Origin of the sequence: Ramlibacter henchirensis (assembly GCF_004682015.1) — a bacterium.
In the GTDB taxonomy this organism is placed as follows: domain Bacteria; phylum Pseudomonadota; class Gammaproteobacteria; order Burkholderiales; family Burkholderiaceae_C; genus Ramlibacter; species Ramlibacter henchirensis.
Map to the genome: position 1 here is coordinate 447951 of NZ_SMLM01000003.1, position 110736 is coordinate 558686.

Here is a 110736-nt window from a genome sequence, read left to right on the forward strand (position 1 = left end):
ATGATGCTGGCGCTGGTGCAATCGGCGCTGGTGCGCTACCTGGCCGTGGCGCACGAGCGCCGCGGCGCCGCGGACACGCAGCGCTGGGCGTCGTTGGCCGAAGAGGCCGTCGCGGAAGAATCCGCCGCGCTACGCCAGCTGTGGGCGCAAGCGCGCGCGGAACCGGAGGGACCGGCCGAAGCGAGGCTCACGGAACTCCTGCAGCGGCTCGCGCAGCAGGTGCTGTCGCAGCTGCACGGGCCGGTCTGAGGGAGCATTCCCGCCCTGGCGGGAATGACCGAATTACGGCTTGCGGATGATCTTGTCGACGCCGTCCTTGACGTCGCCGACCTTCTTCTGGACCTTGCCTTCCTGTTCCTTCGCGTGGCCGCGCGCTTCCTGGTCACGGTTGCCCGTCATGCGGCCGACCTTTTCCTGGGCTTCGCCCATGCCCTGCTTCGCCTTGCCCTTGACTTGATCCTGTTTCATGGAGGACTCCTTGTGTCGCTGTTGCGGTGGAGTCACCTTAGGAAGCCGCGAAGGTCTTGCATGCAAGAGCACGGCCAAGCTTCGCGTCCGCTCTCGCTGACACGGCCCGTCGCGGGGGACGAAGTTCAGGCGCGTGACTCGACCGTCTCGCGCAGCCACGCGGCGGCGGCGTCGGCCGATGCCATCGACGCGCCCAGGTGGTCCGCTCGTGGTTCGTAAAGCCGGTTGGCGGGATGGGGCGGCAGGCCTTCCCAGAGCTCGCGCTTGACCTTGCGCAGGTTGGCCAGGTCCTTGGTCGGGACCACGAGGAACACGGGCGTGCCGGGCCGCAATCGCCCCCACACCGCGCGCCAGTTCATGACGCCCGCGGGGTCGTACCAGGAGACGTAGGCCGCCGGCGTCGCGTTCGGCAGTTCGTAGCGCTCATCGCCGACGACTGCCGCGTCGTAGAGCAGCGTGCGATCCTGGCCGCGCCCTCGCGCGATCAGCTCGCGGGCGCGCGCGAGCTGGTCGTCCACCTTCTTCATGTCGGAGCCGCCATTGGGTGCGATCGACACCAGCGCGTCGACCGGCGTGCGGCCGGCCATGTGCGCTGCGAAGAAGCCGCCGATGCTGAAGCCCGCCAGCACCAGCCGCTCGGCGCCGGCGCGCCGCAGCTTGTCCAGCTCGCCCGACACGATGGCTTCCGCTGTGGCCACGTCGCGGCTGAACGCGGCCGGCCCGCCATAGGGAAGGTCGGGCGTGCTGACGGTCCAGCCCTCGCGGCGCCAGCGCGCCGCGAGCGGCTCCATGCTCTCGCCGGTCGCGCCGATGCCGTGCAGCAGCACGATGCCCACGCGTGCCGGGCGGCCGGATCTGGGCGGCGCGGGCTGCGCGGCGGCCCGCCCGAAGAGCGTCGACAACAGCAGCGCCGCCAGGCCCCGGCGCGGGGTGCTCACCTCATGTTGGTTCATGCGTGCATTCTTCCGCAGCCCGGCCGGTCCGTGTGCGCGCGGGTACAGGGATTGCCGCGACTGCTGGCGCGTTCCAAAGCGCTCCACCATCCAACTCAGGAGATTGCATATGACTTCGAAGAAATACGCCCGCGTTCCCGCATTGCTGGGCCTGTGCCTGGCCGCGGCCCTGGTGACCGCCTGCGCCAACCGCAGCGGCACGGCCATGGGCGGCAGCAGCGGCAGCTCGATGGGCAGCAGCAGCTCGATGGGCAGCAGCTCCTCGTCGCCGACCGGCTCGACCCGCACGCAAACGCCGACCGGCGCCAGCGGCAGCATGAACCAGAGCACGACCACGCCCAATCCGACCGGTGCGGCCGGCGGCAGCGGTACGCAAGGCGGCAGCGGCGCGGCATCGGGCGCCAGCACCAGCGGCCCGAGCGGTGGTGGCAGCGGCACCGGCACGCGCTGATCTCCCAGGCGGCAGCTCTTGCCGTCAGAACGCCCGGCCGCGGATGCCGCCGGGCGTTTTTCCCGGCCTGCTGATCAGGTCGGCAGGCCTTCGACCTGCTCGCGCATGAGCTCCGTCCCGGGCATCCACGAATAGGTCGCCGCCACGGCTTCCGACGGCGAGCCGCCGGCATTGACCGCCTTGCGGTACTCCAGCGACGACTTGCCTTCCTGCGATTCGTCGACGAATTCGGTGCCGCGCTTGCGCAGCTGCGTCTCCGTCTCGACCACCTTGCGCACGAACCCGCGCTGGCTGCGGTATTCGATGAAGGGCGGCAGCTTGCCGTCGCCCAGCAGTTCGGCGGGATCGCGGCCCTCGACTTCCTCGAACAGCCGCATCGCCGCCTGCAGGTGGCCCAGCTCGTAGTCCAGGAACTGTTCCCACAGCGCCTTGATGCGCGGGTTGGTTTCCTGCTGCGCGCAGCCCGCGTAGTTCCAGACCTCGCAGGCCTCTGACAGCAGCAGCTTCTCCAGCACCGACTCGTTCGGGTTGAGCATGGAGCCGTAGTGCGTGATGTGCTGCGACTCGACGCTGGCGATCTCGGCATAGAGCTGGCGCGCCATCGGGTCCGCGAACATCGGTCCGATGTTCATGTAGTAGTCGTGCGTCTGGTACTCGCCGCCGGTGAGCGTGAGCGCGTGCAGCTTGGTGGCCAGTGCCGCGTCGGCCGGGTAGGGCTCCACCAGCTCGTGCTCGGGCGCGCGGTGGTGGAAGAGCGTCGCCCGCGCGGGCACGATGTCCGTGTAGCCCTGCGTGATGTTGTTCGCGTCCTTGCCCTCCAGCCGGTCCAGCAGCGCGGTGTAGCGGTAGAGGTGGTCGAAGTCCTCCAGCAGCCCGAAGCGGTAGGCCTGCGCCAGGTACGGATCGGGCTCCAGTTGCGCGACCGAGGCCGTGACCTCGATGGCGGTCTGCTCGTAGCCGATGGTGGTCTCGATCGGCGAATGGTCGGGGCCGAGCAGCCAGTTGATCGTGGTGGCCTGGTGCTGCTCGACGCGCATCAGCTCGGCGAGTTGCAGGCGCGCCTGCCCATTGCAGCGCAGCGCTATCTGCTTGGTGCGCACGGCGTCGAGCTCCACGCCGTTCATCAGGATGATGCGCACTCGCGTGAAGGCGTCGTCGTCGAGCTTGCTGATCGGCTTGCCGACCATGTCCTTCCAGCTCATGCGCTGGCGCTGCAGCGGCATGCCTTTGTCATTCAGGAGATTGATCGCCATGGTGTTCTGCTCCTTGATCGTTTGTTCGTCGTTCAGACCGCAGGAGTGCCGGCGCCCTCGGTCACGAGGGTCGTGAGCCAGCCCTTGACGGTGACCAGGTGCTCCTGCTCCTGCGCAAGCGCGCCGAGGAAACGCCCGGCCAGTTCCCCTTCGCCGGCCTGCTCGGCCAGCTGGATCAGCAGCTCCCAGCCGGCGTTGTCGGTCAGCTCCGCGGTGAGGATCGTGTTGAGGCACTGGGCCAGCGTCGTGCGCGGATCGGTCAGCACCTGCATCAGTCCCATCGAGGCCGTGGCGGTCACGTCGGCGCAGGGCGTTTGCGCGGTCGGGTCGCCGCCCATTTGCGTCATGGCTGCGCACAGCAGCTGGAAGTGGGCCAGTTCCTCGGAGCGGATGCGCTGCAGCGTCTGGGTGGGGGCTTCGCCCTCGACCGGCGCGAGCACGGCCAGGCCCTGGGCCTCGGCGACTTCCTGCACCTCGCCCGCGGGCGGCAGCACGTCACCTGAGCGGCTCGCCGCTTCGTACTTGGCCAAAAGAGCTTCATACAGCCGCACGCCGCCGCGCTCGAAGGCGATGCGTTCGCCGATCTTGTCCATCAGCATCGAAGGGTTCGCGCCCTTGAGCCGAGCCATGCCGGACTTCACCATGCCGTCCATGCCCAGCGACGGCGGGATCGAGCCGACGGTTTCGGACTCGTCGATGTAGAGCAGGCGCTCGGCTTCCATCGCGCCGGTGTCGATGGGGACGGGGGGCATCAATTCGTTGACGGCGTCGGTCATCGCCTGCGTGCCCTCGGGCGAGGCGGTGGCGCCGGTCCTGTTCTGGCCGGGAACGGTGGCTTGCATGGAGGCTTCCTTTGGGTTGTGGTCGACAAAGGCGCCATCTTTGTTGTCGCGTCGGGAAGTCTCTGTAGGACGTCGGCGCGCTGAAGGGCTCGATGCGTCTGAAGTGCGGAGTGCTGAGCCAAGCCTGGTGCACCCCGAACGACAGATCAGGCCTGGACGGCCTGCACCTCCCACCACGAAGGCAACAACGCCCGAACCTCCGGCTTCGCAAACCGGTCGTCGATCAGCACGACCACGCCTCGATCCTCCCGCGTCCGGATCACGCGCCCCGCCGCCTGCACGACCTTGCGGATCCCCGGATACAGGTACGCATAGTCGTATCCCGCCCCGAACGCCCGTCCCATTCGTCGCCGCATCTCCTCGTTGACAGGATTCACCTGCGGCAGACCCAGCGTCGCGATGAAAGCCCCAACGAGCCGATCCCCGGGAAGGTCGATCCCTTCGCCGAACGAGCCACCCAACACCGCGAACCCGATCGCGCGCCCACCCGCGACGAAGCGGTCCAGGAACTCGCGCCGCTGCGCCTCGGGCATCGCGGGCGACTGCTCGAAGACCGGCAACTCCGGGTTCGTCTCGCGCAAGAGCGCTGCCACCCGCCGCATGTAGTCGAAGCTGCTGAAGAACGCGAGGTAGTTGCCCGGCTGCCCGGCGTAATGCTGCGCGATGAGCCCCGCGATCGGCTCGATGGAACGATCGCGATCCTGCCAGCGCGTCGAGATGCTGCGCACCAGCCGCACGGACAACTGCTCGGACGTGAACGGCGACGCTACGTCGCACGAGGCGGTGTCCTCGGGCAGGCCGAGCGTGTCGCGATAGAAGCCGAAAGGATTGAGCGTGGCCGAGAACAGGATCGCCGCATGGGCGTCGCGCACGCGCGGGCCGAGGAAGGGCGCCGGGATCAGGTTGCGGATGCAGGGCAGGGCCTGCGGGCCGCGCGGACCGGCGCGCAGGGTGACGTCGAACACCGAGTGCTCGCCGAAAGTCTCCGCCAGACGCAGCATGCCGAGCGAGTCGAACCAGAACTGCTGCAGCTGGGGCGCGGGCTCGTGCGGTGCTTCCGCCAGGTGGTCGGCGATCGTGGCGGCGGTGTGCTGCAAGGCCGCGAACCAGTCCTGTGGCAAGGTCTCGTAGCTCGCGTAGTCCGTCGACTGGGAAGCAGCGAGGTCGTGCCAGGCCTTGGCCAGCCGCCCCATCGAGCGCCTCACGCCCGGCGGCGCCGTGCGGCGAACGGCGTGGAGCGCCGCCGGATCCATCTGCGCCGAATACATCTCGCGGCCGCGGTCGGGCAGGTTGTGCGCCTCGTCCACCAGCAGCGCGGCGCGCCAGCCGTGCTCCTGCGCCAGCGCATGCAGCAGCGCGGACCCGTCGAAGAAGTAGTTGTAGTCGCCCACGACCACGTCGGACCAGCGCGCCACTTCCTGCGAGAGGTAATAGGGGCAGACCTGGTGCGCCAGCGCCGTCTCGCGAAGGCTCTCGCGATCCATCCGGCCACGCTCCAGCGCCGCGGCGCGCGCGCCCGACAGCCGGTCGTAGAAGCCCTTCGCGAGCGGGCAGGAGTCGCCGTGGCAGGCGTTGTCCGGATGCTCGCAGGCCTTGTCGCGCGCCGTGAGTTCGAGCACGCGCAGCGGCGTGCCCGGCGCGGCGATGCGGTCCAGCGCGTCCAGCGCGAGCTGGCGGCCGGGCGTCTTGGCCGCGAGGAAGAACACCTTGTCCAGCCGGCGGCCCGGCATCGCCTTGAGCACCGGGAACAGCGTGCCCACGGTCTTGCCGATTCCGGTCGGGGCCTGGGCGAGCAGGCATCGCCCGCGCGCGGCGGCGCGGTAGGCCGCCTCCGCCAGGTCGCGCTGTCCTTCACGGAAGTCCGGATGCGGGAAGGCAAGGGTGGTCATCGCGGCGTCACGGCGCTCGCGGTGCGCCAGTTCCTGGTCGGCCCAGGCGAGAAAGCTCGTGCACTGCGCTTCGAAGAAGGCGCGCAGCTCGGCCCGGGTGTGGACCGCTTCCAGCACCGTCTCCTTCTGCGATCCGATGTCGAAATAGACCAGCGCGACCACCAGCGACTCGATGCCGCGCGCCTCGCACAGCAGCGAGCCGTAGACGCGCGCCTGCGCCCAGTGCAGGTGGCGGTGGTTGGCCGGTTGCCGCGAAAGGGCGCCGCGGTGGGTCTTGATCTCCTCCAGCCGGTTGCGCGCCGGGTCGTAGCCGTCGGCGCGGCCGCGCACGCGCAGCCGCCCGAACTCGCCTTCCAGCGTCACCTCGCGCTCGTAGCCCGCGCCGCGGCGGGAGGTCACCGCCGCATGGCCGGCGAGGCCTTCGAGCGCCGTCGGAGCCGGCGTGAAACGCAAGTCGAGGTCGCCGGCCTTGGCGGTGAACTCGCACAGCGTGCGGACCGGGACGGTGTACTGCATGCCCGGATTGTCGCCGCCCGCGCCGCGGCGCTTCAGCGGCTCCTGCAACCTCGAAGCCGCACACCCCTGCGCGCGTGCGCTCCTTCCCGCACGCGAGCGGATCGATGTCCTGCGCGGGACTTGGCCCGCGGGCACCCCGCAGGGCGCTCAGCCGCCCGCTGCGACCTGGTGGTAGACGCTGGTGATCGCGTAGCCTTTCTCGCGGATCTGCTTGGCGGCCTCGTCAATGCCGTAGTCCGGCAGCTGCGGCGCCTCGACGTCGATCTCGACGTTGTTGGCGACGACGTGCCAGTCGACGTTGATGGCTTCCTGCGGGATCTCCTGGCCAGCCGGCACGGCAATGAAGGAGAGCTTGTGCTGCGGCTCGGGCCGGCGGTAGATATCCACTTTCATCGGGTCGCTCCTTGAGGTCATCCGCCCTGGTGCGGGCGCTTGCCGGGATGCTTCTTGTTGCGGGTGGAAACGCCGCGCTCCTGGCTGACCTTCTGGCCGACCGATTTCTTGCGCGGCGGGGTGTATTCCGCCGAGGCCTTCGGTGCGGGGCTGCGCTGCCGGTCGGCTTCGGTGATGATCTTTCGGCCCATCGTTCGACTGCTCCTGTGTGCCTGCAAGGGCCGCATTGCGCCACGACAGGAGCCGTGCGCGCGTAGGCCGTGTCTTGCAATCGATGTCAGCCGCTGCTGCCGTGTCATGGGCAGTGCACGGTCGCGCCTGAGGTGACGCAGGCGCCGCGAGGTCCGATGAGCAACGGTCCTGCACGGTTGAGGCGGGTGCCGTTGCTGTCCCAGCAGCCGCCGAGGTCGCACGAAGTCACGACAGGTGGCGGCTGGAACACAGGCGGCGCCGGGGGCGCCGGATTGGACGGCTGGGCCGGCTCGGCAGTGATCACCGGAGGCGGCACGACGATGGGCTCCCGCGCCACCGGAGACGGCCGGCGCGCGTCGCCGCTGCCGCCGAGGCAGTCCCGGGTGGCCTGCTGGCGCAGGGCTTCGACCTGCGCGGCAGAGCCTTGTCGGCGCGCACTGTCCAGCGCCGAGAGGCTGGCGCCGCAGGCATCGGACTTCAGCGGGTCGGCCGCCGCGGCGTGCAGCGGGAGCAGGGCGGCGGCAAGGCCGAGCCAGGTCACGCACCGTCGGAACTGCATGCCGAATTGGAGGAGTCCGCCGCAGCAAAGTTCTGCCGTGGCGTTCCTACATCGCATGCAGGCGATACCTACCCGCCCCCGGTTGTGTTGCGGCGATGATCGGGCCATGTCCTTTCCCGAAATGCCGACCCGTCCCAGCCACCGCGATGGTCCGCCGCAGGCCGACACGACCTCGTCCGTGCCCGCGAAACCGGATCACGGCGAGAACAGTGCGAGCACGATCATCGAGGCGCCGCTGAAGGGGCGGCGCAACCGGCTCGACCCGCACGATTTTCCCGATGGCGGCGGCAGCGGCGGTGCGGAGAGATTCCGCCGCAGCCTGGTGAAGTGATTTGACGCGAAGAGGGCGTGGCCGCGAAGCGGCCATGAGCGCGTCACCGATCGTGCGCATGCTGCGAGCTCATTGCGCACGCTTATTGCTCCGGATTTTCCATGACTACAACAATCAACCTGGCCTTGCAGGGGGGCGGGTCGCACGGGGCCTTCACCTGGGGGGTTCTCGATGCGCTGCTCGAAGACGGACGCCTTTCGTTCGAGGGGATCAGCGGCACCAGCGCCGGCGCGATGAATGCGGTGGCAATGGTGACGGGCTGGGCCACCGCACGCCGCGCGAAGCGTGACCCGCGGGAGGCGGCTCGCGAGAGCCTGGCGGGCTTCTGGGACGAGGTGGCGGCGCTCGGCGCGGCGGGCTCGGTGCACAAGAAGCTGTTCGCCAGCCTGTGGTCCGGGCCGCTGGGCGCCTGGGGATTCCTGTCGCCGCAGCCGATGTCGCCCTACCAGTTCAATCCGCTGGACCTCAATCCGCTGCGCACGTTGCTGGAACGGCGGGTGGATTTCGAGGCGATCCGCCGTGATCCCGCGCACCGCGTGTACGTCGCCGCGACGCACGTGGCCACCGGGCGCGCGGCGATCTTCCACGGCCGCGCACTCACGGTGGAAGCCGTCATGGCCTCGGCGTGCCTTCCGCAGCTGTTCCAGGCCTCGCTGATCGACGGCGAGGCCTACTGGGACGGCGGCTTCTCGGCCAACCCGGCGCTCACGCCGCTGGTGATGCAATCGCGCGCCCGCGATGCGCTGATCGTGCAGATCAATCCGCTGATGCGGCCGGGCACGCCCCGGGCCGCGGGCGAGATCCTGGACCGGGTGACGGAGCTTTCCTTCAATGCCAGCCTGCTCACGCAGGTGAGGCTCGCGCATGCGTTCAACCGGCTGGTCGAAAACGGCGCGCAGCTGGCCGAGGGCCGCGGGCCGATGCGCCTGCACCGGGTGGAGGGCTGGAAGGCGATGGAAGACCTGCCAAGATCGAGCCGCGCCAGCGCCGATCCGGTGCTGATCCGCAATCTCTTCCTCGCCGGGCGCGATTCGGCCGCGGCCTGGCTGGAGCGCCGCTTCGGCGACATCGGCCAGCGCAGCACGATCGACGTGGAGAAGGAGTACGGCGACGACACCTGGCTGAAGGTGGCGCCGCCGCGCGAGCCCGCGGTGCGGCGCCTGCCGGGCGCTTCGTCGGTGCAGCGGCTGCTGCGGTACGTGTTCAAGCACCGCAGCAAGCGCTAGGCGCTCACGCCGCGGCGATGCGCTGCTGCCAGTAGGCGGTGAGCGCGGTGGCCGCCTTCGTCATGTGCCGCTCGTTCAGCAGGTGACGCGCCAATGCGGCCTGGCCCGATCGCACCGCGGAATCCAGCAACGTGAGCGTGAGCACGTCGCGCTGGGCGTGGCTGCCGCCGAAGCCGTGCGCGCGGTCGCGCACGTGCAGCAGGCCTTCCGCCGCGGACGCGAAGTCTTCTCGTGCGTACGCGGTCAGTGCACGCGCGAGCGGCAGGCCGATCTCCGAAGCCATCCGCCGGTTGGACGAACCGCAGGACTCCGGCATGGCCATGCACGCCAGCAGGCTGTCGCGCGAATTCGCGAACTGCTCGCCATCGCCCGCGCCGATGTGCGCGAGCAGCGAATGCACGTCGTTGAAGGCGTAGAACCCCGCGGCCGGGCCGCGGTCGTGCCAGAAGGAGCGCAGGCGCTCGAAGCGCTCGGTGACGTCCATCCCCAGCAGCTTGAGGCGCCAGAGGATCGCGGTGCCGTCCACGCGTTGCAATGCCATGTCGGTCGCCGGCGCGAGATGCTGGTCATACACCGACAGGGCGGCGGCCGTGTCCATTCGTTCGAGGTGGAACAGGGCGGCATGGAACCAGTTGTGGAAGGCGAAGCCGTTGTCGGCGGCCCAGTCGCCGGCGCGCCCCGAGAGCCAGCGCGTGCCGTCCTCGTGGCGGCCCAGCATCTCGAACACGTGGGTCACCGCGTGGATCGCCCAGGGATCGCGCCGGTTCACCTCCAGCGCGGCGCGTCCCGTGTCCTCGGCCTGTCCATAGTGGCCCGACTCCTCGAGCCCGAACGCATGCATGCCCAGCACGTAGCCGTAGAGCGGCAGGTCGGGCGACCAGTGCGGCAGCACCCGTTCCGGGCGGCGGCGCAGGTTGAGCGCGTCGCCGCGATAGAAGTCGAACAGGTGCGCGAAGAGCAGCGCGGCGACGTCACGGGGATGGTCGACGACGATGCGCTCCCAGGTCTCGCACGCCATTTCCCAGTCGCCCTGCGCGGCGGCGCGCGCGGCCGTGAGATGCGCCTGCTCGCGGGCGTTGGCGGACAGCCTGGAGGCGGACGTCAGTTCATCGAACGCCTGCCGGGCCGGCTCGTATTCGCCCAGCGTGAGCAGCAGCCCGGCCTTGAGGACGCGCGGATAGGCCCAGCCCGGATCGCATTGCCCGGCCTCCTCGAGCGCGGGATCGGATCGCCGAAATAGGACAGCATCGACTCGAGCGCAGTCTCCACGTGTCCGACGGCGGCCGCCGATCCGGTGCCCACCACGCAGCCGCGCGCATCCTTCAAACCCGTGCCGCCGCCAGTCGAGGCGATGTCGATGAAGTACCCCATGTGCACTGTCCTTTCTCTCGATGAGTCGGTGTTTCCGTGCGCGGGCGCGCGTGGCACTCCGCGGGGCAGCTACGACCAGTGCGCGTGCTTCGGATGCAAGGGAGTCGGACGAAGGTCACGGTTGAGCCTTCCTATACTCCGCGCGATGAGCTCCACCCTGACGTTGCAGGATCTGCTCGCGGCTGCCGGTCGAGGCGACCATGCAGCGTTCGCGCAGGTGTACGAGCGCACGCACGCGCATCTGTTCGGCGTGGCACTGCGTATCTTGGGCAGACACCAGTCGGCCGAAGACGTGCTGCAGGAAGCCTTCATCAACATCTGGAAGAACGCCGCCTCCTACCGCAGCCATTTCGGCGGGCAGGAGATCCAGCCCATGACCTGGCTCATCGCCATCGTGCGCAACAAGGCCCTGGACGCCTTGCGCAGCCGCTCGCGCCGCAACGAGACCGAGCTGGATGAGGAACAGGGCGACGAAACCGCCGCCGGGCATGCGAGCGCACCGAGCGCGCTGGACCTCTTCACCGCGGCCACGCAGGCCCTGTCCATCGACGGTTGCATGAACGCGCTCGACGGCACGCATCGCCAGAGCCTCGCGCTGGCGTACTACCAGGGCCTGTCGCACAGTGAGGTCGCTGCGCAGATGGGCGCGCCGCTGGGCTCGGTGAAAGCGTGGATCCGCCGCGGCCTGGACAAGCTCAAGGACTGCCTGAAGGCGCAAGGAGTCGCCGCGTGAGATACGCCGATCCCGCGCTGGTCGACCAACTCGCCTCGGCTTACGTGCTGGGCACGATGTCGGCCCGGGCCCGGCGCCGCTTCGAGCGCCTGCAGCGCGAGCGCGCGGACGTGCAGCTTGCGGTGGCGCAGTGGGAGCAGCGGCTCGGGCTGCTCGGCCAGTCGGTCGCGCCCGTGCGGCCTTCCCCTCGGGTGTGGGCGGCGATCGAGGCGCGGACGCGCCCGCAATCACGCGCTCGGGGCCGCGCGCGGTGGGGGCTGCCCGTGGGCTTGGGCCTCGGTGGCGTCGTGGCGGGCGCCGCGGTGTCCGTTGCGCTGCTGATGTCCGCGCCCTCGCTGCTGTTCACGCCCGACCGGGTGGCGATGCGCGCCGGCCAGAAGCTGCCGCAAAGCTATGTCGGCCTGCTGACCGACGCGCAGGGCAATGGCAAGCTGCTGGCCAGCTCGTTGCGCCACGGCCGCACGCTCACCGTCAAGGCCATCGGACCGATCGACGCGCCGGCGCAGGGCCGCCTCGTGCTCTGGGCCGTGCCGGCCGGCGGTGCGCCCTTCGTGCTCGGGGACGTGCCGCTCAAGGGCTCCGCCACAAGCCCACTGCCGGACACTTCGGAACGCCTGCTGTCGAACGTCGGCAAGCTGATGGTGACCGTCGAAACCGCCGCCTCGCCCACCGCGCCCTCGGGCCCGCCCCTCTACACGGGCAACTGCGCCAAGCTGTGGTGATGCTGGGGCGCAATGAGACAATTGCGCTTCACTGCCCGTAGCTCAACTGGATAGAGCAGCTGCCTTCTAAGCAGCAGGTCGGGGGTTCGAGTCCCTCCGGGCAGGCCAGATGAGCACCGCTCAGATCGCGTGATGGCAATTCTGCTGCGCCGCTGCGCGCGTGGACTCGTCGGACACGGACGGCACGCCATCATCCGGCGCAACGGATCCGGCTTCGAGAGGGGGCGCGCCCAGTCCAGTGGAGACGATGGGCTGCGGGCCGACAGAAGCTTCATCGGTCGCGGCCGGCGGATCCGGCAATGGCGCGAGCAAAGCCGCGCCGGCGAAGCCGGCCACCAGTGCCGCCGCCACGCCGGCGCCCACCCAACGGGGGCGCACGGCAGGAACATGTTCGGGACGAGTCGCGACGCCATCATCGACCGGCGCCTGATGTTGACGAGCCAGGTAGCACATCGCAGCCTCCTTGCACGGGGCGAAGGAGTCAGTATGGAAGTTGCGGCGGCGGATGCAAGCCGGCGCTCCGGGGTCCGGGACGCGGGCAGAGGCGACAAGCCTCCGGCCCCCGGTCAGGGGCTTTTCTTCTCTGCCATTTGGATCACGCAGCCGGACTTGTAGTGGCGCCAGCACGCCTGGCGCAGCTCGGCCAGCGCCCGCTTGTGCTTGGCGCTTTGCTCCGCGATCTCTTCCGGATGCTGTCGCTCGCGCCAGAGCGCCTCCATGAGCTCGAACCGGCAGATCAGCAGCTCGATGTAGAGGGCCTGGATTTTCGGCAACGTGCTCGCGTACATGCGAGCTTCATCGAAAAGCTCCGAGCAGTCGGAGTAGAGAAGGTCGTTCCAGTTCTCCACGAGCGCATCGGCGGCCTGCTCGTAGGCGTCGAGTGCGGAGAGCAGCTGGGCCGCTATGGCCGACAGCTCTTGGGAATGGAGGGGGATCACATTGGCCGCCTGTGCGAGCAAGCAGGTGATTGCCCCCTTAGTCTGCCACTCTTCGCCTGCTTGCGCGGCAGCCTCAAGCCGCCAGGGCCATCTCGGGAGATTCCTAGCCAGGCTCGGAGTACGGCACCCCGAACGATCAGAGCCCGCCGATGGCCGCTTTCATCTCCCGCCGATGCCCGATCCCGGCAGCGCATGGGACAGTAACGGTCACATCGGGCACAGCACAGGCGACGCCCGCGAACGGAACGACATGACCCATCGACAACAAAACACCCCGGAATCCTCGCGCCACCCGCGCAGCCCCTTGCGAGCGGTGTGGGGAGCCGTCGCGCGGTGGCCTTGCCGGCCCACGCGCACGTGAAGTGGTTTGCGCCGTACATCGTGGAAGCGCCGCCGCAAAGTTCTTCCTGGCGACGCGCTGGATCGAAAAGACGCGCGTGGGGCAGGCCGTCCTGACCGGCATGGACAAGCTCAGCGATCCGCTCTGGCAGCGCCTGGACGACTTCATGCGCTTCGTGATCGCCGCCTGGGATCCGCAGCGTCCGCATGGCGCCGCGACATCACAGACCCAGGGCGGCCATGCACACGGCGCCCAACCCGCCGGGCCTGGGAGTGCGCGTACCGCCTATGCGGCCACCATGGCCAGGATGCACCAGGGGATGGACGCGGCGCTCGACGAGCGGGACGCGGATGTCTCCTTCGTCAAGGGCATGATCGCGCACCACCAGGGCGCCATCGACATGGCGCGCATCCAGCTGCAGCACGGAAAGGATCCTGCCAACAACCAGCTGGCGCAGCACATCATCGCGGAGCAGGAACGCGAGCTCGCGCAGATGAAAGAGTGGCTGCGGCGACGCGGATCCTGATCTCGGGGCAGGCCGGCCCGGGGCGCGCTGAAAGCGCGGCGGATACGCGGTGAATACCAAGCCGCAACGCGCGGAGAAAAGGCCGATACGGGCGTCGCCCAGACTGCCCCTCCCGCCGCCATGCGCCGCAAGCGGCCATTCGTCCGCCATGAACCGGAGCCCCTCATGCACGCCACCGTCCGCCATGTCCGCCTTCCCGGCGGCCTCACTTTCGAATGCGCAGAGCAGGGCCCGCCCGGCGGCCCGGCCCTGCTGATGCTGCACGGCATCACCGACACCTGGCGGTCGTTCGAGCCGGTGCTGCCCTGGCTGCCGCCCGAATGGCACGTGGTCTCGATGACGCAGCGTGGCCACGGGGGCTCGTCCGCCGCCGCGAGCCTGCGCACACGCGACTTCGCGGCGGATGCCGCCGGCCTCATCGACACGCTGGGGCTGTCGCAGGTGCTCGTGGTCGGCCACTCCATGGGCGCCGTCAACGCACTGCGGCTGGCGATCGACCACCCGAACCGTGTGCGTGGCGTGGTCGCCGCAGGCGCTTTCGCGAGCTTCTCCGACAAGCCCGAGTTCGTGGATTTCGTCCAGAGCCAGATCCTGGGGCTGGGCGCGCAGGTGCCGCGCGAGCTGGCCGAGTCCTTCCAGCGCGACACCATCGCCGGTCCGGTGGCGCCAAGGCTGCTGGAGACCATGGTCGATGAGTGCCTTCGCACGCCGGCGGCAACCTGGCGCGGCGCCTTCGCTGCGCTGCTGGACGACGACTTCACCGACGAGCTGCACACGATCGAGGCGCCCGTGCTGCTGCCTTGGGGCGACGCCGATGCCTTCTCGCCCGAGTCGGATCAGCAGCGGCTGGAGCGGCAACTGCCGCAGGCCACCCGCGTGGTCTACGCCGGGGTGGGCCATGCCCTGCATTGGGAGCAGCCCCGTCGCTTCGCAGCCGACCTGATGCGCTTCGAGGAGACATTGGTGGTGCCGGGCTGAGTCGCCAGAGCTTCGGACGGCCCAGTACCTCTGCCCTCCCTGCGCGGCAGGTGCAATGTCCCTTGAGGGGCTGTGGAGAACGCCTGAGTCGACTCCGTCCGTCGAGCGTCCTTCGGTCTTGTCCGTCGAGCGCCGTCGGCCTGTCCGTCGCGCATCTTCAGCCGGGTCCGTCGCGCGCTCTTCGAAGCGCAGGCCATATTGGGCGTGGGCTCCTGCAACCGATCCATCGCTGCCGCTTCTTCTGAGCAGCATTTCAATGGATGCGTTGCAGGGTTCTATGGTTCTCAACCTTTTGGAGTTTGAATATGCGTAAGACCTTGATTGCCGCTGCCACTCTGGCCTTGGCGGCCTCCGGAACCGCTTTCGCGAAACCGGTGAAGATGACGGATCAGCAGATGGATGAAGTGACAGCCGGCTTGGTAACAGTGGTACTGGTTGACACGGTGGATGTGAGTAACGTGGCCAACAACAATCAGGTCGCGGTGCCGGTGAACGCCGCCGCGGCCGTCGCGGTACTCGGCACAGCCACGTCGGTTGCGGCCCAGCGTAGCCCCGTGATTAGGTGATGCCAGTAGACAAGTCCTAGCTTGTTAGAGAAGAGTGCCGCCCCAATGGGGCGGCTTTTGATCAAAGTCTGCGCACTCGTCGGGCTGTTTTGCCTGTGGCCAAGCTCCTCCGCCGAGTCTTACCGTGCGGTCCGCTCGATAATCGAGATCCGCAACGAGAGCGTAGTCCTGCAGAAATGGGATATCAGCTGTGGCGCCGCAGCTCTCGCCACGCTCCTGACATACCAGCACGGCTATCCAGTATCTGAAGAGGCGGTCGCGCGCGGCATGTTACGCCGGACCGATCCGCTTCGCGTGAAGCACCGCGGCGGCTTCTCCCTGCTCGACCTGAAGCGCTTCGCCGATGGGCTGGGCTTCGAAGCCGACGCCTACCAGGAGGTCGACGCCGCTTCACTCGAAGAGATGGCGCCCGCGATCGTCCCCGTCGTGTTGCACGGCTATCCGCACTTCGTCATCTACCGCGGGCGAGTCGGTGAGACCGTCCTGCTGGCGGACCCCGCATTCGGTAACCGAGTGATGCCGCAGGACCAGTTCGAAGCGGTGTGGCAACAGAATATTGCGTTCGTGGTGCAACGCCCCGGCGCCGCGACACCGGCAGGCCGGCGGCTCGTGCTGCAACAAGACCTGCTCCGTCCCGCAGCGAGTGCGCTGCGGCAACTCGTGCCCTGACACCTTGCGCCTCCACCCCCTGCTGCCGACGCTCGCACTGCTTGCCGCGCTGCTGCCCGGAACCTCCGCGGCGCAGGCAGCGGCCACGGACATGCAGCACCAGCTCCAGGAGCGCGATGCCCTGATCCGGAACCTGCAGCAGCGCGTCGAGGCGCTCGAACGGCGGCTGGGCACGCAAGCAACTTCCCCTGCGGCAGCACCTGCTTCGTCTGCAGCGCAAGCCCCTCAGCCGGGAACGCCTGCTGCCACCGCGACTGTCCCCGCTGCAGCGGCGGCATCCACAACACCTGCAGTGCCAACGGACGTCACAGCGTCTGTCGAGGAAGACGAGACCGCGCGCGCGCTCGAGCGGGCGCTGGTCCGCGAAGGCGGCTTCCTGCTGCCGCCCGGCAGCTGGGAACTCGATCCCACCATCGAGTACCAGTACCGCGGCTCGCGCGGCCTCGCCATCGTGCAGGGCGCTGCAGGACCGGTCATCGCCGACCGCACCCGGGACCAGCACCGCGCGACAGCGACTGTCGGTTTGCGCACCGGGCTGCCCGGCAACTCGCAGGTGGACCTGCGCCTGCCCTGGGTCGCGGTCCAGGAGTCCAACACGGCCACGGCTGCGGGACTGCAACAGCGAGAGCGGCAGACGGGCGTCGGCGACGTCGAACTGCAGTTCACCCAGCAATTGAGCCGCGACCGCGCCGGGTTCCCCGCGCTGCTCGCCTCCGCCAACCTGAAGTTGCCGACCGGCGACTTCGAGCTGGGCCAGCCTTCGCCCGGCGCGGGGTTCGCGACGCTGCAGGGCGCGCTGACCGCGGTGAAGCGCCAGGACCCGCTGGTGTTCTTCGGCACCGTGAGCTATGCCGTCTCGCGTGCGCACTCCTATGCCGGATCGCGCATCCGGCCGGGCCACGCTGTCGGCCTGAAGGCCGGAACGCTGCTGGCTGCCAGTCCCGAAACCTCGCTCAGGACCGGCGTGGAGCTCACACGGCTGGACCGCACGCGCGTGAACGGCCAGGAGGTCGCCGGCAGCAGCACCCTCAGCGGCTCGGTGGAGCTGGGACTTTCCACGCTCCTGTCTCGCTCGACGCTGCTCGACATCACGCTGGGCTTCGGGATCACTCCCGATGCGCCGGACCTGCGGTTGTCGGTGTCGCTGCCGGTGCGCTTCTGAGCGCGCCGGCCACCGCCACGGCGGTGACTCAGTGCAACTGCCTTCGCAGTTCCATCTGAAGGTGAATGACGCGGGAGTGCTGGAGATCGACTTCCCGCAGCGCATCGCGCAGCGCCTCGGGCGAGGCGCCCGTGGTGCGCAGCCGGTTCGCACGGCGCAAGGCTTCGGCTTCTTCGGCTCTCGCGGACTCGAGTTCGTCTTTGATCATCAGGTATGTGTCTGCGACTTCCATGGGGTGCGAATCTAGGCGCGAACGATCGGTCGCCGCTGTAACGCCGCCGCGCGGCCGGAGTTTCCAAGCGAAAGACTCGTTGTGCGATTCCCGCTCAGACAGGCGGACGCAGTGCGTCCGTCGAATGTATTAACTGGTGAGGTGGCGCAGTTGCGTTTATGCTCGACCCGCCGCGTTCAATGCCCCGGGCCCTGCATCGCGCGCCACATCCGATGCAAGAGCAACCCGACGACGAGCTGCTGACGCGCCTGCGACGCGCGGAGCAGGCCGTCACCGCGAGGGACGACTTCCTCGCCATCGCGGCGCACGAGCTGCGCTCTCCGCTGAACGCCATTTCATTGCGGCTGGCCGCGCTGGAGATGCTGGCCGAGCGCCACGGCGTCCAAGAACTCAAGGTCGAGATCGAACGCACGCGACGCAGCGTCGACCGCTACGTGCGCCGCGCCGTGGTGCTGCTGGACGTGAGCCGGCTCAACTCCCCCGAATCGCACCTGTCCCCGGGGCGCGTGGACGTCGCGGAGCTGGTGCGCAACGTGGTCGAAGCGCACGTCGACGAAGCGGCGTTCCATGGCGCCACGCTCCATGCGGCGGTCGAGGGCGCGCCCGTGGGTTTCTGGGATCCGCACATGGTCGAGGAGATCCTCTCGAACCTGGTGAACAACGCGATCAAGTACGGCGACTCCACGCCGGTTCACGTCAAGGCGTGGGCCGACGAGGCCGCCGGCATGGCCCGCTTCGAGGTATCCGACCGCGGGCCCGGCATCGATGCCGCCGCCCGAGCGAGAATCTTCGAGAAGTTCGAGCGGCTGGTCGCCGGCTCACGAGACCGTGCCGGCTTCGGCCTCGGGCTGTGGATCGTCGGGCGGATGGTCGCGGCCCACCAGGGTTCGATCAACGTGACGTCGCCGCCCGAAGGCGGTTCGCGGTTCCTCGTGAGCCTGCCGCTGCGGCCCGCGCAAGCCCGCAAGAAGGAAGAGTCAAAGTGAGTTCAAACGCCGCCGCCACTCCACCGCCGCTCGAGCGGATCAGCACCGGCACCCCGGGCCTGGACGAGATCATGGGCGGCGGGCTGCTGAAGTCCGGCGTGTACATCTTCCAGGGCGCCCCGGGGGCGGGCAAGACGATCCTGGCCAACCAGATCGTGCACCGCCATGCGGCCGATGGCGGGAAGGTCGTGTACGTGACGCTGCTGGCCGAGTCGCATGCGCGGCTGCTGCAGCACATGGGAGCCTTCGCGTTCTTCGACCCTTCCGTGGTGCCGCAGAAGATCTACTACGTGAGCGCGTTCAACGCGCTGCGGACCGAAGGCCTGAAGGGCGTCGTCAACCTGCTGCGCAACGAGATGCGCACCCGACCGGCCGGTCTCGTGGTGCTCGACGGACTGGTCATGGCCGCCAGCGCGGCGCGTTCGGACGAGGAGCTGAAGCTGTTCGTCAGCGACATCCAGACCCATTCGACCCTCAGCGGCTGCACCACGCTGCTGCTCACCAGCGAGCAGGCCGACCGGCCGGTGTCGGCCGAGCAGACCATGGTGGACGGCATCGTGCTGCTGCGCGAGACGGCGCTCGGCGTGCGGCGCGAGCGGAACATCGAAGTCGTCAAGTTCCGCGGCAGCGCGACCTTGCGAGGCAACCATGCGTTCCGGATCGGTCCGCAGGGCATCGTGGTGTATCCCCGCCTCGAATCACGGCGGCCGGCGCACGGCGATGCGCCGGCACCGGAGGGTGTTTCGACCGGAGTCGCGGCGCTGGACCGCATGTTCGACATCGGCGGTTATGCGAAAGGCAGCGTCACCGCGCTGTCCGGGGCCTCGGGCAGCGGCAAGACGACCCTGGCCCTGCATTTCCTGGCGCCCGCCACGCCCGCCGAGAAGGCGCTGTTCGTCGGCTTCTACGAGTCGCCCCAGATGCTGCGCAGGATCGCCGGCATGCTCGGCGTGCGGCTGCCGGCCGACGCCTCCACGCTGGACTTCATGTGGCACACGCTCGGCGAGAACATGCTCGACGAAGTCGCCGCGAACATCCTCGAGCGTGTCGCCCGCAATCGTCCCGCACGCCTGGTGATCGACGGCGTCGGGGGCCTGATGGTCGCGCCGGCCTTCCAGCACCGGGGCGGAAGTTTCCTGGCGGCCCTGACCAACGAACTGCGGGCACTGGGCACGACCACGCTGGTCACGGTGGAGCAGGACGATGCCAAGCGCGCCCTGGTCCTGGACAGCGCGACCATGTCCGCCCTCGCAGACACGGTGCTGGACATGCGCCTGAAGATGGAGCCGTCGGTGCGCCGCTTCATCAGCATCCGCAAGAGCCGGGTGAGCCGGTGCGAGCTGCACGAGCGGGAGCTCGTGCTGACCGAGTCCGGCCTCGCCGTGGCGGAGGAGCCGACCATTGGCTCCTGAGGCTTGCGCGCAGGAGGCCGTCGCATGAGCGAGGTCCGCATCCTGCTGGTGGAAGACGAGTTCTCCAGCGCCGAGGTGCTGGCGCTCCTGCTCGCGGACGCCGGCTACCACGTCACCGTGGCGGCCGACGGCCGTCAGGCGCTCTCCCGGCTGGAGGACGCGGCGCCGGACCTGCTGGTCACCGATTTCATGATGCCCGGCATGAACGGGGCCGAGCTGGTGAAGGCGCTGCGCGCGACGCCGCGGTACGCCGACCTTCCCGTGCTGCTGATCAGCGGCGCACCGGAGTCGGCGCTGCGCCCGTACAAGGTGCCGTACCAGGCGTTCCTGAGAAAGCCGTTCGCGCTGGACGAGTTCCTCAGGGCCGTCGCGAACCTGCGCGATGCCGCGCCAGGCCGCGGACGGCCGGCAACGCAGGCTTAGAGCAAGCCCTTCATCGTCGAACCCCAGACGTTGCCGCCATTGAGGTTGTGCTGGGCGCTCCAGCAGAACATGCCGCGGATGTTGGGGTGGGCGATGCGCACGGCGTCCCACTCGCGGATGCAGTCCGACAGCGACGGGCCGTTGCCGTAGTTGGCGGACAGTCCGAGGATCACCTTGTCGGAGCCCAGGTCGCCCACCCAGTCGTTGGTGCGGTTGCTGATGAAGCCGGGGGCGTTGAAGCCGGACCAGTCGTAGTACTGCGGGCCCGCCCAGTCCAGCACGCCGGCGTCGCCCATGGCCTTGATCATCGCCCGGTCCTCGGCCGAGTTGGGCTGCGGCGGCGCCGTGATCGCGAAGCCGGCGCCGTACAGGGCCTTGAGCTGCTGGGAGATCCAGACCATCTCGGCCGGCGAGGAGCCGATGTTGGCTTCGAAGTTGTTGAAGTCGCAGCCGTCGACGCCGCCCAGGCGGTTGTACATGTCCTGGAACGATGCCACGAAGTTCTGGCTCTTCTCGCGGGTGTTGAAGTTGTACCCGGCGCTCGCGCCGCCCACGGTGAGGATCACCATCTGGCCGCGCGCACGGCAGGCCTGGACGTCGGACGCGGGCACTTCGTCGTAGTGCTCGAACTTGAACGAGCCGTCGCCCACGTTGTTCCAGCTGCCGCCCACCGGGTTGCCGTTCGGCTTCGCGTGGAACAGGTAGATGACGTTGAAGTCGGCCGGGATGTCGCTGATGCGGTACCCGCCGGTGGCGAACGCGGTGTAGTAGCAGCCCAGCACCTTCGCGGGCAGGGAAGAGGGGCCTGCAGGCGAGGCGGCCGCACCGCCCAGTCCGGTGGTGCTGGTCAGCACGCCGCCGGTGACCACGTCGGTGGCGCCCGCAGGGCCGCCGCCACCGCCTCCACCGCAACCCACGAGGCCCAGGGTGGCAGCAGCAGAGCCGGAGAGGAAGAGTCGTCTTTTCATTGTTCAGCTTTCCTTTGGGGTGGTCATGGAGCCGCGGGGCGGCCTTGCGAGGACCTGATTCAGATGAGCTGAGGGCAGGGGCTCAGCGCGAGGTCCGAACTGTGTCAGCGGCGTCCCACAAACCTGTAGGAGACCGACTACAGCCGTAACCGAACATGAGCTTGGCCGCGTCGTGAATCAGGTCACGAAAGAGGACCTGCCGAGCTCGGGTCTTGTAGGAGCAGGCGTACGCGCGTGTAGGCGCGCTCCCTCGGAACATCAGGCCTTGCTCGGCCTTAAGCGGGGGTGATTGAAGAGCTCGTGCACCTGTTGTTCAGGCGCGAAAACGAGCTCAACAGTGATACCCGGCTCAGGCATAACGGTTACGTTTTTGCCGAGCTACGGGCTGCCGGACGTGCTGAAGGAGCTCATCCATTGCGCACGAGACGCAAAAAAAAGCGGGCCCCGAGGCCCGCCGCGCGGCGCCATTGCGGCGCCGGGAATCTGGATCTGCTCAGCGACGCTGGTACTGCGTGCTGCCGAAGAGCACCTCGCGCGCCTTGTCGTCCGTGATGGGCTTGCGCAGATCGGCCAGCACCTTCACCCCGCGCTGGACCGCCGGGCGCTCTTCGATGGCCTGGAACCATTTCTCCAGGTGCGGGTAGTCCGCCAGCTGCACGCCCTGGTTCTTCCAGTTGCGCAGCCACGGCCAAGTGGCGATGTCGGCGATCGAATAGTCGTCACCGCCGAGCCAGCGGCTGGCCGCGAGGCGGCGGTCGATCACGCCGTAGAGGCGCTTGGCTTCGTTCGTGTAGCGGTCGACCGCATAGGTGAGCTTCTCCGGCGCGTACTGCCGGAAGTGGTGGTTCTGCCCCAGCATGGGCCCGACGCCGCCCATCTGGAACATCACCCACTGCAGCACCTCATAGCGGCGCCGGTCGGTGTCGCCCAGGAATCGTCCGGTCTTGCCGGCCAGGTACACCAGGATCGCCCCCGACTCGAACAGCGAGATCGGCCGCCCGTCGGGACCCTCGGGGTCGGTGATCGCGGGGATCTTGTTGTTCGGGCTGATGGCCAGGAACTCGGGCTTGAACTGGTCGCCTTGCCCGATGTTCACGGGGATGGCCTCGTAGGGGAGGCCGCACTCCTCCAGCATGATGTGCACCTTGTGTCCGTTGGGCGTCGCCCAGCTGAACACCTGGATCGGCTTCTTCATCTTCTTGGCTCCATGGTTGAGGTTTGATTCGATAATCAGGCGACTGTAGGTGAACCGACCGCTGCATGTTCGACAAGATCAAGAAGGCTTTCGCGAAAGACACCGGGCATGAGCTCGCCGGCTCCGGTGCGCAGGCGGCCGAGTGGGCATCGCGCCACGGTTTCGCGTTCTCCGACCAGGGCGGCGGCTTCGCCATCCAGGGCCCGGTGGCGGGAAAGACCTGCCGCATCGAGGTGGGCACACCCAGCCGCGCCTACATCCAGGGCGATGAGCTGCGCGCCCGGGTGGACCTGGGCACCCACCCCGACGTGCTGCTGATGGTGATGAACCGGCCGCTGAGGGACTCGCTGGAGAAGCAGGCCTACTCGATGTACACGGACACCCTGCAGACCAGCATCGGCACCAGCATGCCGGAGGAGATGCGGCTGCTGGCCATGTTCGAGGAGTCGGGCTGGGACAACATGCCGCGCGCGTTCTGGACCCGCTACACGCTCGTGGCCGACGAGCGCGCGAATGCCGTCGCGTGGATGGATGCCTCGCTGTCGCAGCAGCTGCTGGAGTGGCCGGAGCCCGCCCCGGGCGCAGACCAGCCTTTCGTGCTGATCCTGCAGCGCGGCCGGATCTACCTGCGCATGCAGAACGGCCCCGCGCAGCCGTCGCTGCAGCACTTGGTGCAGGTGCTTTCGACGGCCGGCGAGAACGCGCTGCGCGCTTTCCCCGTCAAGGCCTAGCCCAGGCGGCGGAGTCCCGTCGCGGTCATGACCCGCGCGTCACGGCCGCATCGGCATCGCGGCCATAGCTGCCGTACTTGCCCAGCTCCCACTTGGCGATCGAGTTGCGGTGCACTTCGTCCGGGCCGTCGGCGAAGCGCAGGGTGCGCGCGCCGGCATAGGCGTAGGCCAGCGGGAAGTCGTCGCTGACGCCGCCGCCGCCGTGGGCCTGCATGGCCCAGTCGATCACCTGGCAGGCCATGTTGGGCGCCACCACCTTGATCATGGCGATCTCGGTCTTGGCCACCTTGTTGCCGGCCATGTCCATCAGCCACGCGGCCTTGAGCGTGAGCAGCCGCGCCATGTCGATCCTGCAGCGGGCCTCCGCGATGCGCTCCTGCGTCACGGTCTGCTGCGCCACGCTCTTGCCGAACGCAACGCGAGAGAGGGAACGGCGGCACATCAGCTCGAGCGCGCGCTCGGCCAGGCCGATCAGGCGCATGCAGTGGTGGATGCGGCCGGGGCCCAGGCGGCCCTGCGCGATCTCGAAGCCGCGGCCTTCGCCCAGCAGCATGTTGCCGGCGGGCACGCGCACGTTCTCGAAGTACATCTCGACGTGGCCATGCGGCGCGTCGTCGTAGCCGAACACGTTGAGCGGCCGCACGATGCGGATGCCGGGCGTGTCGGCCGGCACCACGATCATGCTCTGCTGCGAATGGCGGGGCGCGTCCGGGTCGGTCTTGCCCATGGTGATGAAGACCTTGCAGCGCGGGTCGGCCGCGCCGGAGATCCACCACTTGTGGCCGTTGATCACGTAGTCGTCGCCCTGGCGCTCGATGCGGGTGCTGATGTTGGTGGCGTCGGAGGAGGCGACCTCGGGCTCGGTCATGGCGAAGGCCGAGCGGATCCTGCCTTCCAGCAGCGGCTTGAGCCAGCGCGCCCGGATCTCGTCGCTGCCGTAACGCGCGATCGTCTCCATGTTGCCGGTGTCGGGCGCGGAGCAGTTGAACACCTCGCTGGCCCACTGCACGCGGCCCATGATCTCGGCCAGCGGCGCGTACTCCTGGTTGGTGAGCCCCGCGCCCTGGTAGCCGGATGCTTCGGCCGTGTCCTTGGGCAGGAACAGGTTCCACAGGCCGGCGGCGTGCGCCTTGGGCTTGAGGTCCTCGATCACCTTCAGCGCCGTCCAGCGCCGTCCCGCCTCGGTGTTGGCCTTGAGCTCCTCGTGGTAGGCCTTCTCGTTCGGGTAGATGTGGTCGTCCATGAACTTCAGCAGCTTGGCCTGCAGTTCGCGGGTCTTGGGGGAGTACTCGAAGTCCATGTCTTGCCTTTCGATGAGGAGGTCAGGCGCGTTGAGCGAACTGCCAGGCGAGTTCGGCCATCGGACGCGCGCTCGCGCCGGAGGCGGCGGCCTGCGCGCTGGAGGCTGTGCCCGCTTCCACCCGCTTGGCGATGCCCTGCAGGATGGCGGCGATGCGGAACATGTTGTAGGCCAGGTAGAAGTTCCAGTCGGCCTTGAGCTGGTCCACGGTCGCCAGGCCGGTGCGGTCGCAGTAGCGGCGGATGTACTCGTCCTCGGTCGGGATGCCCAGCGCCGAATGGTCCAGCCCGCCGATGCCGCGGAACGAGCCGTGCGGGATGTTCCAGGCCATGCAGTGGTAGCTGAAGTCCGCCAGCGGATGGCCGAGCGTGGAGAGCTCCCAGTCGAGCACGGCCACGACGCGCGGCGCCGCTGCGTCGAACATCAGGTTGTCCAGCCGGAAGTCGCCATGGACGATGGAGACCTTGCTCTCGTCGCGCGCCGCGGGCGGGATGTGCGCGGGCAGCCACTCGACCAGCTTCTCCATCGACGGGATGGGCTGGCTCATAGGCCCCGCACCGTCGGTCGAAGCCTTGTACTGCTTGCTCCATCGGCCGATCTGGCGCTCGAAGTAGTTGCCGGGCTTGCCGTAGCCGGCCAGGCCGCGCTCGGCGAACTTCACCGTGTGCAGCGCCGCGATCACGCGGTTCATCTCGTCGTAGATCTCGCCTCGCTGCTCCCTCGTCATGCCGGGAAGCGCCTGGTCCCACAGCACGCGGCCCTGCATGAACTCCATGACGTAGAACGCGCGGCCGATGACGGACTCGTCCTCGCACAGGCAGTACATGCGGGGCACGGGAACATCCGTGCCGGCCAGGCCGGTCATCACCGCGAACTCGCGTTCGACGGCGTGTGCCGAGGGCAGGAGCTTGGCCACCGGACCCGGCTTGGCGCGCATGACGTAGCTGCGCGCGGGCGTGACCAGCTTGTAGGTGGGATTGGACTGGCCGCCCTTGAACATCTCCACCGAAAGCGGCCCTTCGAAGCCCGGCAGGTTCTTCTGCAGCCACGCGGTGAGCGCGGCGACTTCGAAGGCGTGCTTGCCGGAGACCGGCCGGGTGCCGACGAAATGGTCGTACTCGCTCATCAGCTTTCCGCCTCGACGATGCGCATCAGCGCGTCGCGGTTGCGCACCACCAGACCGCCCGGCTCGATGCGGATCACTTCTTCCCGTTCCATTGCCTTGAGCTCCTGGTTGACCCGCTGACGCGAAGCGCCGAGCAGCTGGGCCAGTTCTTCCTGCGCGAGATGCAGGCCGATGCGCATCTCGCGCCCGTCCGCCAGCTGCGGCACGCCATAGCTGCGCACCAGGTGCACCAGCTGCTTGGCCAGGCGCGACCGCAGCGGCAGCGTGTTGAGGTCCTCCACCAGCCCGAACAGCTGGCGGATGCGCCGCGACTGCAGCCGCAGCAGCGCTTCGTACAGCTCGACGTGAGCGGCCAGGATCTTGCGGAAGTCGGCCGTCGCCACGCACACGAGCGTGGTGTCGCCATGCGCGTACGCATCGTGCGTGCGGCGCTCGCCGTCGAAGATCGCGACGTCCCCGAACCAGATGCCCGGCTCGACGTAGGTCAGCGTGATCTGCTTGCCCGTGATCGAGGTGGAGCTCACGCGCACCGCGCCGCGCGCGCAGGCGACCCAGTCCTGCGGCGCGTCGCCGCGGGCGGCGATCAGGTCGCCGTCCTTGTAGCGTTTGACGTAGGCGCATCGGAGGATGTCGTGGCGCAGCGAGGGCGAGAGCGAGGAGAACCAGCGTCCGCCGTTGATCGCTTCTCGTTCCTCGATCGTAAGAATGGGCTCGTCCATGGTCTGTCTTGTCAGCGACTGGGGGCGCGGCGATTGTCGCCCCCGGGACCCGGGCGGCTGCTCAGGGTTGTCACCTGAGCGGCTCGCGCGCAGGGAGACTCAGCTGTAGCGGGGCTTGTCCTTCGCCAGGAAGGCGGCGATGCCGATGCCGGCGTTCGGGTGGTGCAGGTTGCGCACGAAATGGTCGCGCTCGGCGGACAGCTGCTGGTGCAGGCTGGCACCCGCCGCGTCGTTCAGCAGTTCCTTGATGCTCGCCAGCGAATTGGGCGCGCGTTCGTTGAGCCGTTCGGCAAGCGACAGCGCTTCGCCCAGCGCCGACCCGTCGGCGACCACGCGGTTGACGATGCCGAGCACCTGCAGCCGCTCGGCGCTGATGCGCTCCGCGCCCATCAGCAGCTCGCTGGCCAATTGGCGGGGAAGGGCGCGCGCGAGTGACCAGGTGCCGCCGCCGTCGGGCGACAGGGCGACGCTGCTGTACGCCATCACGAACACCGCATTCGCGGCCGCCACGATGAAGTCGCAGGCGAGCGCGAGCGAGAAGCCGGCGCCCGCGGCCGGCCCCTCGACGGCCGCGATCACCGGCTTCGGAAACGAGCGGATCGACTCGATCCAGTTGTGCAGGCCTTCGATGCTCTGGGCCTGGACCTCGGTCGGCTGCTGCCGGTTGGCCTGCAGCCGCTGCAGGTTGCCGCCCGCGCAGAAGACGCCGCCCTCGCCGGTGATGACCACGCTGCGCACTTCGGACGTGGATTCGGCGGCGTTCAGCGCCTCGACGCCGGCCGCGTAGATCTCCGGACCGAGCGCATTGCGCTGCTCGGGGTTGCGGATCGTCAGCACCATGGTGGCGCCCTGGCTGGTGCTGCGCAGTTCGGCGGGCATCAGGATTCCTCTTGAAGGAGGGACAAGCCGATGGCGCCGCGCCGGCGAAGCCACGGGCTCGGGCGGTAGCGCGGATCGCCGTAGACCGTCTGCATGTTGAACAGCACCTCGAGCACGTTGGCCGGGCCCCAGCGGTTGCCCATGGCCAGCGGCCCCATCGGATAACCGAGGCCCAGCGTCACCGCGGTCTCCAGGTCCTGGGGCGTGCAGATCCGCTGCTGGCAGATGTCGCTGGCGATGTTGACGATCGCGGCCACGACGCGCTGGGTCACGAAGCCGGCCGAATCGCGGATGACGCTCACCGGCTTGCCGTCGCGAGTGAACAGGGCATGGGCCGCGTCGCGCATGTCGGCGCGCGTCGCCGGGTTGGTGGCGAGCACGCGCCGTCTGGTTGCGCCGTCCTCCACCAGCATGTCGATCCCGACGGTGCGTGCCGGATCCAGCCGTTCGACCACCGCGACCGTCGTCACGTCGAAACCGAGCGGAGCCACGACCGTGAGTGCGTTGGCGGACGGGGACTGGCCGGTCTCGATCTTCGCGCCCAGGTCCTTGAGCAGCTGATAGAGCTCCTGGCGGCGGGCGGCGCGTGTCGAAACCCACACCGGCGGCACTTCATCGACCTTGGGTGCCGCCGCTTCGACAGGGACCTGCTGCTTGCCCTCGACGTAGCGGTAGAAGCCCTCGGCGGTCTTGCGGCCCAGCACGCCGCCCGCGGCCCGCTGCGCGGCGATAGCGCTGGGCCGGTAGCGCGGCTCGTCGTAGTACTGGCGGTAGATCGATTCCATCACCGGATGCGAAACGTCCAGCCCGGTGAGGTCCAGCAGTTCGAACGGGCCGAGCTTGAAGCCGGCCTGGTCGCGCAGGATGCGGTCGATCGTCGCGAAGTCCGCTACGCCTTCACTCACGATGCGCAGCGCCTCCGTGCCGTAGCCGCGGCCGGCATGGTTGACGATGAAGCCGGGCGTGTCCTGCGCCTGCACGGGCGTGTGGCCCATTTCGCGTGCGTAGGCGGCCAGCGCTTCGCAGACAGCAGGATCGGTCTTGAGGCCGGCGACGACCTCCACGACCTTCATCAGCGGCACGGGGTTGAAGAAGTGATAGCCCGCGACACGCTGGGGACGCTTCAGGCCCGCGGCGATGGCCGTGACCGACAGTGACGACGTGTTGGTGGCCAGCACCGCATCGGGCCCGACGACGCTTTCCAGCCGCGCGAAGAGTTCCTTCTTCACGTCGAGCCGTTCGACGATGGCTTCGACGACGAGCTGGCAGTCGGACAGCGTGGACAGGTCCGCGGCGGCGACCAGGCGCGCCTTGCCGGCCTGGACCGCTTCAGGCGTCATGCGGCCCTTCTCCTGCAACCTGTCCCACTGGCCGCCGATGTCCTGCAGCGCCTTGTCGACCGCGGCCGACTGCGTGTCGTAGAGGCGAACCTTGCTGCCGGCCTGCGCGGCGATCTGCGCGATGCCGCGCCCCATGGCGCCGGCGCCCACGACCGCGACGGTTTCGTATGTCGTTTGCATGCGAGGGATTATCCGGCAGCGATTTCGGCGCCCATGGCCGCGCTGCGGGCGATCAGCGCGCGGCGGGCGATGCGGACATCGCGGCCATGCGGGCCTTGTGCGCGGACCTGGCCGCGAGCGCGCTCAGGCCCACCGCCGCCAGCATCGCCGCGAGGCCGGCCCAGTGCAGCAGCCCGTAGCCGGTGTGCACGATGAGCCATCCGCCGCCTCCCGCGCCGATCGCCTGGCCCGCGTACAGGGCCGATGAGTTCAGGGCGATGGAGGCGGACGCCAGCCCCGGCGCGATGCCGACCAGCCGCGCCTGCTGCGCGGAGTTGGAGGCGAAGCAGCCCAGCCCCCAGGGCACCAGCACCAGCGCGGCCATCAGCAGCCCGAGCGACGCGAGCGGCCACGCGATGAAGGTCAGGGCCATGCACGCGATGGACAGCAGCACGGTCCGGTCGACGCCGACGCGGTCGATGTGGCGCGAGATCAGCACGTTGCCGATGAAGCCGAACGCGCCGAACCACATGAACAGCAGGCTGAGCGCCTCGGTCGACGTGCCCAGCGACTGCCGGAACCAGGGTGCGAGGTAGGAGAGCAGGACGAACTGCCCGGCCGCGGACAGCACGGTGACCGCGACGCAGAGCATCAGCGGTCGCGAGGCAAAGGTCGCGGCCCAGGCGTTGCGCGAGAGCGCCGGCGGCCGCACGCCGTCGGGCATCGCGCGCCAGACCCAGACGCCGCTCGCGATCGCGAGCACGGCCACGAGGACGAATGCGGCCCGCCAGCCCAAGGTGCCGCCCACGTAGGCGCCGAGCGGCATCCCGAGCACCGACGCGACGGACCAGCCGACGAAGACGAAGGTGATCGCGCGGCCTCGATCCTCGACCGGCACCAGCAAGCCCACGCACGCGGCAGCCTGCGGAGTGAAGATGGCCGGCGAGATGAGGGCCAGCGCGCGCAGCCCCAGCAGCGAAGCAAGTCCGGGCGCGGCCGCGGAGGCCAGGTGAAGCAGCCCGTACCAGAGCATCGAAAGCGCCAGCAGGCGGCGCCGGTCCCAGCCCGCGACGACCGCCGCCAGCAGCGGCGCGCCCAGGCACATCACGATGCCGCCGACCGTGATCAGCTGGCCGGCGCCGGCGACAGGCACTTGCAGCGACTCGCTGATCTCGTTCAGCGTGCCGGGCACCACCATGACGCCCGCGCCGATGACGAAATTGCCGAACAGCAGCGGCCAGAGCACCCGCGGCAGGGGCGCGCGGCGCGGCGGCGCTGCGCCCGTCATGCCGTCGGGTGCCGCCGCCATGAGGGGCTCAGCGCCGCACCTGGAGCGCGGCCGGGTTCACGACGTGGGTCGGATGGCCTTCGATGAAATTGACCACGTTCTCGAAGGCGGCGCCGAAGTACAGCTCGTAGCTTTCCAGCTCCACGTAGCCGATGTGGGGCGTGCAGATGCAGTTCTCCAGCCGCAGCAGCGCGTGCCCCTGCAGGATCGGCTCGCTCTCGAAGACGTCCACGGCGGCCATGCCGGGGCGGCCGCGGTTGAGTGCGGCGATCAGCGCGTCGTGTTCCACCAGCTCGGCGCGCGAGGTGTTCACGAACAGCGACGTCGGCTTCATGCGGCCGAAGTCTTCGAGCTTCACGATGCCGGCCGTCTCCTCGTTCAGCCGCAGGTGCATGCTGAGCACGTCGCTTTCGGCGAACAGCTGCTCGCGGCTTTCGGCGGCCTCGTGGCCGTCTGCCTCCGCGCGGGAACGCGACCCCTCGCGCCCCCACACGAGCACGCGCATGCCGAACGCGCGGCCGTAGCCCGCAACGAGCTGGCCGATCTTGCCGTAGCCCCAGATGCCCAGCGTCTTGCCCTTGAGCACCATGCCCAGGCCGAAGTTGGCGGGCATCGAGCCGGACTTCATGCCCGACTGCTGCCACCCGCCATGCTTGAGGGTCTGGATGTACTGCGGCAGGCGCCGCATGGCCGCCATGATCAGCGCCCACGTCAGTTCCGCCGGCGCGACCGGCGAGCCCACGCCCTCGGTCACGACGATGCCGCGCTCGGTGCAGGCGTCGACGTCGATGTGGGATCCGACCTTGCCCGTCTGCGAAATCAGCTTGAGGCGGGGCAGCTTTTCCAGCAGCTGGCGGCTGATGTGGGTGCGCTCGCGGATCAGGACGATGACGTCGGCATCGCGCAGGCGCACCGAAAGCTGGCCGATGCCCTTGACGGTGTTGGTATAGACCTTGGCGGGATAGGCCTCGAGTCTGGCCGCGCACTTCAGCTTGCGAACGGCGTCCTGGTAGTCGTCGAGGATCACGATGTTCATGCCGCGATTGTGCCCTGCGGGTTCGGACCGGTTCGCGGCAGAGTTCCGCGCGCGCGGCTAGCATTGCGCCTTCGATTTTTCGCACCGTCCCCAAGGAGAACCTCGAATGGCGATTTCCATGTCCTCGGCCAGCCTGCCGATCTTCCGCACCATGCTGGGCAACCTGTCCCACTTCCTCGACAAGGGATTGGCGCATGCGCAGGCGCGCAAGTTCGACCCGCAGGTGCTGGTGAACTACCGCCTCGCGCCGGACATGCTGCCTTTCAACCGGCAGATCCAGATCGCCTGCGACGCCGCGAAGAACGGGGTCGCGCGCCTGTCAGGCGTGGAAGCGCCGAAGTTCGAGGACAACGAGACGACTTTCGAGGAGCTGCGCGCGCGCATCGCCAGGACGGTCGCCTGGCTGGAGACGGTGCCCGCCGCCAGACTGGATGGCAGCGAGGACAAGGACATCACCTTTCCCGTCGGCCGCGATGCGACCCGCACGATGAAAGGCGAGGCCTATCTGAAGCACTGGGCGCTGCCCAATTTCTTCTTCCACGTCACGACGGCGTACGCGATCCTGCGGCACAACGGCGTGGAGCTTGGGAAATCGGATTACCTGATCGGCGCCCAGTAGAGAGCGTCCTGGGTTCAGGCCGCAGCGGCTTCCAGTGCCGCCAGCCGATCGAGTTCGGCGCACACGTCGGCCATGCGGCCGGAGATCACCATGCGGCCCGCCGTGCTGGCTGCGTGCTCCGCGTCCACCACGCGCAGCACGCGCAGGGGGCGGCGAGAGCTGCCCGTGCGGCGCGCCGGCGGCCAGGCCACGTGCGCGCGGCCCGCGGCGGTGTGCAGGCGCATGCCGGCGGAATGCAATGCCACGGTGGAAGAAGCGGTGGCGCCGGGTGTGCCGGTCAGCCAGCGGCCGAACGAGCGCAGCGCGCCCGCGAAGGTGCAGATCGTGAGTCCCATGTCGCTCTCCTTGACTACAGGGTTCGAAACACAGGCGAGATTCAAAGGGGAGCCGGAGGGCGCAGGGTGATGGCGCCTGTCGCGCCATACGCCCGCCACCTGCTGCCTCCGGCGGATGGCTACATCAGCATGGTGTTGCGGATCAGGCCGACGGCCAGGCCTTCGATCTCGAAGGGCTCACCGGGCTCCACCACGATGGTGGGGTAGTCGGGGTTCTCTGCGTGCAGCTCGATCAGGTGCTTGTTGCGGCGGAAGCGCTTGACGGTGACTTCGTCGCCCAGCCGCGCCACCACGATCTGGCCGTTCTTGGCTTCCTTGGTGGCCTGCACGGCGAGCAGGTCGCCGTCCATGATGCCGGCGTCGCGCATCGACATGCCGCGCACCTTGAGCAGGTAGTCGGGCTTGCGCTGGAACAGGCTGCTTTCCACGTAATACGTCTGGTCGACGTGCTCCTGAGCGAGGATGGGCGACCCCGCGGCCACCCGGCCCACCAGCGGCAGCGCGAGCTGCGCCAGGCTTTGCAGCGGCAGCGGGAACTGCTTGAAGCGCGATTCGTGGATGGAGCGCAGCGTGTCGCCCTTGAGGCGGATGCCGCGCGACGTGCCGCTGACCAGTTCGATGACGCCCTTGCGCGCGAGCGCCTGCAGGTGCTCCTCCGCGGCGTTGGCGGACTTGAAGCCCAGTTCGGCCGCGATCTCGGCGCGGGTGGGCGGGGCTCCGGTGCGCGCGATGGCGGACTGGATCAGGTCCAGAATCTGCTGCTGGCGGGCGGTGAGCTTGGGCGTCTCGTTCATGGGGGCTCCTGAGGGGCAGTTCACTGGCTGCCCATCCAGTACCTGTATTTTTAACCAGTTTCGTGAAAGAGTGCAAGTGCAAGCGCAGCAGATCGTGGTGCTGGGCACCGGCGGCACCATCGCCGGGCGCGCCCAGCGTGCAGCAGACGAGCTCGGTTACCGCGCCGGCGAGATCGGTGTCGAGCAGCTGCTGGAGGGACTGCCGGCCCTGGAAGGCGTCACGGTCGTCGCCGAGCAGCTCGCGCAGATCGACAGCAAGGACATGGCCTTCGAGCTCTGGCGCGAGCTGGCCGCGCGCTGCCGCCACTGGATCGAGCAGCCGCAGGTGCAGGGAATCGTCATCACGCATGGCACCGACACGCTGGAGGAAACGGCGTGGTTCCTGCACCGCGTGCTTGCGCCGCGCAAGCCGATCGTTTTGGTGAGCGCCATGCGGCCGGCAACCGCGCTCTCGCCCGATGGTCCGCAGAACCTCGCCGAGGCTTTCACGGTTGTTCGAACCGCTGGAGCAAGCGGTGTGCTCGCGGTTTGCGCAGGCGCGGTGCACGGGGCCGCCGATGTCCGCAAGGTGCATCCCTACCGGGTCGATGCGTTCAGCTCGGGTGACGCGGGCGCGCTCGCGTACGTGGAAGCGGGCGCCGTACGGCATGTTCGCGCCTGGGCTGCGACCATCCCGTCGCACGAACTGTTCGATCGGCTGCAGCGAACGGCGCAGTGGCCTTGGGTCGAGATCGTGCACAGCCATGCCGGCGCGGATGGCCGCGTCGTCGACGCCTTGGCGTCCGCGGGGGTGCAGGGGCTTGTCGTGGCCGGCACGGGCAACGGCAGCGTGCATGCCGCGCTGGAGCAGGCGCTGCTGCGCGCGAGGGATGCCGGCGTCCGCGTCGTCCGCTCGAGTCGCTGCCTGGAGGGGCCCGTGATTCCGCTCGCGAAGGAGGCGCTCCCCTGCACGCCGCTGACGCCCGCAAAGGCGCGGGTGGACCTGCTGCTGGACCTGCTGGCCTGACCGATGCAGGCGCTGCAGACCCACCCCTGGGCGTACCCGGCGCTGGAGATCGTCCACATCTTCGGCATCGCCTTGCTGCTGGGCAACCTGGTGCTGCTGGAACTGCGCGTGTTCGGCCGCGGCGCCGCGCTGCCGCTGGCCGACCTGGCGCGGCTGAGCCTGACGGTCGCGCTCTGCGGCTTCACGCTGGTGGCGGCCAGCGGACTGCTGATGTTCGCGAGCCAGCCGCAGGAGCTGCTCGCCAACAGCGCCTTCACGCTCAAGATGCTGCTGATCCTGCTGGCGGGCGGGAACGCGGTGGCCTTCCATGTGCGCGGGTCGCTGAAGCGGCTGGACACCACGGCTCGCGCGCTGATGCTAGTCTCCACCGTCCTGTGGCTCGCGGTCCTGACCTGCGGCCGCTGGATCGCCTATCGATGAAGGAGCGAGACGATGAGACGCAGAACCCTCCTCTTGTCCGCCGCGGGGCTGCCCACGCTGGCCTTGGCGCACCACGGCTGGAGCAGCTTCGACCAGGACCGCCCGATCTACCTGGAAGGCCGTGTCACCGGCGTGCGGTGGCAGAACCCGCACGCGGAGCTCGACCTGGAGGTCAGCCCCTCGCTGAAGGTGCCGGGCGACCTCGCGTCGCGCCAACTGCCGGCGCAGAGCGCCGCCGTGGATGGCAAGGCGCTGGTGGCCAAGGCGCAGGTGCCCACGCGCAAGGACAAGGTCTGGGAGATCGAACTGGCGCCGCTCACCCGCATGGAGGCGTGGAAGGTGGCCGAGATCAAGCCCGGCGCGCTGGTGTCGGTCGTCGGTTTCGGATTGAAGGACGAGAAGGAACCCGTGGTGCGCGCGGAGTACCTGTTCGTCGACGGCAAGGCCTACGGCCTGCGCTCCAGCCCGGCCTGAGCGCCGGACGCGATCAGCTCTCGAGCGCGGCGAGGGCCCGGGCCGTGATCTCCTCGACGCTGCCGATGCCGCTGATCGCGCGGTACTTCGGCGCATTCACCGGATCGGCCTTGGCCCAGTTGGCGTAGTAGTCGACCAGCGGGCGTGTCTGCGACGCGTAGACCTGCAGGCGCTTCATCACCGTCTCTTCGCGGTCGTCTTCGCGCTGGATCAGCGGCTCGCCGGTGACGTCGTCGATTCCGGCCACCTTGGGCGGGTTGAACTTGACGTGGTAGGTGCGGCCCGAGGCCACGTGCGAGCGGCGGCCGCTCATGCGCTCGACGATCGCGGCGAAGGGCACGTCGATCTCCAGCACGTAGTCGAGCTTGACGCCGGCGTCCTTCATCGCGTCGGCCTGCGGGAGGGTGCGCGGGAAGCCGTCGAACAGGAAGCCCTTGGCGCAATCGGGCTGCGCGAGGCGCTCCTTGACCAGGCCGATGATGATGTCGTCGCCCACGAGCCCTCCGGAATCCATCACCTGCTTGGCCGCCTTTCCCAGCGGCGTGCCGGCCTTCACCGCGGCGCGCAGCATGTCGCCGGTGGAGATCTGCGGGATGCCGTACCTCTGGCAGATGAAGGTTGCCTGGGTGCCTTTGCCTGCGCCTGGCGCGCCCAGCAAGATCAGTCTCATGGATGTCCTCGGATGGAGTTTGGCGGGCGCTGCGGCCCCCTCGTCATCCCGCGCCGGGCCGTGCGCACTCTTGCGCTTGAGGATAGCACGCGCCTTTACGCGGCTTTACGCGCGCGGCTGCTCGAAAACGGCCCGCACGCGCGCCAGGTCTTCGGGCGTATCGACGCCTGGCCCGGGCGCGTGCTGAGTCACATGCACAGCGATGCGATGCCCGTGCCAGAGCGCCCGCAGCTGCTCCAGCGACTCGAGCCGCTCCAGTGGCGCCTGCGGCAATGCAGGGAAGGCCCGCAGGAAGCCGGCACGGTACGAGTAGATGCCGACGTGCCGCAGCGGAGCCGGGTCGGGCAGGGCGCTCACGCCCGCGGCGAAGCCGTCCCGCCACCACGCGATCGGCGCTCGGCTGAAGTAGAGCGCCAGGCCCTGCGCGTCGGTGACCACCTTGACGACGTTCGGATTGGTGAACTCGCCGGCCTCGTGCAATGGATGCGCGGCCGTGCCCATTGGCGCATCGGATTGGGAGGCGAGCAGCTGCGCGACCGCATCGATCAGCGCGGGATCGATCAGCGGCTCGTCGCCTTGCACGTTGACGACGATCTCGTCGTCGGGGAGTGAAAGCAGGCGGCTGGCCTCGGCGAGTCGATCGGTACCGGAAGGATGGTCCGTGGCGGTCAGCACAGCCTGGACGCCATGGGCCTCGCACGCCGAGACGATGGCCGGGCTGTCGGCCGCGACGACGACGCGCTGCGCCTTCGACAGTCGCGCGCGTTCGGCCACGCGCACCACCATCGGCTTGCCGGCGATGTCCGCCAGCGGCTTGTCGGGCAGCCGGGTCGATGCCAGCCGCGCCGGGATCAGGACCGTGAAGCGCACGCGCTACACCAGGGGCGTGCGCGCGGGCAGGCGCTCGAGTTCGTCGTCGCTGAGCGTGCGCGCTTCTTCCTCGATCAGCACGGGAATGCCGTCGCGGATCGGATAGGCCAGCCGCGCCGCCCGCGAGACCAGTTCCTGCCGCGAGCGGTCGTAGTCGAGGTGCCCCTTGGTCACTGGGCACACGAGCAGCTCAAGCAGTTTGGGGTCCATGCGGCGATGATAGCTTTGGGCGCAGCAGCGACTCGAGCTGCGACCAGAAGCCGTCCTCGATCTCCAGCTCGAGCGGGACGGCCCACGCGGGTGGATGCTTTCGCCAGAGCTTCACCGCATCCTTCTCCGTGCACAGCAGCGGCGCGTCGCCATGCAGCCAGGGGCCGTCGGAGCCGAAGTCGTGGTGGTCGTCCAGCGCCCAGGTGCGGCGCAGCCGGATGCCGGCGGCCTTGAGCATGTCGAAGAAAGCCTGCGGACGGGCGATGCCGGCCAGCGCGTCGCACTCCTGGCCGGTGAAGGAAGACAGCTCCACGCGCTCTCCGTCGGCGCGCCACGCGTACGTGGCCAGGCGCCGTCGCACCAGGAAACCCGGCAGGTCCTGCGCGCCCGGCGTGCGCAGCACGATGTCGACGGGCCGGGGCCAGGGCTCGCGCAGGGGGCCGGCCGGCAGCAGCCAGCCGTTGCCCAGCCCGCGGTCGTCGAAGACGCACACCTCGATGTCGCGCGCCATCGCGTAGTGCTGCAGGCCGTCGTCGCTGAGGACCACGTCGGTGTCCGGATGGGCGCGCAGGGCGGCTTTCACCGCCTCGGCACGGCGGCGCGCGACGAAGACGGGGACGCGGCAGCGGCTCGCGATCAGAAGCGGCTCGTCGCCGGACCGGGCAGGGTCGCTGTGCGGCGTCACTTCCAGGCACTCGGCGCCCTCGCGGCCATGGCCGCGTGAAACGACTGCGACCTTCAGGCCGGACCGCCCGAGGCGTTCGGCGACCGCCATCACGACAGGCGTCTTGCCCGCGCCTCCGGCGACCACGTTGCCGATGACGACCACCGGCACCGTCGCTTTCTGCGAGGCGAGCACCCCGGTGCGATAAAGCCTGCGGCGCAGCCGCACGAGCGGCAGCAGCAGGAGCGAGAAGGGAAGAAGGAGGAGGGCGAGCGGCCCGCGGCGCAGCCAGGCGCGCTGCAGGGCCTCCCGCATCCGGTCAGCGCGCGTCGGCCTGGGCCGACGACTGGGCTGCGAAGGTGATCTGCTGCAGCCCCGAGCGGCGCGCGGCCTCCAGGACGGTGATCACCGCCTGGTGGGGCGCGGCGGCATCGGCGCTGACGATCACCACGCTGTCCTTGCCGGCCTTGGCGGCGTCCGACAGCGCCGCGGCGAGCTGCTCCGCGTTGCGCCCGCCCACCGGAACGCGGTTGACCGTGTAGCGGCCGTCGTTGGCCACACCCACGATCACTTCACGCGGGTAGTCGCGCTGCGCGTCCGCATCGGCGACCGGCAGCCGCAGCTGCAGCTCGGTGAACTTGCTGTAGGTGGTCGACAGCATCAGGAAGATGAGCACGACCAGCAGGACGTCGATGAACGGGATCAGGTTGATCTCCGGTTCCTCGCGGGAGCGGGTGCGGAACTTCATGCCCTGCGCAACGCCAGGAGGTGGCGCACGAAGCGATCGGAGGCGAGTTCGAGCGTGAGCAGGTACGCGTCGACACGGCCCCGGAAGTAGCGCCAGAAGATCAGGGCCGGGATCGCGACGATCAGGCCGAAGGCGGTGTTGTAGAGCGCGACCGAGATGCCGTGAGCGAGCTGCGCCGGGTTGCCGCCGGTGGCAGTGGCCGCGGTGCCGGGCGCCTGCGAGCCGAAGATCTCGATCATGCCGATGACGGTGCCCAGCAGGCCCAGCAGGGGCGCCGCCGAGGCGATGGTGGCCAGTGCGCTCAGGTAGCGCTCCAGCCGGTGGGCGACGGCGCGGCCCGTGCCTTCCATGGTGGCGCGCAGGTCCGCCTCGGTGCAGCGCGGATCACTGTTGAGCGCGCGGAAGCCGCTGGCCAGCACTTCGCCGAGCGCCGAGTTCTGCGAGAGCTGGCTCACGACGTCGGGACTCGGAACCGAGGCGCGGGAAACGGAGATTGCTTCATCCAGCAGTTTCGGCGGCGCGATCCGCGCCGACTTGAGGCTGAGGAAGCGTTCGATGATGAGGGCCAGGGCGAGGATCGAGCAGGCTACCAACGGCCAGATCGGCCAACCTGCGGCTTGTATGATCGAAAGCAAATGGGGCTCCGCCACGCTTGAGTTGCTGAAGGTGGCGCGATTATGGGGGACACCGGTCCTGTCGGACAAAAGCCACCTGACGTAGGACATGACTCACAGAAGTTGTGGATAACTTTGTGCAGAAACCCCCACCCCCCTGTCGCAAAGCCGCATCAATCCTTCGAGATGTCAGAACGATGACATTTTGAGCAGGAAATTCCCTTTGAAAATCAATGACTTGCTCGGCGGATTCGTCATTTTCCTAAGACGGGAGGCGGGTTCGGCCCGGTGGGCTGCGCTTGTGGACTATTCGGAGGCCCCATCGGCCGCTGAGCCGCATCTTTTCTGATGGTGCCCTCGCCGGACCCAGCTGTTTCGCCGCGAATCTGGCAAGTCGGGGCGCTTTGCCGCGCCGTTGCTGACTTCCTGGACGCGAGGCTCAATCCCGTCGCGGTTCGCGGCGAGATTTCGGGCTGTTCGCGCGCATCCAGCGGGCACCTGTACTTCTCGCTCAAGGACCCGCAGGGGCAGCTGCGTTGCGCGATGTTCCGCCGCGCGGCGGGCCTGCTCGAATTCATGCCGCGTGACGGTGACCTGGTCGAGGTGCAGGGGCGGCTGACCGTCTACGAACCGCGCGGCGACCTGCAGCTGGTCGTCGAGAGCCTCCAGCGCGCCGGGCAGGGCGTCTGGTACGAGCGGTTCCTGCGGCTCAAGGCGGAGCTGGAGGGGCAGGGACTGTTCGATCCCGCGCGCAAGCGGCCGCTGCCTCGCCATCCGCGCGCGATCGGGCTGGTGACGTCGCTCGGGGCTGCTGCGTTGCATGACGTGGGCACGTGCCTGCGACGGCGCGTGCCGCACATCCCGGTGCTGCTGGCGCCGGCGGCGGTGCAGGGCGGCCAGGCGGTGGGCGAGCTCGTCGGTGCGCTCGAGGCGCTGTACCGGCGTGCGCTGGCAGGCGAGATCGACGTGATCCTGCTGGTTCGCGGCGGCGGCTCCATCGAGGACCTGTGGTCCTTCAACGAGGAAGCCCTCGCGCGAACCATCGTCCGCAGCCCCGTGCCGGTGGTGTGCGGTGTGGGACACGAAACGGACGTCACCATCGCGGACTTCTGCGCCGATCTGCGCGCACCCACACCGACGGCGGCGGCGGAGCTGGTGGCGCAACCCCGCGGCGAGCTGCTGCAGGGACTCGACGGCGTGCAGGAGCGGCTCACCCGTGCATTGACGCGGCGGCTGGACTCGGCGTCGCAGCGGCTGGACCAGGCGGCCGCGCGCCTAGGGCGGCCTTCCGCACGGCTCGCGCTGCAGCACCGCCGCACCGCCCAGCTCGGTGACGCGCTGCGCCACGCGGTGCTGATGCGGCTCGAGCGCGGCGGGACTTCACTGGAAGGCCGCCGGAAGCGCCTGGGCGAATCGGTCGAACGCGTGCTGCGGCGACAGGGCGACCGCCTGCATCGCGCCGAGCTCCGGCTCGAGCTGCTCGACCCGAAACTCGTGCTTCGGCGCGGCTATGCGCTGCTGACGGACGAGCACGGCTCGGTCATCCGAAAGGCGGCGCAAACGCGTCCCGGCCAGTCGCTGCAGGCGACCCTCGCCGAGGGAGAGGTTGATCTGACCGTCAGGCAGCCGCGGCTGCTTTAGTGCCTAGAATCATCGGCTCCCGAAACAGAACCAACTCGAGGAATCCCATGGAACACACCCTGCCCCCGCTCCCGTACCCGATCGATTCGCTGGCGCCGCACTATTCCAAGGAAACCCTGGAGTTCCATCACGGCAAGCACCACAACGCGTACGTGGTGAACCTGAACAACCTGCAGAAGGGCACCGAGTACGAGAACATGACGCTGGAGGAGATCATCAAGAAATCCTCCGGCGGCATCTACAACAACTCGGCCCAGGTCTGGAACCACACCTTCTTCTGGAACTGCATGAAGCCCAACGGCGGCGGCGAGCCCACCGGCGCGCTGGCGCAGGCGATCCAGAAGAAGTGGGGCAGCTACGCGGCCTTCCGCGAGGCTTTCGTGAAGTCCGCCGTGGGCAACTTCGGCTCGGGCTGGACCTGGCTGGTGAAGAAGCCGGACGGCGGCCTGGACATCGTCAACACGGGCGCCGCGGGCACGCCGCTGACGACGCCGGACAAGGCGGTGCTGACGGTGGACGTGTGGGAGCACGCGTACTACATCGACTACCGCAACCTGCGCCAGAAGTTCGTCGAGACGTTCCTGGACAAGCTGGTGAACTGGGAATTCGCGGCGAAGAACTTCGGATAACCGAGGAACCGCTTCGCTCCAACAGGTACAAGGCCCGCGAAAGCGGGCCTTGTCCTTTGTTGATGGCTACCTTTGGAATGGTGGGCCGGCGAGTTTCATGCCGGGCTTGATGCCGCGTTTGGCGAACCAGCCCTGGTTCATCTCAAGCACGTAGCGCACGGGCTTGAGCGAGCAGTGAGATTCGAGCGATTGGGCCTGCATGTCGGCGATGTTGACGATGGTGCCGTCGTCCTCGATGAATGCGGCCGACAGAGGCAGCAGGGTGTTCTTCATCCAGAAGCATTGCGGGAAGGCCTGGGGGAAGACGAACAGCATGCCCTCGTGCTGCGGCATCTGCTTGCGCCACATCAGGCCCGTGGCCGTCTGGCTGGGCGTGCGGGCGATCTGGGCCTCGATCTTGTGCATGCCTGCGGAGAGCTCGACACGGGGGAGGTCGGTCTGGGGCTCCTCCTGGGCGAAGGCAGGCGCGGCGGCCAACAGCAGGGCGAGCGCGATGCGGGCGGGTCTCATGGGCGCGATTGTGGGCCATCCCCAAAGCGAAACGCCCGCGCGGGGCGGGCGTTTGCGCCTGAAGCGGGAAGCCGATTACTTCTTGGCTTCTTCCTTCTTGGTCTCGGCCTTGGCCGTCTTGTCGGCCTTCTTCTCGGCGGTAGCCTTCTTGTCGGCGACGGCGACCTTCTTCTCAGCCTTGGCGTCGGCCTTGGCAGCCTTCACCTTCGCGTCGGCCTTGGCTTCCTTCTTCTCCGCCTTGGCTTCTGCCTTCGCCTCAGCCTTCGGGGCGGCGGTGGCGGCGGCGGGAGCGGCCGTCTGCGCGAAGGAGACGGTGGCGAAGGCGGCCACGAGGGCGGCGAGCAGCTTGTTCATTGATTCAGTCCTCTGAGGATGTGGTTTTCACGGATCACCTCCCCGGAGGGGGAAGCCCTTCGCCAACGCGGCCGGTGGCTGATCGGTTGACAGTCCCCGGGCTTGCCCCGGATCCGCGCGGGGGTCGGCGGCGGGGCGAGGGGCTAGAATCGGCCGGTTTGCCGCAGGCAACGCGCTTCCCAATCTTCCTAGAGACTTTCCCCCATGTACCAGCACATCAAGGTGCCCAATCAGGGCCAGAAGATCACCGTCAACGCCGACACGTCGCTGAACGTGCCGGACCAGCCGATCATTCCGTACATCGAGGGCGACGGCACCGGCATGGACATCACGCCGGTGATGCTGAAGGTGGTGGACGCCGCGGTGGCCAAGTCCTACGGCGGCAAGCGCAAGATCCACTGGATGGAGATCTACGCCGGCGAGAAGTCCACCAAGGTGTACGGCCCCGACGTGTGGCTGCCCGAGGAGACCTTGAAGGTCGCGCGCGAGTACGTGGTGTCCATCAAGGGCCCGCTGACCACGCCCGTCGGCGGCGGCATCCGTTCGCTGAACGTGGCCCTGCGCCAGGAGCTGGACCTGTACGTCTGCCTGCGCCCGATCCAGTACTTCAAGGGCGTTCCCTCGCCGCTGAAGGAGCCGGAGAAGACCAATATGATCATCTTCCGCGAGAACTCGGAGGACATCTACGCGGGCATCGAGTACGAGGCCAACACGGACAAGGCAAAGAAGGTCATCCAGTTCCTGACCGAGGAAATGGCCGTCAAGAAGATCCGCTTTCCGAAGACGTCCGCCATCGGCATCAAGCCGGTCTCGGTCGAAGGCACCGAGCGCCTGGTGCGCAAGGCGATCCAGTACGCCATCGACAACGACAAGCCCAGCGTGACGCTCGTGCACAAGGGCAACATCATGAAGTTCACGGAAGGCGGCTTCCGTGACTGGGGCTACGCGCTGGCGCAGCGCGAGTTCGGCGCGCAGCCGATCGACGGCGGCCCGTGGTGCAAGTTCAAGAACCCGAAGACGGGCAGGGACATCGTCGTCAAGGACAGCATCGCCGACGCCTTCCTGCAGCAGATCCTGCTGCGGCCGGCCGAGTACAGCGTGATCGCCACGCTCAACCTCAACGGCGACTACATCTCCGACGCGCTGGCCGCGCAGGTCGGCGGCATCGGCATCGCGCCGGGCGCCAACCTGAGCGATACGGTGGCGATGTTCGAAGCCACGCACGGCACCGCGCCCAAGTACGCCGGCAAGGACTACGTCAACCCGGGTTCGGAGATCCTCTCGGCCGAGATGATGCTGCGCCACATGGGCTGGACCGAGGCGGCCGACCTGATCATCAGCTCGATGGAAAAGGCCATCCAGTCCAAGAAGGTCACCTACGACTTCGCGCGCCTGATGGACGGCGCCACCCAGGTCAGCTGCTCTGGTTTCGGCCAGGTCATGATCGACCACATGTGACGCCTGCGCGGCGGCCCACGGCCGCTTCCGGCAACGAAAAAGCCGCCCTCGGGCGGCTTTCTTCATGGTCGCGGCGGCTTCAGTCGGCGGAGAGGTCGCTCCTTTGCGAGGGGGCGTGGAACTGCGGCGCCCGAACCTTGGACTGACGCGGCGGCCGCTCGCCGTGCGCGGCAGGCTGCGTCTGGATGGGCTGCACTTCGGCGTGGATGTTCTGGGCGAGCTGGCCCTTGGGACCCTGGGTGATCTCGAACGTGACGCGCGAACCCTGCTTGAGCGTCTTGAAGCCTTCCATCGCGATCGCGGAGAAGTGCGCGAAGACGTCGGAACCGCCGCCGTCAGGCTCGATGAAGCCGAACCCCTTCGCGTCGTTGAACCACTTGACAGTACCGGTCGCCATGGCAGGCCCTCTTTGTTGTTCCTCGTTACGACTCGCGAGTGTCCGGGATTCGGATGGAGGCTGTCAACATTTTCACATACTAAAGTTTCGATGGCCCCAAAGGGCCTGTTGTCCCGGGCCACTGCCGTCGCGCTGGGACAATGAAGCGCCGCGTTCATTCATCGCAGCCGCTTTCCGGAGCGAGGTGGTAGGCCTTCGCTTGAATGTCGCGTTGCCGTCACCATTTCACTTTTGCGGTGCAGTGCAAAGGGCTGCTCGATAGAATGAATTTCATGGCCAGCAAACCACCCGTGCCTGCCCCGGTCGCGCCGAAAACGCGGCCGCTGGACGACGACGGCGGCTCCGTGGTGCTCGAGCGGCGTACCCAGAAAACCAAGCCGCCCCAGATGTACCAGGTCGTCATGCTCAACGACGACTACACGCCGATGGAGTTCGTGGTGGTGGTGATCCAGGAGTTCTTCAACAAGGACCGCGAAACGGCCACGCAGATCATGCTCAAGATCCACCTGGACGGAAAAGGCATCTGCGGCGTGTATTCGCGGGACGTGGCGGCGACCAAGGTCGAGCAGGTGCAGGAGGCGGCCCGCCAGGCGGGGCACCCGTTGCAGTGCGTCAGTGAACCCGTCGAGTAAAAGCGGGTCCAAACGCTCGTAGATTGAAAGTAGGCAAAAAGGAAAGTTCATGATTGCCCAGGAATTGGAAGTCAGCCTCCACATGGCATTCGTGGAGGCGCGGCAGCAGCGCCACGAGTTCATCACCGTGGAACACCTGCTGTTGGCCCTGCTGGACAACCCCAGCGCGGCGGAAGTGCTCCGGGCATGCTCGGCGAACATCGACGACCTTCGCAAGTCGCTGTCCAACTTCATCAAGGACAACACGCCGCAGGTCGCCGGGACGGACGATGTCGACACCCAGCCCACGCTGGGTTTCCAGCGCGTGATCCAGCGCGCGATCATGCATGTGCAGTCCACCGGCAACGGCAAGAAGGAGGTCACCGGCGCGAACGTGCTGGTCGCCATCTTCGGGGAGAAGGATTCGCACGCCGTGTACTACCTGCACCAGCAGGGCGTGACGCGGCTGGACGTGGTCAACTTCATCGCCCACGGCATCAAGAAGAGCGACCCGCCCGAGCCGGCCAAGAGCGGCGAATCGTCGTCGGGCGACGGCGAGGAAGGCGGCGAGAAGAGCGAGAAGGCCTCGCCGCTGGAGCAGTTCACGCAGAACCTCAACCAGGCGGCCAAGGACGGCAAGATCGATCCGCTGATCGGCCGCGAGTACGAGGTCGAGCGCGTGATCCAGATCCTGTGCCGCCGCCGCAAGAACAACCCGCTGCTGGTGGGTGAGGCCGGCGTGGGCAAGACCGCCATCGCCGAGGGCCTGGCCTGGCGCATCGTCCAGAAGGACGTGCCCGAGATCCTGGCCGAGTCCAACGTGTACTCGCTGGACATGGGCGCGCTGCTGGCGGGTACCAAGTACCGCGGCGATTTCGAGCAGCGCCTGAAGGGCGTGCTCAAGTCTCTCAAGGACAAGCCCAACGCGATCCTGTTCATCGACGAGATCCACACCCTGATCGGCGCCGGCGCGGCTTCGGGCGGCACGCTGGACGCGTCCAACCTGCTCAAGCCGGCGCTCTCCAGCGGCCAGCTCAAGTGCATCGGCGCGACCACATTCACCGAGTACCGTGGCATCTTCGAGAAGGACGCGGCCCTCTCGCGGCGCTTCCAGAAGGTCGACGTGGTGGAGCCGACCGTCGAGCAGACGATCGAGATCCTCAAGGGCCTGAAATCCCGCTTCGAGGAGCACCACAGCGTCAAGTACGCGTCCAACGCCCTGCAGGCGGCGGCCGAGCTGAGCGCCAAGTACATCAACGACCGGCACCTGCCCGACAAGGCCATCGACGTGATCGACGAGGCCGGCGCGGCGCAGCGCATCCTGCCGGCGGGCAAGCGCAAGAAGACCATCTCCAAGGCCGAGGTCGAGGAGATCGTGGCCAAGATCGCGCGCATTCCGCCCGCCAACGTGTCCAACGACGACCGCGGCAAGCTGCAGACCATCGAGCGCGACCTGAAGTCCGTCGTGTTCGGCCAGGACAAGGCGCTGGAAGTCCTCGCGGGCGCCGTGAAGATGGCGCGCTCGGGCCTGGGCAAGGGCGACAAGCCGATCGGCTCGTTCCTGTTCTCCGGCCCGACGGGCGTCGGCAAGACGGAAGCCGCCAAGCAGCTCGCCTACATCATGGGCATCGAGCTGATCCGCTTCGACATGTCGGAGTACATGGAGCGCCATGCGGTGTCGCGCCTGATCGGCGCGCCTCCCGGCTACGTGGGCTTCGACCAGGGCGGCCTGCTTACCGAGGCCATCACGAAGAAGCCGCACGCGGTGCTGCTGCTCGACGAGATCGAAAAGGCGCACCCGGACATCTTCAACGTGCTGCTGCAGGTGATGGACCACGGTACGTTGACGGACAACAACGGGCGCAAGGCTGACTTCCGCAACGTCATCATCATCATGACGACGAACGCCGGCGCCGAGACGATGAACAAGGCGACCATCGGCTTCACCAACCCGCGTGAGTCGGGCGACGAGATGGCCGACATCAAGCGCCTGTTCACGCCGGAGTTCCGCAACCGCCTGGACGCGATGGTCAGCTTCAAGGCGCTCGACGAGCAGGTCATCCTGCGCGTGGTCGACAAGTTCCTGCTCGTGCTGGAGCAGCAACTGGCCGAGAAGAAGGTGGAAGTCACCTTCACCGACCAGCTGCGCAAGCACCTGGCCAAGAAGGGCTTCGATCCGCTCATGGGCGCGCGCCCGATGCAGCGCCTGATCCAGGACACGATCCGCCGGGCGCTGGCCGACGAACTGCTGTTCGGCCGGCTCACGGAAGGCGGCCGCCTCACGGTGGACCTGGACGACAAGGAGGAGGTCCAGCTGGACATCCAGCCCTTGCCGAAGAAGGAAGGCAAGGCCAAGCCGGAGCCGGAGGAAATCTCCAGCGAGTAAGGCGCCACCCTTCTGCAAAGGAAAAGCCGCCCCACCCGGGCGGCTTTTTTCATGCGCGTCGCGCTAGGCGCCGAGAAGCCTGGTGATGAACCGCCAGTGCTTCGGCTCCACCGGCGTGATCGACAGCCGGTTGCCCTTCTTCAGCACCACCATGTCCGCCAGTTCCGGGATAGAGCGCATCTCCGGCAGCGTGAGGTTGCGGGTCTTCTTCAGCACCTGCACGTCCACCAGGGTCCAGCGCGGCGACTCCTTCTTCGAATCCGGATCGAAGTAGGGCGAGGACGGGTCGAACTGCGTGGGGTCGGGATACGGCGTCGAAGCCACCCGCGCGATGCCGACGATGCCCGGCTCGGCGCAGCTGGAGTGGTAGAACAGCACGCCGTCATCGATGCGCATCACGTCGCGCATGAAGTTGCGCGCCTGGTAGCCGCGCACGCCGGTCCACGGCACGGTGGATTTCGGCGCGGCGAGTGCATCGTCGACCGACACGTCGTCGGGTTCGGATTTCATGAGCCAGTACTGGGCCACGCGACCTCCTGCAGACCGGCCGATTATGGTCGGGCCGAGGCGGAGAGTGTCACCAGCCCTTGGCCACGATGATCTCCAGCACCCTGCGCGCGACGGCCGTGTAGCCGGCGGCGTTGAGGTGCACGCCGTCGGCGCGCAGGGACGCCGGCACGACATCGTCACCGTGGTCGACGACATCCAGCGGATTGACCGGATCGAACAGTCCGACCAGGTGCGTACGCACGTCAAAGAAACGGTCGCCGTATTGCGCCGCCAGGTCAGCATTGAGCTGCACGATGTCGCCGTAGTCCCGTCCGCCGCGGCGTTCCGCCGGCGTTGCCTGGTTGGTGACTCCCAGCACGAGGTAGCGGTCGTTGCCAGGCGCCAGCGACGCGATGGAGCGGGCCAGGTCGGCCTTGATGGTGGCGGCCTGCGTCTGGTTGTTGCCGCCATACCAGAACACGTTCACCCAGTTGTCGTGGGCGTTGTCCGCCGCCTGCAGGTTGGCGATCTGCGTCGACGTCAGTCCGGCGCTTCCGCCGACGAAAACCTGCCGGCCTGTGGCAATCTGCCTGAGCAACGCTGCGTAGCCGGGCACGTCGGCGCGGCCCGGCAGCCCTGTGGTGTGCGAGTCGCCCCACGCGGCGATGTTGCTGGACCCCGCAAAAGCGCTGGCCTGTGGCGCGGGCGCGGTCGCGGCCGTTTCAAAGGCGCTCCCACCACCACCGCCCCCGCAGGCGCCCAGCACCAGCGAGGCGAGCGCACCCATTGCGGTTCTGCGTTTCATGTGATTGCCCAAAAGAGACGGATTGTCCGGGCGCCGCCGAACGGCTGAGTGTCAGCCGGCGTGATGAGCCCGCAGTGCCGATGCACGTCGCGGGTGCAGGCGGCGTCCTACATCGCGCTCTGGGGCTTCAGTGCGCCGGCGCTACAGCCGGGCCAGCCGAGCCAGGGCTTCTTGCAGGGTCTCGTCGCGCTTGGCGAAGCAGAACCGCACGACGCGCTGGTCGAAACCGCCGCCGTAGAACGCGGACAGCGGGATGGCCGCGACGCCGATCTCGCGCGTGAGCCACAGGCAGAACTCGTCTTCCCGCAGGTCGCTCACGGCCGAGATGTCGACGCACTGGAAGTAGCTGCCCTCGCTGGGCAGCATGCGAAGGCGCGTCTTGCGCAGCCCATCGCGGAAGAGGTCACGCTTGCGCTGGTAGAACGCCGGCAACTCGAGATAGGGCTCCGGCCGGGCCATGTACGCCGCCAGGCCGTGCTGGACCGGCGTGTTCACGGTGAACACGTTGAACTGGTGGACCTTGCGGAATTCCGCGCTCAGCGGCGCGGGTGCCAGCACGTACCCGACCTTCCAGCCCGTCACGTGAAAGGTCTTGCCGAAGCTGGACACGATGAAGGCGCGTGCGGCCAATCCGGGAAAGCTCGCGGCGCTCTGGTGCCGGTGGCCGTCGAACACCATGTGCTCGTAGACCTCGTCGCTGATCAGGAGCACGTCCGTCGGCGCCAGCAGGTCCTGCAGCCGCAGCATCTCCTCACGTGTCCAGACGGTGGCGCTGGGGTTGTGCGGCGAGTTGATCAGGATCGCGCGGGTGCGCGGCGTCAGCGCCGCCGCGATCCGGTCGAAGTCGGGGCGGAAGGTGCCCGGCACCAGCGGAACGCGCACCACGGTGCCGCCGGCCAGCTCGATGTTCGGCACGTAGCTGTCGTAGCAGGGCTCCAGCACGATGACCTCGTCGCCCGGACGCACGACGGCGAGGATGGCCGTGATGATGGCCTGCGTGGCGCCGGCCGTGATGGTCACTTCCGATCCCGAGTCGTACCGGCGTCCGTAGAGCGCCTCCACCTTGGAAGCGACTGCCTCGCGCAGCGAGGGCACGCCCGTCATCGGGGGGTACTGGTTCAGGCCGCGCGTCATAGCGTCGGTGACGGCCTGCACCAGCTTCGGATCGCATTCGAAATCGGGGAATCCCTGTCCGAGATTCACGGCCCCCGTCTCGGTTGCGAGGGCGGACATGACGGTGAAGATGGTCGTGCCGACGTTGGGCAGCTTGGTCTGCACGGACGGCGTCCGCACGGCGGTGGCATCAGAGCTCATAGTCGTTCACGTGGCCGGTCATGGCCTTGGCGATCAGGTTCCGGTCGAGGCGGCTGGACAGCAGCTCGGCGAACTGGAAGACGAAGTTGCGCAGGTATGCACCGCGCTTGAACGCGACACGGGCGACGTTCTGTCCGAACAGCGTCCCGAGCGGCCGCACGGCGAGGTCCGCATTCTGGCCGTCGTCGCGCACCGCCATCTCCGCCACGATGCCGATGCCCAGGCCGAGGCGCACGTAGGTCTTGATCACGTCGGAGTCGATCGCTTCCAGCGCGATGCGCGGCTCCAGCTTGCGATGCGCGAAGGCCGTGTCGATGCGGGTGCGGCCGGTGAAGGACGGGTGGTACGTGATGATCGGTTCGGACGCGAGGTCCTCGAGGCTGATGCGCTCCTTCTTGACCAGCGGATGGTCCAGCGGCATCACCAACACGTGCTGCCATTCGTAGCAGGGCAGGGTGACCAGCTCCTGGTAGTCGGAAAGCGATTCGGTGGCGATGCCCACTTCCGCCGTCTCGTCGATCACCATCCGCGCCACCTGGTCGGGCGAGCCCTGGTGCAGGCTGATGTTGACCTTGGGGTAGGCCTCGCGCAGCTTGGCCACGGGCACCGGCAGCACGTAGCGCGCCTGCGTGTGCGTCGTCGCGATCGAGAGCGTGCCGCTGTCCTGCGCGCTGAACTGCTCGCCGATGCGTTTGAGGTTGCCGACCTCCCGCATGATCAGCTCGATGCTGCGCAGCACGTGCTGGCCGGGTTCGGTGATGCGCTTCAGGCGCTTGCCATGCCGGGCGAAGATCTCCACCCCGAGTTCCTCTTCCAGTTCGATGATGGCCTTCGAGACCCCGGGCTGGGAGGTGTGGAGGGCCTTGGCCGCCTCGGTCAGGTTGAGGTTGCGGCGGGCGGCTTCCTGGACGAAACGGAACTGGTGCAGGTTCATGCCAGACGAATCTTAAGCAGGAACCTATTATGCAGGATCAGTCTAAGGGTCGGCTTGCAGGACGGCATTTGCGAGCAAGTCGAGGACGTCCGCTCGCTCCCCAACCGATGGCAGCAGGTGGACCGAGACGCCGGGATGCGCGACCCGCGCCGCTTCCACCAGCCGCGGCAGGTCCTTGCGCGCGTGCTTGCCGACGCCCAGGAACATCGGCAGCACCGTGACGCGGTCCGCTCCGCCGCGCGCGAGTTCCGTCATGGCGGCGGCGAAATCGGGCGCCTGCAGTTCCAGGAACGCGCAAATCACCGCCGTGTCCGGCGAGAGCTCGCTGATACGAAGGGCGAGTGCGTCCATCGGCTCGCGCCACGCCGGGTCGCGCGACCCGTGCCCGAACAGGATGACCGCGGGCCGCGTCATCGTCGCAGGACCAGCCAACTGAAGGCGGCCAGCGACAGCAGCGAATAGAGCAACCCCGGCGCCGCGGCGGTCAGCCAAGGCCACCAGTTGCGCAGGTTGCCGACGTAGCCGAACACGTTGTTCAGCAGGAAGAAGCTGATGCCGATCAGCACGCCGCCGAACACGTACGTCGTGATGCCGCCCGAGCGGAAATGCAGGTACGCGAAGGGAAGGGCCAGCACCACCATCACCAGGCAGCTGAGCGGATAGAACACTTTCCGCCAGAACTCGATCTCGTAGCGCTGCGAGGTCTGGCCGTTCTGCTCCAGGTGCTGGATGTAGTTGAACAGGTCGAGCGTGCTCATGCGATTGGGCCGCAGCAGCGCCACCGACACCATCTCCTGCGTGATCTCGGTCTTCCAGCGGACTTCCGCCTGCGTGCTGCGCTCCACCCGCGGCGCGCTCCCACGCGTGAGGAAGCGGGTGATCTCCGCGTCGTGCAGCAGCCAGCCGCCGCGGGCGAAGGTGGCCTTCCGCGCCGCGGTGATGCTCACGAGGAAGCCGCGCTCGTCGGCCTCGAACAGCCGCACGTTCTGCATCGAACCATCCGGCGCCAGCGCCGAGACGTTCACGTTGTACGTGGATTGCTGCTGCCGCTCCTTCAACCACGCGCCGGTCTGGCCGATGCTGATGCGGCCCTGGTAGCGGGCGCGCAGCAGCTGCGCGGCTTTGTCGGCGGCCGGCGCCAGGTAGTCGCCTGCCGCGAACGTCAGGCCGGTGAACACCAGTCCCAGCGCCAGCAACGTGCGAAGGGCCCGGCCCGGGCCCAGGCCGCTGGTGCGCAGGATCGTGTATTCGGAACTTTGCGCGAGACGCGCCATCACGAAGATCGTTCCGATCAGCACCGCGATGGGCATCAGCTCGTAGAGATGGCTGGGCAGCAGCAGCGTCACGTAAAGCAGCGCCTGCGTCAGCCGATAGGGGCTGACGCCACGGCCCACGTTGGGCAGTTCCTCGACGAAGTCGAAGAAGAAGAACAGCGCCAGGAAGCCGGCCGCCACGAACAGCACGGAGGCCAGCACCTCGCGGTAGACGAGGCGGCGGATCGTCTTCAAGGCGCGGCCCTCGTCGCAGGCCGCTGGAGCCGCCGCAACGCCCAGTTGTTGTGCTGTTTCCCGAGCCACAGCGCCGCCAGCAGGAAGGCGCCTCCGTGCAGGCCCGCCATGAACGGGACGAACCCGACGCGGCCCGACGCGATCCAGCTCTGGCCCAGGTTGAGCAGGTTGAAGTAGACGATGAAGGCGAACAGCGCGAACACCAGGTTGCCGCTGCGGCCCGCACGCGGATTCACGCTCGACACCGTGATGGCGATCACCACGAAGTTGAACGCGGCCAGCGCGAGGCCCACGCGCCAGGCCAGTTCGCCGAGGTTGCTCTGCGTGGGGTCCGAAACCAGGGCCATCGTCGAACGCGCCTTGGTCGGCAGGTTGTCCTGCGGGCCGAGCCGCGCGGCGCCGACCTGGTTGCCCAGCTCCTGGAACTCGCTCACCTTCAACTCGCCGCCTTCGACGGCCGTCTCCAGCCGCTGCCCGTCGGAGAGCAGCAGGAACTGCTGGTCGCCTTCGGCCACCACGCGGCCGGTCCTCGCCGCCGTGACCGTCTGCTTTCCCTTCTCGACGGTGGAGATGAAGATGTTCTTCCCCGACTTGTTGTCCGGCGTGTCCTTGTCCAGGAAGAACACGCGCGTGCCGCTGGCCGATTCCTGGAACTGGCCGGGCGCCACCCGCTCCAGGTCGCCGCGGCTGCCGTAGCGCTCCTTCAGTTCCTGCGTCTGCCGGTTGGCCCAGGGCCAGACCAGGAGTGCGAGGACCGCCACGGCCGCGAGGATGGGCCATGCGAATCCGAGCAAGGGCCGCAGCAACGCGGAGAGGCCGCGTCCGGCGGAGAACCAGATCACCATCTCGCTGTCGCCGTACATGCGCGAGAGCGTGCCGACGATGGCGATGAACAGGCACAGCGTGAGGATGGGCGGCAGGTAACCGAGCACCGTGTAGCCCATGACCATCATGATTTCCTGCGGGTTGACGCTGCCGCGGTTGGCCTGGCCCAGCGTGCGGATCAGGGTCATCGTCATGACGATCGTGACCAGCACCACCAGCGTCGCGCCGAAGCTCCGGGCCAGCTCTTTGCGCAGGGAGGAATGGAATAACATCGGCGCGGACCGCTGAACTCGCGAACGAAAAGACCCGTCGATTATGGACTTCGAACTCAAGACCCTGGGGCTGGCCGAAGCGGCCGCACAGAAATGCGATGCCCTGGTGGTGGTGGTGCCGGAGGACTTCAAGGGATCGGGCGATCCGCTGTCGCGGCTGGCGCAGGACGCGCGCAAGGCCGGCGACTTCGAACCCAAGCCGGGCAAGCTGCTGCAGGCCTATCGCATGCCGGGCGTGGCCGCCGGGCGTGTCGTGCTGGCCGGCGCGGGCGACGGCTCGGGCAAGCGCGTGCAGGCCGCGGTGCAGGCTGCGGTGTCGGGGCTGCGCTCCAAGTCGATCAAGCGGCTCGTCATCTGCCTGCCGCCGGACGCGGGCGACGATGCGGTTCGGGCCGCCGTCGCGGCCACGGCCGAGGCGAGCTACGTCTACGTCGCGACCAAGAGCAAGCCCGAAGGGCGGGAACTGGATCGCGTCACCATCGCCGTGGCGCAGGACGCCGCGCAACTGCGCGCCGCTTTCGATTCGGCGCGCGCAGCGGCCAATGGCATCGAACTGGCGCGCGAACTCGGCAACCTGCCACCCAACCTGGCCACGCCCACCCGGCTCGGTGACGAGGCCAGGAAACTGGCGAAGGCCCACGGCTTCCAGTGCGAGGTGCTGGGCCCCAAGGAGGTCGCCCGCCTGGGCATGGGCTCCTTCATGGCCGTCGCGCGCGGTTCGGAAGAGCCACTGCGCTTCATCGTGCTGCGCTACCAGGGCGCAGCCGCCTCCGAATCGCCGGTGGTGCTGGTGGGCAAGGGCATCACCTTCGACAGCGGCGGCATCTCCATCAAGCCGGCCGGCGAGATGGACGAGATGAAGTTCGACATGGGCGGGGCCGCGAGCGTGCTGGGCACTTTCCGTGCGCTGGGCGACATCCGTCCCGCGGTCAACGTGATCGGGCTGATTCCCAGCTGCGAGAACCTGCCCGACGGGCGGGCGCTCAAGCCGGGGGACGTGGTCACCAGCATGAGCGGCCAGACCATCGAGGTGCTGAACACCGACGCGGAAGGGCGGCTGATCCTGTGCGACGCGCTGACGTACGCGGAGAAGTTCAAGCCGCGCGCGGTAGTCGACATCGCCACGCTCACGGGCGCTTGCGTGATCGCGCTGGGCGGGGTGCGCAGCGGCCTGTTCTCCACCGACGACGGACTTGCCGGCGCGCTGCAGCAGGCCGGCGACGCGGCCTTCGACCTGTGCTGGCGGATGCCGCTGGACGACGAATACGGCGAAGGGCTGAAGACCAATTTCGCCGATGTGGCCAACGTGGCCGGGCGGCCCGGCGGCGCGATCACGGCGGCCAAGTTCCTGCAGCGCTTCGCCGCCAAGTACCCGTGGGCGCACCTGGACATCGCGGGCACAGCGTGGAAGGGCGGTGCGGCCAAGGGTTCCACCGGCCGGCCCGTCGGCCTGCTGGTTCAATACCTCCTGTCGCAGTCGCAAGCCCGGGGTGGCGCGCGCGCAAGCAAGGCAGCGCCGCGGCCTGCTCGAAGGAAGGCAGCCGCGGCCCGGTGAAGCCATGACGGAAGTTGCGTTCCACTTCAACGCGCCGGACAAGCTGGGCTACGCGTGTCGCTTGCTGCGCAAGGCGTTCGGCGCCGGGTCGCAGGTCGTGGTGACGGGCAGCCCGGAGTTGCTGCGTGAGCTGGATACCAGCCTGTGGACTTTCGGTGCGCTCGAATTCGTGCCGCACTGCCACGGCGACTCGCAGGGCCAGCGCGTGCAGGCACGCAGCCCCATCGTGCTCGCCGAAGCGCCGCGCACGGCGCCGCACCAGCAGGTGCTGGTCAACTTGGGCGAGGCCGTGCCCGACGGCTTCGAGCGTTTCGAGCGTCTCATCGAAGTGGTGACGCAGGACGACGCCGATCGCAACCAGGCGCGCCAGCGCTGGAAGCACTACGCCGACCGTGGCTACGCCATCGTGCGGCACGACCTGGGGCAGGCACGCTGAGATGGCCTCGCGCACTCCGCCCCGTTTCGTGCCCACGCTCACCGAAGTGGTGCCGGGCAGCGCCGCGCCGCCCGCAGGCGAGAAGCTGAACGAGGAGCAGCTGGTGCATCGCGTCATGCAGCGCGTCGATCTCACCCTCGACAAGCGCCTGCGCGAGGCGATCGCCAGCGTGGTGCTCGAGCACAGTCGCCAGCTCGCGCCCGCACTGCGCGAGCAGATCGAGGCGGTGGTCGCGAAGGCCGTGTCCGAAGCGATCGCCGAGGAGCTCGGCGTCGAGGGCGGCGACCCCGAAACGCAGCGCTGAGCCACGCTGTTTTCTCGCGTCCGGAAGGCCGCGCAGCATCGCGCAACGCGCGACCCGCACGACCGGTTGTCCTGCGCTTTCCCCTATGGTTTGGGTCCGGAAATTGCGATATGTTCGCGCCCGTTGAGCTCACAACACATCTCAACCCTATCCCCACTTTCGGAGGTTTCCCCATGCAAATGAAGATCAAGCTGACGGTTGCCGCCGCCGTCGCCGCCCTGTGCGGCGTCGCCGCCGCGCAGCAGGTGGTCAAGATTGGCCACGTCGCTCCCCTTTCCGGTCCGCAGGCGCACTACGGCAAGGACAATGAGAACGGCGTCCGCATGGCGATCGAGGAGCTGAACGCCCAGGGCGTCACCATCGGCGGCCAAAAGGTCAAGTTCGAGATCCAGGCCGAGGACGACGCCGCCGACCCGAAGCAGGGCACGGCCGCCGCCCAGAAGCTGTGCGACTCCAAGGTCGCCGGCGTGGTGGGACACCTGAACTCGGGAACCACGATCCCCGCCTCCAAGATCTACAACGACTGCGGCATCCCGCACGTCACCGGCGCGGCCACCAATCCCGCCCTGACCAAGCCGGGCTACAACACCACCTACCGCATCATCGCCAACGACAACGCCCTGGGCGCCGCCCTGGCGCTGCACGCGGCCGACAAGCTCAAGCTGAAGAAGGTCGCCATCATCGACGACCGCACGGCTTACGGGCAGGGCGTGGCCGAGGTGTTCAAGAAGACTGCGCAGTCCAAGGGCATGCAAATCCTCGACGAGCAGTTCACGACCGCCCAGGCCACCGACTTCATGGCCATCCTGACCGCCATCAAGGCCAAGAACCCCGAAGCGATCTTCTTCGGCGGCATGGACCCGCAGGCCGGTCCGATGCTGCGCCAGATGGAACAGCTGGGCCTGTCGAACGTCAAGTACTTCGGCGGCGACGGTATCTGCACCAACGAGATCATCAAGCTGTCCGCCGGCGCCAAGACGCTGGAGAACGTCATCTGCGCCGAAGGCGGCGCCTCGCTGGACAAGATGCCCGGCGGGAAGGCCTGGAAGGAGAAGTACGACAAGAAGTACCCCGGCCAGTTCCAGGTCTACAGCCCGTACACCTACGACGCCACCTTCGTGCTGGTCGACGCGATGAAGCGCGCCAACTCCACGGATCCCAAGAAGTACATCCCGGAGCTGAAGAAGGCCAACTACAAGGGCGTGACGGCCACCATCGCCTTCGAGCCCAACGGCGAGCTGAAGAACTCGGCGACCACCCTGTACACGTACAAGGGTGGCAAGAAGGCGCCGCTCTGAGCGAGTGCCTCATCCATGAGAGGGCCGCCGCAAGGCGGCCTTTTTTGTTGCATCCCTGGGTGCGCAGGGCACCTACTTTCACGTCTCTCGGGCTGCCTGCTGAACTGTAGTACCGCCTGCCCTCTTACTGTAGGCGCGTTCCTACACCCCGCGCCAGTACTGGCTTTGCAGGCCATCGGTGCATGGACGAGGTTGCCTCATCCGTCAGAAATCACTACCCTGCGCCACCTCCCGTCTCCGTGACGGGCGCTTACGTGTTGGGGACGAATCAATGGAAGTAGTAGCAAAACTCCCGATCAGTGAGCAGCGCGATGCCGAGCTGGGTCTCCTGCTCAAGGCGCTGGGCGCGTTCCGTCGGGGGGAGGGCGGGGTGACGCTCCCGAACGACTGGGACGGCGTGTACGGCAAGATCGCCGCCGAATTCAACGAGCTGTCGTCGCAGACGGCTCGCACGACGCACAAGCTCAAATCAGTCGAGACGGTTTCCCGCCTGGGCGGCAAGGGCAGTCGCAGGATCGAGGACGGCAAGCTCACCGGTTTCTGGCAGGACAACGTCGCGGTCATCAACCTGCTCGTCGACGAGCTGGAGCTAAATGGCGACAACACGCGCGCCCTGCTCAAGGCGCTCACCGACCTGAGAAAAGGCAACGCGAAGGCCCAGCTCCCGCCGGATTGGTCCGGCGTCTTCGGAAAGGTCGCGGACGCCTTCAACGACGTCGTGGCCGAGAACGTGCGCATGGCGCAGGAACTGTCGCGGCTGTCGCGCGTTGTCGGCAAGGAGGGCAAGCTCAAGGAGCGCGCCCAGCTCGCCAACGCAAGCGGCTTCTGGCGCGACTCCGCCGAATGCATCAACTCGCTGATCGGCGACCTGGTTCACCCGACGTCGGAAGTGGCGCGCGTGATCGGCGCCGTCGCGCAGGGTGACCTGTCCAAGTCGATGGCCCTCGAGGCCGATGGCCGGCCGCTGGAAGGCGAGTTCCTGCGCACCGCCATGATCATCAACAAGATGGTGCAGCAGCTGGGCACCTTCGCCGCCGAAGTGACGCGCGTGGCGCGGGAGGTGGGTACCGAAGGAAAGCTGGGCGGCCAGGCCGATGTTCAGGGCGTCGCAGGCACCTGGAAGGACCTCACCGATTCGGTGAACTTCATGGCGTCCAACCTCACGGCCCAGGTGCGCAACATCGCGGACGTGACGAAGGCGGTGGCTGCCGGCGACCTGTCCAAGAAGATCACGGTGGACGTGAAAGGTGAGATCCTGGAGCTGAAGAACACCATCAACACCATGGTGGACCAGCTCTCCTCGTTCGCCTCGGAAGTGACGCGGGTGGCGCGGGAAGTGGGTACCGAAGGCAAGCTGGGCGGCCAGGCCGACGTGCAGGGCGTGGCGGGTACGTGGAAGGACCTGACCGAGTCGGTGAACTCCATGGGCTCGAACCTCACGGCCCAGGTGCGGAACATCGCCGAGGTGACGACGGCGGTGGCGGCCGGCGACCTGTCCAAGAAGATCACGGTGGACGTGAAGGGCGAGATCCTGGAGCTGAAGAACACCATCAACACGATGGTGGACCAGCTGCGATCCTTCGCTTCGGAAGTGACTCGCGTGGCGCGCGAAGTGGGTACGGAAGGAAAGCTGGGCGGCCAGGCCGACGTGCAAGGCGTTGCGGGCACCTGGAAGGACCTGACCGATTCCGTGAACTCCATGGCCGGCAACCTGACGGCCCAGGTGCGGAACATCGCGGACGTGACGAAGGCGGTGGCCGCGGGCGACCTCTCCAAGAAGATCACGGTGGACGTGAAGGGCGAGATCCTGGAGCTGAAGAACACCATCAACACCATGGTGGACCAGCTCTCCTCGTTCGCGTCGGAAGTGACGCGCGTGGCGCGCGAGGTGGGCACCGAAGGCAAGCTGGGCGGCCAGGCGGACGTGAAGGGCGTCGCCGGCACCTGGAAGGACCTGACCGACAACGTGAACTTCATGGCCGGCAACCTGACCGCCCAGGTGCGCAACATCGCCGACGTGACCAAGGCGGTGGCCAACGGCGACCTGTCCAAGAAGATCACGGTGGACGTGAAGGGCGAGATCCTGGAGCTGAAGAACACCGTGAACACCATGGTGGACCAGCTGCGATCCTTCGCCGCGGAAGTGACGCGCGTGGCGCGTGAAGTGGGTACGGAGGGCAAGCTGGGCGGCCAGGCCGACGTGCAGGGCGTGGCGGGGACGTGGAAGGACCTGACGGAGTCGGTGAACTCCATGGCGTCCAACCTCACCGTGCAGCTGCGGGACGTGTCCAAGGTGGCCACCGCCATCGCCACCGGCGACCTGACGCAGAAGATCACCGTGGAAGCCCGCGGCGAGATCCAGCAGATCAAGGACGTGATCAACACCACGGTGGACCAGCTCTCGTCGTTCGCGGCCGAGGTGACGCGGGTGGCTCGCGAGGTGGGTACCGAAGGCCGGCTGGGCGGCCAGGCCGACGTGCAGGGCGTGGCCGGCACGTGGAAGGACCTGACTGAGTCGGTGAATTCGATGGCGTCCAACCTCACGGTTCAGCTGCGGGACGTGTCCAAGGTGGCCACGGCCATCGCCATGGGCGACCTGACGCAGAAGATCACGGTGGACGTGCGCGGCGAAATCCTGCAGATCAAGGACGTGATCAACACCATGGTGGACCAGCTGCGGTCGTTCGCGTCGGAAGTGACGCGGGTGGCGCGCGAGGTGGGCACCGAAGGCAAGCTGGGCGGCCAGGCCGACGTGCAAGGCGTGGCCGGCACCTGGAAGGACCTGACGGACAACGTGAACTTCATGGCCGGCAACCTGACGGCCCAGGTGCGGAACATCGCCGACGTGACGAAAGCAGTGGCGGCCGGCGACCTCGGCAAGAAGATCACGGTGGACGTGAAGGGCGAGATCCTGGAGCTGAAGAACACCATCAACACCATGGTGGACCAGCTCTCCTCGTTCGCTTCGGAAGTGACGCGCGTGGCGCGTGAAGTGGGCACGGAGGGCCGCCTGGGCGGACAGGCCCAGGTGAAGGGCGTGTCCGGCACCTGGAAGGACCTGACGGACAACGTGAACTTCATGGCCGGCAACCTGACGTCGCAGGTGCGAGGCATCGCCAAGGTGGTGACGGCCGTGGCCAACGGCGACCTGCAGCAGAAGCTGACGGTGGAGGCCAAGGGCGAGATCGCCGCGCTGGCCGAGACCATCAACTCCATGACCGACACGCTGGCCACGTTCGCCGACCAGGTGACCACGGTGGCGCGCGAAGTGGGCGTGGAAGGCAAGCTGGGCGGCCAGGCCAAGGTTCCGGGCGCGTCGGGCACCTGGAAGGGCCTGACGGAGAACGTGAACCAGCTCGCGGCCAACCTCACGACGCAGGTGCGGGCCATCGCCGAGGTGGCCACCGCGGTGACGCAGGGTGACCTGACGCGATCGATCACGGTGGAGGCGCTGGGCGAGATGGCCGCGTTGAAGGACACCGTGAACGAGATGATCCGCAACCTGAAGGACACCACGCAGCTGAACACCGAGCAGGACTGGCTCAAGACCAACCTGGCCAAGTTCTCGCGGATGCTGCAGGGCCAGAAGGACCTCGTGGCGGTGGGCCACCTGATCCTCTCTGAGCTGGCGCCAGTGGTGGGCGCGCAGCAGGCCGAGTTCTACGTGCTGCGCTACACGTCCGACCAGCCGCGCCTGCGCCTGATGGCCAGCTATGCGTCCGACGGACACGGCGCCTACGGCAAGGAAGTGGACCTGGGCGAAGGCCTTGTCGGCCAGTGCGCCTTCGACAAGAAGAAGATCCTGCTGACCTCCAGCATCCCGGAGACGCTGCGCATTTCCTCGGGCCTGACCGAGATGCCGCCGCTCAACGTGCTGGTGCTTCCGATCATCTTCGAAGGGCAGGTGCGGGGTGTGCTGGAGCTGGCGTCGATCGAGCGCTTCAACTCCACGCACCAGCAGTTCCTGGACCAGCTGGCCGAATCGATCGGCATCGTGATCAACACGATCGAGGCCAACATGCGTACCGAGGACCTGCTGACGCAGTCGCAGTCGCTCGCGCAGGAGCTCCAGAGCCGCCAGCAGGAACTGCAGCAGACCAACGAGGAGCTGCAGGAGAAGGCGCGCCTCCTGGTCCACCAGAACCACGAGGTGGAGCGCAAGAACCAGGAAGTGGAGCAGGCCCGCCAGGCGCTGGAGGAAAAGGCCAAGCAGCTGGCGCTGACGTCCAAGTACAAGTCCGAGTTCCTGGCCAACATGTCGCACGAGCTGCGCACGCCGCTCAACTCGCTGCTGATCCTGTCGGACCAGCTGTCGAAGAATCCGGAAGGCAACCTCACCACCAAGCAGGTGGAATTCGCCAAGACGATCCACTCGTCCGGCAACGACCTGCTGATGCTGATCAACGACATCCTGGACCTTTCCAAGATCGAGTCCGGCACGGTGGCGGTGGACGTCAGCGAGCTGCACCTGTCCGACCTGCAGCTGTACGTGGAGCGCACCTTCCGCCACGTCGCCGAAGCCAAGAACGTGGACTTCCACATCCAGACCGGCCTGCAGCTGCCGGCCGCGATGATCACGGACGTCAAGCGCCTGCAGCAGATCCTGAAGAACCTGCTGTCCAACGCGTTCAAGTTCACCCACCAGGGCAACGTGACGCTGACGATCGAGGAAGTGGTCACCGGCTGGAGTTCCGACCACGAGGAACTCAACCGTGCCCAGCAGGTGATCGCCTTCGCGGTGGCGGACACCGGCATCGGCATCTCCGGCGACAAGCAGCAGATCATCTTCGAGGCCTTCCAGCAGGCCGACGGCTCCACCAGCCGCAAGTACGGCGGCACGGGCCTGGGCCTCGCGATCAGCCGCGAACTGTCGAAGCTGCTGGGCGGCGAGATCCGCCTGGCCAGCGCGCCGGGGCAGGGCAGCACGTTCACGCTCTACCTGCCGGTGCACTATCCGTCGACGCGCAGCGCGCGCCGCACCAGTTCGTTCGCCGAGATCCAGCCGGCGCCGCAGGCGCGCCGCCTGCCGCCGCCGCTCCCCGCACCGGCGCCGAAAAAGGAAATCGTCGAGGATCCGCTCGACAACCTGCCGGCCCTGCTGAACGAGGCCGGCGACGACCGGGCCAGCATCCTCGAAGGCGACAGGGTCCTGCTGATCGTGGAGAACGACCTGGGCTTCGCGAAGTTCCTGCTGGACGCCGCGCGGGCCAAGGGCTTCAAGGGCCTGGTGACGTCCGTGGGCGCAGGCGCGCTCACCTTCGCCAACCAGTACCAGATCTCCGCCATCACGCTCGACATGTACCTGCCCGACATGGACGGATGGCGCGTGCTCGATCGCCTGAAGCAGGACTTCATCGCGCGCCACATCCCGGTGTGCGTGATCTCCACGGACGATTCCAGGGAGCGGGCCTTCAAGGGCGGCGCGCTGGCTTTCGTCGAGAAGCCCATCCAGTCCAGGGAGATCCTGGACGACATGCTGGACAAGCTGCGCTCCTACTGCGCCCGCAAGCAGCGCACCGTGCTCGTGGCGATGAAGGACCATGCGGCCCGCGAACGGTTCCTGGGCCACCTGGCCGACGACAACATCACGCCGGTGGTGGTGGAGAGCGCCGGCAGGTTCCTGGCTGCGCTGGACGAGAACCAGTTCGACTGCGTGGTGCTGGAAGACTCGTTCGGCAAGCTCGACACGGCTCAGGTGCGCCACGCGCTGGCCAGCCACTCCGGCCTGGGGCCGCTGCCGCTGCTGCTCTACCGTAACGGGGCGAGCAACGAGTCCGGCCGCTTCTCCTGGCACTCGGACGACCGGGTGACGGTCACCGAGGTGCACACGACGACGCGCCTGTACGACGCGGCCCTCCTGGCGCTCCACCAGAGCGTCGCCCGGCTGCCCGACGCAAAGCGCGCGCTTCTGGAAGAGGCGATCTCCGAGGCCAAGCCGCTGACCGGAAAGCGGGTGCTGATCGTCGACGACGACATGCGCAACATCTTCGCGCTGGCCACCGTCCTTGAAGAGCACTCCATGGACATCGTCTGGGCCGACAATGGGCGCGAGGCGATCAGCCGGGTGGCCAACGATCCCCAGATCGAGGTCGTGCTGATGGACATCATGATGCCGGAGATGGATGGCATGGCCACGATGAAGGAAATCCGCAAGCTGCCGCAGGGCAAGAACCTGCCGATGATCGCCGTCACGGCCAAGGCGATGAAGGGCGACCGCGAGAAGTGCATCGAGGCCGGGGCCTGGGACTATCTTTCCAAGCCCGTGAACACCCATGACCTGCTGACCGTTCTGAGGGCTTGGCTGCACCAGTGACCGCGCGACAGAACACCGAAGCCCAGACCGCGTTCCAGGAGCGCGAGAAGGCCAACATCCTGGTCGTCGACGACCTCCAGGAGAAGCACATTGTTTTCCGGTCGATCCTGGACGAGCTGGGCGAGAACATCGTCAGCGCCCGGTCCGGCAAGGAGGCGCTGCGCTACATCCTCGAGATGGAGTTCGCGGTGATCCTGCTGGACGTCAACATGCCCGACATCGACGGGCTGGAGACGGCCAGCCTGATCCGGCACTACAAGAAGTCGGCCCAGACGCCGATCGTCTTCATCACCGCCTACGTCGACGAACTGCAGGCCAAGCGCGGCTACGCCCTGGGCGCGGTGGACTACATCCCGTCGCCCGTCGTGCCCGAGGTGCTGCGCTCCAAGGTGCGCGTGTTCGTCGAGCTCTGGCGCATGAACCGCCAGCTGCAGCTGCGGGCGGCCGAGCGCGAACAGCTCGCACGCTCGGAAGCGGCGCGCGCAGCGGCGGAGGAAGCCATCCACCGCGCGGACTACCTGGCCGAAGTGAGCCAGGTGCTCTCGCGATCGCTGGAGCTGGAACACACCGTCCGCGCGCTGCTCGATGTATCCGTCCCGATGCTGTGCGACAAGGCGGTCGTGGCGCTGGTCGATTCCGAAGGCAACGTGGTGCGATCACACGGCACGGGCGGCGCCACCGCCGACGGCTTGCCCGAGGGCGCCCGCCAGGCGCTCTCTCGCGCCATCGCCACCCGCCACTTGCAGCTGTGGAAGGACGACGGGGAGGGCGCCGCGTTGTGTCCGTTGACCGCCGGCGAACGCGTGCGCGGCGTGCTGGTCCTGCAAGGCGACCCGCAGCAGTTCGACGGCGCACGGCTGGCGCTCGCGCGCGAAGTCGCGGGCCGCGCGTCCATCGCCATGGAGAACGCGCGCCTGTACAGCGCCGTGCAGGAGGCGGACCGGCGCAAGAACGAGTTCCTGGCCATGCTGGCCCACGAACTGCGCAACCCGCTCGCGCCCATCCGCAATGCGGTGCACATCATGCAGGGCACCGACGTCGACGGCCCCACCATGAACTGGGCACGCGACGTGATCAGCCGCCAGGCCGACCACATGGCGCGCCTGATCGACGACCTGCTGGACGTCTCGCGCATCGTGCAGGGCAAGGTGGTGGTCAAGCCCGAGAAACTGAGCCTGGCCTCGCTGATCGAGCGCTCGGCGGAATCGAGCCTGCCGCGGCTGGAGGCGCGCAACCAGACGCTGGCGATGGAGCTGCCGCAGGAGTCCGTGCTGCTGGAAGGCGACTCGGTGCGGCTGTCGCAGGTGCTGTCCAACCTGATCAACAACGCGTCGAAGTTCTCCCCGGCCGAAAGCCGCATCGCCGTCAAGGCGTCGTACACGGACGGCAAGGTCCGCATCTCGGTGAAGGACGAGGGAACGGGCATCGATCCGGCGTTCCTGCCTCACATCTTCGACCTCTTCGCGCAGGGCGACCAGTCGCTGGACCGCTCGCAGGGCGGCCTCGGCATCGGCCTCACACTGGTCAAGCACCTCGTGGAACTGCACGGCGGCACGGTCGACGCGCACAGCGAGGGCATCGGCAAGGGCACGGAAGTGTCCTTCACCCTGCCCGCGAAGCTGGGCCAGCTTGAGAAGTCGCAGCAGGTCGCGCCCATCACGCCCCGCAAGGCGGCGACCGAGCCGTCCACCGCGTCGCGCATCCTGGTCGTCGACGACCTGATGGCATCGGCCGAGACGCTGATGACGCTGCTGGAAATGGAAGGCTTCCAGGTCAAGGTGGCCAACGAAGGCAAGGCGGCGCTGCAGATCGCGCAGGAGTTCCGGCCCGACGTCGTGCTGCTGGACATCGGACTGCCCGGCATGAACGGCTTCGAGGTGGCGCACCAGCTGCGCAGCCACCCTTCGTCGCAGGACGCGCTGCTGATCGCGCTGACGGGCTACGGCGAAGCCGAAAGCCGCTCGCGCTCGGCCCAGGCCGGCTTCGACTTCCACATGGTCAAGCCGGCCGACGTGAACCTGCTGCTGTCGATGATCGCCAACCCGCAGGAAGCGCGCCGGGCCAAGGTCGCCTGAGCGGCGCCGCCTCTGACGAGCAGGGGCCCGCTGCTACAATCGCGGGCTCGCAGGAGAGGTGGATGAGCGGTTTAAGTCGCACGCCTGGAAAGCGTGTGTGGGTTGATAGCCCACCGCGGGTTCGAATCCCGCCCTCTCCGCCACGCACAGTGAACAGCCCCCGCCAGGGGGCTTTTTTCATTGGGAACCGCGGGGCGTTGATCCGCCAAGCCCTGCCACCGCGCGCGTTGATGAGCATCAGCGCTATGGTTCCCCCTGATTCCCCGTCGTCAGGATGCCCCTAGATTGAGGACCTTCGTCAGGTCGACGACAAGAAGGAGCCTCGATGAAAGCCAGCAAGATCCGCCGTGCGCTTGTCTCTGCAGCGCTTTTGAGCCTCGCATCAGCATGGGCCGCGCCCGCGCTTGCCCAAGCCTATCCGAGCCGGCCGATCACGCTGATCGTGCCTTGGGGCGCGGGCGGCGGCACGGACGCCACGGCTCGCATCATCGGCTCGCTGCTGGAAAAGGAACTCGGCCAGCCCGTGAACGTCGTGAACCGCACGGGCGGCAGCGGCGTCGTGGGCCATGCGGCGATCGCGTCGGCTCCGCCCGATGGCTACACCATCGGCATGGCCACGGTGGAGATCGGCATGATGCACTGGCAGGGCCTGACGGAACTCTCCGGTGCGTCGTACACGCCGATCGGCCTGGTGAACGCCGATCCGGCGGGGGTGCAGGTCCGCGCCGACGCCCCCTACAAGACCATCCAGGACCTGCTCACCGCCATCAAGGCCAATCCGGGGAAGTTCAAGGCGTCCGGCACCGGCCAGGGCGGCATCTGGCATCTCGCGCTGGCAGGACTGCTGCGCGACCAGAAGATCGACCCGGCCGCGGTGCCCTGGGTGCCGAGCAACGGCGCTGCGCCCGGCCTTCAGGACATGGTGGCCGGTGGCATCGAGATCGCCCCGGTGTCGCTGCCGGAAGCCCGTTCGCTCATAGACGCAGGCAAGGTGAAGAGCCTGGCCATCATGGCCGACAAGCCGGCGGCGCTCTATCCCAACGTGCCGACCGTCAAGGCGGCACTCGGCAGCAACTGGACCATGGCCGCGTGGCGCGGCATCGTCGCGCCCAAGGGCATTCCGAAGGACGTCCAGGACAAGCTGGCCGCCGCCATCGGGAAGATCGCCGCCAGCAAGGAATACAACGAGTTCATGACCAGCCGCGGCTTCGGCGTCATCTACGCGCCCGCCGACGAGTTCGGCCGCTTCATGGCCAAGTCGGACGCCGAACTCGGCGCCACGATGAAGGCCGTCGGGCTGGCCAAGTAAGAGGCCGGTGAAACTCAACGACGCAGTCCTCGGCGCGCTCTTCATCGCGCTCGGGGCGGCGGTGCTCTTCGGGGTCCAGGGCTTCCCCAAGATCCCGGGGCAACCGGTCGGTCCGGCGCTCTTTCCGGGCCTGATCGCCACCGGCCTGTGCGTCGCGGGCGCCGTGTTGCTGGTGCAGGGCTGGCGCGGCCGCCGCAACGGCGAGCGGTGGCTCGCGTGGGAACCGTGGGTCCAGTCACCCCGGCACGTGGCCGCGCTCGCGGTGTTGCTCGGCTCCGTGCTCCTGTACATCTTCGCGGCCGGGAAGGTCGGCTTCCTGCCGCTTGCCGTCTTGATCCTGTCGGCTCTGTTCATGACGCTGCGCGTGCCTCCCGGCCGCGCCGTCCTCATCGCCGTCATTGCCGCACTGGTGGTGCACTTCGCCTTCTACAAGCTGCTTCGAGTGCCGCTTCCCTGGGGCGTGCTGACGCCCTATGCCTGGTAGGTGACCCGTGTTCCAGGCAGTCGCCCAGGCCTTCGCGATGGTGTTCGAGCCGTACACCATCGCCGTGATGCTCGGTGCCTCGCTCTTCGGCTTGTTCGTGGGCGCGGTCCCCGGCCTCACGGCGACGATGGCCACGGCGCTGCTGGTGCCCGTCACCTTCTTCATGCCGCCGATCCCCGCCATCGCAGCGATGGTCACCGCCACTGCGATGGCGATCTTCTCGGGCGACATCCCGGGCTGCCTGCTGCGCATTCCGGGCACGCCCGCATCGGCCGCCTACACGGACGAAGCGTTCGCCATGACGCGCAAGGGCGAGGCCGAACTCGCGCTCGGCGCCGGCCTCGTCTTCTCCGCCGTGGGGGGACTTTTCGGGACGGTGGCGCTGATCGTTGCGGCCCCCGCGCTGGCGGAGTTCGCACTGAACTTCAGTTCGTTCGAGTATTTCTGGCTGGTCCTGTTGGGGCTTACCTGCGCCGTCCTCATCACCGGCGACCAGCCGCTCAAGGGCGTCGTGACGCTCCTGCTCGGACTGCTGGTCGCCTGCGTGGGCCTGGGCAACCCCGCGGGTTTCCCGCGCTTCACCTTCGGCAACGCGGAAATGACGGGCGGCATCGGGATGATCCCGATGATGATCGGCATGTTCGCCATCTCCGAGGTGATCCGCTACGTCGTCGACACCAGCCCGCCGGCGGAAGTCGTGGTCGACAAGGTCGGCAATGTGATGCGCGGGCAATGGGCGCTGGCGAAGAAATACCCCGTGCAGATCCTGCGAGGGAGCACCCTGGGCACGGCCGTGGGCGCGCTGCCCGGAGCCGGCGCGGACATCGCCGCCTGGATGTCCTATGCGATGAGCAAGAGGTTCTCGAAGGAGCCCGAGAAATTCGGCACCGGCCATGTCGAAGGCATCGTCGAGTCGGGCGCGGCGAACAACAGCGCGCTGGCGGGGGCGTGGATCCCGGCGCTGGTGTTCGGCATCCCGGGCGATTCGATCACGGCCATCGTGATCGGCGTGCTGTACATGAAGAACATGAACCCCGGGCCGACGCTGTTCACGACCAATCCGCAGAACATCTATGCCGTGTTCCTGCTCTTCATCATCGCGAACATCATCATGGTTCCGCTGGGCCTGCTCTGCATCAAGGTCGCCAAGCGCATCCTGCGGGTGCCGCGCAACGTGCTCATGCCGCTGATCCTGCTGTTCTGCATCGTGGGCACGTTCGCCATCAACAACACGCCGTTCGACGTGGCCGTGATGCTCGTCGCGGGCGTGGTGGCCTACGTGCTGGAAGCGAACCGTTACCCGATCGCGCCCGCGATCCTGGGCGTGGTGCTGGGCGGCATGCTGGAGGAAAACTTCATCACGTCGATGATCAAGTCCGAGGGCGATCTCTCCGCCTTCGTCGGACGGCCGATCGCGGCCGGGCTCGCGGCCCTCACGTTCCTCGTGTGGTTCGCGCTTCCCCTGCTGCGAGCGCTGCGCAGCAGGAGGCAGGCGGCGCTCCGGTCCTCGGCGTCGCCGCGCTGAGGGCAGCTTCCGGCCGGAAGCTGCCGTCCTCGCTTACTGTCGCTTGAGCATGGCGCCGATGACCGCGCCGAGGCCGAGCGCCACCACGGCGGACGTGACCGGCCGAGATGAAATCATGCCGCGCGGTTCGACATCGACCCGATCGCGCTGCCAGGCGGTCCCGTTGCCTTTTTCATCGACGGTGACGTACGCCATGCCGGTCTCCGGACGGCGGCGCTGCAGCCAGAGCGTCGTCAGCAGTGCGCCGGCGCCGAGCATCGCCCCGGCCCCGACGAGTGGACGGGCCTGCACTTCCGAGCGCGCCATGCTGCCGTACTCCTGCGACCTGGCCAGCAGGCGTTGCGTGGCCAGCCGCATCTGCAGAGGCACGGTACTGACCTTGCGCGCCAGCGTGGATGCCGTGGATTCGGCGCCCGCCAGGCCCAGGCTCGCGGCCGCCCCCGCTTTGCCCGCCGCTTCCTGCCCGGTCGCCCGCAGGCCCTGCATGTAGGAACCGGCCGTGTCCGTCCAGCGCCTGGCGGATCGATCAGGTGACGGGCTCGCCTCCCACGTCGGCCGCGTATACGCAGGCACATTGACGACGCGCACCTTCGGCTTCCTGCGCGTGAACACCTTGTCGAGGACCACGCCGGCGCCGACCGCAATGGCAGCGGACTGCAGCGGTTGGGCGTTGATGCGCTCGCGTACCTTGTCTCCATATTGCCGGGCCTGCTCGCCGTACTTGTCCCGGCTGGACATCACGCCCCGGCTCCTGGAATCCAGGCTCTGCTCGACGCTGTCGATGGCCCGGTGGACCGCGGCGGCGAAGCGGTGGATACGCTCACGCGCATCGAACCCGCCCCGGGTGGACGCGTCGTAGCCGACGGGTTTGGCGAGCAAGGCTGCGGTAGTGGTCGAGTCTGAAGTCGTCTGGGTAATCAAGATTTCCTCCAAGATTTGAGAAAGGCGAGCAAGGCGTCATCCCGCTGGAAAAGATCCAGGGCCGGAGACGGAACACCCGTCGCGCGAGAGAGATGGCGGCACCGATGGGTACCGCGATCCGGTGCCTTCAGAAGGCCGGGGTAGTGTCCCCGCAGCGAGCGGTCCGCTCCTCTCATCCGGGGGTATCAACTTGTCAATTAGACGGTGGCCGACGCCATCCTTTGCAGCCGCGACGAAGCGATTCAGGGCAGCTCTTCGTCGTCGGACGCGAAGGCCCCGCCTTCCTCGGCGAGGTTCTTGTGCAGCTCGATCATCTGCTTGAGCGTGGCCTTCAGTTCAGCGGACCGGGCCAGCCCGAAAGGCTCGAGCACGCGATGCTCGTGGACGAGTGCGAGATCGATCAGGCCCGCGACCTGCCGTTCACCCGCTGCGGTGATCGAGATCAGCGTGATGCGCCGGTCGGTGTCGTGCGGAATCCGTTTGATGTGCCCGCGGCTTTCCATGCGGTCCAGCACGCGGGTGAGGGTAGGCTGCTTGAGCACCGTGCGCCGGGCCAGGCTGCCGATGCTCATCGGCTCTGCGCCTGCCAGCGTCGCCAGCACGCGCCATTCGGAAATCGTGAATCCCTTGGACGTGACGGTCCGGTGGAACTCGCCCGAGATCAGGTGGCTCGCCTGCGCCAGCAGCGCGGGCAGGTAGTCGTCCACGAAGGGGCGCTTGTGGGCTTTGGCGGCCTTGCTCATCCCGGAATTCTCCCTCGCGCCGAGGCAGCGCACACATCCTTGACAGATCAATATATGAAAAGTAATGTACCCCGCCGGCGTTGCGCCGGGCAGGAGTACACAGATGAGAATCGCCATCCTCGGCGGTGGCCACGGCTGCTACGCGGCCGCCGCCGACCTCGCCGAAGCCGGTCACCAGGTGAGCCTCTGGCGCCGTGACGCCAGGGCGCTGCAGCCCGTCATCGACAGCGGCTCGATCAAGCTCAAGGACGCCGACGGCGCGCGCGACGTGGCCATCGCCCGCGCGACGGCCGACATCCGCGATGCACTCTCCGGTGCCCAGCTTGTCCTGATCCCTTCGCCGGCGATCGCCCAGGCCGATATCGCGCGAGCCATGGCGCCGCACCTGGTGGACGGCCAGGTCGTGTTCCTGCCGCCGGGCACTTTCGGAAGCTTCGTGATGGCCCGCATCGTCCGTGAGAGCGGCAATCGCGCCGACGTCGCCTGGGCCGAGACGGGCACCTTGCCCTGGCTCGCGCGCAAGCATGGCGAGCGCGAGGTCAACGTCACGGTGCGAGCCGTGCGTTTGCCGACAGGCGTCTACCCGGCTCGCAAGGCCGAGCAGGCGCTCGCGGTGATCCGTGAAGCCTTCCCCAGCGTGCACGGATGCGGTGACGCGTTGTCCGGCGCGTTGATGAACGCGGGTCCGATCATCCACCCGCCCTTGATCGTGATGAACGCGGCCCCGCTGCAGCACTTCGAGCGCTGGGACATCCACAACGAAGGCACGCAGCCCGCGGTGCGGGCCGTAACGGACCGGCTGGACCAGGAACGCATCGCGGTGCGCGAGGCGCTCGGTTATTCCGCGCCTCACTATCCGCTCGCCGACCACTACCTCAACGACCGCTGGATGTACGGCGACGCCCACAAGAAACTGGTGAAGTCCGGCGACTGGCGCGAGAACATCGACCTGCACACGCACCGCTACGTAACGGAAGACACGGAGCTGGGCCTCGCGTTCCTGGCGTCCGTGGCCCGTTGGACGGGAACGGACGCACCGATCGCCCAGGGGCTGCTGGCCGTCGTCGGCGGTTTCCTCGGCCGCGACCTGCGCCGCGGGCAGCGCACGCTGGAAGGCCTCGGGCTCGCCGGCATGCGCCGCGAAGACCTGCAGCAACTGCTTCACAAGGGCGAATGACATGGCGCGCTTCGTTGCCGTCGGTGCGGGGCGGATGGGCCGCGGCATCGCGATCAGTTTTGCTTACGCCGGCTACCGCATCGCGCTCGTGGACCTGCGCCAGCGCAGCCCCGAGGCCTGGAGCAAGCTGCGGGAGGAGGCCATGGCCGAGGTCCGCGCGAGCCTGCAAGGCCTGGTGAAACTCGGCGCGCTCCAGCCGGAGCAAGTGGAGCCCATCGCCAGCCGCGTGGAACTGGTCGACGCCGCCGGCGCAGCGGCGGCGCTTGCGCAAGCCGAGCTCGTGTTCGAGGGCGTACCCGAGACGATGGAGGCCAAGCGAGACGCCTTCGCGCAGATCAACCGGCTCTGCCGCGAGGACGCCATTCTCACTTCCACCACCAGCAGCATCCTGGTGACGCAGCTGGCGGAACTGGTGCACCGGCCGGAGCGCTTCCTCAACATGCACTGGCTCAATCCCGCGTACCTGATCCCGGTGGTGGAGCTGAGCACGCATGCGGGCACCAACGCGGAAGTCGTGGCTCGCACCCGTGCACTGATGGAAGGCATCGGCAAGCTGCCGGTCGTGTGCGGGCCGGCGCCCGGCTACATCGTGCCGCGCCTGCAGGCGCTGGTGATGAACGAGGCAGCGCGCATGGTGGAGGAGGGCGTCGCCACCGCCGAGGAAATCGACAAGGCCACTCGCTTCGGCATGGGCCTGCGCTTCGCAGCGCTGGGGGTCGTGGAGTTCATCGATTTCGGCGGCTGCGACATCCTGTTCCACGCCAGCCGCGAGATGGCCGGCACCATCGACGCCTCCCGCTACGAGACGCCGGGCATCGTCACGAAGATGATGGAAGAGGGCCGGCTGGGGCTGAAGACCGGCAGCGGCTTCTACGAGTACGCAGGGAAAGACACGGGCGCTTACCGCGTGGACGTGCTGTCGCGAACGCTCGGCATGCTGCGGCACGCGGGCTTGTGGCGGCCGCCGGCCGACAAGACCCTCGCATGAAGGTCCGGCGCGCCTTCGCCGACCTGCCGCACGGGCAGGTCCACTACGCGGAGTGCGGTGACCCCCGCCGGCCCGCGGTGCTGCTGCTGCACCAGACCCCGCGCAGCTGGGCCGAGTACCGCGAGGTGCTGCCGCTGATCGGCGCCAGCTACCGGGCGATCGCCATGGACACGGCAGGCTTCGGCGACTCGGAGCCGCCCAGCGGCCCGGCCTCCATCGAGACCTGGGCGGCCGTCGCGGTGCAGTTGCTCGATGCCCTGGGGCTGCCGCGCGTGCATGTCGTGGGCCACCACACGGGCGGCGTCATCGCGGTGGAGCTCGCGGCCCGCCATGCGGAGCGGGTGGCCTCGCTGGTGCTGTCCTCCACGCCGTACACCGATGAAGCGTTCCGCCGCGCGCGTGCGCAGCGTCCGCCCATCGATGCGGTCGAGCCGGCGGACGACGGCAGCCATCTCGCCGAGTTGTGGCGCAAGCGCCAGTCGTTCTATCCGCCCGGCCGGCCCGAACTGCTCCTTGCCTTCGTGCAGGACGCAATGAAGGTGCGCGGCGACGTGGAAGGGGGCCATCGGGCGGTCGCTTCGTATCGCATGGAGGACTGCATCGCGCAGGTGCGGCAACCCACGCTGCTGATCAAGGCCATGGACGATCCCTTCGCGGCGCCTCACGCGCAGGAGCTGCACGAACGGCTGCCGCAGGCCCGCATCGAGGAGATCCCCGGCGGCATGGTGCCCTTGCCCGACCAGCTGCCGGCCGCCTTCGCGGACGCGGTCCTGCGCTTTCTGGACGAGCAGCCGTGAAGGCGCTGCGCGTGCACGCCTGGGGCGAACCGCCTCGCGTCGAAGAGCTCCCCGATCCGGCGCCGTCGCCCGGCCGCTCCATCGTCCGCATGCACGCGGCGACGGTCGGGCACATCGACCGCACGATCTGGAGCGGCGCCTTCCTGCGCCATCCGCCGCTGCCGTACATCCCGGGAGTGGAAGGCGCGGGCGTGGTCGTGCACAGCGAGCGCTTCGCCGCCGGCCAGCGCGTCTGGCTGCGCGGCGCCGGGCTCGGCACGGTTCGCAACGGAACCTGGTGCGAACTGGTCGACGCGCCCGACCATGCACTCGGCGCCTTGCCCGAGCAGGTGCCGATGGCGCTCGGCTCGGCCTTCTTTTCGCCGTCGACCTCGGCCTGGGTCGCGCTGCACGACGTGGGCCAGGTCCGCGAAGGCCAGCGTGTGCTGGTGACAGGCGCGACCGGCGCGGTGGGCTCGCTCGTCTTGCAACTGGCACGCGACGCGGGTGCGCAGGTCCGTGCGGTGTACTTCGATGAAGAGCAGCGCTCGCGCCTGCCGGCGCACTTCGATGCGGTGTCTGCGGACGCGCTGGCGCCGGAGGCCGACCTGCTGCTCGACACCGTGGGCGGCGACGCGCTGCCTGCCGCACTTCGCGGTGTCGCGCCCGGCGGCCGCGCGGTGCTCGTGGGCTATGCCGGCGGCACCGAAACCAGGCTGGACTTGCCCGAGCTATTGCAGCGCGACATCGCGCTGCTGCCGCTGAACATGTTCCGACGCGAGGCTTCCGGCCGCGCCGCCGCGCCGGCATTGCTGGAGCGGCTTGCGCAAGGCCGATTACAGCTCGAGGTCACGGAGTTTCCGTTCGAGCAGGCGGGCGCTGCGCTCGAGTGGATCACCCGCCGCGGTCACCGCGGCCGGGCGGTGCTGGTGCTCTAGCTGCCGCGCTGGGCCTGTTCGATCAGCCGCGCCAGCGTGTTCTTCAGCTCTGCTGCGCGTGATGCACCGAAGGGTGCGAGCACGCGACGCTCGTGCTCGCGCGCCAGCGGGATCAGCTGCGAAGCAGCCTTGCTCCCTGAGGGGTAATGCTTACCAGCGTGATGCGCCGGTCTCCCTGATAAGGCAGGCGGCGCACATGCCCGCAGCCTTCCATGCGATCGAGAACCTTGGTCAGCGTGGGCTGCTTCATCACCACGATCTGCGCGAGGCGAGTGATGCTCAAGGGCTGCCCGTCGGCCAGCGTGGCCAGCACACGCCACTCCGACGGCGAGAAACCGCGCGCGCCGACCACGTCGTGGAACTCGCCCGCGATCACCTGATGGGCCTGCGCGAGCAGGGCCGGCAGGTAGTCAGCGACGAAGTCCCCGCCCATCGAATCGGCCTGGCTGGATGAGCCGCGATGGTGCGCGCCCGAGCTTCCCGACCTAGGGAAATCACGGGGTTCAGAAATCGCATGACTTTTCATATGTTCCAGCTTAAACTAAATCCGCACGCAGGCAGTGCGAGGCGTTGCTTACCCGGGAAACAGGAAGGCCATGGCTGAGAGATCGTTCGTCGAGGAAGTGAAGAAGCTGCGGCTGGGCGCCGGGGAAACGTTCCGCGGCGAGGGCATCCTGGCCGTGACCAAGGCGCTGCTGGAATCGGGCGTGGCGTACGTCGCCGGCTACCAGGGCGCGCCGATCTCGCACCTGATGGATGTGCTGGCCGACGCGCAGGACATCCTGGCCGAGCACGGCATCCGGTTCGAGAACAGCGCGAGCGAGGCCACGGCCGCAGCCACGCTGGCCGCGTCGGTGAACTATCCGTTGCGCGGCGCCGTGACCTTCAAGGCGACCGTCGGCACCAACGTGGCCTCGGACGCGCTGGCCAACCTGGCCTCGGGCGGCGTCACCGGCGGCGCGCTGATCGTGGTGGGCGAGGACTACGGCGAAGGCTCTTCGATCATGCAGGAGCGCAGCCACGCCTTCGCGATGAAGTCGCAGATCTGGATGCTCGACCCGCGTCCCAACCTCCCGTCCATCGTCGCCGCGGTCAAGCAGGGCTTCGAGCTTTCGGAAGCCAGCAACACGCCGGTGATGCTGCAGCTGCGCATCCGCGCCTGCCACGTGCACGGCGAGTTCACCGCCTCCGACAACAAGCGCCCGGCCTTCACCATCGGCGACGCGCTGGACAACCCGCAGCGCGACGTCAGCCGCATCGTCCTGCCGCCCGCGAGCTTCCAGCACGAGCAGGAGAAGGTGCGCGACCGCTGGCCCGCCGCCGTGCGCTACATCGAGTCGCACGGGCTCAACGAATTCTTCGCCGAAGGCACGGACGACATCGGCATCGTCGTGCAGGGCGGCTGCTACAACACGCTGGTCCGCGTGCTCGAGCGGCTGGGCTTCGCCGACATCTACGGCAACAGCCGGGTGCCGCTGTACGTGATGAACGTGGCCTATCCGGTGATCGACTCCGAAGTGCGGCGCTTCTGCGAAGGCAAGCGCGCGGTGCTCATGGTCGAGGAAGGCCAGCCCAACTTCGTCGAGCAGAACGTGGCTTCCATCCTGCGCCAGTCCGGTGCCGCGACCGCGCTGCACGGCAAGGACATGCTGCCGGTCGCGGGCGAATACACGGCCGCCGAGACGCTCAAGGGCGTGCGCGCGTTCCTCGAGCGCTACGGCCGCCTCCAGCCTGAACCGGCGCCGGTGAAGGTTCCCAAGGTGATCCCGCTCAAGCCGCTGGCCGAGGACGTGCAGGCCCGGCCGCCGGGCTTTTGCACCGGCTGCCCGGAGCGCCCCATCTTCTCGGCCATGAAGCTGGTCGAGCGCGAGCTCGGGCCGCACCACGTCAGCGCCGACATCGGCTGCCACCTGTTCTCCATCCTGCCGCCCTTCAACCTCGGCAACACGACGATGGGCTACGGCCTCGGCACGGCGGGCGCCGCGGCGCTGAACGCGCCGGACCACAAGCGCGCCATCAGCGTGATGGGTGACGGCGGCTTCTGGCACAACGGCCTGACCAGCGGCATCGCGAACGCGGTCTTCAACCGCAACGACAACCTGACGATCGTCGTCGACAACAACTACACCTCGGCCACCGGCGGCCAGGACATCCTGTCGTCGCAGGCCAGCAACCCGACGCGCAGCACCCGCCACGAGATCGAACAGGCCGTGCGAGGCGTCGGCGTCAAGTGGGTCCGCACGATGCGGCGCACGTACGACGTGAAGGGCATGCGCGACGCGCTGCGCGAGGCGCTCACGACCAGGGACAAGGGCCCCAAGGTCCTGATCGCGCAGTCCGAGTGCATGCTGAACAAGCAGCGCCGCGAGAAGCCTTTGGTGCGCAAGGCCGTGGCCGAGGGCAAGCGGGTCGTGCGCGAGCGTTTCGGCATCGATCCCGACACCTGCACGGGCGACCACTCCTGCATCCGCCTGAACGGCTGCCCCTCGCTGTCGATCAAGCCCAACCCCGACCCGCTGCGCACCGACCCGATCGCGACCGTGATCGATTCCTGCGTCGGCTGTGGACTTTGCGGCGAGGTCGCGCATGCCGCCGTGCTGTGCCCGTCCTTCTACAAGGCCCAGATCGTCACCAACCCCACGGGCTGGGACAAGTTCCGCCGCAAGGTGTCGGGCGCGGTGATCGGCTACCTCCAGCGCCGCGACGCGCGCGCCCGCCGCCAGTACGCGTTCTGAGCGCGCCATGAGCAGAGTGCAGCCGATCAAGATCGCGATCCTCGCCATGGGCGGCGAGGGCGGCGGCGTGCTGGCCGACTGGATCGTCGACCTGGCGGAGTTCAACGGCTTCATGGGCCAGAGCACTTCCGTGCCCGGGGTCGCGCAACGCACCGGCGCGACCATCTATTACGTCGAGCTGTACCCGAAGGCGCAGGCCGAGGCCGACGGCGGCACGCCCGTGCTGGCGCTGATGCCGCTGCCGGGCGATGTGGACGTGGTGATCGCTTCCGAGCTGATGGAAGCGGGCCGGGCGGTGGCGCGCGGACTGGTCACGCCGGACCGCACCACGCTGATCGCGTCGACCCACCGCGTCTATTCCATCGTCGAGAAGACCGCGATGGGCGACGGCCGCGTGGACCCTTCCAATCTGCTCGCGCACGCGCAAGCCGCCGCCAAGCGTTTCGTGCACTTCGACATGGAGAAGGCCGCCGACGAGGCCGGCAGCGTGATCAGTGCCGTCCTGTTCGGCGCTCTCGCCGGCACCGGCGTGCTGCCGTTCAGCCGCGCGCAGTTCGAGGCGACCATCGAGCGCGGCGGCGTGGGCGTCAAGACGAGCCTGAAGGCCTTCGGCGCCGCCTTCGATCGCGCCAACGTGCCGGTCGAGCTCAAGCAGGTGGACGAGCCGTTCTCGATGCCCGCTCCGGCCGACCCGAAGCTCAAGGCGCTGGTCGACCGCATCGCGCGCGACTTCCCCGCGCAGGCTCACCCGGTGCTCGTGGAAGGCGTGCGTCGTCTCGTCGACTTCCAGGATCCCGCCTATGCCGGCCTCTACCTCGACCGGCTGCAGAAGGTGCGCGACCTGCCCGCCGGCGGCGATCCCCAGCTGCTGTTCGAGACGGCGCGCCACCTCGCGCTCTGGATGTCGTACGAGGACACGATCCGCGTGGCCGAACTCAAGACGCGCTCCTCGCGGTTCGAACGCGTGGAAGCCGAAGTGCGCCTCAAGCCCGACCAGCTGCTGGCCATCAACGAATTCATGCACCCGCGCTTGCAGGAGATTGCCGAGACGCTGCCCGCGGGGCTGGGCAACTGGCTGCTGCGCTCGGGCTGGCCGCGTCGCCTGGTCGAGCGCTTTACCCGCGAAGGGCGCGTGGTCCGCACCAGCTCGCTCGGCGGTTTCATGACGCTGTACCTCCTGTCGGGCATGAAGCGCTGGCGGCGCAGCACGCTGCGCTATGCCGCGGAGAACCGTCGCATCGAGGAATGGCTGGCGCACATCGCGGCCGCGGCCTCCCTCAATCCGCAACTGGCCACCGAAGTGGCGCAGTGCCAGCGGCTGGTCAAGGGGTACAGCGAGACGCACGAGCGCGGCCTGCGCAACTACGAGACGCTGATGGCCGCCGTGCGTGAAGGCGGCGCCCGCCTGGCACCGGCCACGGTCCGCGAGCTGCGCGACGCCGCCCTGTCCGATGAACGCGGCGACAAGCTGCGCATCGCGCTCGGCCGGCATGCATTGACACCCCAGCTGCGAGAGGCCGCATGAGCCGCCCGGCCGCTCCGAAGGCTCATAGCACCGCAGCCCGCAGGGCGAAGGTTGTCCAATGACCACGGACGAGGGCCTGCTGCTCACGCTGCGCGTCGAGGAAGCGCGCACGTTGAAGCCGCTGATCCGGATGCTGCGGCTGCGCGCCGAAGACGGCGCCGTGCTGCCCCCGTTCACCGCCGGCTCCCACATCCGCGTCAAGGTGAAGCTGCCGGACGGAAGCGAGGACTGGCGGCACTATTCGCTGGTCAATCTCTCGGCCGGCGGCGACCTGCACACGCCGCACGAGTACACCATCGCCGTTCGCCGCGAAGACGATGGCCGGGGCGGCTCGCGCTTCATGCACCAGGCGCTGCAGGCGGGGGACCGCGTCGTCGTCGAAGCGCCGCGCAACGAATTTCCGCTGCGGGACGGCCCCGGCTGCGCCGTCCTGCTGGCGGGAGGCATCGGCATCACGCCGATGACCAGCATGGCCGCGCAGCGCCGCGCCGACAAGCTGCCGGTGCGAATGGTGTACGCCGGCCGCAGCCGCGAGCTGATGGCCTTCCTGCCGCAATTGCAGGACCTGCTCGGCGAAGACCTCCAGGTGCACGCCGATGCCGAAGCCGGCGGTCCGCTGGACGTCGACCGCGTGCTCGATGCCTGCGGCGATGCCGACCAGCTCTATGTCTGCGGCCCGAAGGTGCTGCTGGACAAGGTCCTGGAGCGGACCCAGGCGCGCGGCTGGACGCATGACCGGGTCCACTTCGAACTGTTCACGACCCCGGTCGCCGAAGTGGGCGACCAGCCCTTTGAGGTGGTGCTGTCGCAAAGCGGCCAGAGCTTCCAGGTGCCCGTCGGGCAGACGGTGCTGGACTGCCTGATCGAGCATGGCTGCGATCCCCTGTTCGATTGCAAGCGAGGCGAATGCGGGGTCTGCTCCGCGTCCGTCCTCGAAGGCGACATCGACCACCGCGACTACTTCCTGAGCGATGCCGAGAAGGCGAGCGGGAAGGTCATGCAGATCTGCGTCTCGCGCGTGCGCGGGCCGCGACTCGTCCTGGACATGTGAAGGAGCCATTCCAGTGAAGACCACGCAAATGAACTACCGCGGCAACCCGGAGGCGCTGCGTGCGCTCGTCGAACCGGATCGCGTTCACCGCGACATCTACATCAACCAGGAAGTGTTCGAACTGGAGCAGGAACACTTCTTCGCCAACACCTGGAACTACGTCGGCCACGACAGCCAGGTCCCCAAGCCCGGCGACTACATGACGAACGAAATCGGCGGCCGCCCGCTGATCGTCGTGCGCCACACGGACGGCAGCGTCAAGGTGATGATGAACCGGTGCGCCCACAAGGGATCGCGCCTGGTCAACGACGGCTGCGGCAACACGGGCAAGTTCTTCCGCTGCCCCTACCACGCCTGGACCTTCAAGACGGACGGTTCGCTGCTGGCCATCCCGCTGAAGCTGGGCTACGAAGGCACGCGGCTTTCGGAATGCGAGAGCGCCAAGGGCCTGGTGACGCTCAAGAACGTGCGCGTCTACCGCGGCTTCATCTTCGCCAAGATCAACGACGTCGGCCCCGATTTCGAGGCGTACTTCGGCGAATCGCTCAGCTCCATGGACAACATGGCCGACCGCTCGCCCGAGGGCGAACTGGAGATCGCGGGCGGGTGCCTGCGCTTCATGCACCAGTGCAACTGGAAGATGTTCGTCGAGAACCTGAACGACACCATGCATCCGATGGTGGCGCACGAGTCGTCCGCCGGCACCGCCAAGAAGATGTGGGCCGACAAGCCCGCCGATGCGCCCAAGCCCATGGCCATCGAGCAGTTCGTGCCCTTCATGTCCGACTACAAGTTCTTCGAGGACATGGGCGTGCGGGTGTTCGACAACGGCCACAGCTTCTCGGGCGTCAACTTCAGCATCCACAGCAAGTACTCCGGCATCCCGGCCTACGAGCAGGCGATGAAGGCGAAGTACGGCGACGAACGCGCGGCGCAGATCCTGGGCCTGACGCGCCACAACACCGTCTACTACCCGAACCTCACCATCAAGGGCGCCATCCAGGCCATCCGCGTCGTCAAGCCGATCGCGGCCGACAAGACGCTGGTGGAGAGCTGGACCTTCCGCTTGAAGGGCGCGCCGCCGGAGCTGCTGCAGCGCACCACCATGTACAGCCGGCTGATCAACTCGCCTTTCTCGGTCGTCGGCCACGACGACCTGCAGGCCTACCGCGGCATCCAGGCCGGCCTGCAGGCGAGCGGCAACGACTGGGTCAGCCTGCATCGCAACTTCCACGAGAGCGAGATCGGCAAGGCGGAGGTGACCACCAACGGCACCAGCGAGATCTCCATGCGCAACCAGTACCGGGCCTGGGCGCGGTACATGACGCTCGACATGTGAAGGGGCGGCCATGAGCGACATCACCCGCCAGGACCTGATCGATTTCGTCGTGCGCGAAGCGCGCCTGCTGGACGCCAAGCGCTACGAGGAGTGGAACGCGCTGTTCGCGGACGACGGCATCTACTGGGTGCCGCTGGTGCCCGACCAGCCGGACGGCATCAATCACACCTCGCACATGTACGAGGACAAGCTGCTGCGCGACCTGCGCATCGAGCGCCTCAAGAGCCCGCGCGCCTTTTCGCAGCAGCCGCCGAGCCGGCCGCACCACCTGCTGCAGACGCCCACCGTCGAGACGTTCGACGCGGCCGCGAACCGTTACGTGGTGCGCACCGAATTCCATTACACCGAGTCGCAGGGCGACGAGCTGCACTTCTTCGTCGGCCACACCCTGCATGAGCTCACGGTGCAGGGCGGGGCGCTGCGAATCACGCTCAAGCGCGTGAACCTGCTCAATCCCGACGCCGCGCTGCCCGCCGTCCAGCTGTTCATCTGAGGCCGCATGAGAACCGTCCACGACCGATTCACCGCCACCGCCGCGCGGGATCCGGGTGGCGAATTCCTGTACATCGATGGGGTGACTGCGCAGGTCTATGGCATCGATGCTGCGCCCATCACCTGGGCGCAGGCCGCCGCGGAGGTCGAGCGCCTGCGCGCCGCCTATGCCGCCGCGGGCTACGGACACGGCCATCGCGCCGGCCTGCTGCTGGAGAACCGGCCGGCCTTCCTGTTCCACTGGCTCGCCCTCAACGCGCTCGGCGTCAGCGTGGTGCCGATCAACTCGGAGATGCGCTCGGCCGAACTGGAATACCTGATCGGCCACAGCGAGATCTGCCTGGCGGTCACGCTGCCGCAACGCGCGGACGATCTGAGGGCGGCGGCTGCCGCTGTCGGCGTCACGCTGCGCCTCTGGGATTCTTCGAGCGCGGCGCCCCCCGAGCGGGCGCCCAACGCCGCGCCCGCCGCCGGTTCGCCCGGGCTGGAGACCGAGTGCGCGCTGCTCTACACCTCCGGCACCACCGGCCGGCCCAAGGGCTGCCGGCTCTCGAACGAGTACTTCCTGCGGGCCGGTGAGTGGTATGCGGGGCTGGACGGCGTCTGCTCCGTCCGCCCGGGGCAGGAGCGGATCATCACGCCGCTGCCGCTGAACCACGTGAACGCGATGGCGTTCTCCGCGATGGTGGTGATCACCGCGGGCGGTTGCCTCATCCAGCTCGACCGCTTCCATCCCAAGAGCTGGTGGCAGAGCGTGCGCGATAGCCGCGCGACGATCGTGCACTACCTCGGCGTGATGCCCGCGATGCTGCTGTCCGCGCCCGCGTCGCCGGCCGACCGCCAGCATGCCGTGCGCTGGGGGTTCGGCGCCGGCGTCGATCGAAAGAACCACGCGGTGTTCGAGCAGCGCTTCGGTTTTCCGCTGGTGGAGGCCTGGGCCATGACCGAAACCGGTGCGGCCGCCTGCGTGATGGCGAACCACGAACCGCGCCACGTGGGCGCCAGCTGCTTCGGCCATCCCGAAGCCTTCGTGCAGATCCGTCTGGTCGACGACGAAGGCCAGGACGTCGAACCCGGAGTGCCGGGCGAGCTGCTGGTGCGCTCCAGCGGCCCGGACCCGCGCCGTTATTTCTTCTCCGGCTACCTGAAGGACGAAGCCGCCACCGCGGAGGCGTGGGCCGGCGGCTGGTTCCACACCGGCGACATGGTGCGGCGCGACGCCGGCGGCCACCTGTACTTCGTCGACCGCAAGAAGAACGTGATCCGCCGCAGCGGCGAGAACATCTCCGCGGTCGAGGTGGAGAGCATCCTCAACCAGCACCCGGCGGTGAAGAGTTCCGCCGTCGCCGCGGCGCCGGACGAGGTGCGCGGCGACGAGGTGCTGGCCTGCATCATCACGCGCCATCCGGTGCCGGAGGCCGAGCGCGCGGCGCTCGCGGCGAGCATCGTCGACCACGCGCTGGCGCAGCTCGCGTACTACAAGGCGCCCGGCTATGTCGCGTTCGTGGACGAAGTGCCGCTCACGATGTCGCAGAAGATCCAGCGCGGCCAGCTTCGCGAGCTGGCCCGGTCCTTGCCAGGGAAGCCGCATTGCATCGACATGCGCGCCAGGAAGAAAAGGCAGGGGTGATGGCCAGGCGGCTCTCCTATGAAGGCGTCGCGGTGGCCGTGCCGGTCACCGTGCCCTACGTGCGCTATTCCACCCGCGCCGCCCACTGGTTCATCGGCCAGGCGCTGGAGCGGCTGGTGAAGGCGTCGGGGCTGCGCAAGGACCAGATCGACGGCCTGACGGTGAGCAGCTTCTCGCTCGCGCCCGACACGGCCGTGGGCGTGACGCAGCACCTGGGCGTCACGCCGCGGTGGCTGGACCACATCCCCACCGGCGGCGCCTCGGGCGTGATGTCGCTGCGCCGCGCGGCGCGCGCGGTGCAGGCGGGGGACGCCGACGTCGTGGCCTGCATCGCGGCCGACACCAACCACGTCGAGTCCTTCCGCCTCACGCTGGGCGCCTTCAGCAACTTCGCGCGCGACGCCAGCTATCCCTACGGCTCGGGCGGGCCGAACTCGATCTTCGCGTTCATCACGTCCAACTACATGCGCACGTACGGGGCGACGCGCGAGGACTTCGGCCGCATCGCCGTGGCGCAACGCACGAATGCGCTGCAGAACCCCAATGCGCTGTTCAAGAAGCCGCTCACCATGGACGAGTACATGGGTGCGCGCTCGATCTCGGACCCGATCCACCTGTTCGACTGCGTGATGCCCTGCGCTGGCGCCGAAGCCTTCCTCGTGATGCGCGAGGAGCGGGCGCGAGACCTCGGCCTGCCTCATGTGCTGGTGCGCGGCGCGATCGAACGGCACAACGCCTATGCCGAGGACCCCGTCATGGTGCGCGGCGGCTGGCGGATGGACCGCGACGACCTCTATGCGCAGGCCGGGGCGAAGCCCGCCGACGTGGACTTCATCCAGACCTACGACGACTACCCCGTGATCGTGATGCTGCAGTTCGAGGACCTGGGCTTCTGCGAGAAGGGCGAGGGCCCGGCGTTCGTGCGCGAACAGTCGCTCACCTTCGACGGCAGCTTTCCCAACAACACCACCGGCGGGCAGCTGTCTTGCGGCCAGGCCGGTGCGGCCGGCGGATTCCTGGGCATGACCGAGGCGATTCGCCAGCTGACGGACCAGGCGGGCTCGCGAGCGGTTCGCGACGCGAAGCTGGGTCTCGTCACCGGATTCGGGATGGTCACGTACGACCGCTGCCTGTGCACCGGGGCGGTGCTGCTGGGGAGGTCGTCATGACGATGCCGCTGATGAAGCCCAAGCGCAAGAACCCGGTTCTGCGCACGCGGCAGATGAACCTGCCGCCGTGGGCGCGCGGGCGTGTCGCCTTGGGCATGACGGCCGCGGCGGCGGAGGGGCGGTTCGAGCTCCAGGTCTGCAAGGATTGCCAGGCCGTGCAGTACCCGCCGCGCGATGCGTGCCACCGCTGCCTGTCGCCGCGCCTGCAGTGGCGCCCGCAATCCGGCCAGGGCGAGCTGCTGAGCGCGACCACGCTGCACCACAGCAACGACCTGTTCTTCCGCGAACGCCTGCCGTGGCGCCTGGGCCTGGTGAAACTGGATTCCGGACCGTCGGTGATCGTGCACCTGCACGGCGAGGTGGGCGAGCCGCCGACGCGGGTGCACGTGGGCGCGCGGCTCGATCGCGCGGGGCAGGCGGTCTTGATTGGATTTCCCGAAAAAGGGGGCGAACACATGTCGGACGACAGCATGCTGCGCGAGATGACCAGCGATCCGAAGTACCGCAAGGTGCTGGTCACGGATGGCAAGACGGCGGTCGGCCAGGCGATGGTGCAGGCGCTGGTCAAGGCCGGGGCCGACATCGTCTGGGTCGGCCACGCCGAGCCGTGGAAGAAGCTGCCCGGCTTCTCCGACATCAGCGCGATGAAGGAAGTGACGCTGGTGCCGCTGGACCTGACGAACGGGCGCTCCGTCACCGAATTGGCCGGCGAGATCGGCGGCAAGGTCGACATCGTCATCAACAACGCCGAGGTGCACCGGTCCTTCGGCATCTCCGGCCGCCGCGGCACCGACGTCGCCAAGATGGAGATGGACATCAACTACTTCGGCCTGCTGCGGCTGGCGCAGGAGTTCGGCCCGGCCCTCCGTGCCCGCTCGGCCGACGGCGTGACCCACGCCGCGGCCTGGGTGAACCTGCTGTCGATCTATTCGCTGAGCAATTTCCCGCCGCACGGGACGTTCTCGGCCTCGAAGGCCGCGGCGCTTTCGCTGTCGCAATGCCTGCGCGCGGAGATGCGGCCGGCGGGCATCCGCGTGATCAACGTGTTCCCCGGCCCGATCGACGACGAGTGGAACCAGAACCTGCCGCCGCCGAAGGTGGCGCCCGCCGCGCTGGCCAGCGCCATCGTCAAGGCGCTGAAGGAAGGCATCGAGGATGTCTACCCGGGCGACGTGGCGCAGGAGTGGCTGGAGCGCTGGCGCGACAACCCCAAGGTGCTCGAGCGCGAACTCGCGGCCGGAGGAAGCTGACATGGAACAAGCAACGAGCAATGTCCTGGCCGGCGTGGCGCTGGGCCTCGCCACCGGCCGCATCCGCGTGGTCGACCTGACGCAGACCCTCACGCCGGACTTCCCGCAGATCGCGCTGCCGCCCGAGATGGGCCAGTGCTGGCCGTTCCGCATCGAGGAGGTGTCCAAGTACGACGAGCGCGGCCCGGGCTGGTACTGGAACAACTTCTCCTGCGGCGAGCACACGGGGACGCACTTCGACGCGCCCATCCACTGGATCTCCGGCCGCGACCTGGCCCACAACTCGGTCGACACGATCCCGGTGGAGCACTTCGTCGCACCGGCCTGCGTGATCGACTGCTCCGAACAGGTGAAGGCCGATCCCGACTACCTGCTGACGGTGGAGGACATCGAACGCTTCGAGAAGGCGCATGGCCGCATCCCGGCCGGCGCGTGGGTGCTGATGCGCACCGACTGGTCCAAGCGCACCGACCCCGAGGCCTACCAGAACTTCGACGAAACCGGCCAGCACACGCCGGGCCCGAGCTCCGAGGCCGTGCAGTTCCTGGTCGAGCAGCGGCAGGTGCTCGGTTTCGGTTCGGAAGCCATCGGCACGGATGCGGGGCAGGGCTACCACCTGCGTCCGCCGTACCCGTGCCACTACTTCATGCACGGCGCCGGCCGCTATGGCCTGCAGTGCCTGGCCAACCTGGACAAGCTCCCGCCCACGGGATCGCTGCTGATCTGTCCGCCCCTGAAGATCGAGAAGGGCAGCGGCAGTCCCTTGCGCGTGCTAGCCCTGGTGGAGGACGCGCGATGACCCCCCGGAAGATCGCCGCGGTCACCGGCGGCAGCGCCGGCATCGGCAAGAGCATCTGCGAGCAGCTGCTGGCCGAGGACTACGAGGTCGTTTCGCTGGCCCGGCGCCGCAGCGAAGCCTCGCATCCGCGGCTGCACAGCATCGAGGTCGACCTGATGGACCGCGCCGCCACCGCCCAGGCCGCGCAGGAACTGGTCCGCAAGTTCGAGGTGAACACGCTCATCCACAACGCGGGCGTCATCCGCCCCGCACTGCTGCCCGACGTGCAGCTCGAGGACCTCGACGCGCTGGTCAACCTGCACCTGGGCTGCGCCATCCAGCTGGTGCAGGCGGCGCTGCCCGCGATGCGCCAGCAGCGCTTCGGCCGCATCCTGCTGCTGTCCTCGCGCGCCGCGCTGGGCGCGCAGACACGCACCAGCTATTCCGCCACCAAGGCCGGCATGCTGGGCATGGCCCGCACCTGGGCGCTGGAGCTGGCGCCGCACGGGATCACGGTGAACGTGGTGGCGCCGGGGCCGGTGCACACCGAGATGTTCTACGACGTGATCCCCGCCGGCAGCGAGCGCGAGCAGAAGCTCGCGGCCTCCATCCCGGTCGGACGCATCGGCGAGCCGCAGGACGTCTCGCGCGCGGTTTCGTTCTTCATCAGCCCCGATGCCGGCTTCATCACCGGCCAGGTTCTGTACGTGTGCGGGGGCGCCAGCCTCGGCAGCCTTTCCCTCTGACAGGAGACTCCATGAAAGCAATCAAAACAATAGCGGCCACCCTGCTGGGCGCCGGGCTCGCGCTGAACGCGCTGGCCGCCGACCTGAAGGTGGGCTTCATCACCTCGCAGTCCGGACCGGTCTCGTCGCTGGGCATCCCCTATGCGAAGGGCATCCAGGCCGCTGCCGCGTACAAGCCCGAAGTCGCCGGCCGCAAGGTGCAGCTGATCCAGCTGGACGACGGCTCCGATCCGTCCACGGCGGCGCGCAATGCACGCAAGCTGATCGACGAGGACAAGGTCGACGTCATCATCGGCACGGCGGGCTCGCCGGGCGCCCTGGCGATCGCCGCCGTCGCTCGCGAAACGAAGACGCCGCTGATCTCCATCGCCAACGCCAACCTTCCGGGCGAGGACGGCGCCTGGATGGTCACGCTGCCCCAGCCCGCGCCGCTGATGATCAGCGCCATCGTCGACCGCATGAAGAAGAGCGGCATCAAGACGGTGGGCTACATCGGCTTCTCCGACGCCTGGGGCGACCTGGTCTACGACTCGCTCACGCAGGCCGCCGGCGCCGCCGGCATCAAGGTGCTGACCAACGAGCGATTCGCCCGCGCCGACAGCTCGGTCACCGGCCAGGTGCTCAAGATCGTGGCGGCCCGTCCCGACGCGGTGATCACCGGCACCTCGGGCACGCCCGGTGCGCTGCCTTACCGCGCGCTGGCCGAGCGCGGCTACAAGGGCCCGATCTACGGCACGCATGCGCTGATCAACCCCGACTTCGTGCGCGTCGGCGGCGCTGCGGTCGAAGGCCTGCTGGCGCCCACCGGCCCGGTGATCGTGGCCGAGCAGCTGCCGGCCGACAACCCGATCCGAAAGGTGTCGATGGACTTCCGCGCCGCCTACCAGAAGGCCAACGGCGCCGCGCCCACCGACGCTTTCTCCGCCTACTCGTTCGACGCCTGGCTGCTCTTCGCCGACGCGGCGCAGCGCGCGACCGCGAAGGCCGAACCCGGCACCCCGCAGTTCCGCGTGGCCCTGCGCGACGCGATCGTCAACACCAAGGAGCTGGTGGGCACGCATGGCGTCTACAACTTCAAGCCGGACAACCGGTACGGATCGGACGAGCGCTCGCGCGTGATCGTCAAGCTCGAAAAAGGTCAATGGAAACTGGTGCCGTGATGAAAACTTCCCTCACCCGATTCGCCATCGCGGCCCTGGGCGCCGCGCTCGCCGCGCCGGTGCTCGCCGCCGACATCAAGGTCGGCGTCATCACCTCGCTGTCGGGGCCCGTCTCGGCGCTGGGCATCCCGTACGCGAAGGGCATCGACGCCGCCAAGGCGTACAAGTCCACCGTGGGCAAGCACAACGTGCAGGTGATCGTGCTGGACGACGCCTCCGACCCCACGGTGGCGGCCCGCAACGCGCGCAAGCTCGCCACGGAGGACAAGGTGGACGTGCTGATCGGCACCTCCGGCGTCCCCGGCGCGCTGGCCATCTCGGGCGTTGCCCGTGAAAGCAAGACACCGCTGATCTCGCCCACGCCGCTGAGCGTGCCGGCCGACGACCAGGGCTGGACCGTCACGGTCTCGCAACCCTTCCCGCTGATGGTGGCGGCGGTGGTCGACAAGATGAAGGCGAGCGGGGTCAAGACGGTGGCCTTCATCGGCTTCTCCGACGCGCTGGGCGACCTGGCCTACGACTCGCTGGTGAAAGCGGCCGAGCCGGCCGGCATCAAGGTGACCGCCAACGAGCGCTATGCCCGCGGCGATTCCTCCGTGGCCGGCCAGATCCTCAAGATCGTCGCGTCCCGTCCGGACGCGGTGTTCGCCGGCAACTCCGGCACCCCGGGTGCGCTGCCGTACCTGGCGCTCGCCGAGCGCGGCTACAAGGGCCAGATCTACGGCACGCACGGCCTCATCACCGCCGACTTCGTGCGCGTCGGCGGCAATGCCGCCAATGGCCTGATGGTGCCCAGCGGCCCCGTGATGGTGGCCGACCAGCTGCCCGAGACGAACCCGGTGCGCAAGGTCGCGCTCGACTACCGTGCCGCCTACCAGAAGGTGCACGGGTCCGCGCCCGTCGACGCCTTCTCGGCCTACACGTTCGACGCCTGGCTGGTGTTCGCCGACGCCGCGGCGCGCGCGGCGGCCAAGGCCGAACCGGGCACGCCGGAGTTCCGCGTCGCGCTGCGCGACGCGATCCATGAGACCAAGGAACTGCCCGGCACGCACGGCGTGTTCACCTTCAAGCCCAACGAGCCTTACGGGCTGGACAAGCGCTCGGCGGTGGTGATCCGGCTCGAAAAGGGCCAGTGGAAGCTGGCGCCCTGAGGCGCGCCACGTGAAGGCGGGGAGCTGAGCATGCGGCGCAAGGACATCCTGGCCCTGGTGCAGGAAGACCGGGTGCACCGGGACCTGTACCTCAGCGAAGAACTGTTCGCACTGGAGCAGCGCCACTTCTTCGCCAACACGTGGAACTACGTCGGGCACGCCAGCCAGGTGCCGGCCGCGGGCGACTACATCACCGTGGAGATCGCCGGCCAGCCGCTGCTGATGGTGCGGCAGGCCGACGGCGGCATCCGGGTCCTGAACAACCGCTGCGCCCACAAAGGGATGCCGCTGTCCACCGACGAATGCGGCAGCACCGGCAAGTTCTTCCGCTGCCCCTACCACGCCTGGACCTACAAGCTGGACGGCTCGCCGCTCGCGGTGCCGATCAAGAACGGCTACGAGGGCACGCGCCTGAAGGAGTGCGAGTCGGGGCAGGGCATGGGCGCGCTGCAGAACGTGGCCGTGTACCGCGACTTCGTGTTCGCGAAGATCAACGACGGCGGCCCCGACTTCCACGCGTACTTCGGCGACGTGCTGGGCGCCATCGACAACCTGGCCGACCGTTCGCCGGTGGGGCGGCTGCGCGTGGAGGGCGGCGTCATCCGCAACATCATCCACTGCAACTGGAAGATGTACCTGGAGAACATCAACGATACCGTGCATCCGCAGTCGGCGCACGAGTCCGCGACCCAGGCGGCGAACATCCTGTGGCAGGGACAGCCCGCCGACGTTGCCAAGCCGATGGCCATGGAGCAGATCCTGCCGTTCGGCGCGGGCTACGACTTCTTCGACCGCATGGGCGGCCGCGTCTACCCCAACGGCCACAGCATGCTGGGCGTGAACTTCAGCATCCACTCCGGCTACGCCCAGGTGCCGGAGTACGAGGCCGCGCTGCGGGCGGCGCACGGCGAGGAGCGGGCCAGCGAGATCCTGCAGCGCTCACCGCAGAACTCCGTCTGCTTCCCCAGCCTGTCGGTCAAGGGTTCGCCGCAGGCGATCCGCGTGATCCGACCGCTGGCGGCGGACCGCACCCTGATCGAGGCCTGGAGCTTCCGTGCCGAAGGCGCCCCCGAACTGCTGTTCGAGCGGGCCATGACCTACAACCGGCTGGTGTTCTCGCCGATGTCCGTGGTGGCGCACGACGACGTGCACCTGTTCGAGAGCATCCAGCAGGGCCTGCGCGCCGGCCGCAACGAATGGGTGAGCCTGCACCGCGACTTCCAGCCGTCGGAGCTGGAAGGCGGCACGCGGGAGGTCAACGGCACGAACGAACTGCTGATGCGCAACCAGTTCCGCGCCTGGGCCCGGTTCATGACGGCCGACATGGCGATGGAGGAGGGGGCATGACCGCCCAGGAATTCATCGCCCACGAAGCGCACCTGCTGGACGCGCAGCGCTACGACGAGTGGCTGGCCCTCTTCGCCGAGGACGGCCGCTACTGGGTTCCGCTGCAGGGTGCCGCGCAGACGGAAGGCGCGCTGCACAACTCGCTCGCCGACGAGGACAGGCTGCTGCTGTCGCTGCGCATCGAGCGCCTGAAGAATCCGCGTGCGCATTCGCAGCATCCGGCCAGCCGCTGCCAGCACCTGCTGCAGGCGCCGGTGCAGGTCCAGGCCGACGAGGGGAATGCCTGGCGCACACCCTTCCTCTACATCGAATCTCGCGGCGAGCGGCAGGTCCTGCTGGCCGGCAGCTACACCCACCGGCTCGCGCGCGTGGGCGGCGATTGGCGCATCCGACTCAAGCGGGTCGACCTTCTGGACGCGGGCAAGCCCCTGCCGGCGATCCAGCTTTTTCCTTGAGCTTCACCCACCAGGAGACACCGATGAAACGTCTTGTCCGCAGCGCCCTCGGGGCCGCAATTGCCTTCGCAATGGCCGGGGCCGCGCTGGCCGCCGACCTCAAGGTCGGCCTGAGCGTCTCGCTCTCCGGCCCGAACTCGTCGCTCGGCGTGCCCTACGCCAAGGGCATGCAGGCGGCCGTGGCCTACAAGCCCGAGATCAACGGCAAGAAGGTGCAGCTCATCGTGCTGGACGACGGCTCCGATCCCACGACCGCCGGCCGCAACGCGCGCAAGCTGATCGAGGAAGAGAAGGTCGACGTCATCATGGGCACCTCCGGCGTGCCGGCGGCGATCGCGATGGCGCAGGTGGCCCGCGAGACCAAGACCCCGATGATCGGGCTGACGCCGATCTCGCTGCAGGGCGCCGACCTGGAGTGGACCGTCACGGTGGCCCAGCCGACCGACCTGATGGTGGCCGCGGTGGTCGACCGCATGAAGAAGGACGGCGTGAAGACGGTGGGCTACATCGGCTTTTCCGACGCCTGGGGCGACCTGGTCTACAACGCGCTGATGAAGGCGGCCGAGCCGGCCGGCATCAAGGTCGTGACCAACGAGCGCTATGCCCGTTCCGACGCTTCGGTCACCGGACAGGTGCTCAAGATCGTGGCCGCCCGTCCCGATGCCGTGATGACCGGCGGGGCCGGTACGCCCGGCGCGCTGCCGTACCTGGCCCTCAGCGAACGTGGCTTCAAGGGCCCAGTCTACGGCCAGCACGGCCTGATCAACGCGGACTTCGTGCGCGTCAGCGGCAAGGCAGCCAACGGCACCCAGATGCCGACCGGTCCCATCATCGTCGCGGAACAGCTGCCCAACAACTACCCGACCAAGAAGGTCGCGCTCGACTTCCGCGACGTCTTCCAGAAGGTGAACAACGCGCCGACCACGGATGCCTACTCCGCGTATTCGTTCGACGGCTACATGGTGTTCGCCGATGCAGCCGCGCGCGCCATGCCGAAGGCCGAGCCGGGCACGCCCCAGTTCCGCGTGGCGCTTCGCGACGCGATCATGAGCGCCAAGGAAGTGGTGGGCACGCACGGCGTCTACAACTTCAAGCAGGGCCAGCTGTACGGGGTGGACGAGCGCGCGCGCGTGATCGTCAAGCTGGAAAACGGCCAGTGGAAGCTGGTGCCCTGAAATGACCTGGGACGTCGCACTCATCCTGGGCATCGACGGCCTGGCCAACGGGGCGGTGTACCTGTTGGCCGGGCTCGGGCTGGTCCTGATCTTTTCCGTTACCCGGGTGGTGTTCGTCCCGTTCGGTGACGTCGCGGCTTTCGCCGCGCTCAGCCTGGCGGCCTTCGAGACCGGCCGCCAGCCCGCGACCATCGGGCTGGTGCTGACGCTGGCGTTGCTGGCGATGGTCGTCGAGATCGTCTCGCTGGTACGGCGCGGTGAAATGGCGGCCATCCCGCGGGCCGTGCTCGGCTGGGGCGTGTTGCCGGCCATCCCCTGCGCGCTGGCCTGGGCCGTTGCCGGCCAGCAAGGGTTGCCGCACGCCGTTTTCATCATCACCGCGATCCTGCTGGTGGTGCCGATCACGCCGCTGGTGGCCCGCGTCGCGTTGCAGCCGATCGCCGACGCTTCGGTGCTGGTCCTGCTGATCGTCTCGCTCGCCCTGCATTTCCTGCTGTCCGGCCTGGGGCTGCTGTTCTTCGGTCCCGAGGGGTCGCGCACGCTGCCGCTGGCCAGCGGCGCGCTTTCGCTGGGGACGTTCTCGGTGAGCGGGCAGGTGATCCTGATGGTGGCTTCCGCCATCGTGCTGAGCGCCATCTTCTTCCTGGCCTTCGAGCGGACCGTGGTCGGAAAAGCCCTGCGCGCCACGGCCGTCAACCGCGTCGGCGCGCGCCTCGTCGGCATCCGGCCGGCGCGCACCGCGCTGCTGGCTTATACCTTCGCATCGCTGCTGGCCGGCCTGATCGGCGTGCTGGTCGCGCCCGTCACGACCATGTACTACGACTCTGGCTTCCTGATCGGCCTGAAGGCCTTCGTCGCCGCGATCATCGGCGGGCTGGTGAGCTATCCGCTCACGGCGCTCGGCGCGCTCGCGGTCGGCGTGGTGGAGAGCTTCGGCTCGTTCTGGAGCGGCGCGCTGAAGGACGTGATCGTGTTCAGCCTGCTGATCCCGGTGCTGATGCTGCGCTCCGCCTTCACACGGCACCCCGAAGAGGAAGCCGAGGAGATCGACCAATGACGCAGCGCAGACGACATCTCGCCCTGGTCGCGGCCGTGGTCGCGTTGCTGGCGCTCGCGCCGATGGTGCTGGGCAACTTCGGCGTGAGCCTGCTCAACGACATCGGCATCGCGTCGCTGGTGGCGCTGGGCCTCGTGCTGCTCACGGGCGTGGGCGGCGCCACGTCGTTCGGCCAGGCGGCCTTCGTCGGCATCGCGGCCTACGCCAGCGCCTGGCTGTCCACGACGCAAGGCGTGTCGCCCTGGATCGGCCTGCTGTTCGCGCTGGCCCTCACCGGAACGGCGGCGCTGCTGATCGGCCTCTTGACGCTGCGGCTCGGCGGCCACTTCCTGCCGCTGTCCACCATCGCCTGGGGCCTGTCCATCGCGCTGCTGTTCGGCAACATGGACGCGCTGGGCCGCCACACGGGCATGTCCAACATTCCCGCGCTGAGGATCGGCGGCTTCTCGTTCGCGGACCCGCGTTCCATGTACTACCTGATCTGGGTGCTGGTCGGCCTGGTCTTCCTGTTCTCGTACAACGTCCTGCAGTCCCGCAGCGGCCGCGCGATCCGCGGCCTGCGCGGCGGCAGCACGCTGCTGGCCAGCGTCGGCGCCGATGCCTTCAGGGTGCGCCTGGCGCTGTTCGTGATGGCGGCGTTGCTGGCCGGCCTGGCCGGCTGGCTCTATGCCCACATGAACCGCTTCGTCAGTCCGTCGCCCTTCGACGTGCGGGCCAGCATCGAGTACCTGCTGATGGCAGTGGCGGGCGGCCTCGGCCACCTGAGCGGCGCGCTGGTCGGCGCGGCACTGGTGCTGGTCATGAAGAACGGGCTGCAGGACGTGCTGCCGCTGCTCACGCAGCGCGCCGGGCAACTGGAAGCAGTCGCATTCGCGATGCTGTTCATCCTCCTGCTGCACTACGCGCGCGGCGGTTTGATGGGCTTCATCGCGCGCTGGACGCGGGGGCGGTTCGCCGTTCCGGTCGGCGTGCCCGAGGCGTCCGCCGGCGCGCTGCCGCACCGCAGCCTGCCGCCGCGCGGCGAGCTGCTGCTGTCGGTGAAAGGCGCGGTCAAGCGGTTCGGCGGGCTGGTGGCGGTCAACGACGTGAGCTTCGACGTGCGGGCCGGCGAGATCGTCGGCCTGATCGGCCCGAACGGCGCCGGCAAGTCGACCATGTTCAACCTGCTCACGGGCACGCTGCCGATGACGAGCGGGCACGTGGAGTTCCTTGGCCACGACGTGACCGGGCTGTCGCAACGCGCCATCGCGCTCAAGGGCATGGCGCGCACCTTCCAGCACGTGAAGCTTCGGCCGCACATGAGCCTGCTGGACAACGTCGCGCTCGGCGCCCATGGCCGCACGCGCGCCGGCATGGTGTCGGCCGGCCTGCGCCTGGACCGGCGCGAAGAGGCGCAGATCGTGGCCGAGGCCTACAAGCAGCTGGGGCGCATCGGCCTGGCCGAGCGCGCGCACGAACTGGCGGGCAGCCTGCCCCTGGGCACGCAGCGCATCCTGGAGATCGCCCGCGCCCTGGCGGCCGACCCGGTGCTGCTGGTGCTCGACGAGCCCGCGGCCGGTCTGCGCCGCAAGGAGAAGCACGAACTCGGCGACCTGCTGCGCAAGCTGCGGTCGGAAGGCGTGACCATCCTGATCGTGGAGCACGACATGGACTTCGTCATGAGACTCGTCGACCGCCTGGTGGTGATGAACTTCGGCTCCAAGCTGGTGGAGGGCGAGCCGGCTGCCGTGCGGGCCGACCCGGCCGTCCAGGCCGCATACCTTGGCGGCGCAGTCGCCAAACCCGGCACCATCCCCGCGGCGCAGGAGCCGCGGCAGGTGGCCGCAGGAGGCGTGCGATGACGACCGCGATGCTCGAGATCGGCGACCTGCACGTCTCGTACGGCCAGGTCGATGCGGTGCGCGGCGTTTCGCTGTCGCTGCTGCCCGGCCAGATCGTCACTGTGATCGGCCCCAACGGCGCCGGCAAGACGACGCTGCTGGGCGCGGCGATGGGCCTGCTGCCTTCGAAGGGCACGCTTCGGTTCGAAGGCGAGGACGTCGGTGGACTGGACGTGGAGTCGCGCGTCGAACGCGGGCTCTGCCTGGTGCCGGAAAAGCGCGAGCTGTTCGGCGAACTGACCGTGCTGGACAACCTGATGCTGGGCGCCTATTCGAAGCGCATGAACGGCAGCACGCTGCGAAGCCGGCTGGACGAGGTCTATGGCCGCTTCCCGCGCCTGGGCGAGCGGCGCTCGCAGCGCGCCGACACGCTCTCGGGGGGCGAGCGCCAGATGCTGGCGCTGGGCCGCGCGCTGATGTCGGCGCCGCGCCTCTTGATGCTGGACGAGCCCAGCCTGGGCCTCGCGCCGCTGATCGTGCAGGAGATCCTGGGCATCATCCGCGGCCTGCGCAACGACGGCGTTTCCATCCTGCTGGTGGAGCAGAACGCGCTGGCGGCGCTGGAGAGCTCCGACTACGGCTACGTGCTGGAGACGGGCGAGATCGCGCTCAGCGGCGCTTCCAAGGAACTCGAGAACGATCCGCGGGTGCAGGCCACCTACCTGGGCGGGGCGACGGATGAACACTGAGTCGCCGCTGCGTCCGCAGGAGCGGACGCTGCCCGCGATGCTCGCGCGCCAGGCGCGCGAGTTCGGCGACCGTCCGTTCCTTTCCGTCCCCGGCGCGGAATGGCGCCACCGCGATGCGGCGCAGGTCGCGGCATCCCGGGGGGCGGCCTTGCGTGCGGCCGGCGTGGGCCGGGGCGACCGCGTGGCCGTGATGTGCTCCAACCGCGCCGAGTTCATCGAGACGGTGCTCGGATGCGGCTGGATCGGCGCAGCGGCCGTGCCGATCAACAGTGCGTCGATGGGGCCGCAGGTGCAGTATTTGCTGGCCGACAGCGGCGCGCGCCTGCTGGTGATCGAGGACCGCTTCGTCGAGCGCCTCGCCACCGCCGACCTGGGCCAGACGGCGCTGCAGCGCATCTGGGTCATCGGGGAGGGCGGTTCGATGTCCGGCCCACCGGCGCGCGAGCGTTGGCCCACGGCTGCCGAACCTGTCGAGCCGGAATCCGTCGAGCCGGGCGACACGCTCGCGGTCCTCTACACGTCGGGCACGACGGGCCCCGCCAAGGGCGTGCTGTGCCCGCATGCCCAGTACTACTGGTGGGGCGTGCACTCGGCCGACGTGCTGTCGATCACGCAAGCGGACGTGCTCTGCACGACGCTGCCCCTCTTCCACATCAATGCCCTCAATACCGTCGCGCAGGCGGCGGTCACCGGCTGCCGGGCGGTATTGCTCGACAAGTTCTCCGCCTCCGGCTTCTGGCCGGCCATGCAGGGTTGCGGCGCGACGGTGGTCTACCTGCTCGGCGCCATGGTGCCCATCCTGCTGGCGCAACCGCCGGGACCCGCGGAACGCGAACACCGCGTGCGCACCGGCCTGGGCCCCGGCGTGCCGGCCACGGCCGGAGCGGCTTTCCTGGAGCGCACCGGCGTGACGCTGCTGGAAGGCTACGGGTCCACGGAGACCAACTTCGTGATCGCGACGGCACCGGATTCGCCACGCCGCGGCGTGATGGGCTGGCTGCGCCCCGGCTTCGATGCGCGCGTGGTCGACGAAGCTGACAACGAGCTGCCCGCGGGAACGGCCGGCGAACTGGTGCTGCGCGCGGACCAGCCTTTCGTCTTCGCGTCCGGCTACTTCGGCCGTCCGGAGAAGACCGTGGAGGCCTGGCGCAACCTCTGGTTCCACACGGGCGACAGGGTGGTGCGCGAGGCCGACGGTGCCTTCGTCTTCGTCGACCGCATCAAGGACGCGATCCGCCGGCGCGGCGAGAACATCTCGTCCTGGGAAGTCGAGCAGGTGCTGATGAGCCATCCTTCTGTCGCGGCCGTGGCGGTCTATCCCGTCCGGTCGGAACTGGCCGAGGACGAGGTCATGGCCGCCGTGATCCCGCGCGAGGCGGGAGCGCTCCAGCCCGCCGAGCTGGCCGCCTTCTGCGAGTCGCGCCTCCCAAAATTCGCCATACCGCGTTTCATCGACCTCGTGGCCGAGCTGCCGCGAACCGAGAACGGAAAGGTGCAGAAGTTCAAGCTGCGCGAGCGCGGCGTGCCGCCGGGCTGCTGGGATCGCGCGGCGCCAAGACCCTGACGGCGTCCCGAAAGTTGCCAGGGGCGTTGCTGCGTCCTAAAATGCTTTAGGCCTAAACAAATGAGATTTCAACTATCTCGGTTCGCACGGCTGGACAGGAGTCTCCCTTGAAGATCGTTTGCATCGGCGGCGGCCCCGCCGGCCTTTACTTCGCCCTGCTGATGAAGAAGCAGGATCCGCGGCACGACATCAGCGTCGTGGAGCGAAACAAGCCCTATGACACCTTCGGCTGGGGCGTGGTCTTCTCCGACCAGACGCTGGGCAACTTGCAGCAGGCCGACGCGCCGACGGCCGGGAAGATCCTGGACGCGTTCAGCCACTGGGACGACATCGAGATCAACATCGACGGCCACAAGCTGCGATCCGGCGGCCACGGCTTCTGCGGCATCGGCCGCAAGCGGCTGCTGAACATCCTGCAGGAGCGCTGCGAGGAACTGGGCGTCAAGCTCGTCTTCGAGACCGACGTGCAGGACGACACGCAGTACGCGGACGCGGACCTCATCATCGCCAGCGACGGCCTGAACAGCCGCATCCGCACCAAATACGCCGAAACCTTCGTACCGGACATCGACACGCGCCGCTGCCGCTTCGTCTGGCTCGGGACGCACAAGCTGTTCGACGCCTTCACCTTCGCTTTCGAGAAGACCGAATGGGGCTGGTTCCAGGCCCACGCCTACAAGTTCGATGCGGACACGTCGACCTTCATCGTCGAGACGCCCGAAGAGGTCTGGCGCGCAGCGGGCCTGGACAGGATGGAGAAGGAAGAGTCCATCGAATTCTGCGAGCGCCTGTTCGCCAAGTACCTGGACGGCCACCGGCTCATGTCCAACGCCAGCCACCTGCGCGGATCGGCGCAGTGGATCCGGTTCCCGCGCGTGGTGTGCCAGCGCTGGGTGCACCACAACGGCCGCACGCCGGTCGTGCTGATGGGCGATGCCGCCCACACGGCGCATTTCTCCATCGGTTCCGGCACCAAGCTGGCCCTGGAGGACGCGATCGAACTGGCGCGCTGCATCCGCAACAAGCCGGGCGAGCTGAACGACGCGCTGCAGGCCTACGAGGCGGTGCGCAGCGTGGACGTGCTGCGCATCCAGAACGCCGCCCGCAACTCCACCGAGTGGTTCGAGAACGTCGACCGCTACGCCAGCCTGCCGCCGGCGCAGTTCGCATATTCATTGCTCACGCGCAGCCAGCGGATCAGCCATGAGAACCTTCGGCTTCGCGACAAGGCGTACGTGGAAGCCTACGAGGACTGGATGGCCGTCAAGGCAGGCGTGCAGCGCCATCCGGAGAAGATGCCGATCCCGCCCATGTTCACGCCGTTCACGCTGCGCGGCACCACGCTGAAGAACCGCGTCGTGGTCTCGCCGATGGCGCAGTACTCCTGCGTCGACGGCGTACCCGGCGACTACCACCTGACGCACTTGGGCGCGCGCGCCATGGGCGGCGCCGGCATGGTGATGGTGGAGATGACCTGCGTATCGCCCGATGCCCGCATCACGCCCGGATGCCCTGGGCTGTGGAGCGACGGCCAGCGCGACGCATGGAAGCGCATCGTGGACTTCGTCCATTCAAATTCCGACGCGAAGATCGCGCTGCAGCTGGGACACGCCGGAGCGAAGGGCTCGACACGCGTGGCCTGGGAAGGCATCGACCAGCCGCTGGAAGACGGCAACTGGCCGCTGATCTCGGCCTCGCCGCAGCAGTACATCGACGGCGTGAGCCAGTGGTCCCGCGCGATGACGCGCGCCGACATGGACCGCGTGCGCGACGACTTCGTGGCGGCGACGCACCGGGCCGTGGAGGCCGGGTTCGACTGGCTGGAGCTGCACTGCGCGCACGGCTACCTGCTGTCCTCGTTCATCTCGCCGCTGACCAACCAGCGCACCGACGAATACGGCGGCTCGCTGGAGAACCGGCTGCGCTTCCCGCTGGAGGTGTTCCATGCGGTTCGGGCGGCCTGGCCGGGCCACCTGCCGATGTCGGTGCGGATCTCGGCGCACGACTGGGTCGAGGGCGGCATCACGCCGGACGACGCAGTGGCGATCGCCCGCGCCTTCAAGGCTGCCGGCGCCGACATGATCGACTGCTCCTCGGGCCAGGTCAGCAAGCAGGAAAAGCCGGTGTTCGGCCGCATGTTCCAGACGCCGTTCTCCGACCGCGTCCGCAACGAAGCGGGCATCGCGACGATCGCGGTCGGCGCCATCTCGGAGGCCGACCACGTCAACAGCATCATCGCGGCCGGCCGCGCCGACCTGTGCGCCGTGGCGCGCCCGCACCTGGCCAACCCGGCCTGGACTTTGATGGAAGCGGCCCGCATCGGTTATCTCGACCTGGCCTGGCCGAAGCAGTACCGCTCGGCCAAGGTTCAGCTGGAACGCAACCTGGAGCGTGAACGCGCTGCCGCCAGCCAGGCCGCCGGCCTGTCGCCGCTGGCCCAGGCCAACCGCGCACTGGGGGTCTGATGCTGCACGGCAGGCATGCACTGGTCACCGGCGCCGCCCGCGGCATCGGTGCCGCCATCGCGCGCACGCTGGCGCAAGAGGGCGCGGCGCTCACGCTGCTCGGACGCAACGAGCGCACGCTGCAGGAACTCGCGTCCTCGCTTCCTGGCCGCCATGGCATCGTGGTGGCGGACGTCTCGGACGCCGGGCAAGTCCATGCCGCGTTCGAGCGGGCGCGGGCCGAACGGGGCCCGCTCCACATCCTGGTGAACAACGCCGGCCAGGCCGAGAGCGCGCCCTTTACCCGCACCGGCCTGGACCTGTGGCAGCGGATGCTGGCCGTGAACCTGACCGGCACCTTCCTCTGTTCCCAGGCCGCCCTGCCGGACATGCTGGCGGCGGGCCGGGGCCGCATCGTGAACATCGCTAGCACCGCCGCCCAGAAGGGCTATGCCTACGTCAGCGCGTATGTCGCCGCCAAACATGGCGTGCTAGGCCTCACCCGTTCGCTGGCACTGGAAGTCGCCCGCAAGGGGATCACCGTCAATGCGGTCTGCCCGGGCTACACCGAAACCGACATCCTGCGCGAGAGCGTCGCCAACGTGGTGGCCAAGACCGGGCGCAGCGAGGCGGACGCCCGCAAGGAGTTCGCCAGCGGCAACCCGCAGCAGAGGATCGTGCAGCCGCAGGAAGTGGCGGACGCCGTGCGCTGGTTGTGCAGCGATGGCGCCGCCGCGATCACGGGCCAAGCCATCTCCGTGTCCGGCGGCGAGGTGATGCAATGAGCGCCTTCGCCGTCGAGCGCCGCATCCGCTTCTCGGACTGCGATCCGGCCGGCATCGTCTTCTATCCCCAGTATTTCGTCATGTTCAACAGCGTGGTGGAAGACTGGTTCAACGGCCCGCTGGGCGTGGGTTACCAGCACCTCGTGGTGGAACGCCGCGTCGGGCTTCCCACCGTGCGGCTGGAAGCGGAATTCAAGGCGGTCAGCCGGTTCGGCGATCCGGTGGTCCTGACCCTGGACGTGGAGCGCCTGGGCCGCCGCTCCTTCACCCTGCTGCTGCGCTGCACCGGGGCGGCCGGCCAACTGCGGATGCAGATGCGGCAGGTGATAGTCACCACTTCGCTGGAGACGCACCAGGCGATCGACATCCCCCCGGACGTGCAGGCGGCCATCCAGCGGCGTGCTCCTCCCATCGTTCCAAAGGAATCCCCATGAAAGTGCTTCTTCCTCCCGGCTGGCCCCGTCCGAAGGGTTATGCGAACGGCGTGACCGCCAGCGGCCGCCAGGTCTTCATCGCCGGCATGATCGGCTGGGATGCGCAGGGCGTGTTCCACACCGACGACTTCGCCGGCCAGGTGCAGCAGGCGCTGCAGAACATCGTGGAGGTGCTGCGCGAGGCCGGCGGCAAGCCCGAGCACATCGTGCGCATGACCTGGTACGTCACCGACAAGCGCGAGTACCTCGCCGCCGGCCGCGAGATCGGGCGCGCGTTCCGCGAGATCATCGGCAGCTACAACGCCGCGATGACGGCTGTCGAAGTCAAGGCGCTGATCGAGGACCGCGCCAAGGTCGAGATCGAAGCCACCGCGGTGATTCCGGAGTAAGAGCCATGGCCAAGACCACGAAAGCTGCTTTCCACTGGGACGACCCGCTGCTGCTGGACCAGCAGCTCAGCTCCGACGAGCGACAGGTGCGGGACGCCGCGCGCGCGTATTGCCAGGAACGGCTGGCGCCGCGGGTGCTGGAAGCCTTCCGCCACGAGAAGACCGACACGTCCATCTTCACCGAGATGGGCGAGTTGGGCCTGCTGGGCCCGACCATCCCCGAGCAGTACGGCGGCGCCGGCCTCAACTACGTGTGCTACGGAATCGTGGCGCGCGAGGTGGAGCGCGTCGACTCCGGCTACCGCTCGATGATGAGCGTGCAGTCGTCGCTGGTGATGGTGCCGATCAACGAATTCGGCAACGAGGCGACGAAGCAGAAGTACCTGCCCAAGCTGGCGTCTGGCAAGTGGATCGGCTGCTTCGGCCTGACGGAGCCCAACCACGGCTCCGACCCGGGCAGCATGGTCACGCGGGCCCGGAAGGTCGCCGGCGGCTACAGCCTCACCGGCTCCAAGATGTGGATCACCAACAGCCCGGTGGCCGACGTGTTCGTGGTCTGGGCCAAGGACGATGAAGGCGCGATCCGCGGCTTCGTGCTGGAGAAGGGCTGGAAGGGCCTTTCCGCCCCGGCCATCCACGGCAAGGTGGGCCTTCGCGCCTCGATCACCGGCGAGATCGTGATGGACGAAGTGTTCTGTCCCGAGGAGAACGCCTTCCCGGAAGTGCGCGGCCTCAAGGGCCCGTTCACCTGCCTCAACTCCGCCCGTTATGGCATCGCCTGGGGCGCGCTCGGCGCCGCCGAAGACTGCTGGCACCGCGCACGCCAGTACGTGCTGGACCGCAAGCAGTTCGGCAAGCCGCTCGCGGCCAACCAGCTGATCCAGAAGAAGCTGGCGGACATGCAGACCGAGATCACGCTGGGGCTGCAGGGCTGCCTGCGCCTGGGGCGCATGAAGGACGAGGGCACGGCTTCGGTGGAGATCACGTCCATCATGAAGCGCAACTCCTGCGGCAAGGCGCTGGACATCGCGCGCCTGGCACGTGACATGATGGGCGGCAACGGCATCAGCGACGAGTTCGGCGTGGCGCGTCACCTGGTCAACCTCGAAGTGGTCAACACCTACGAAGGCACGCACGACATCCATGCCCTGATCCTGGGGCGGGCCCAGACCGGGATCGCGGCGTTCTGACACGGCAGGCGCGAAAGGCAAGGCGATGAGCAGAGCGGCACACATTCCCTACGGCGCTTACTGGTGCACCCCGTTCGCCAAGTGGCAAGGCGCCTTCTCGCACCTGCACAGCCTCAAGTTCGCGGCGTGGCATGCTCGGCGGGAGCTCGCCGCGCGCGGGCTGCAGGAGATGCCGATCGACTTCGGCGTGCTCGGCACCACCGTTCCGCAGCAGGGCGTGTTCTATGGCCTGCCCTGGGCGGCGGGGCTGATGGGGCTGGAGCGGCTTTCCGGCCCCACGATCTCGCAGGCCTGCGCCACGTCCGCACGTTGCATCGCCCTCGCGGCCGATGCCGTGGTGGCGGGCAGCGCCGACTGCGCCTTCCTGCTGACGGCCGACCGGGTGAGCAACGGCCCGTCGCTGTACTACCCCGATCCCACCGGCCCCGGCGGCAACGGCACGAACGAGAGCTGGGTGATGGACAACTTCCAGGGCGACCCGTTCGCGAAGCTGTCGATGATCGAGACGGCCGAGAACGTGGCCCGGCGCCATGGGATCACCACCGCGGAACAGAACGAGGTGACGCTGATGCGCTACGCCCAGTACGCGCAGGCGCTCGAGCAGGACCGCGCGTTCCAGAAGAAGTACATGCGCGTGCCCTTCGAAATCCCGGACAAGTCGTTCCGCAAAGTGCAGGCCACGCTCGAAGGCGACCAGGGCATCCACCCGACCACCGCGGCGGGACTGGCCGAACTCAAGCCGCTGATCCCGGGCGGAACCATCACCTACGGCGGCCAGACCCATCCCGCGGACGGCAATGCCGCCCTGTTCGTGACGACCGAGGCGCGGGCGCGTGAACTCTCGACCCGGCCCGAGGTGAAGATCCGCATCCTGGCGACCGGCCAGGCGCGCGTGGAGAAGGGCTACATGCCCGCGGCCACCGTGCCGGCGGCTCGGGATGCGCTGGCCCGGGCCGCCCTGGCGGTTTCCGCCGTCACCCACGTCAAGACCCACAACCCCTTCGCCGTGGGCGACATCGTGGTGTCGCGCGAGCTCGGCTTCCCGGTCGAGAAGATGAACGGCTACGGCTGCTCGCTCGTGTGGGGCCATCCCCAGGGGCCGACCGGCATGCGGGCGGTGATCGAGATGATCGAGCAGATGGTGATGGAAGGCGGCGGGGTGGGGCTCTTCACCGGCTGCGCGGCGGGCGACAGCGCCATGTCGGTCCTGGTTCGTGTGGACGTCTAGCATCGCGGGAACGGTCGCGGCCCTGCCGGCCGTGCACGACAGCGTGGTCACGATGCTGGACCACGCGGTGGCGGACTTCGGCGAGCGCCAGGCGCTGGTGCAGGACGACCAGGCGTTGACCTTCACCGAACTGCGGCGCTGCGTGTCCGGCCTGGCGATGCGCCTGCGTGAAGCTGCACCGAAGGGTGGGCGGATCGCGACGATCCTGGGCAATTCGATGGTGGCTGCGGTTGCGCCGTACGCCATCGCCGAGGCCGCCTGCGTGCACGTGCCGCTGAATCCGCTCTACACGCCGCGCGAGCTGGCGTACATGCTGGACGACTCCGCGCCGGTCCTCGTGATCCTCGATGACGCGCTCGTCCCCCTCGTGAAGCCGCTGCTGGCCGGCGCTCCGGGATGCGGGTTGCTGCCGGCCTCTGGGTTCGCCGAACAGTTTCCGGCCTGGCGTGCGGCCCCGGAGCGGCTGACGGACAAATCGCACCATCCTCGGCCGGACGAGATCGCCCTCGTGCAGTACACGGGCGGGTCCACCGGCCGGCCCAAGGGCGTGCAGCTCACGCACCGCGCGATCAACACCAACATCGCGCAGCGCGAAGCCCTCCTGCCCGTCGCGCGCGGCCGGGAAAACGTCCTGTGCGTGATGCCGCTGTTCCATTCCTACGCGATGGCGATGGGGCTGTACCTCTGCGGCTACTCGGCGAACACGCTCGTGATCCTGCCCGGCTACCACCCGGAAAGGCTGCTGGAAGCGGTGGAGCGCCATGCGATCACCATCTTCCCGGGCAGCCCGACGATCTTCGTGGGACTGATGAATTGCGAACGCTTCGCCTCGACCCGGTGGAGCAGGGTGCACACCTGCTATTCCGGGTCCGCCGCGCTCTCGGAGCAGACGCTGCAGCAGTGGGAAGCCGCCACCGGATCGAGGATCTTCGAAGGCTACGGCCAGACCGAAGCAGGACCGGTCCTCACCTTCAACCCGGCGACAGGCAAGACCAAGATCGGCTCGGTGGGAATCCCCGTTCCCGCCACGCAGGTGGAGATCGTCGACGTCGAACAAGGCACGGACGTGCTGCCGCGGGGCGAACGCGGCGAGATCCGCGCCCGCGGCCCGCAGGTCATGTCCGGCTACCTCAACCTCGAAGAGGAAACGCGCGAGAGCCTGCGCGGCGGCTGGCTGTACACGGGCGACATCGGCGAGATCGACGCGGACGGCTACCTCTTCATCCGTGACCGCAAGAAGGACCTGGTGATCGTCGGCGGCTACAACGTCTACCCGCGCGAGGTGGAGGAGGTGCTCTACGCGCATCCGGCGGTGCTGGAAGCCGCCGTCGTCGGCCAGCCGGACGCCTACCGCGGCGAGATCCTGCGCGCGTATGTGGCGTTGCGGCCGGAAGCCTTGCAGGTGACCGGGGACGAGCTGCAGGCCCACTGCAAGCTGCATCTCGCCAAGTACAAGGTGCCGGCGCTGTTCGAGTTCCTGCCGCAGCTGCCCAAGACCTCGGTGAACAAGATCGACAAGAAGCCGCTGAAGCTGCGGGCGAGGGAAGCCGCCGGCGACGCTTCCGCTTGATGCGAGCCCGTTGGGGCGGCCGATCAGCGAGGCACCAGCGCGAAGATGCGCACCGCCGAACCGGTGCCGCCCTTGACCTTCAGCGGCGGCACGATCACGGCGAACTCGTAGGCCCTGGCGGCCGCGAGCTCCTCCAGGTTCAGGTTCTCGACGATGTAGATGCCCGAATCGGCGATCAGGCGCATGTGCACCGGGAACAACTGGAACTTCGGCGCCGTGACCACGGGTGGACGCTTCTCGAAGGTGAGCGTGTCGTTGCCGACGATGCGCGCGCCCTGCTGGATCAGGAACTCCGCGGCATCGAGGCCCGGCCCGGGCGAGGACTCGCCGGCATAGAGCTTGGGATCGCGGGTGAAGTGCGGGCCCCAGCCGGTGCGGATGAAGATGGTGTCGCCGCGCTGCAGCCGCACGTTCTGCCGCCGCGCCGCCTCCGCAAGGTGGGCGCCCGTGATCTCGAAATTGGCCGGCAAGGGCCCTGCGTTGCCCTGGACCATCGTCGCGACATCGAGCAGGACGCCGCGGTTGACCAGCAGGTCCGGCGGGAACTGGTCGATCGCCAGGTTCGCGCCGACGCCGCCCGCGCCGATGCCGCCCGGCTGCGCGGTTGCTCCCGCGGCGTCGACGCCTCCGAAGAGCTTGCCGTCGCGTCCGATGTGCCCGATGGCATCGATGCTCGGCGCGCCGTGCTGGCCGCTCCAGTGCATTTCTTCGGCGGCGAAGGAAAGCTGGCCGCCGTCATTGAACGAGCCGCGCGTCTTGCCGTGCGTGGCGCTCAGGGCGAAGGAGTAGGACGGGTTCACCGAAGCCACCGGCGACTGGATCTCCCAGGTGTGCGAAAGATCGATGAGGCGCGCGTTCTTCAGCGCGGTGATCAGGGCTCCCGAGCCTTGCCCGGCGCCGCTGCCGGGCCCCGGCGCCGCGCAGCCGAGGGTGAGTGCGGTCACCGCCACGGCGACGCTGCCGCGGGTGAGTCGAGTGGCGTTCGTGAATGCTCGAATCATCTTGCGCTCCTTGTTGGGCCGCCTGATCGCGCTCTCGCCAGACTCTAAAAGCAAAAGGACCGCGTGGCGGTCCTTTCGTTGGTGCGGAGCGGGTGTTCAGGTGCCCGGCCGGTGGGCAGGTGCCGCGAGCCTCGCGGCCACGGCCCGGCTGAACAGCACGGCGGCGAAGGGCAGGTCCTCCAGCACGTAGCGCCGGAACAGGCGCTTGGGCTCCTGCCAGAGGCGGTGCACCCACTCGAGGCCCAGCTTCTGCACCAGCACCGGCGCGCGGCGCAGATGGCCCGAAATGAAACTCAGGCTCGCGCCCACGCCGATCCAGCAAACATGCGGCATCCGCTCGCGCAAAGCGCGGATCAAGAGCTCCTGCTTGGGCGAGCCCAACGCCACCAGCACCACGTCGGGACGGGACTGCTCGAGCGTCGCGGTCACGTCGTCCAGCTCGGCCTGCGTCGGCGGTGCACCGACCCAGGGGGAACTCAACCCCGCAAGCTGCAGCTTCGGGAATTCCGCCACCAGCTTGTCGGCAGCGGCCTTTGCGGCCACCGGCTCGCCCCCCAGCAGATAGACACGCCAGCCACCTTCCGCCGCGCGCCGGCACAGCGGACGGATCAGCGACGCACCGGCGACGCGCTCGGGGAGGGGCGTTCCCTGCAGATGACTGGCCCAAACGAGCGGCATGCCATCGGCAACGCGCACATCGGCGTCCGAATAGAGACTGCGCGCGGCCGGGTCCTTGACGAAGCGGCGCACGAAGTCCAGGTTCGCGGTTACCACCCACAATCCCTTGCCGCGCGACAGACTCGCGAAGACGTGATCGAGGAGCTTGTCGGCACCGACGCTGTCGAGCGTCATGCCGCAGAGATCGACTTGAGGAAGGTTCTGGTTCACGCGAAGGATGCTATGAATCAGAGAGCAAGCAAGGCGTGCGTTTGCGTTCGCTTCTTTGCAATCTGCATCATGCCCATCCATGGGAAACGAGCCGCGCGGGCGACACCAACCCCAACAGATGGATTACATCCAGAAATACTCAGTCGAGCTATCCACCAACACGCACTCAGACGAATGAACCTGCCTGTCCATCGCATGGCCCGCCTGGCGTTCTGGATCGCCGCGCTCGCCGTCCTGTATTTCTCGGTCGCGCCGGTTGGCGATCGGGAGCCGCTGACCGGCTGGGACAAGGGAAATCACATTGCAGCGTTCGCCGCGCTGACGATCTCGGGACTGCTGGGGTGGACCAGGTGGGTGCCGCTGGTGCTCGCCGGCCTGCTGGGCTATGGCTTGTTCATCGAGCTGCTGCAATTGCTCGTGCCCGACCACTACTTCGACCTGCGCGACCTCGCAGCGGATTTCATCGGCATTGCAGCCGGCTGGTGCGCACTGGAAGCAGCACGGCTCGCGGCCGCGCGCTTGAGATGAGCCTCCCCGGCGACGCCGCGAGCCCTGCTCAATACCTTCCGAGCGGACTCGGGCGCGACCGCAGCCCTTCCGGCAGCAGCTCGTCGAACATCTCGCTGACGCTCGCCACCAGCTCCAGCGCCACCGCCTCGCCATGCGTGTGCGCGAGCACCGCCATCAGCTCCCCGCGCATGAACCACAGCGACTCGACGCTGTCGGCGTAGCGGATGCGGCGGACCACCATGGACGCGCGGTCGTCGGTGTGCGCCCAAAGCAGCTCGGCCATCCGGTCGCGGATGTCCTCGAGGCTGATGATCGTGCCCTGCCGCTCCTCTTCCTCCTGGCGGCGGCGGGGTGAGGTCAGGCCTGCGCTGAAGATCGCATGAAGGCTGTTGCGGAGATTGGGCTTGAACCAACGCATGGTCGTGTCCTTCGTCGTGTCCTCAGGCCTCGGGCCTGACCGGAGAGTGGGGAGCGGGCGGGACCGTGGAGAGGTCCAGCAGTTCGGTAACGGGGAGGTCGGCCAGCGCCGCGGGCACTGCGGGCGAGCCTTCGATCAGTGCTGCCAGGTCGGCCAGGCGCGAGAAGCTGGATAGCACGCGACGATCCGCGCGCGGCACGCCGAAGGTGATGCGACCGCGCTCCTGCGCCGACAGCTTTCCGACCAGGTTGCGGGTGATCCAGATGGCGCCTTCGCGGGCCGACCGCGACAGCTGCGCCGCATGGTCCGCCGCGCCGCCCACCACGGTGAGCTCCAGCGGGTCGGACAGTCGCAGCGCGCCGAGCCACTCCTGGCCCTCGTCGACGCCGGTGTTCATGGACAGTTCGAAGTCCCAGCCCTTGCGGGCCTGCCAGCGGCTGCTGATCTGGCGCATGGCCTCGCGCGTCTGGTGCGCGGCGACCAGCGCGTTCCACAGGTGGCTGACGGCCGGCTGCGGCAGGAAGTGGCAGACCATGCCTTCACCCGGGTGCTTGCCGTGGCGGCCGCCATGGCGAACGAAGATGCCGTCCAGCGCCAGCCAGACTTCGTTGACCAGCTCGAAGTACTCGCCCGCGGGCAGCTGCAGCCACAGCTCGCCGGCGTCCTGCAGCGTACTGACCAGGACAGCGACGGGCGTGAGGATCGGGGCGGGGATGCGGCGTGCCGCGGATTCGGTGACCGGCGCGGCTGCGGGGGAAGGCGCGGGCAGGACGGCGGGACGGGCGGCCACCGGCTGGACCGGTGCTGCCGCGGTCTGCGCGGCCCGGACCTGGGCCGGCGCTTGCGGCGCGGGCGCAGCGGTCTGCGCTTGGGCGCCGCCCGCCAGGTGGGCCGCGATGCGCGAGATGCTCCAGCCCTGCTGCTTGAGGCGCTGGATCTCCTCGATGCGTTCGACGGTGTCGTCCGGGAAGTAGCCGATGCGGGGCGCCGCGCCGTGTTCAGGGCCGGGCGGCAGCACCTCGGGGCGCGGCAACAAGCCGCTCCCGATGTAGTTGTTCAGGGTCGCCCGGGAGATCCCGGTGCGCTCCAGAACTTCCTTGCTGCTCAACACATTCAGCCTTTGTCCAAACACTGTTGGACACAAGCTTGAACTGTCTTAGGTCACGTGTCAAGACAGACTAAACAGCTGTGTAGTTTGAGAGCCACGACAGCGCTCTGTCCAAGCAACTGTCTAGTTCAATCTAGACAGATATCTCGAGCATTTGGACAGTTGCCTGGACAGTGACTCAGGCGACCGGCTTGCCGGCCTGCACCATCCGCATCGCCGACGCGATCAGCGCCGAGACCTCGCTCATGTTGCCCGGGATGATCAGGGTGGTCTGCGACTCGTTGGCCACGTTGCGGAAGGCGTCCACCGCCCGTTCCGCCACGTTCAGCTGCACGGCCTGCTCGCCACCCGGCTGGCGGATGGCTTCGGCCACCTTGCGGATGGCTTCGGCCTTGGCTTCGGCCACGGCCAGGATCGCGGCCGCCTCGCCCTGGGCCTGGTTGATCTCGGCCTGCTTCTCGCCTTCGGAGCGGGCGATGAATGCCTCGCGCTCCCCGGTGGCGATGTTGATCTGCTCCTGCCGGCGGCCTTCCGAAGCGGCGATCAGGGCCCGCTTTTCCCGTTCGGCGGTGATCTGCGACTGCATGGCCAGCAGGATCTCCTTGGGCGGCGTCAGGTCCTTGATCTCGTAGCGCAGCACCTTGACCCCCCAGTTCAGGGCGGCCTCGTCGATCGCCTGCACCACCTGCGCGTTGATGATGTCGCGCTCCTCGAAGGTCTTGTCCAGCTCGAGCTTGCCGATCACGCTGCGCAGCGACGTCTGGGCCAGCTGGGTGACCGCCACGATGTAGTTGGACGAGCCGTAGCTGGCCCGCATTGGGTCGGTGACCTGGAAATACAGGATGCCGTCCACCTGCAGCTGGGTGTTGTCGCGGGTGATGCAGACCTGGCTGGGCACGTCCAGCGGGATCTCCTTGAGGCTGTGCTTGTAGGCCACCCGGTCGATGAACGGGATCAGGAAGTTCAGGCCCGGCGTCAGCGTGCCGTGGTATTTGCCCAGCCGCTCCACCACCCAGGCGTGCTGCTGCGGGACGACCTTGACCACCCGCACCACGAACACCACGGCCACGACCAACAGGACGATTGCGATTTCCATGTGTTTGCCCCTCCAGGCTCGTTGCTAGACCTTTTCGACCACCAGACGGCTGCCGACCACCTCGCGGACGCGATGCGGGCCGGGCGCGGGCAGGGTGCCCGCGGCCGCGTGCACGGCCGTCCAGGTGGCGCCGCGATAGCGAACCTGCGCCGTGCCGTCCGGCCGCCAGGCCTCCACGACGACCGTTTCGCCGACGTCGAGGTTCACGTTAGGGTCGGCCCCGGATTCCGGGCCGCGGGGCCGGCGGCTGCGCCAGAAGTGCAGGGCGCCGACTGCGCCGCCGCCCACCAGGGCCGCCGCCACGAGCTGGGCGGTGACGCTGGCGCCCAGGTGCGCCGCCAGCGCGCCGGCGGCCATGCCGAAGGCGATCATGAGCAGGTAGAAGCTGCCGGTCATCATCTCGACGGCCACCGAGCCGCCCGCCAGCAGCCACCAAATCGTTGAATCCGACATGCCACCTCCTGTTGACGTTGGACCCATTGTGGGCTCGGCGCGAGGGCGGCCCCGGCATGCCGCGCGTTTTTCATACACTTCGCGGCTTCCCTTCCGACCGCCCCTCCAGCAGGCACTGAATGAAATTCCGCTTTCCCATCGTCATCATCGACGAAGACTACCGGTCCGAGAACATGTCGGGCCTGGGCATCCGCGCCCTGGCGCAGGCGATCGAGACCGAGGGCATGGAGGTCCTGGGCGTCACCAGTTACGGCGACCTGGCCCAGTTCGCGCAGCAGCAGAGCCGCGCCAGCGCCTTCATCCTGTCGATCGACGACGAGGAGTTCTCGCCGGGCCCGGACCTGGACCCGGCGGTGCTGAACCTGCGCAACTTCATCGTGGAGGTGCGGCGCAAGAACAGCGACGTGCCGATCTACATCTACGGCGAGACCAAGACCTCCCAGCACCTGCCCAACGACGTGCTGCGCGAGCTCCATGGCTTCATCCACATGTACGAAGACACGCCGGAGTTCATGGCGCGCCACATCATCCGGGAGGCCAAGTCCTACCTGGAGGGCATCCAGCCGCCGTTCTTCAAGGCGCTGCTGGATTACGCGGAGGACGGCTCCTATTCCTGGCACTGCCCTGGGCATTCGGGCGGCGTGGCCTTCCTGAAAAGCCCGATCGGCCAGATGTTCCACCAGTTCTTCGGCGAGAACATGCTGCGCGCCGACGTCTGCAACGCGGTGGACGAACTCGGGCAGCTGCTGGACCACACC

Annotated in this window: 114 protein-coding genes, 2 tRNA genes and 1 pseudogene (2 of these 117 running past the window's edge); 68 read left to right on the forward strand and 49 right to left on the reverse strand. The window is 68.2% G+C overall.

Features of this window, described 5'->3' with window-relative positions; translation table 11 throughout:
• Positions 1–249: the final stretch of a DUF3482 domain-containing protein gene (locus EZ313_RS20170; protein WP_135265103.1), read on the forward strand. Its footprint begins 2061 nt before the window's first position; 249 of the gene's 2310 nt are visible here — the last part of the coding sequence; its start codon lies beyond the left edge, outside the window; it ends in the stop codon at positions 247–249.
• A gap of 33 nt (positions 250–282) precedes the next feature.
• Here EZ313_RS20170 and EZ313_RS20175 read toward each other — a convergent pair whose 3' ends face one another.
• Positions 283–468: a CsbD family protein gene (locus tag EZ313_RS20175; RefSeq protein ID WP_135265104.1), complete on the reverse strand. Its 186-nt coding sequence runs from the start codon at positions 466–468 to the stop codon at positions 283–285.
• Positions 469–593: 125 nt separating this feature from the next.
• Positions 594–1421 carry an alpha/beta fold hydrolase gene (locus tag EZ313_RS20180; protein WP_135265105.1) on the reverse strand — a complete coding sequence of 276 codons (828 nt, stop codon included), beginning with the start codon at positions 1419–1421 and terminating at the stop codon, positions 594–596.
• Between the two features lie 109 nt (positions 1422–1530).
• Here EZ313_RS20180 and EZ313_RS20185 point away from each other — a divergent pair, with 109 nt between their 5' ends.
• Positions 1531–1872 (forward strand): hypothetical protein, encoded by a 342-nt coding sequence (locus EZ313_RS20185; RefSeq protein ID WP_135265106.1) that lies wholly within the window; start codon positions 1531–1533, stop codon positions 1870–1872.
• 74 nt (positions 1873–1946) lie between these two features.
• Here the strand turns inward: EZ313_RS20185 and EZ313_RS20190 are convergent, their stop codons facing one another.
• The 6 genes from EZ313_RS20190 to EZ313_RS20210 all read right to left on the reverse strand — a co-directional run bounded on the left by EZ313_RS20190 (position 1947) and on the right by EZ313_RS20210 (position 7516).
• The gene (locus tag EZ313_RS20190) at positions 1947–3125 is read right to left on the reverse strand and encodes a hypothetical protein (protein WP_135265107.1); all 1179 of its coding nucleotides are present in this window, start codon (positions 3123–3125) and stop codon (positions 1947–1949) included.
• Positions 3126–3157: 32 nt separating this feature from the next.
• Positions 3158–3967 carry a ferritin-like domain-containing protein gene (locus tag EZ313_RS20195; protein WP_135265108.1) on the reverse strand — a complete coding sequence of 270 codons (810 nt, stop codon included), beginning with the start codon at positions 3965–3967 and terminating at the stop codon, positions 3158–3160.
• A gap of 146 nt (positions 3968–4113) precedes the next feature.
• Positions 4114–6372, reverse strand: coding sequence for an ATP-dependent DNA helicase (locus EZ313_RS20200; RefSeq protein ID WP_135265109.1), 2259 nt, complete (start codon positions 6370–6372; stop codon positions 4114–4116).
• Positions 6373–6519: 147 nt separating this feature from the next.
• Positions 6520–6765: a DUF6139 family protein gene (locus EZ313_RS20205; RefSeq protein WP_135265110.1), complete on the reverse strand. Its 246-nt coding sequence runs from the start codon at positions 6763–6765 to the stop codon at positions 6520–6522.
• Between the two features lie 17 nt (positions 6766–6782).
• Positions 6783–6956 carry a hypothetical protein gene (locus tag EZ313_RS23380; RefSeq protein WP_167772678.1) on the reverse strand — a complete coding sequence of 58 codons (174 nt, stop codon included), beginning with the start codon at positions 6954–6956 and terminating at the stop codon, positions 6783–6785.
• Positions 6957–7060: 104 nt separating this feature from the next.
• Complete coding sequence (locus EZ313_RS20210; RefSeq protein ID WP_135265111.1) at positions 7061–7516, reverse strand: hypothetical protein; 456 nt, start codon at positions 7514–7516, stop codon at positions 7061–7063.
• Positions 7517–7622: 106 nt separating this feature from the next.
• Here EZ313_RS20210 and EZ313_RS20215 point away from each other — a divergent pair, with 106 nt between their 5' ends.
• Both EZ313_RS20215 and EZ313_RS20220 read left to right on the forward strand, forming a co-directional pair.
• Positions 7623–7847: a hypothetical protein gene (locus EZ313_RS20215; protein ID WP_135265112.1), complete on the forward strand. Its 225-nt coding sequence runs from the start codon at positions 7623–7625 to the stop codon at positions 7845–7847.
• Positions 7848–7948: 101 nt separating this feature from the next.
• Positions 7949–9073 (forward strand): patatin-like phospholipase family protein, encoded by a 1125-nt coding sequence (locus EZ313_RS20220; protein WP_135265113.1) that lies wholly within the window; start codon positions 7949–7951, stop codon positions 9071–9073.
• Between the two features lie 4 nt (positions 9074–9077).
• Here the strand turns inward: EZ313_RS20220 and EZ313_RS20225 are convergent, their stop codons facing one another.
• Both EZ313_RS20225 and EZ313_RS20230 read right to left on the reverse strand, forming a co-directional pair.
• Positions 9078–10091: a tetratricopeptide repeat protein gene (locus EZ313_RS20225; protein ID WP_135265114.1), complete on the reverse strand. Its 1014-nt coding sequence runs from the start codon at positions 10089–10091 to the stop codon at positions 9078–9080.
• Between the two features lie 83 nt (positions 10092–10174).
• Entirely contained in the window at positions 10175–10444 is a 270-nt protein-coding gene (locus EZ313_RS20230; RefSeq protein ID WP_135265115.1) for a hypothetical protein, read from the reverse strand.
• Between the two features lie 145 nt (positions 10445–10589).
• Between EZ313_RS20230 and EZ313_RS20235 the strand changes: the two genes are divergently transcribed.
• From EZ313_RS20235 to EZ313_RS20245, 3 genes are all read left to right on the forward strand, one after another.
• Complete coding sequence (locus tag EZ313_RS20235; RefSeq protein WP_135265116.1) at positions 10590–11177, forward strand: RNA polymerase sigma factor; 588 nt, start codon at positions 10590–10592, stop codon at positions 11175–11177.
• Positions 11174–11899 (forward strand): anti-sigma factor, encoded by a 726-nt coding sequence (locus EZ313_RS20240; protein WP_135265117.1) that lies wholly within the window; start codon positions 11174–11176, stop codon positions 11897–11899. The genes EZ313_RS20235 and EZ313_RS20240 overlap by 4 nt, the downstream gene beginning before the upstream one ends.
• Positions 11900–11930: 31 nt before the next feature.
• Positions 11931–12007: transfer RNA gene (locus EZ313_RS20245), tRNA-Arg, on the forward strand.
• Positions 12008–12019: 12 nt separating this feature from the next.
• On the opposite strand, the gene EZ313_RS20250 is transcribed toward EZ313_RS20245, so the two are convergent.
• Both EZ313_RS20250 and EZ313_RS20255 read right to left on the reverse strand, forming a co-directional pair.
• Positions 12020–12352 carry a hypothetical protein gene (locus EZ313_RS20250; protein WP_135265118.1) on the reverse strand — a complete coding sequence of 111 codons (333 nt, stop codon included), beginning with the start codon at positions 12350–12352 and terminating at the stop codon, positions 12020–12022.
• A gap of 113 nt (positions 12353–12465) precedes the next feature.
• On the reverse strand, positions 12466–12858 hold the full coding sequence (locus EZ313_RS20255) for a hypothetical protein (protein ID WP_135265119.1): 393 nt from the start codon (positions 12856–12858) through the stop codon (positions 12466–12468).
• 416 nt (positions 12859–13274) lie between these two features.
• On the opposite strand from EZ313_RS20255, the gene copM reads away from it, so the two are divergent.
• The 5 genes from copM (at position 13275) to EZ313_RS20280 (ending at position 17078) form a co-directional block, all read left to right on the forward strand.
• Positions 13275–13703 carry a CopM family metallochaperone gene (gene copM, locus EZ313_RS20260; protein WP_167772679.1) on the forward strand — a complete coding sequence of 143 codons (429 nt, stop codon included), beginning with the start codon at positions 13275–13277 and terminating at the stop codon, positions 13701–13703.
• A 165-nt stretch (positions 13704–13868) separates the two neighbouring features.
• On the forward strand, positions 13869–14681 hold the full coding sequence (locus EZ313_RS20265) for an alpha/beta fold hydrolase (protein WP_167772680.1): 813 nt from the start codon (positions 13869–13871) through the stop codon (positions 14679–14681).
• 305 nt (positions 14682–14986) lie between these two features.
• A complete protein-coding gene (locus tag EZ313_RS20270) occupies positions 14987–15247 on the forward strand; it encodes a hypothetical protein (RefSeq protein ID WP_135265121.1) in 261 nt (86 codons plus the stop codon).
• Positions 15248–15268: 21 nt separating this feature from the next.
• Complete coding sequence (locus EZ313_RS20275) at positions 15269–15916, forward strand: C39 family peptidase (RefSeq protein ID WP_135265122.1); 648 nt, start codon at positions 15269–15271, stop codon at positions 15914–15916.
• Between the two features lie 4 nt (positions 15917–15920).
• Positions 15921–17078: a transporter gene (locus EZ313_RS20280; RefSeq protein WP_135265123.1), complete on the forward strand. Its 1158-nt coding sequence runs from the start codon at positions 15921–15923 to the stop codon at positions 17076–17078.
• A 28-nt stretch (positions 17079–17106) separates the two neighbouring features.
• On the opposite strand, the gene EZ313_RS20285 is transcribed toward EZ313_RS20280, so the two are convergent.
• Entirely contained in the window at positions 17107–17310 is a 204-nt protein-coding gene (locus EZ313_RS20285; RefSeq protein WP_135265124.1) for a hypothetical protein, read from the reverse strand.
• A gap of 212 nt (positions 17311–17522) precedes the next feature.
• On the opposite strand from EZ313_RS20285, the gene EZ313_RS20290 reads away from it, so the two are divergent.
• From EZ313_RS20290 to EZ313_RS20300, 3 genes are read left to right on the forward strand one after another with little or no spacing between them, the layout of a single operon-like run.
• Positions 17523–18296, forward strand: coding sequence for a sensor histidine kinase (locus tag EZ313_RS20290; RefSeq protein ID WP_167772681.1), 774 nt, complete (start codon positions 17523–17525; stop codon positions 18294–18296).
• Positions 18293–19708, forward strand: coding sequence for a DUF7125 family protein (locus EZ313_RS20295; protein ID WP_135265126.1), 1416 nt, complete (start codon positions 18293–18295; stop codon positions 19706–19708). Before EZ313_RS20290 ends, EZ313_RS20295 begins: the two co-directional genes overlap by 4 nt.
• A gap of 24 nt (positions 19709–19732) precedes the next feature.
• Complete coding sequence (locus EZ313_RS20300; RefSeq protein ID WP_135265127.1) at positions 19733–20131, forward strand: response regulator; 399 nt, start codon at positions 19733–19735, stop codon at positions 20129–20131.
• On the opposite strand, the gene EZ313_RS20305 is transcribed toward EZ313_RS20300, so the two are convergent.
• Both EZ313_RS20305 and EZ313_RS20310 read right to left on the reverse strand, forming a co-directional pair.
• Positions 20128–21099 (reverse strand): glycoside hydrolase family 18 protein, encoded by a 972-nt coding sequence (locus EZ313_RS20305; RefSeq protein ID WP_135265128.1) that lies wholly within the window; start codon positions 21097–21099, stop codon positions 20128–20130. The genes EZ313_RS20300 and EZ313_RS20305 overlap by 4 nt on opposite strands.
• Before the next feature lie 493 nt (positions 21100–21592).
• The gene (locus EZ313_RS20310; protein ID WP_135265129.1) at positions 21593–22294 is read right to left on the reverse strand and encodes a glutathione S-transferase N-terminal domain-containing protein; all 702 of its coding nucleotides are present in this window, start codon (positions 22292–22294) and stop codon (positions 21593–21595) included.
• A gap of 65 nt (positions 22295–22359) precedes the next feature.
• Between EZ313_RS20310 and EZ313_RS20315 the strand changes: the two genes are divergently transcribed.
• A complete protein-coding gene (locus tag EZ313_RS20315) occupies positions 22360–23025 on the forward strand; it encodes a hypothetical protein (RefSeq protein WP_135265130.1) in 666 nt (221 codons plus the stop codon).
• Between the two features lie 25 nt (positions 23026–23050).
• Here EZ313_RS20315 and EZ313_RS20320 read toward each other — a convergent pair whose 3' ends face one another.
• From EZ313_RS20320 to EZ313_RS20350, 7 genes are all read right to left on the reverse strand, one after another.
• The gene (locus tag EZ313_RS20320; RefSeq protein WP_135265131.1) at positions 23051–24325 is read right to left on the reverse strand and encodes an acyl-CoA dehydrogenase family protein; all 1275 of its coding nucleotides are present in this window, start codon (positions 24323–24325) and stop codon (positions 23051–23053) included.
• 22 nt (positions 24326–24347) lie between these two features.
• Positions 24348–25451, reverse strand: a complete 1104-nt coding sequence (locus EZ313_RS20325; RefSeq protein WP_135265132.1) for a phosphotransferase — start codon at positions 25449–25451, stop codon at positions 24348–24350.
• Positions 25451–26170, reverse strand: a complete 720-nt coding sequence (locus EZ313_RS20330; RefSeq protein WP_135265133.1) for a Crp/Fnr family transcriptional regulator — start codon at positions 26168–26170, stop codon at positions 25451–25453. Before EZ313_RS20330 ends, EZ313_RS20325 begins: the two co-directional genes overlap by 1 nt.
• A 99-nt stretch (positions 26171–26269) precedes the next feature.
• On the reverse strand, positions 26270–27049 hold the full coding sequence (locus tag EZ313_RS20335; RefSeq protein WP_135265134.1) for an oxepin-CoA hydrolase, alternative type: 780 nt from the start codon (positions 27047–27049) through the stop codon (positions 26270–26272).
• On the reverse strand, positions 27049–28569 hold the full coding sequence (locus EZ313_RS20340) for a 3-hydroxyacyl-CoA dehydrogenase (protein WP_135265135.1): 1521 nt from the start codon (positions 28567–28569) through the stop codon (positions 27049–27051). Before EZ313_RS20340 ends, EZ313_RS20335 begins: the two co-directional genes overlap by 1 nt.
• A 52-nt stretch (positions 28570–28621) precedes the next feature.
• The gene (locus tag EZ313_RS20345) at positions 28622–29857 is read right to left on the reverse strand and encodes an MFS transporter (RefSeq protein WP_240788721.1); all 1236 of its coding nucleotides are present in this window, start codon (positions 29855–29857) and stop codon (positions 28622–28624) included.
• A 7-nt stretch (positions 29858–29864) separates the two neighbouring features.
• Entirely contained in the window at positions 29865–30872 is a 1008-nt protein-coding gene (locus EZ313_RS20350; RefSeq protein ID WP_135265136.1) for a D-2-hydroxyacid dehydrogenase family protein, read from the reverse strand.
• Between the two features lie 106 nt (positions 30873–30978).
• Between EZ313_RS20350 and EZ313_RS20355 the strand changes: the two genes are divergently transcribed.
• Complete coding sequence (locus EZ313_RS20355; RefSeq protein WP_135265137.1) at positions 30979–31491, forward strand: DUF1993 domain-containing protein; 513 nt, start codon at positions 30979–30981, stop codon at positions 31489–31491.
• Between the two features lie 14 nt (positions 31492–31505).
• Here the strand turns inward: EZ313_RS20355 and EZ313_RS20360 are convergent, their stop codons facing one another.
• Positions 31506–31826, reverse strand: coding sequence for a hypothetical protein (locus EZ313_RS20360; RefSeq protein WP_135265138.1), 321 nt, complete (start codon positions 31824–31826; stop codon positions 31506–31508).
• Positions 31827–31945: 119 nt separating this feature from the next.
• Positions 31946–32620 carry a transcriptional repressor LexA gene (lexA, locus tag EZ313_RS20365; protein ID WP_135265139.1) on the reverse strand — a complete coding sequence of 225 codons (675 nt, stop codon included), beginning with the start codon at positions 32618–32620 and terminating at the stop codon, positions 31946–31948.
• Positions 32621–32696: 76 nt separating this feature from the next.
• On the opposite strand from lexA, the gene EZ313_RS20370 reads away from it, so the two are divergent.
• From EZ313_RS20370 to EZ313_RS20380, 3 genes are read left to right on the forward strand one after another with little or no spacing between them, the layout of a single operon-like run.
• Positions 32697–33626 carry an asparaginase gene (locus tag EZ313_RS20370; protein ID WP_240788722.1) on the forward strand — a complete coding sequence of 310 codons (930 nt, stop codon included), beginning with the start codon at positions 32697–32699 and terminating at the stop codon, positions 33624–33626.
• 3 nt (positions 33627–33629) lie between these two features.
• The gene (locus EZ313_RS20375; protein ID WP_135265140.1) at positions 33630–34046 is read left to right on the forward strand and encodes a hypothetical protein; all 417 of its coding nucleotides are present in this window, start codon (positions 33630–33632) and stop codon (positions 34044–34046) included.
• A gap of 12 nt (positions 34047–34058) precedes the next feature.
• Complete coding sequence (locus tag EZ313_RS20380; protein WP_135265141.1) at positions 34059–34520, forward strand: DUF6152 family protein; 462 nt, start codon at positions 34059–34061, stop codon at positions 34518–34520.
• A gap of 13 nt (positions 34521–34533) precedes the next feature.
• Here the strand turns inward: EZ313_RS20380 and adk are convergent, their stop codons facing one another.
• The 6 genes from adk to EZ313_RS20410 form a co-directional block, all read right to left on the reverse strand.
• A complete protein-coding gene (adk, locus tag EZ313_RS20385) occupies positions 34534–35190 on the reverse strand; it encodes an adenylate kinase (protein WP_135265142.1) in 657 nt (218 codons plus the stop codon).
• Positions 35191–35295: 105 nt separating this feature from the next.
• Positions 35296–36060: a 3-deoxy-manno-octulosonate cytidylyltransferase gene (gene kdsB, locus EZ313_RS20390; RefSeq protein WP_135265143.1), complete on the reverse strand. Its 765-nt coding sequence runs from the start codon at positions 36058–36060 to the stop codon at positions 35296–35298.
• A gap of 3 nt (positions 36061–36063) precedes the next feature.
• Positions 36064–36270 (reverse strand): Trm112 family protein, encoded by a 207-nt coding sequence (locus EZ313_RS20395; protein WP_135265144.1) that lies wholly within the window; start codon positions 36268–36270, stop codon positions 36064–36066.
• Positions 36251–37249: a tetraacyldisaccharide 4'-kinase gene (gene lpxK / locus EZ313_RS20400; RefSeq protein ID WP_135265145.1), complete on the reverse strand. Its 999-nt coding sequence runs from the start codon at positions 37247–37249 to the stop codon at positions 36251–36253. The genes EZ313_RS20395 and lpxK overlap by 20 nt, the downstream gene beginning before the upstream one ends.
• A 4-nt stretch (positions 37250–37253) precedes the next feature.
• Positions 37254–37682, reverse strand: coding sequence for an ExbD/TolR family protein (locus EZ313_RS20405; protein ID WP_135265146.1), 429 nt, complete (start codon positions 37680–37682; stop codon positions 37254–37256).
• Positions 37679–38317, reverse strand: coding sequence for a MotA/TolQ/ExbB proton channel family protein (locus EZ313_RS20410; protein ID WP_135265147.1), 639 nt, complete (start codon positions 38315–38317; stop codon positions 37679–37681). The genes EZ313_RS20405 and EZ313_RS20410 overlap by 4 nt, the downstream gene beginning before the upstream one ends.
• A gap of 327 nt (positions 38318–38644) precedes the next feature.
• Between EZ313_RS20410 and xseA the strand changes: the two genes are divergently transcribed.
• A complete protein-coding gene (gene xseA, locus EZ313_RS20415; protein WP_135265148.1) occupies positions 38645–39937 on the forward strand; it encodes an exodeoxyribonuclease VII large subunit in 1293 nt (430 codons plus the stop codon).
• Positions 39938–39984: 47 nt separating this feature from the next.
• Positions 39985–40566, forward strand: coding sequence for a superoxide dismutase (locus tag EZ313_RS20420; RefSeq protein ID WP_135265149.1), 582 nt, complete (start codon positions 39985–39987; stop codon positions 40564–40566).
• 66 nt (positions 40567–40632) lie between these two features.
• On the opposite strand, the gene EZ313_RS20425 is transcribed toward EZ313_RS20420, so the two are convergent.
• Both EZ313_RS20425 and EZ313_RS20430 read right to left on the reverse strand, forming a co-directional pair.
• On the reverse strand, positions 40633–41076 hold the full coding sequence (locus EZ313_RS20425; RefSeq protein WP_135265150.1) for a DUF192 domain-containing protein: 444 nt from the start codon (positions 41074–41076) through the stop codon (positions 40633–40635).
• A gap of 75 nt (positions 41077–41151) precedes the next feature.
• A complete protein-coding gene (locus EZ313_RS20430; protein WP_135265151.1) occupies positions 41152–41430 on the reverse strand; it encodes a hypothetical protein in 279 nt (92 codons plus the stop codon).
• A gap of 204 nt (positions 41431–41634) precedes the next feature.
• Here EZ313_RS20430 and icd point away from each other — a divergent pair, with 204 nt between their 5' ends.
• The gene (gene icd / locus EZ313_RS20435) at positions 41635–42888 is read left to right on the forward strand and encodes an NADP-dependent isocitrate dehydrogenase (RefSeq protein ID WP_135265152.1); all 1254 of its coding nucleotides are present in this window, start codon (positions 41635–41637) and stop codon (positions 42886–42888) included.
• A 79-nt stretch (positions 42889–42967) separates the two neighbouring features.
• Here the strand turns inward: icd and EZ313_RS23730 are convergent, their stop codons facing one another.
• A complete protein-coding gene (locus tag EZ313_RS23730; protein ID WP_135265153.1) occupies positions 42968–43285 on the reverse strand; it encodes a cold-shock protein in 318 nt (105 codons plus the stop codon).
• Between the two features lie 263 nt (positions 43286–43548).
• Between EZ313_RS23730 and clpS the strand changes: the two genes are divergently transcribed.
• Together clpS and clpA are read left to right on the forward strand one after the other, a co-directional pair.
• On the forward strand, positions 43549–43917 hold the full coding sequence (gene clpS / locus EZ313_RS20445; protein WP_135265154.1) for an ATP-dependent Clp protease adapter ClpS: 369 nt from the start codon (positions 43549–43551) through the stop codon (positions 43915–43917).
• A gap of 49 nt (positions 43918–43966) precedes the next feature.
• Positions 43967–46282, forward strand: a complete 2316-nt coding sequence (gene clpA, locus EZ313_RS20450; protein WP_135265155.1) for an ATP-dependent Clp protease ATP-binding subunit ClpA — start codon at positions 43967–43969, stop codon at positions 46280–46282.
• Between the two features lie 63 nt (positions 46283–46345).
• Here the strand turns inward: clpA and EZ313_RS20455 are convergent, their stop codons facing one another.
• The 7 genes from EZ313_RS20455 to lptF all read right to left on the reverse strand — a co-directional run bounded on the left by EZ313_RS20455 (position 46346) and on the right by lptF (position 52429).
• Positions 46346–46810, reverse strand: coding sequence for an EVE domain-containing protein (locus tag EZ313_RS20455; protein ID WP_135265156.1), 465 nt, complete (start codon positions 46808–46810; stop codon positions 46346–46348).
• Between the two features lie 49 nt (positions 46811–46859).
• Positions 46860–47576: an SGNH/GDSL hydrolase family protein gene (locus EZ313_RS20460; protein WP_135265157.1), complete on the reverse strand. Its 717-nt coding sequence runs from the start codon at positions 47574–47576 to the stop codon at positions 46860–46862.
• Positions 47577–47717: 141 nt separating this feature from the next.
• Positions 47718–48890 carry a pyridoxal phosphate-dependent aminotransferase gene (locus EZ313_RS20465; RefSeq protein ID WP_135265158.1) on the reverse strand — a complete coding sequence of 391 codons (1173 nt, stop codon included), beginning with the start codon at positions 48888–48890 and terminating at the stop codon, positions 47718–47720.
• On the reverse strand, positions 48880–49824 hold the full coding sequence (locus EZ313_RS20470) for a CysB family HTH-type transcriptional regulator (RefSeq protein ID WP_135265159.1): 945 nt from the start codon (positions 49822–49824) through the stop codon (positions 48880–48882). Before EZ313_RS20470 ends, EZ313_RS20465 begins: the two co-directional genes overlap by 11 nt.
• A 42-nt stretch (positions 49825–49866) precedes the next feature.
• Positions 49867–50238, reverse strand: coding sequence for a sirohydrochlorin chelatase (locus EZ313_RS20475; RefSeq protein WP_135265160.1), 372 nt, complete (start codon positions 50236–50238; stop codon positions 49867–49869).
• Positions 50235–51332, reverse strand: a complete 1098-nt coding sequence (gene lptG, locus EZ313_RS20480) for an LPS export ABC transporter permease LptG (protein ID WP_135265161.1) — start codon at positions 51330–51332, stop codon at positions 50235–50237. The genes EZ313_RS20475 and lptG overlap by 4 nt, the downstream gene beginning before the upstream one ends.
• Positions 51329–52429, reverse strand: coding sequence for an LPS export ABC transporter permease LptF (gene lptF / locus EZ313_RS20485; RefSeq protein ID WP_135265162.1), 1101 nt, complete (start codon positions 52427–52429; stop codon positions 51329–51331). The genes lptG and lptF overlap by 4 nt, the downstream gene beginning before the upstream one ends.
• A 43-nt stretch (positions 52430–52472) precedes the next feature.
• Between lptF and EZ313_RS20490 the strand changes: the two genes are divergently transcribed.
• The 10 genes from EZ313_RS20490 to EZ313_RS20535 all read left to right on the forward strand — a co-directional run bounded on the left by EZ313_RS20490 (position 52473) and on the right by EZ313_RS20535 (position 67728).
• Entirely contained in the window at positions 52473–53984 is a 1512-nt protein-coding gene (locus tag EZ313_RS20490; RefSeq protein WP_135265163.1) for a leucyl aminopeptidase, read from the forward strand.
• A 4-nt stretch (positions 53985–53988) separates the two neighbouring features.
• Positions 53989–54420, forward strand: coding sequence for a DNA polymerase III subunit chi (locus tag EZ313_RS20495; RefSeq protein WP_135265164.1), 432 nt, complete (start codon positions 53989–53991; stop codon positions 54418–54420).
• Position 54421: 1 nt separating this feature from the next.
• A complete protein-coding gene (locus EZ313_RS20500) occupies positions 54422–54724 on the forward strand; it encodes a hypothetical protein (protein ID WP_135265165.1) in 303 nt (100 codons plus the stop codon).
• A gap of 173 nt (positions 54725–54897) precedes the next feature.
• Positions 54898–56022: a branched-chain amino acid ABC transporter substrate-binding protein gene (locus tag EZ313_RS20505; RefSeq protein ID WP_135265166.1), complete on the forward strand. Its 1125-nt coding sequence runs from the start codon at positions 54898–54900 to the stop codon at positions 56020–56022.
• A 271-nt stretch (positions 56023–56293) separates the two neighbouring features.
• Positions 56294–62335, forward strand: coding sequence for a HAMP domain-containing protein (locus tag EZ313_RS20510; RefSeq protein WP_205960447.1), 6042 nt, complete (start codon positions 56294–56296; stop codon positions 62333–62335).
• On the forward strand, positions 62332–64410 hold the full coding sequence (locus tag EZ313_RS20515; RefSeq protein WP_135265167.1) for a hybrid sensor histidine kinase/response regulator: 2079 nt from the start codon (positions 62332–62334) through the stop codon (positions 64408–64410). The genes EZ313_RS20510 and EZ313_RS20515 overlap by 4 nt, the downstream gene beginning before the upstream one ends.
• 52 nt (positions 64411–64462) lie before the next feature.
• Positions 64463–64553, forward strand: a tRNA-Ser gene (locus EZ313_RS20520).
• 182 nt (positions 64554–64735) lie between these two features.
• Complete coding sequence (locus EZ313_RS20525) at positions 64736–65719, forward strand: tripartite tricarboxylate transporter substrate binding protein (RefSeq protein ID WP_135265168.1); 984 nt, start codon at positions 64736–64738, stop codon at positions 65717–65719.
• A gap of 7 nt (positions 65720–65726) precedes the next feature.
• Positions 65727–66203 (forward strand): tripartite tricarboxylate transporter TctB family protein, encoded by a 477-nt coding sequence (locus EZ313_RS20530; RefSeq protein ID WP_135265169.1) that lies wholly within the window; start codon positions 65727–65729, stop codon positions 66201–66203.
• A 37-nt stretch (positions 66204–66240) separates the two neighbouring features.
• Positions 66241–67728 (forward strand): tripartite tricarboxylate transporter permease, encoded by a 1488-nt coding sequence (locus EZ313_RS20535; protein ID WP_420849331.1) that lies wholly within the window; start codon positions 66241–66243, stop codon positions 67726–67728.
• A gap of 33 nt (positions 67729–67761) precedes the next feature.
• On the opposite strand, the gene EZ313_RS20540 is transcribed toward EZ313_RS20535, so the two are convergent.
• Entirely contained in the window at positions 67762–68649 is an 888-nt protein-coding gene (locus tag EZ313_RS20540) for a hypothetical protein (protein ID WP_135265171.1), read from the reverse strand.
• A 242-nt stretch (positions 68650–68891) separates the two neighbouring features.
• A complete protein-coding gene (locus tag EZ313_RS20545) occupies positions 68892–69392 on the reverse strand; it encodes a MarR family winged helix-turn-helix transcriptional regulator (RefSeq protein ID WP_135265172.1) in 501 nt (166 codons plus the stop codon).
• Positions 69393–69495: 103 nt separating this feature from the next.
• On the opposite strand from EZ313_RS20545, the gene EZ313_RS20550 reads away from it, so the two are divergent.
• Genes EZ313_RS20550 through EZ313_RS20565 form a run of 4 tightly spaced genes read left to right on the forward strand, consistent with a single transcriptional unit; the run spans position 69496 to position 73271 of the window.
• Entirely contained in the window at positions 69496–70569 is a 1074-nt protein-coding gene (locus EZ313_RS20550; RefSeq protein ID WP_135265173.1) for an NAD/NADP-dependent octopine/nopaline dehydrogenase family protein, read from the forward strand.
• A gap of 1 nt (position 70570) precedes the next feature.
• Positions 70571–71557 (forward strand): 3-hydroxybutyryl-CoA dehydrogenase, encoded by a 987-nt coding sequence (locus EZ313_RS20555; protein ID WP_135265174.1) that lies wholly within the window; start codon positions 70571–70573, stop codon positions 71555–71557.
• The gene (locus EZ313_RS20560) at positions 71554–72354 is read left to right on the forward strand and encodes an alpha/beta fold hydrolase (RefSeq protein WP_135265175.1); all 801 of its coding nucleotides are present in this window, start codon (positions 71554–71556) and stop codon (positions 72352–72354) included. The genes EZ313_RS20555 and EZ313_RS20560 overlap by 4 nt, the downstream gene beginning before the upstream one ends.
• Positions 72351–73271, forward strand: a complete 921-nt coding sequence (locus EZ313_RS20565; protein ID WP_135265176.1) for a quinone oxidoreductase family protein — start codon at positions 72351–72353, stop codon at positions 73269–73271. The genes EZ313_RS20560 and EZ313_RS20565 overlap by 4 nt, the downstream gene beginning before the upstream one ends.
• Positions 73272–73383: 112 nt before the next feature.
• On the opposite strand, the gene EZ313_RS20570 is transcribed toward EZ313_RS20565, so the two are convergent.
• Positions 73384–73797 carry a MarR family winged helix-turn-helix transcriptional regulator gene (locus tag EZ313_RS20570; RefSeq protein WP_338106329.1) on the reverse strand — a complete coding sequence of 138 codons (414 nt, stop codon included), beginning with the start codon at positions 73795–73797 and terminating at the stop codon, positions 73384–73386.
• Between the two features lie 70 nt (positions 73798–73867).
• Here EZ313_RS20570 and EZ313_RS20575 point away from each other — a divergent pair, with 70 nt between their 5' ends.
• The 27 genes and pseudogenes from EZ313_RS20575 (at position 73868) to EZ313_RS20700 (ending at position 104504) form a co-directional block, all read left to right on the forward strand.
• Entirely contained in the window at positions 73868–76006 is a 2139-nt protein-coding gene (locus EZ313_RS20575; RefSeq protein WP_135265177.1) for a thiamine pyrophosphate-dependent enzyme, read from the forward strand.
• A gap of 7 nt (positions 76007–76013) precedes the next feature.
• Complete coding sequence (locus EZ313_RS20580; protein ID WP_135265178.1) at positions 76014–77531, forward strand: indolepyruvate oxidoreductase subunit beta family protein; 1518 nt, start codon at positions 76014–76016, stop codon at positions 77529–77531.
• Between the two features lie 58 nt (positions 77532–77589).
• A complete protein-coding gene (locus EZ313_RS20585) occupies positions 77590–78582 on the forward strand; it encodes a PDR/VanB family oxidoreductase (RefSeq protein ID WP_135265179.1) in 993 nt (330 codons plus the stop codon).
• A 28-nt stretch (positions 78583–78610) separates the two neighbouring features.
• Positions 78611–79921: an aromatic ring-hydroxylating dioxygenase subunit alpha gene (locus EZ313_RS20590; RefSeq protein ID WP_135265342.1), complete on the forward strand. Its 1311-nt coding sequence runs from the start codon at positions 78611–78613 to the stop codon at positions 79919–79921.
• Between the two features lie 10 nt (positions 79922–79931).
• The gene (locus tag EZ313_RS20595) at positions 79932–80414 is read left to right on the forward strand and encodes an aromatic-ring-hydroxylating dioxygenase subunit beta (protein ID WP_135265180.1); all 483 of its coding nucleotides are present in this window, start codon (positions 79932–79934) and stop codon (positions 80412–80414) included.
• Between the two features lie 6 nt (positions 80415–80420).
• On the forward strand, positions 80421–82043 hold the full coding sequence (locus EZ313_RS20600; protein WP_135265181.1) for an AMP-binding protein: 1623 nt from the start codon (positions 80421–80423) through the stop codon (positions 82041–82043).
• Positions 82043–83212 (forward strand): thiolase family protein, encoded by a 1170-nt coding sequence (locus EZ313_RS20605; protein WP_205960448.1) that lies wholly within the window; start codon positions 82043–82045, stop codon positions 83210–83212. The genes EZ313_RS20600 and EZ313_RS20605 overlap by 1 nt, the downstream gene beginning before the upstream one ends.
• Positions 83209–84462 (forward strand): SDR family NAD(P)-dependent oxidoreductase, encoded by a 1254-nt coding sequence (locus EZ313_RS20610; protein ID WP_135265182.1) that lies wholly within the window; start codon positions 83209–83211, stop codon positions 84460–84462. Before EZ313_RS20605 ends, EZ313_RS20610 begins: the two co-directional genes overlap by 4 nt.
• A gap of 1 nt (position 84463) precedes the next feature.
• Entirely contained in the window at positions 84464–85261 is a 798-nt protein-coding gene (locus EZ313_RS20615) for a cyclase family protein (protein ID WP_135265183.1), read from the forward strand.
• Positions 85258–85986 carry an SDR family oxidoreductase gene (locus EZ313_RS20620; protein ID WP_135265184.1) on the forward strand — a complete coding sequence of 243 codons (729 nt, stop codon included), beginning with the start codon at positions 85258–85260 and terminating at the stop codon, positions 85984–85986. The genes EZ313_RS20615 and EZ313_RS20620 overlap by 4 nt, the downstream gene beginning before the upstream one ends.
• An 11-nt stretch (positions 85987–85997) precedes the next feature.
• On the forward strand, positions 85998–87146 hold the full coding sequence (locus EZ313_RS20625; RefSeq protein ID WP_135265185.1) for an ABC transporter substrate-binding protein: 1149 nt from the start codon (positions 85998–86000) through the stop codon (positions 87144–87146).
• A complete protein-coding gene (locus EZ313_RS20630) occupies positions 87146–88297 on the forward strand; it encodes an ABC transporter substrate-binding protein (RefSeq protein ID WP_135265186.1) in 1152 nt (383 codons plus the stop codon). Before EZ313_RS20625 ends, EZ313_RS20630 begins: the two co-directional genes overlap by 1 nt.
• Positions 88298–88327: 30 nt before the next feature.
• A complete protein-coding gene (locus EZ313_RS20635; protein WP_135265187.1) occupies positions 88328–89644 on the forward strand; it encodes an aromatic ring-hydroxylating dioxygenase subunit alpha in 1317 nt (438 codons plus the stop codon).
• Complete coding sequence (locus EZ313_RS20640) at positions 89641–90099, forward strand: aromatic-ring-hydroxylating dioxygenase subunit beta (RefSeq protein WP_135265188.1); 459 nt, start codon at positions 89641–89643, stop codon at positions 90097–90099. Before EZ313_RS20635 ends, EZ313_RS20640 begins: the two co-directional genes overlap by 4 nt.
• 23 nt (positions 90100–90122) lie before the next feature.
• Positions 90123–91274, forward strand: a complete 1152-nt coding sequence (locus tag EZ313_RS20645; protein ID WP_135265189.1) for an ABC transporter substrate-binding protein — start codon at positions 90123–90125, stop codon at positions 91272–91274.
• Position 91275: 1 nt separating this feature from the next.
• Entirely contained in the window at positions 91276–92331 is a 1056-nt protein-coding gene (locus tag EZ313_RS20650; protein WP_135265190.1) for a branched-chain amino acid ABC transporter permease, read from the forward strand.
• Positions 92328–94172, forward strand: a complete 1845-nt coding sequence (locus EZ313_RS20655) for a branched-chain amino acid ABC transporter ATP-binding protein/permease (protein WP_135265191.1) — start codon at positions 92328–92330, stop codon at positions 94170–94172. The genes EZ313_RS20650 and EZ313_RS20655 overlap by 4 nt, the downstream gene beginning before the upstream one ends.
• Positions 94169–94900: an ABC transporter ATP-binding protein gene (locus EZ313_RS20660; RefSeq protein ID WP_135265192.1), complete on the forward strand. Its 732-nt coding sequence runs from the start codon at positions 94169–94171 to the stop codon at positions 94898–94900. Before EZ313_RS20655 ends, EZ313_RS20660 begins: the two co-directional genes overlap by 4 nt.
• Positions 94890–96464 (forward strand): ATP-dependent acyl-CoA ligase, encoded by a 1575-nt coding sequence (locus EZ313_RS20665; protein WP_135265193.1) that lies wholly within the window; start codon positions 94890–94892, stop codon positions 96462–96464. The genes EZ313_RS20660 and EZ313_RS20665 overlap by 11 nt, the downstream gene beginning before the upstream one ends.
• A 107-nt stretch (positions 96465–96571) precedes the next feature.
• On the forward strand, positions 96572–98929 hold the full coding sequence (locus EZ313_RS20670) for a bifunctional salicylyl-CoA 5-hydroxylase/oxidoreductase (protein WP_135265194.1): 2358 nt from the start codon (positions 96572–96574) through the stop codon (positions 98927–98929).
• Entirely contained in the window at positions 98929–99693 is a 765-nt protein-coding gene (locus EZ313_RS20675; RefSeq protein ID WP_135265195.1) for an SDR family NAD(P)-dependent oxidoreductase, read from the forward strand. Before EZ313_RS20670 ends, EZ313_RS20675 begins: the two co-directional genes overlap by 1 nt.
• The gene (locus EZ313_RS20680) at positions 99690–100127 is read left to right on the forward strand and encodes an acyl-CoA thioesterase (RefSeq protein ID WP_135265196.1); all 438 of its coding nucleotides are present in this window, start codon (positions 99690–99692) and stop codon (positions 100125–100127) included. The genes EZ313_RS20675 and EZ313_RS20680 overlap by 4 nt, the downstream gene beginning before the upstream one ends.
• Complete coding sequence (locus EZ313_RS20685; protein ID WP_135265197.1) at positions 100124–100516, forward strand: RidA family protein; 393 nt, start codon at positions 100124–100126, stop codon at positions 100514–100516. Before EZ313_RS20680 ends, EZ313_RS20685 begins: the two co-directional genes overlap by 4 nt.
• A 5-nt stretch (positions 100517–100521) precedes the next feature.
• Positions 100522–101706: an acyl-CoA dehydrogenase gene (locus EZ313_RS20690; protein WP_135265198.1), complete on the forward strand. Its 1185-nt coding sequence runs from the start codon at positions 100522–100524 to the stop codon at positions 101704–101706.
• Positions 101707–101731: 25 nt separating this feature from the next.
• Positions 101732–102469, forward strand: a pseudogene (locus EZ313_RS23810) (thiolase family protein); the annotation flags it as partial.
• Positions 102470–102613: 144 nt separating this feature from the next.
• The gene (locus EZ313_RS23815; RefSeq protein WP_420849332.1) at positions 102614–102934 is read left to right on the forward strand and encodes a beta-ketoacyl-[acyl-carrier-protein] synthase family protein; all 321 of its coding nucleotides are present in this window, start codon (positions 102614–102616) and stop codon (positions 102932–102934) included.
• The gene (locus EZ313_RS20700; protein ID WP_135265200.1) at positions 102921–104504 is read left to right on the forward strand and encodes an AMP-binding protein; all 1584 of its coding nucleotides are present in this window, start codon (positions 102921–102923) and stop codon (positions 104502–104504) included. Before EZ313_RS23815 ends, EZ313_RS20700 begins: the two co-directional genes overlap by 14 nt.
• A 23-nt stretch (positions 104505–104527) precedes the next feature.
• On the opposite strand, the gene EZ313_RS20705 is transcribed toward EZ313_RS20700, so the two are convergent.
• Both EZ313_RS20705 and EZ313_RS20710 read right to left on the reverse strand, forming a co-directional pair.
• Positions 104528–105505 (reverse strand): cyclase family protein, encoded by a 978-nt coding sequence (locus EZ313_RS20705; protein ID WP_135265201.1) that lies wholly within the window; start codon positions 105503–105505, stop codon positions 104528–104530.
• Positions 105506–105601: 96 nt separating this feature from the next.
• On the reverse strand, positions 105602–106393 hold the full coding sequence (locus EZ313_RS20710; protein WP_167772682.1) for a WecB/TagA/CpsF family glycosyltransferase: 792 nt from the start codon (positions 106391–106393) through the stop codon (positions 105602–105604).
• A gap of 174 nt (positions 106394–106567) precedes the next feature.
• Between EZ313_RS20710 and EZ313_RS23385 the strand changes: the two genes are divergently transcribed.
• The gene (locus tag EZ313_RS23385) at positions 106568–106921 is read left to right on the forward strand and encodes a VanZ family protein (protein ID WP_167772683.1); all 354 of its coding nucleotides are present in this window, start codon (positions 106568–106570) and stop codon (positions 106919–106921) included.
• A gap of 28 nt (positions 106922–106949) precedes the next feature.
• On the opposite strand, the gene EZ313_RS20720 is transcribed toward EZ313_RS23385, so the two are convergent.
• The 4 genes from EZ313_RS20720 to EZ313_RS20735 all read right to left on the reverse strand — a co-directional run bounded on the left by EZ313_RS20720 (position 106950) and on the right by EZ313_RS20735 (position 109978).
• Entirely contained in the window at positions 106950–107321 is a 372-nt protein-coding gene (locus tag EZ313_RS20720; RefSeq protein ID WP_135265203.1) for a hypothetical protein, read from the reverse strand.
• A gap of 22 nt (positions 107322–107343) precedes the next feature.
• Positions 107344–108429 carry a MerR family transcriptional regulator gene (locus EZ313_RS20725; protein WP_167772684.1) on the reverse strand — a complete coding sequence of 362 codons (1086 nt, stop codon included), beginning with the start codon at positions 108427–108429 and terminating at the stop codon, positions 107344–107346.
• Between the two features lie 178 nt (positions 108430–108607).
• Positions 108608–109525, reverse strand: a complete 918-nt coding sequence (locus tag EZ313_RS20730; RefSeq protein WP_135265205.1) for an SPFH domain-containing protein — start codon at positions 109523–109525, stop codon at positions 108608–108610.
• 24 nt (positions 109526–109549) lie between these two features.
• A complete protein-coding gene (locus EZ313_RS20735) occupies positions 109550–109978 on the reverse strand; it encodes an NfeD family protein (RefSeq protein ID WP_135265206.1) in 429 nt (142 codons plus the stop codon).
• Between the two features lie 119 nt (positions 109979–110097).
• On the opposite strand from EZ313_RS20735, the gene EZ313_RS20740 reads away from it, so the two are divergent.
• On the forward strand, positions 110098–110736 hold the 5' portion of the coding sequence (locus tag EZ313_RS20740) for an arginine/lysine/ornithine decarboxylase (protein ID WP_135265207.1). Its footprint extends 1626 nt past the window's final position; only the first 639 of its 2265 coding nucleotides appear in the window; the start codon lies at positions 110098–110100; its stop codon lies beyond the right edge, outside the window.

Excerpts from the sequence above, each read along its gene's own strand:
- EZ313_RS20175 (WP_135265104.1), bottom strand. The coding sequence starts at position 468 with ATGAAACAGGATCAAGTCAAGGGCAAGGCGAAGCAGGGCATGGGCGAA.
- EZ313_RS20180 (WP_135265105.1), bottom strand. The coding sequence starts at position 1,421 with ATGAACCAACATGAGGTGAGCACCCCGCGCCGGGGCCTGGCGGCGCTG.
- EZ313_RS20185 (WP_135265106.1), top strand. The coding sequence starts at position 1,531 with ATGACTTCGAAGAAATACGCCCGCGTTCCCGCATTGCTGGGCCTGTGC.
- EZ313_RS20190 (WP_135265107.1), bottom strand. The coding sequence starts at position 3,125 with ATGGCGATCAATCTCCTGAATGACAAAGGCATGCCGCTGCAGCGCCAG.
- EZ313_RS20195 (WP_135265108.1), bottom strand. The coding sequence starts at position 3,967 with ATGCAAGCCACCGTTCCCGGCCAGAACAGGACCGGCGCCACCGCCTCG.
- EZ313_RS20200 (WP_135265109.1), bottom strand. The coding sequence starts at position 6,372 with ATGCAGTACACCGTCCCGGTCCGCACGCTGTGCGAGTTCACCGCCAAG.
- EZ313_RS20205 (WP_135265110.1), bottom strand. The coding sequence starts at position 6,765 with ATGAAAGTGGATATCTACCGCCGGCCCGAGCCGCAGCACAAGCTCTCC.
- EZ313_RS23380 (WP_167772678.1), bottom strand. The coding sequence starts at position 6,956 with ATGGGCCGAAAGATCATCACCGAAGCCGACCGGCAGCGCAGCCCCGCA.
- EZ313_RS20210 (WP_135265111.1), bottom strand. The coding sequence starts at position 7,516 with ATGCAGTTCCGACGGTGCGTGACCTGGCTCGGCCTTGCCGCCGCCCTG.
- EZ313_RS20215 (WP_135265112.1), top strand. The coding sequence starts at position 7,623 with ATGTCCTTTCCCGAAATGCCGACCCGTCCCAGCCACCGCGATGGTCCG.
- EZ313_RS20220 (WP_135265113.1), top strand. The coding sequence starts at position 7,949 with ATGACTACAACAATCAACCTGGCCTTGCAGGGGGGCGGGTCGCACGGG.
- EZ313_RS20225 (WP_135265114.1), bottom strand. The coding sequence starts at position 10,091 with ATGGCGTGCGAGACCTGGGAGCGCATCGTCGTCGACCATCCCCGTGAC.
- EZ313_RS20230 (WP_135265115.1), bottom strand. The coding sequence starts at position 10,444 with ATGGGGTACTTCATCGACATCGCCTCGACTGGCGGCGGCACGGGTTTG.
- EZ313_RS20235 (WP_135265116.1), top strand. The coding sequence starts at position 10,590 with ATGAGCTCCACCCTGACGTTGCAGGATCTGCTCGCGGCTGCCGGTCGA.
- EZ313_RS20250 (WP_135265118.1), bottom strand. The coding sequence starts at position 12,352 with ATGTGCTACCTGGCTCGTCAACATCAGGCGCCGGTCGATGATGGCGTC.
- EZ313_RS20265 (WP_167772680.1), top strand. The coding sequence starts at position 13,869 with ATGCACGCCACCGTCCGCCATGTCCGCCTTCCCGGCGGCCTCACTTTC.
- EZ313_RS20270 (WP_135265121.1), top strand. The coding sequence starts at position 14,987 with ATGCGTAAGACCTTGATTGCCGCTGCCACTCTGGCCTTGGCGGCCTCC.
- EZ313_RS20285 (WP_135265124.1), bottom strand. The coding sequence starts at position 17,310 with ATGGAAGTCGCAGACACATACCTGATGATCAAAGACGAACTCGAGTCC.
- EZ313_RS20290 (WP_167772681.1), top strand. The coding sequence starts at position 17,523 with ATGCAAGAGCAACCCGACGACGAGCTGCTGACGCGCCTGCGACGCGCG.
- EZ313_RS20300 (WP_135265127.1), top strand. The coding sequence starts at position 19,733 with ATGAGCGAGGTCCGCATCCTGCTGGTGGAAGACGAGTTCTCCAGCGCC.
- EZ313_RS20305 (WP_135265128.1), bottom strand. The coding sequence starts at position 21,099 with ATGAAAAGACGACTCTTCCTCTCCGGCTCTGCTGCTGCCACCCTGGGC.
- EZ313_RS20310 (WP_135265129.1), bottom strand. The coding sequence starts at position 22,294 with ATGAAGAAGCCGATCCAGGTGTTCAGCTGGGCGACGCCCAACGGACAC.
- EZ313_RS20315 (WP_135265130.1), top strand. The coding sequence starts at position 22,360 with ATGTTCGACAAGATCAAGAAGGCTTTCGCGAAAGACACCGGGCATGAG.
- EZ313_RS20320 (WP_135265131.1), bottom strand. The coding sequence starts at position 24,325 with ATGGACTTCGAGTACTCCCCCAAGACCCGCGAACTGCAGGCCAAGCTG.
- EZ313_RS20325 (WP_135265132.1), bottom strand. The coding sequence starts at position 25,451 with ATGAGCGAGTACGACCATTTCGTCGGCACCCGGCCGGTCTCCGGCAAG.
- EZ313_RS20330 (WP_135265133.1), bottom strand. The coding sequence starts at position 26,170 with ATGGACGAGCCCATTCTTACGATCGAGGAACGAGAAGCGATCAACGGC.
- EZ313_RS20335 (WP_135265134.1), bottom strand. The coding sequence starts at position 27,049 with ATGCCCGCCGAACTGCGCAGCACCAGCCAGGGCGCCACCATGGTGCTG.
- EZ313_RS20340 (WP_135265135.1), bottom strand. The coding sequence starts at position 28,569 with ATGCAAACGACATACGAAACCGTCGCGGTCGTGGGCGCCGGCGCCATG.
- EZ313_RS20345 (WP_240788721.1), bottom strand. The coding sequence starts at position 29,857 with ATGGCGGCGGCACCCGACGGCATGACGGGCGCAGCGCCGCCGCGCCGC.
- EZ313_RS20350 (WP_135265136.1), bottom strand. The coding sequence starts at position 30,872 with ATGAACATCGTGATCCTCGACGACTACCAGGACGCCGTTCGCAAGCTG.
- EZ313_RS20355 (WP_135265137.1), top strand. The coding sequence starts at position 30,979 with ATGGCGATTTCCATGTCCTCGGCCAGCCTGCCGATCTTCCGCACCATG.
- EZ313_RS20360 (WP_135265138.1), bottom strand. The coding sequence starts at position 31,826 with ATGGGACTCACGATCTGCACCTTCGCGGGCGCGCTGCGCTCGTTCGGC.
- lexA (WP_135265139.1), bottom strand. The coding sequence starts at position 32,620 with ATGAACGAGACGCCCAAGCTCACCGCCCGCCAGCAGCAGATTCTGGAC.
- EZ313_RS20375 (WP_135265140.1), top strand. The coding sequence starts at position 33,630 with ATGCAGGCGCTGCAGACCCACCCCTGGGCGTACCCGGCGCTGGAGATC.
- EZ313_RS20380 (WP_135265141.1), top strand. The coding sequence starts at position 34,059 with ATGAGACGCAGAACCCTCCTCTTGTCCGCCGCGGGGCTGCCCACGCTG.
- adk (WP_135265142.1), bottom strand. The coding sequence starts at position 35,190 with ATGAGACTGATCTTGCTGGGCGCGCCAGGCGCAGGCAAAGGCACCCAG.
- EZ313_RS20395 (WP_135265144.1), bottom strand. The coding sequence starts at position 36,270 with ATGGACCCCAAACTGCTTGAGCTGCTCGTGTGCCCAGTGACCAAGGGG.
- lpxK (WP_135265145.1), bottom strand. The coding sequence starts at position 37,249 with ATGCGGGAGGCCCTGCAGCGCGCCTGGCTGCGCCGCGGGCCGCTCGCC.
- EZ313_RS20405 (WP_135265146.1), bottom strand. The coding sequence starts at position 37,682 with ATGAAGTTCCGCACCCGCTCCCGCGAGGAACCGGAGATCAACCTGATC.
- xseA (WP_135265148.1), top strand. The coding sequence starts at position 38,645 with ATGGTGCCCTCGCCGGACCCAGCTGTTTCGCCGCGAATCTGGCAAGTC.
- EZ313_RS20420 (WP_135265149.1), top strand. The coding sequence starts at position 39,985 with ATGGAACACACCCTGCCCCCGCTCCCGTACCCGATCGATTCGCTGGCG.
- EZ313_RS20425 (WP_135265150.1), bottom strand. The coding sequence starts at position 41,076 with ATGAGACCCGCCCGCATCGCGCTCGCCCTGCTGTTGGCCGCCGCGCCT.
- EZ313_RS20430 (WP_135265151.1), bottom strand. The coding sequence starts at position 41,430 with ATGAACAAGCTGCTCGCCGCCCTCGTGGCCGCCTTCGCCACCGTCTCC.
- icd (WP_135265152.1), top strand. The coding sequence starts at position 41,635 with ATGTACCAGCACATCAAGGTGCCCAATCAGGGCCAGAAGATCACCGTC.
- EZ313_RS23730 (WP_135265153.1), bottom strand. The coding sequence starts at position 43,285 with ATGGCGACCGGTACTGTCAAGTGGTTCAACGACGCGAAGGGGTTCGGC.
- clpS (WP_135265154.1), top strand. The coding sequence starts at position 43,549 with ATGAATTTCATGGCCAGCAAACCACCCGTGCCTGCCCCGGTCGCGCCG.
- clpA (WP_135265155.1), top strand. The coding sequence starts at position 43,967 with ATGATTGCCCAGGAATTGGAAGTCAGCCTCCACATGGCATTCGTGGAG.
- EZ313_RS20460 (WP_135265157.1), bottom strand. The coding sequence starts at position 47,576 with ATGAAACGCAGAACCGCAATGGGTGCGCTCGCCTCGCTGGTGCTGGGC.
- EZ313_RS20465 (WP_135265158.1), bottom strand. The coding sequence starts at position 48,890 with ATGAGCTCTGATGCCACCGCCGTGCGGACGCCGTCCGTGCAGACCAAG.
- EZ313_RS20470 (WP_135265159.1), bottom strand. The coding sequence starts at position 49,824 with ATGAACCTGCACCAGTTCCGTTTCGTCCAGGAAGCCGCCCGCCGCAAC.
- EZ313_RS20475 (WP_135265160.1), bottom strand. The coding sequence starts at position 50,238 with ATGACGCGGCCCGCGGTCATCCTGTTCGGGCACGGGTCGCGCGACCCG.
- lptF (WP_135265162.1), bottom strand. The coding sequence starts at position 52,429 with ATGTTATTCCATTCCTCCCTGCGCAAAGAGCTGGCCCGGAGCTTCGGC.
- EZ313_RS20490 (WP_135265163.1), top strand. The coding sequence starts at position 52,473 with ATGGACTTCGAACTCAAGACCCTGGGGCTGGCCGAAGCGGCCGCACAG.
- EZ313_RS20495 (WP_135265164.1), top strand. The coding sequence starts at position 53,989 with ATGACGGAAGTTGCGTTCCACTTCAACGCGCCGGACAAGCTGGGCTAC.
- EZ313_RS20500 (WP_135265165.1), top strand. The coding sequence starts at position 54,422 with ATGGCCTCGCGCACTCCGCCCCGTTTCGTGCCCACGCTCACCGAAGTG.
- EZ313_RS20505 (WP_135265166.1), top strand. The coding sequence starts at position 54,898 with ATGCAAATGAAGATCAAGCTGACGGTTGCCGCCGCCGTCGCCGCCCTG.
- EZ313_RS20510 (WP_205960447.1), top strand. The coding sequence starts at position 56,294 with ATGGAAGTAGTAGCAAAACTCCCGATCAGTGAGCAGCGCGATGCCGAG.
- EZ313_RS20525 (WP_135265168.1), top strand. The coding sequence starts at position 64,736 with ATGAAAGCCAGCAAGATCCGCCGTGCGCTTGTCTCTGCAGCGCTTTTG.
- EZ313_RS20535 (WP_420849331.1), top strand. The coding sequence starts at position 66,241 with ATGGTGTTCGAGCCGTACACCATCGCCGTGATGCTCGGTGCCTCGCTC.
- EZ313_RS20545 (WP_135265172.1), bottom strand. The coding sequence starts at position 69,392 with ATGAGCAAGGCCGCCAAAGCCCACAAGCGCCCCTTCGTGGACGACTAC.
- EZ313_RS20550 (WP_135265173.1), top strand. The coding sequence starts at position 69,496 with ATGAGAATCGCCATCCTCGGCGGTGGCCACGGCTGCTACGCGGCCGCC.
- EZ313_RS20555 (WP_135265174.1), top strand. The coding sequence starts at position 70,571 with ATGGCGCGCTTCGTTGCCGTCGGTGCGGGGCGGATGGGCCGCGGCATC.
- EZ313_RS20560 (WP_135265175.1), top strand. The coding sequence starts at position 71,554 with ATGAAGGTCCGGCGCGCCTTCGCCGACCTGCCGCACGGGCAGGTCCAC.
- EZ313_RS20570 (WP_338106329.1), bottom strand. The coding sequence starts at position 73,797 with ATGAAAAGTCATGCGATTTCTGAACCCCGTGATTTCCCTAGGTCGGGA.
- EZ313_RS20575 (WP_135265177.1), top strand. The coding sequence starts at position 73,868 with ATGGCTGAGAGATCGTTCGTCGAGGAAGTGAAGAAGCTGCGGCTGGGC.
- EZ313_RS20580 (WP_135265178.1), top strand. The coding sequence starts at position 76,014 with ATGAGCAGAGTGCAGCCGATCAAGATCGCGATCCTCGCCATGGGCGGC.
- EZ313_RS20585 (WP_135265179.1), top strand. The coding sequence starts at position 77,590 with ATGACCACGGACGAGGGCCTGCTGCTCACGCTGCGCGTCGAGGAAGCG.
- EZ313_RS20590 (WP_135265342.1), top strand. The coding sequence starts at position 78,611 with ATGAACTACCGCGGCAACCCGGAGGCGCTGCGTGCGCTCGTCGAACCG.
- EZ313_RS20595 (WP_135265180.1), top strand. The coding sequence starts at position 79,932 with ATGAGCGACATCACCCGCCAGGACCTGATCGATTTCGTCGTGCGCGAA.
- EZ313_RS20600 (WP_135265181.1), top strand. The coding sequence starts at position 80,421 with ATGAGAACCGTCCACGACCGATTCACCGCCACCGCCGCGCGGGATCCG.
- EZ313_RS20605 (WP_205960448.1), top strand. The coding sequence starts at position 82,043 with ATGGCCAGGCGGCTCTCCTATGAAGGCGTCGCGGTGGCCGTGCCGGTC.
- EZ313_RS20610 (WP_135265182.1), top strand. The coding sequence starts at position 83,209 with ATGACGATGCCGCTGATGAAGCCCAAGCGCAAGAACCCGGTTCTGCGC.
- EZ313_RS20615 (WP_135265183.1), top strand. The coding sequence starts at position 84,464 with ATGGAACAAGCAACGAGCAATGTCCTGGCCGGCGTGGCGCTGGGCCTC.
- EZ313_RS20620 (WP_135265184.1), top strand. The coding sequence starts at position 85,258 with ATGACCCCCCGGAAGATCGCCGCGGTCACCGGCGGCAGCGCCGGCATC.
- EZ313_RS20625 (WP_135265185.1), top strand. The coding sequence starts at position 85,998 with ATGAAAGCAATCAAAACAATAGCGGCCACCCTGCTGGGCGCCGGGCTC.
- EZ313_RS20630 (WP_135265186.1), top strand. The coding sequence starts at position 87,146 with ATGAAAACTTCCCTCACCCGATTCGCCATCGCGGCCCTGGGCGCCGCG.
- EZ313_RS20635 (WP_135265187.1), top strand. The coding sequence starts at position 88,328 with ATGCGGCGCAAGGACATCCTGGCCCTGGTGCAGGAAGACCGGGTGCAC.
- EZ313_RS20640 (WP_135265188.1), top strand. The coding sequence starts at position 89,641 with ATGACCGCCCAGGAATTCATCGCCCACGAAGCGCACCTGCTGGACGCG.
- EZ313_RS20645 (WP_135265189.1), top strand. The coding sequence starts at position 90,123 with ATGAAACGTCTTGTCCGCAGCGCCCTCGGGGCCGCAATTGCCTTCGCA.
- EZ313_RS20650 (WP_135265190.1), top strand. The coding sequence starts at position 91,276 with ATGACCTGGGACGTCGCACTCATCCTGGGCATCGACGGCCTGGCCAAC.
- EZ313_RS20655 (WP_135265191.1), top strand. The coding sequence starts at position 92,328 with ATGACGCAGCGCAGACGACATCTCGCCCTGGTCGCGGCCGTGGTCGCG.
- EZ313_RS20660 (WP_135265192.1), top strand. The coding sequence starts at position 94,169 with ATGACGACCGCGATGCTCGAGATCGGCGACCTGCACGTCTCGTACGGC.
- EZ313_RS20665 (WP_135265193.1), top strand. The coding sequence starts at position 94,890 with ATGAACACTGAGTCGCCGCTGCGTCCGCAGGAGCGGACGCTGCCCGCG.
- EZ313_RS20675 (WP_135265195.1), top strand. The coding sequence starts at position 98,929 with ATGCTGCACGGCAGGCATGCACTGGTCACCGGCGCCGCCCGCGGCATC.
- EZ313_RS20680 (WP_135265196.1), top strand. The coding sequence starts at position 99,690 with ATGAGCGCCTTCGCCGTCGAGCGCCGCATCCGCTTCTCGGACTGCGAT.
- EZ313_RS20685 (WP_135265197.1), top strand. The coding sequence starts at position 100,124 with ATGAAAGTGCTTCTTCCTCCCGGCTGGCCCCGTCCGAAGGGTTATGCG.
- EZ313_RS20690 (WP_135265198.1), top strand. The coding sequence starts at position 100,522 with ATGGCCAAGACCACGAAAGCTGCTTTCCACTGGGACGACCCGCTGCTG.
- EZ313_RS23815 (WP_420849332.1), top strand. The coding sequence starts at position 102,614 with ATGCCCGCGGCCACCGTGCCGGCGGCTCGGGATGCGCTGGCCCGGGCC.
- EZ313_RS20705 (WP_135265201.1), bottom strand. The coding sequence starts at position 105,505 with ATGATTCGAGCATTCACGAACGCCACTCGACTCACCCGCGGCAGCGTC.
- EZ313_RS23385 (WP_167772683.1), top strand. The coding sequence starts at position 106,568 with ATGAACCTGCCTGTCCATCGCATGGCCCGCCTGGCGTTCTGGATCGCC.
- EZ313_RS20720 (WP_135265203.1), bottom strand. The coding sequence starts at position 107,321 with ATGCGTTGGTTCAAGCCCAATCTCCGCAACAGCCTTCATGCGATCTTC.
- EZ313_RS20730 (WP_135265205.1), bottom strand. The coding sequence starts at position 109,525 with ATGGAAATCGCAATCGTCCTGTTGGTCGTGGCCGTGGTGTTCGTGGTG.
- EZ313_RS20735 (WP_135265206.1), bottom strand. The coding sequence starts at position 109,978 with ATGTCGGATTCAACGATTTGGTGGCTGCTGGCGGGCGGCTCGGTGGCC.